This window comes from Streptomyces sp. Root1304 (assembly GCF_001426405.1).
Taxonomy (GTDB): domain Bacteria; phylum Actinomycetota; class Actinomycetes; order Streptomycetales; family Streptomycetaceae; genus Streptomyces.
This window is the reverse complement of the sequence record NZ_LMEP01000005.1, coordinates 213006-328348: the sequence shown is the minus strand read 5'-3', so window position 1 is coordinate 328348 and position 115343 is coordinate 213006. Positions and strand designations below refer to the sequence as shown.

The following is a 115343-nucleotide window of genomic DNA, read 5'->3' as shown; positions in this document are numbered from 1 at the left end:
CGGTGTCCCCGCCGCGCTTCTCGAAGGCCGTCGGGTCGAAGCCGCCCGCCTCCGCGAGCGGGATCACCTCGAAACGCAGGTGCGGGCTGAGCGGGTTCCCGTACAGCAGCGTGTTCAGCTCCTCGTGGGAGTCCACCTCGTAGATCAGCAGGCCGCCCGAGGCGCCGACCCGGATCCAGTTGTGCCGGATGACACCCTTGCCGACCAGATCCTTGACGTAGGCGAAGCCCTCGGGCAGCCGCCGGCGGAACTCGTCGGCGGGTATCCCCGTGGGGGACTGGGTGGCGAGGACGGCGAACAGGGCCATGGTTCCTCCAGCGTTCGGGATCTCGACGCCCGAGTCTCGGCCGCCCCGGTCACCGACGGGTCGACGACGGATGGAGCCGGGGGACTACCGTGCCCAGGGGCCGTCGTCCGATGCTCGACCCGCCGGAGGCACAGTCACCCGCGTGAATCTCCTGGTTACCGGAGCGGCCGGTTTCATCGGCTCGGCCTACGTCCGTTCCCTGCTGTCCGAGGATCCGGCCGTGCACGTCACGGTGCTGGACAACCTGACCTACGCGAGCAACCTCGCCAACCTCGACACCTCCCACCCCCGACTGCGGTTCGTGCGCGGGGACATCTGCGACCCCGTCCTCGTCGACCGGCTGACGGCCGACGCCGGCCAGGTGGTGCACTTCGCCGCCGAGTCGCACGTCGACCGCTCCATCGCCGGCGCGGAGCCCTTCGTCCGCACCAACGTGCTGGGCACGCAGACGCTCCTCGACGCGGCCGTGCGCCACGGCGTCGGCCCCTTCGTCCACGTCTCGACCGACGAGGTCTACGGCTCCATCGCAGAGGGCGCCTGGACCGAGGACCAGCCGCTCGCCCCCAACTCCCCCTACGCGGCCTCCAAGGCCGCCTCCGACCTGCTCGTCCTGGCCCAGCACCGCACCCATGGACTCGACGTCCGGATCACCCGCTGCTCCAACAACTACGGGCCGCGCCAGTTCCCCGAGAAGCTCGTCCCGCTCTTCGTCACGAACCTCCTGGACGGTGAGCGGGTGCCGCTCTACGGCGACGGCAGCCACGAACGCGAGTGGGTGCACGTCGAGGACCACTGCGCCGGCATCGACCTGGTCCGCACCCGCGGCCGGGCCGGCGAGGTCTACCACCTCGGCGGCGGCACCGGCCTCACCAACAGGGAGCTGACCGACCTGCTCATCGACGCCTGCGGGGCCGACCCGAGCCGGATCCGGCCGGTGCCCGACCGCAAGGGCCACGACCTGCGCTACGCCCTCGACGACGGCAAGGCCCGCGCCGAGCTGGGCTACCGCCCCCGGCACACCTTCGCCGAAGGCCTCCCGGCGACCGTCGCCTGGTACCGGGAGAACCGCGCCTGGTGGGAACCGCTCAAGCACCGTCTGCGCGAGCCCCTCGGCACCACCGTCCGGGCGCCGGGATGAGGTGGATGGTCACCGGGGCGGGCGGCCTCCTCGGCCGCGAGGTGACGGCGGCGCTGGCGGCCCGGGGAGCGGACGCGGTCGGCCTGGACCGGCGCGCCCTGGACGTCACCGACCCCGACGCGCTCGCCGCCGCCTTCGCCCGGCACCGCCCCGGGCTCGTGGTCAACTGCGCCGCCCACACGGCCGTGGAGGCGGCCGAGACGGACGCCGAACGGGCCTTCCGCGTCAACGGCGAAGGCCCCCGGAACCTCGCCCTCCTGTGCGCGCGGCACCGGGTCCGGCTGCTCCACCTCTCCACCGACTACGTCTTCCCCGGCGACGCCCGCTCCCCGTACGCGGAGGACCACCCCACGGCCCCCCTCAACGTCTACGGACGCAGCAAACGGGCGGGCGAACGGGCGGTCCTCGCGCTGCTGCCCGACCTGGGAGCCGTGGTCCGCACCGCCTGGCTGCACGGCGAGCACGGGCCCAGCTTCGTCCGCACCATGACGGAACGAGCGCGGGGCGGCGACCCCGTCGACGTGGTGGCCGACCTGGTGGGCCAGCCGACCTGGGCGGCCGACGTGGCGCGCGCCCTGATCGCGCTCGGCGGCGTCCCAGGGGCGAGCGGCGTCTACCACGCCACCAACGCCGGCCGGGCCAGCTGGTACGAGCTGGCCCGCGAGGTGTTCCGGCTGACCGGCGCCGATCCCCGGCGGGTGAGGCCGGTGTCCGCCGCGGCCTTCGGCGGCCGGGTCCACCGGCCCCGGTACACGGTGCTCGGCCACGACCGGTGGCGCGAGGCGGACCTCCCGGCACCCCGGCCGTGGCGCGCGGCCCTGGCCGAGGCGCTGGGCCGGCCCGGCTGAGCCGGGCGGTGACGCCGGTCGGCTGGTACGGCGGTGACACCGGTCAGCTGGTACGGCGGTGACGCCGGCCCGCCGAGCCGTTGCCGGCGCCCGGTCGGTCCGGCGTGAACGGTGACACCGGTCCGCTGACCCGGCGGTGACGTCCGGTCAGCCGTTCCCCCGGTGACGCCCTGTCAGAGCTTCGAGGACCGGGACGAGTTCGGCGGGCGAGGGGGTGGCCCGGATCTCGTCCCGCAGCCGGGCCGCGTTCCGTGCGTACGAGGGGTCCTCCAGCACCCGCGTCACCAGGTCGCGCAGCTCCGCCGGGCGCAGCGGCCCCGGCCCGGCCGGGCGCAACCCGGCTCCCGAGCGTTCGAGCAGCGCCGCCCGGGGATGGATGTCCCACAGGTCGTTGGGGACGACGACCTGTGGGACGCCGTGCGCCAGCGCGTTCTGCGCGGTGCCGAAGCCGCCCTGGTGCACGATCGCCGAGCAGCTGGGCAGCAGGGCGTCCAGCGGGACGAAGTCCACCACCCGCACGTTGTCCGGGACGCGCCCGACCTCGGCGAGCTGACCGGTGTCGAGGGTCGCCACCACCTCGGCGTCGAGCTCGCCCAGCGACTCCAGGAGCGCCGGTACGGAGGTCCGCTCGCCACCCATGACCTCGCGGAACGAGAGCCCCAGCGTGAGGCAGACCCGGCGCCGGGACGGCGGTTCGCGCAGCCACTCCGGCACCACCGACCGTCCGTTGTACGGGATGTGACGGACCGGCACCCACGGCAGGTCGGTCGGCGGACGCAGCGAGGGCGGGGTGGGGTCGAGGGTCCACTGACCGGTCACCAGGTCCTCCGTGAACCCGACGCCGTACCGCTCCGCCGTCCAGCCGAGCCACTCGGCGAGCGGGTCCTCGCGCAGCTCCCGGGGCCGGCCCGCCGACACGGCCAGGTGCCGCCGCCGCGCCGCGCCCACCAGGTCGAGGCCGTAGAGGAGCCGGGCGTGCGCCGCCCCGCAGGCGCGGGCGGCGACCGGTCCGCCCATCATCAGGGTGTCCCAGACGACCAGGTCGGGGCGCCACCGGCGGGCCAGCGCCACCAGGTCGTCCACGGTCTCCTCGGCCGAGAAGTTCTGGAAGATGGCCGAGGTCATCACCGTGAACAGCCCGTCCAGGAAGTCGGGGGTCAGCCGCTCGGGCCGGTCCTCCGCGATCCGCATCAGTTCCTGGGCGTCCGGCGGGTCCGCCAGCCGCTCGGCGGCCTTCTCCTGCCGCCGCCGCAGCTCCTCGACGGACTCGTCCTGGGCCAGCCGCGGCCCCACCGGGACGCCGGACAGCCCGGCGGCGGTGACGGTGTCCATGAGGTCGGGCTGACTGGCGACGCGCACGTCGTGCCCGGCGGCGCGCAGGGCCCAGGCGAGCGGCACCTGGACGAAGAAGTGGGGTGATGCGGCCAAGGTCACGAAGAGCACACGCATGGCGGTGAGGCTAGGGCGCGGTCCTCGACACCACCTCGACCCCCGTTGGTGCGCGCCGGGGCGGCCGTCAGCGGGCCGGCAGCCAGGCCTCGTCGTCGGTGGCGTGGGCCAGGACCCGCTGGAGGAGTTCGCGCAGGGCCTCGGCCTCGTCCGGGGCGAGATCGCCGAGCAGTTCCGCCTCGACCCGCTCCAGCGGCCCGTCGATCCTGGTCAGCAGGTACTGGGCGGTGTCGGTGATCTCCAGCCGCCGCGAGCGGTCGTCGGCGCCCGGCCGGCGGCGTACGTGACCGGCCTCGACGAGTTCGTTGACCAACTGGTGCACCGACTGCCGGGCGATGCCCAGCTGCCGGGCCAACTCCGCCATGGTCAGCTCGGGTTCGAGCGACAGCTGCGCGAGCAGCCCGTACTGGCGCACCGTCAGGTCGTACGCGGCCAGCCGCTCGTCCACCCGACGCGTCGCGACGGTGCTCGCCACGGCCAGGAGATACGGAATATGAGTCCTCAAGGCGTCGCCGCCCCTCCCCGGAATCGGTGCTCCTGCGGCTCCGACCGTATGTCATGCGCCCGTGGGCACGCGCGACCGGTGGGCGGAGACCAGCCGTTCCAGGACGGGGACGATGTCGGCGGGGGTCGGCGTCCCGAGCATCTCGGTGCGCACCCGGTCCGCCGCCCGCGCGAAGGACGGGTCGTCGAGCACCCGGGTCACCATCGCGCGCAGCCGGGCGGCCGTGAGCCGCTCGGGCGGGCACGTCAGGGCCACCCCGGCCGCGCGTGCCCGCTCCGCGCGCGGGGTGTTGCACCACATCCGCGCCGGGACGACGACCTGAGGGACACCGTGGGCCAGGGCGGTCAGGAAGGTGCCCGCCCCACCGTGGTGGATGATCGCCGCGCAGCTCGGCAGCAGTTCGTCCAGCGGGACGAAGTCGAACGCCCTGACGTTCGGCGGCAGCGGTCCGAGCGCGGCGAGCTGCCCGGCGTCGAGCGTGGCCACCACCTCGACGTCCAGACCGGCCACGGCCTCCAGCAGCTCGCCGACCGACGCCTGGTCCTCGCCGACCACCTCCCGGAAGGAGACGCCGAGGGTCAGACAGATCCGGCGCCGGCCCTCGGGCCCGTCCAGGCGGAGGGGCGCGCCCGCCGGGCCGTTGTACGGCACGTAGCGCACCGGCACCCGGGGCAGGGACACCGGCAGGGCGAGGGAGGTGGGCACCGGGTCGAGGGTCCACTGACCGACCACCAGCTCCTCGTCGAAGCCCCGGCCGGGACCCTCCAGACCGTGCCGTCCGAGGACCTGCCCGAGCCACTCCTCCAGCGGGTCGTCCCGCAGCTCGGGCGGCAACCGGTCGAGGACGGCCCGGTACCGCTCGCGCAGCAGGCCGACCAGGTCGAGCCCGAACATCAGCCGGGCGTGCGCCGCCCCGGAGGCCCGGGCGGCGACCGGGCCCGCGTACGTCATGGTGTCCCAGACGACCAGGTCGGGCCGCCAGTCCCGGGCGTAGGCGACAAGGTCGTCGATCATCCGGTCCGGCACCGTGTTCCGGTGGACCAGCGGGGTCCAGGCGGCGAACAGCCCGTGCAGGTGCTCGGGCGTCAGCCGTTCCGGGCCTATCTCGCCGGGGTCGAGGACCCGCAGCCAGGCACCGTCGCGGAGCTCCTCGGCCTGCTCCGTGTCGGCGGGGTTCATCTTCGCGGCGACGTGCAGGGACTCACCGACCGGGACCGCGGTCAGGCCGGCCCGGGTGATGTCGTCCACCACGTCCGGCTGGGCGGCGACCCGCACCTCGTGGCCGGCCGCGCGCAGGGCCCAGGCGAGCGGGACCTGTGCGGCGACGTGGGTGGGGGCGGCGAAGGGCTGGAACAGGACGCGCATCGGCGTTCACCTCTCGGACGTACGGACCCGGGCGACGCGCGGGAGGGGCCGCCGGGCGGGACGGCGGGGCCGGGACGTTTCCCGGGCCCGGCGGCCCGGCGTTCGGTGGTGGACGGGCGGGGTCACGTCAGGGAGAGCCCGCCGTCCACCGCGAGCACCGAGCCGTTGGCGTAGGCGGCCTCCGGCCGGGTGAGCTGCACGATCCACCAGGCCATCTCCTCGGGCCGGCCGACCCGGCCGCTCGGGGTCCGGGCGGAGATCCCCTTCAGGAAGGCCTCGTACGCGCCGGCCCCGTCCTGGCCCGGACCGGCGCCGACGTCGGTCACACCGGGAGCGACGCCGACCACCCGGATGCCGCGCGGGGCGAGTTCGACGGCCCAGGTGCGGGTGAGGAAGTCGAGCCCGGCCTTCGCCGCCCCGTACAGACCGTTGTCGGGCCAGGACCGCAGGCCCAGGGCGCCGGCCGAGCCGATGTTCACCACCGTCCCCGAGGTCTCCGCCAGGGGATCGAGGGCGGCCCGGGTGAGCAGGACCGGGGCCAGGAGGTTGGTGTGGAGCTGCCGTTCGGCCTCGGCCCGGTCCAGCGCGGCGAGCGGGCGGTACCCCATCGCGGCCGCGTTGTTCACGAGGACGTCGATCCGGCCCAGGGCGGCCAGGGCCGCCTCGACGATCCGCTCGGGGGCGTCCGGTTCCGTCACGTCGGCGACCAGGCCCTGGATTCCGGGGTGGTCCTCGGCCGTCGCGTCGAGCGTGGCCTTCGTACGTCCGACGACGAGCACCCGGTCGCCGTGCGCGGCGAACGCGCGGGCGGTGGCCCGGCCGATGCCGGTGCCGCCGCCGGTGACGACGATCCCGCGCCCGGCTCCGGGCCGGGCTCCCCGGCCGGTTCCTTCGGTTCCTTCGGTTCGGATGGTCATGTGCTCAGGGTCGGCAGCGGACCTCGCATGCGCCTCGACCTTCGCGCACCCGGGGTCCGCCGCCGGGGATCCCGCGGTCGGGGCCGGGCGGAGGCACCTGCGGTCCGCGCCCGGCCCCCGCCCCTCGAACCCCGCCCCTCAGCCCCCCGTCGCCAGCCCCTCCAGCGTCGTGACGAGCGCGGCCGGCGTCGGCGCCTCCGCGGCCTCCTCGCGGAGCCGCCCGGCGGCGGCCCGGTGGGCGCCGTCCTCGATCAGCCGCTCCACGCCGGACCGGATCGCCGCCTCGTCCGCGAGGTGCCCCGGCACGTGCAGCGCCGCGCCGGCCGCGGCCACCCGCTCCCCGGTGACCTGCTGCTCCGCCGCGAAGGTCGCGATGAACTGCGGGACCCCCGCCCACAGGGACGTCAGCGTGCTGCCGCTGCCCCCGTGGTGGACGACGGCGGCGGAGCCCGGCAGCAGCGCGGCCAGCGGCAGGTTCTCCGCCACGCGGACGGACGCCGGGACCGGGCCGAGCGCGGCCACGTCCCGCGCGGTCGCGGTGAGCACGACCTCGGCGTCCAGCCCGTCGAGGGCGGCGACGATCCGGGGGAGCAGATACGAGTCGGGGCCCGAGACGGTGGACAGGGCCGTGGACCAGGTGACGCAGACCCGGGGGCGCTCCGGGGGCCGCGCGGTCCACGCCGGGGCGGGCCCGGCCCCGTTGTACGGGACGTAGCGCACCGGGAGCCGCCCGGCGGCGACCGGCACCTTCAGGGACGCCGGGTTGGGGTCCACGACCCGCTCGATCATCTCCGGGCCGAACGGCCCCAGGCCGTACCGGGCGAACGACCCGCTGCGGTCGGTGGGGACGATCCGCATGTGCTCGGGGTCGTGCGGGCTCGCCGGGCCCCAGAGGCAGAGGGCCGCCGGGACGCCGAGGACCCCGGCCGCCAGCAGCCCTTCCAGGCTCCCCGGGTCGTGCAGCACCAGGTCCGGCCCCCACTCCCGGGCGTAGGCCACGGCCGCGTCGAAGCTGCGCGCCGTCGACGCGTCCAGCTCCGGTGCGAGCTCCCGCTCGAAGTGCCCGGCATCGAACGCGTCGAGCCGGTCGAGCGGTTCGCCCGTCAGCGGATGGGGCGGGAGCCACGGGTACGGCCAGATCCCGTCCACCGCCTCCGCGTGGTACTGCAGCCGCAGCCGCAGGACCTCCTCCATCCCCCCGAGCACCGGTACGGGGACGAGCCCGGCCCGGCCCACCGCCTCCGCCTGTGAGGCGGCGCACAGCACGCGGACCTCGTGGCCGGCCGCCTGGAGCGCCCATCCCAGCGGCACCATCGCCGCGTACTGGGTGGGCCACGTGGACACGGTGAACAGCACGCGCATGCCCGGTCCCCTCCGTCCTTCCTCCCGGCCGCTCACTTGGCGCCGAGCGCGGTCCACACGTCCGCGTCCATCCAGCTGGGCAGGGTGTCCTCCCCGTTCGTCCCCTTCTCCACGAAGACGATGTTGTGGTAGGCGTGCACTCCGGTGACGGTGCTCTGCGTCGGGGTGGGGCGGGTGACGGAGGGCTCGCGGTGCTCCCGGTGGTGCAGGTCGTCGATCAGCTCCTTCACGAGACCCAGGGACGTGTCCGGACCGGCGACACCGCCCGCGCTGCCGCCGAAGTCGGTGAAGTACGCGGTCTGGAGGTCCTCGATCACGTACAGGCCACCGGGCCGTACGTACGGGAAGAGGGTCCGGAACGAGGTGCGGACGTGCTCGTTCACATGGCTGCCGTCGTCGATGACGATGTCGAACGGGCCGTGTTCCCGGGCCAGTCGGGTCAGGAAGTCCGGGTCGTTCTGGTCGCCGACGAGGGCCGTGAGGCGGGGCTCGGTCAGCGCCGTCTTGTCGTAGATGTCCAGGCCGAAGACGGAGCCCCGGGGGAAGTAGCGCTTCCACATCTTCAGGGAGCCGCCGCCGAGGTCGTCGTCGAAGCCGCCGATGCCGATCTCCAGGACCCGCACCGGCCGGTCCCGGTACGGGGCGAAGTGGCGCGCGTAGTGCGCCGTGTACCAGTGGAAGCTGGCCCACTTGTCGGAGCCGTAACGGATCGAGAGTTCGCCCAGGTCGGGCGAGCGTCCGGTGCAGCCGGCCATCAGGGTCGAGGTGGCCTGCGCCGCCGCGCGCAGCACCGTGTTCATCTCGGCGAGCAGCTCCCGCACCCGCTCCGGCTCCTCGGGCGTCGGCACGAAGGAGTTGTGGAAGTCCCCGGTGCGCGGGGAGTCCGCCGGCCCGTAGAGCCGGCGGACCAGTCCCGCCGCCGTGAAGGTCACCCGCGAGCGCACCCGTACGGAGTCGTCGCCGACCACGCGGATCGGTTCGTCGCGCACCATGCGCAGGACGGCGGAGTGCCGCTCCCCGCCGTGGGTGACGTCCAGCGCCACTTCGACGGGGGCGGTGTTGACCGGATCGGGGCAGCGGAACAGCACCTCCGCGACGAGGACCCGTGCCACGTCCGTCAGACCGGACTCCTTGAGCACGGCGTCGATCTCGTCGTCGGAGCCGGCTCCGGCCCGGACCAGCCGTCGGATCAGGGCGTTCTGTGCGACATCCACCATGAGGGCGTTTCCCATCGGTCCGCGAAGAGGGTCCCGACCACCGTCGACGGACCGGCTGGAGCCCCGCTCAACCGCCGCTGAACGCCCTCGGGAGGCGGTCCGTCAGAAGTCCGCCCGATGGTCGGCCACCCACTGGGCGAAGGTGCGGGCCGGCCGTCCGGTGACCCGCTCGGCGGTGGGCCCCACCGGCACGTCCACCGGGTCCTGGAGCAGCCAGTCGACCGCTTCGGCGGGCATGCCCTGCCCCAGCCACAGCGTCCGGGCCGCGTCCACCGTCAGCTCCTCGAAGCGGATCGCGCGGCCGAGGACCTCGCCGAGCACGCGCACCTGCTCGGCCTTGGCCAGGGACTCGGGACCCGAGAAGGAGTACGCCTTCCCGGCATGCCCGTCCTCCAGCAGCGCCGTCACCGCCACGTCGGCGATGTCGGCCTCGTGCACGGGAGTGCTGCGCGTCGCGCCGAACGGGGCGCGGACGACGCCCTCGGCCCGGATCGAGGGGGCCCACCAGTCCAGCAGGTTGGCCATGAACTCGCCCGGCCTGACATGGGTCCACTCGACGCCGGAGGCCTCCACCGCCCGCTCCACCGCCGTGTGGTGGTCGCCGCTGTAGTCGCCGTCGGCGTACTCGGCGGCCACGGAGGAGAGCACGACGATCCGGCGCACCCCCGCCTTGACGGCCCGCGCGGTGAACTCCTCGGCGGTCCCCGGCAGGGGGAAGAGATACGCCCGGTCGACGCCCGCCAGGGCCGCGTCGAGGCTCGCCGGGTCGGCGAGGTCGCCCCGGACCGTCTCCACCCCCTCCGGCAGCGAGGCGCGCTCGGGCGAACGCGTCATCGCGCGGACCCGCTCACCCGCCTCCAGCAGCCCCGCCACCACGTGCCGGCCCACGTTCCCCGTGGCACCCGTCACCAGAACGGTCATGATCCTTCTCCTTCTCTCTCCTTGTGTGTCCGGCGGGTCCGGTCCCGGACCCGCCGACGTTTCCCGGCCGTTCTCTCGAACGGCTCGAACCGCGGTGAAGCGCCCCGTCGACCGCCTGTCGAGCGCCCGTTGCCACCCTCGGGCGGCGTACGCACATCCGATGCCACGATCCGGGAGGAACCATGACCGGCACCGAAGGACGGGTCGCCGTCGTCACCGGGGCGACCAGCGGGATCGGCCTCGCCGTCGCCCGCTCGCTCGGCAGGGACGGCCTGCGGGTCTTCCTCTGCGCGCGGGACGCCGACGCCGTCGCCGCCACCGTCAAACTCCTGCGCGAGGAGGGAGTGGACGCCGACGGGCAGGCCTGCGACGTGCGCTCCACCGAGCAGGTGGACGCCCTGGTCCGCGCCGCCGTCGAGCGGTTCGGTCCGATCGACGTCCTCGTGAACAACGCCGGACGCAGTGGCGGCGGCCCCACGGCGGAGCTGACGGACGAACTGTGGCTGGACGTCGTCGACACCAATCTCCACAGTGTGTTCCGGGTGACCCGGGCGGTCCTGAACGCCGGCGGCATGCTCGGCCGAGGCAGCGGACGCGTCGTCAACATCGCCTCCACCGGCGGGAAGCAGGGCGTGGTGCTCGGTGCGCCGTACTCGGCGTCGAAGCACGCCGTCGTCGGCTTCACCAAGGCGCTCGGCCTGGAGCTGGCCAAGACCGGCGTCACGGTCAACGCCGTCTGCCCCGGGTACGTCGAGACGCCGATGGCGGAGCGGGTCCGCGCGGGATACGCGGCCGCCTGGGACATCTCCACCGAGGCCGTCCTCGAACGGTTCCAGGCGAAGATCCCGCTGGGCCGGTACACCACCCCCGAGGAGGTGGCGGGCCTGGTCGGCTATCTGATCACCGACACGGCCGCCCCGATCACCGCCCAGGCGCTCAACGTCTGCGGCGGCCTCGGCAACTACTGACACACCCCGCCCGCCCTCGCGGGCCCGGTCACACCGGATCGGCATCCGCTCCGGTCACGTCCGGGTCCGGGTCGGCGGGCCTTCCCTTGAGCGCGTGGAACCCGGGGGTGCCGGCCACGAGCAGCGTCCCGTCCCACAGCCGTCCCGCCGCCTCGCCCTTCGGCACCAGGGAGACCACAGGACCGAAGAAGGCCAGCGGCGGGCCGTCCGGAGCCGCCGGATCGCCGACGGCGACCACCGGCGTCCCGGGCCGGGGGCCGAGCAGCTCCGCGGCCCGCGCGTGCGAGGCCCTCAACTCCCCGTCGTAGTCGGTGGAGTTCCCGGCCTTCGCGAGTTCCACGGGAAGGCCGGCGTGGGCCAGGGCCAGGGCCGGATCGTTGATCCACCGCGCGCCGCCGGCAGGGTCCCCGGGGCCGCCGAGATCCGCCCACAGCGAGGCGTGGAAGCGGGCCAGTGCCTCCTGGCCGTGGTGGTGCCGGACGGCGGTGGCGATCCGCACCGGCACCATCAGATACCCCTCCGGATCGCCCTCGGGGTCGTCGTCCCGGCCCTCGGCGAGGAGGGACAGGCTCATCACGTGCCAGCGCGGCTCCAGCGGCCGGACCGACGCGGCCTCCCGCAGCCAGCGGGCGGTCAGCCAGGTGTAGGGACAGGCGGGGTCGAACCAGAAGTCCACGGTGCGGGTGGGGCCCGGGATGGCTTCGGCGGTCACGGGGAAGGTGCTCCTTCGCGTACGGAATCGGCTGCGGACGGATCGTCGGACGGCGTGTCACACCGAGGCGTTGCGCATGCCCCGGATGCCCGCGACGACCCCGAGGACCGCGACGGCCGTCGCCGCGAGGATCCCGTACAGCACGCCCGTCTCGGCGAACCGGCCGTCGAACAGGGCACGTTCGGCCTCGACCACGTACGTCGCGGGGTTGATCCGGCTCAGCACGTACAGCCAGGTGGGGGCCGAAGCCTCCGTGATGGGCAGCAGGACCCCGGAGAGCAGCAGCAGCGGGAAGAAGATCATCTGCTGCACGCCGTAGAACAGGGTCTGCTGCTTGCGGGAGTGGAGCGCGAGGGTGAACGAGAGCGCGCCGACCCCGATGCCGAAGACGGTCAGCAGCGCCAGGCCCGCCAGGGCGCCGAGCGGGTGGAGCCGGAAGTCGGTCGGCAGCAGCAGGGCGAGGATCAACAGGGCCTGCGCCAGCAGGATCACGACCTCCTTGAGCGCCCGTCCGACGAGCATCGCGGCCCGGTTCAGCGGGGTCACGAGCATGCGCTCGAAGGCTCCCGAGGACATCTCGTTGAGGAGGGAGGCGCCCGCCCCCGCCGTGGCGGAGAGGGCCAGCAGGACGAGCATACCCGGCACGAACCACTGCCAGGGCGAGCCGGTCCCGCCGCCCGCGGCGGGGTTGTCCGGGAGCAGGGGTGCGAAGAGGGCGAGGAAGAGGAAGGGCAGCAGCATCGTGAAGAGCAGGCCGGCCGGCTGGCGCAGTTCGGGCCCCAGCTCGCGGGCGAACGCGGTGCGGGTGTCGTTGAGCACCTTCATGGTCAGGCTCCGTCGTGCGTGGCGGTGGGGGCGGTGGAGTCGGCGCTCTCCCGCAGGGTGCGGCCGGTCAGGCCGAGGAAGACGTCGTCGAGGGTGGGGCGGGCCAGCCGGGCGGTGAGCACCCGCACGCCGACGTCCTCCAGGCTCCTCAGCAGGACCGGGAGTACGGCGTCCCCGTGGGGGGTGCGGACGCGCACCTCCGCGCCGTCGACCTCCACCTCGTGGACGGTGGTCAGGCCGCGGGCGAGTTCGGCGGCGCGGTCGGCGTCGGCGCGGTCGGCGGCGCCCAGGGTGATGCGGTCGCCGGCCAGGTCGGCCTTGAGCTTCTCGGGGGAGTCGTCGGCGATCACCCGGCCGTGGTCGACCACCATCACCCGGCGGGCCCAGAGGTCCGCCTCCTCCAGGTAGTGGGTGGTGAAGACGACCGTGGTGCCGAGCTCCTTGTGCAGCCGCAGCACGTGCTCCCAGATGTTGGCGCGACTGTGCGGGTCGAGCCCGGTGGTGGGCTCGTCGAGGAAGAGGAGTTCCGGTTCGTGGACCAGGGCCATGGCGATGTCCAGGCGGCGGCGCTGGCCGCCCGACAGGGTGCCGACCGTCCGCGCGGCGAGGCCCTCCAGTTCGAGGGCGGCCAGCAGCCGGTCCGCCCGGGCGCGGGCGTCCGCGCGGGGCAGACCGTAGGCGCGGCCCTGGGTGACCAGTTCGTCGACGACCCGGAAGGTGCTGCCGGCGCTGTTGCCCTGGCCGAGGTAGCCGATGCGGCGGCGGACACCCGAAGGGTCGGCCGTGACGTCGTGTCCGGCGACGACGGCGGTCCCGGAGGTCGGCCGGAGCAGTGTGGTCAGCATCCGCAGACTGGTGGTCTTCCCGGCGCCGTTGGGGCCGAGGAAGGCGACCACGGAGCCGGCTTCGATGTCGAGGTCGAGGCCGCGCACGGCTTCGACGGTCTCTCCTTTGACGCGGAAGCTGCGGGTGAGCCCGCGGGTGTGGATCATGGGTTCTCCCGTACGGGGGTCAGGGGGTGTTCACGGGGGTTCCGGCCCGTGTCCGGACCTGCCGGCTCGGTTCCTGGGCAGGGGGAGGGAAGCCAGAGGCTCTGGGCTCTTGACTTATTCGAGCTTAGAAGCGTTAATGACGTCTTTGTCAGCCTCCCTGACAGTCTCGATCCGCCTTTCGAACCGCCCCTTCCGGCCCTGTCCGCCGCCGTCGTACCAGCGCGATTCCACCGTCCCGCCAGCGAGCGCGCGCAGGCTGGCCGCCGGCGAGGCGACCGGCCGCGGCCGGCAGGAAAGGACGGTGCTCCCCTTGGCACGACTGACGCGCAGACGGCTGCTCGAACTCCCGGCGCTCACCGGGGGCGCCGTACTCCTCGGCGGCCCGGCCGCCTCCGCCCCCGACGCGAGACGTCCGGAGACGCTGGGACCGGTGGTGCTGGAACCGGACGACCCCCGGTACACCGAACTCACCACCCGCGGGTACAACGGCCGCTTCACCGGCTCCCCGGACCGCGTGCACCTGGTCGGCTCGGCGGAGCAGGTGGTCCGGGCGGTGGAGGAGGCGGCCCGGGACCGCGCGCGGGTCGCGGTCCGCAGCGGCGGCCACTGCTTCGAGAACTTCGTCGACGACCCGGCCGTACGGGTCCTCGTCGACGTCTCCGAGATGACGGCCGTCACCTACGACCCGAAGCGACGGGTCTTCGTCGTCGAGGCGGGCGCCACCCTCGGGCGGGTCTACCGCACCCTCTACCTCGGATGGGGCGTCACCCTGCCCGGCGGCGGCTGTCCGGCCGTCGGCGTGGGCGGCCACGTCGCGGGCGGCGGGTACGGCGCGCTCTCACGCCGGTACGGGCTCGTCGTCGACCACCTCCACGGCGTCGAGGTCGTCGTCACCGATCCGTCGGGAAGGGCGCGCCTCGTGACGGCCACCCGGGAGTCCACCGGCGCCGAACGCGAGCTGTGGTGGGCCCACACCGGCGGAGGCGGCGGCAACTTCGGTGTCGTCACCCGCTACTTGTTCCGGACGCCCGGTGCCACCGGCGGCCCCGGCGAACTGCTGCCCCGGCCGCCCGGCGCGGTCCGCTCCACCTCCCTCTCCTGGCAGTGGCGGGACCTGGACCGCCCGGCCTTCACCCGGCTCCTGCGCGCCCACGGCGACTGGCACCGGCGGCACGCCGGCTCCGGCTCGCCGTACGGGGAGATGTCCAGCGGGCTCACCCTCGGCCACCGGGCGAACGGGACGATCACGGTGGACGCCGCGCTCGACGCGGCCCACCCCCACGCGCAGCGGCTCCTCGACGCCTTCGCCGCCGGGCTCACCGCGGCGGCCGGGGTCCCGCACACCGCGTCCTCGGCGACGACGCCGTGGCTGAAGTCCGTCCTCGGCGGCGTCCAGTGGCCCGGCGGGGCCCGGTTCAAGTCCACCTCCACCCTGCTCCGCGAGCCCTGGGACGACCGGCAGACCGGCGTCCTCCACGACCATCTGAACCGCGGCGGCCCGGAGTTCGCCACCGCCGCCGTCTACCTCACCTTCCTCGGCGGACGGATCGCCGCCGTGCCCCCGGACGCCACCGCCATGCCCCACCGGGACGCCCTCTTCAGCGCCGTGCACGAGGCCCTGTGGGGCGAGGAGGAACAGACCGAACGCCAACTCGCCTGGGTACGGAACCTCTACGCGGACCTCCACGCCGACACCGGCGGCGTCCCGGTGCCGAACGAGGCCAACAGCGGCGCCTACGTCAACTACCCGGACACCGACCTCGCCGACCCCCTGCGCAACACCTCGGGAGTGCCCTGGAGCACCCTCTACCACCGCGACGGCTACGCACGGCTGAGCCGGGTCAAGGAACGCTGGGACCCGCTCGACCTGTTCCACCACGCGCTCTCCGTGCGCCCGCCCGGCGCCGAGCCGTCGTCGAGTTCCTGACCAGGGACGGCGCGGAAGCTTGCGCCGCAGACCCGGAGCCGAGCTGGAGGAGGACCATGTCACACCCCCGGACCACCCACCGCACCGAGCACACGATCACGGTGGCCGCCCCGGCACGCCGCGTCTTCGGCCTGATCGTCGACGTCGGCCGATGGCCGGAGACCTTCCCGCCCACCGTGCACGTGGAGCGCGTCGAGCACACCGAACACGCCGGCCGGAGCACGACGGAGGAACGCATCCGGATCTGGGCCACCGCCAACGGCGCGGTCAAGGCCTGGACCTCGCGCAGGGAACTGGACCACGACCGCCTCCGCGTCACCTTCCGCCAGGAGGTCTCCCAGCCGCCGGTGGCGGCCATGGGCGGGGAATGGATCGTCGAGGCGCTCGACGACGCCCACACCCGGGTCCGGCTGCTGCACGACTTCCGGGCCGTCGGCGACGACCCCGACAACATCGCGTGGATCGAGCGGGCGATCGACCGCAACAGCGGCGCCGAACTGGACGCGCTGCGCACCGGGGCCGAACGGACCGGGGACGCCGAGGCCCTGACCCTGACCTTCGAGGACACCGTCGAGGTCGACGGCGACACCGCGGCCGCCTACGCGTTCGTCGACCGCGCGGACCTCTGGCCCGCGCGCCTGCCGCACGTGGCTCGCGCCGTGCTGGAGGAGGAGGTGCCCGGGATCCAGAGCCTGGAGATGGAGACCGTGACGCCGGACGGCTCCACCCACACCACGCGCTCCGTCCGGATCTGCTTCCCTGACGAGCGCATCGTCTACAAGCAGCTGCACACCCCCGCCCTGATGGCGGCGCACACCGGGCGGTGGCTGTTCGAGCGGGACACGGCCGGGGCCCGGATCACCTCCGTCCACACCGTGGTCCTCGACGAGAAGGCCATCACGGAGGTCCTGGGACCGGACGCGACCGTCGCCGACGCCAGGGCTTTCGTCCGCGGCGCCCTCGGTCGCAACAGCACCACCACCATGGAACACGCGGCCGCCCACGCCCGGGAGGCCGCTCCGGACGCCTGAGCCGGGGGAGGCCCGGGAGACCGGCGGGGCGGGGGCCGGCCGACGAGCCCCCGCCCGGCCCGGCCGATGAGCCCCCGCCCGGCCCGGCCGACGAGCCCCCGCCGGGCCCGGCCGATGAGCCTCCAGCCCGGCCCGGCCCGGCCGGAAGGGGAGGGACGGGACACCCCGTCCCTCCCCTTCCGTACGCCCCCGGCGGCTCAGTCCTTCGGACCGCCCAGCGCCGCCTCGGAGAGCCACTCCACCGCGTCGGGATAGGTGAACGGGTGCATGAACGCGCCCGCCCGGACGTCCCGGTAGAGCCGCGCCAGCGGATGCGACCCGGCGTAGGACGCGCCGCCGATCACCGTCACGCAGTCCGCGACGGTCTCCGGCGCCAGCCGGTTGACCATCATCTTCGCCCGCTGGAAGTCGAACATCATGCGCCGGCCGCGCTCCAGCGGATCGCCGTCGAACTCGTACGCCAGGTGGTCCGCCGCCGAGAGCGTGCCCGCCACCGTCGTCCGCAGCGCGTGCAACCGGGCCTCGATCTCCGCGAGGAGCGCGCGTACCCCCGCCGCGGGCGCGCCCGCGCGCCGGGTCAGCTCCGCCACCACGAGGTCCCGGGCCGCCTGCGCGACGCCCACGTAGATCCCCAGCATGGTGATCGAACTGACGGTCTGTCCGGCCAGGGCCGCGTCGTCGCGCTCCCCGAGCGGCCCCCGCAGGAACACGTCCTCCAGGCGCACCGGGCAGTCCTCCAGGAGGATGTCGACGCTGCCGGAGGCCCGCATGCCGAGCCCGTCCCAGTCGTCCAGGACGGTCAGCCCCGGGGTGTCCCGGGGAAGCACGGCGGCCGCCGACCGGGTCACCCCCGCCACCTCCACCCGCGCCGAGACCACGAAGTCGGTGGCGATCGGCGCCATGCTCGCCAGCGTCTTGCGGCCCGACAGCAGCCAGCCGCCGTCCGGCGCCGGACGCAGCCGGGTGACCACCCGGCCCCCGCCCGCGTCCTTCACCGTCGTGCACACCACCGCCTCGCCCGACCCCATGCCCCGGAGCAGCCGCTCGGCCAGCGCCCGGGCCCGCGCGTCCCCGTGCCGCCACTCGTGAGTGAGCGTCAGCCCCCGGCTGAGCTGCATGTGCAGGGCGAGCGCGGTCGACGCGTCCGCCTCGGCCACGGTCGTCAGGGCCAGGCAGACGTCGTGCAGCGAGGAGACGCCCAGCCCGCCGAGTTCCGCCGGCACGGTGGCCCCGAGCACCCCGCCCTCCCGGAGCCGCCCGAAGACCTCGGCCGGGAAGGCGCCGTCCCGGTCCCCCTGCCGCGCCCCGTCCCGTATCAGGGGGAGGTGCGGCTCCAGGAGCGTGAGCAGCGCGCCGCCCGAGGAGGTCCTCGCCTCGCGCAGGTCCGCCGTGACCGCCCGGCCCTTGTCGTACGTCGCCATCGCGTTCCCCGCATCCTTCACTCGTCCCCGGCCGCCCGGTGCGGCGGGAGGGCCCGATGATGTCCGGCGCCGTTCGACGACCGTTGGAACGCCGCTCTCGCCCCGTCCTCCGCCGGCCACGCGCCCGTCTCGCGGAGGTAGCGGTCCAGGGCGAGCCGGTGGTACCCCGGCCCGAAGACCGAACCGGCCGGCTCGGGCACCAGGGCCCGCAGCTTCTCCACCGACGGGCAGTGCGAGAAGGCGCTCTCGCCCCCGCCCATCACCTCCTCCACGGCGTCGAGGCCCAGCCGGCGCTTCAGGTGGGCGACGACCTCGACGACGTCCACACAGTCGCCCGAGGCCACGTTCACCGTCTCGTCGCGCACCCCGGAGGCCAGCAGCCGGTCGACCAGCCCGACGAAGTCCGCGACGTGCAGCAGATCGCGCCGGGCACCGGGGTGCACCCGGACCCGCCCCGCCCGCACCTGCGACACCAGGGCGGGCACCAGCCGGAAGCCGGGCCCGTGCGGCCCCAGGACGTAGGAGAGGCGCAGCACGAGGTACGCCGCCCCGGACTCGCGGACCGTCGCCTCCAGGTCGAACTTGTGGCGGCCGTAGCGCGTGGTGGGGACGATCGGGTCGTCCTCGCGGCCCCGGCAGCCGGGACCGCCGTACATGCTGACGGTGGAGAAGAAGACCAGCAGCTCGCCCCGGCTCCGGCAGCGCGCGACCGTCTCGCGGACGAGCGCGGCCTCCCGCTCGTGCTCGGAATCCGGCAGGTGCTGGCGCGGCACGCCCGCCGCCAGCACCGTCACTCCGGGGTGCGCCGCGCGCAGCGGCCACAGGTGCCGGGCGATGAAACCCTTGCCGATGATGTCCATGACCGCGTGACCCTAGGGGGCCGCTGCCACGCTCCCCTCGTGACCGGCTCGACGGACCGGCCGGGCCGGAGCCAAGGGAAGTCGAGAGAGGGTCGAGGAGGCCTGCCTAGCGTCCCTCCCCATGGTGGCGAGCATGACCGACAGTGCGCTGGGACGCGTCCTGCTGACCCTGCGCGGAGTCCAGTGGATCCTGGGCACGAAAGACGACCCGTACGCCCTGATGCTGCGTGCGGCCGGAGACGACCGGGCCGAACTGGGCCGCCGCGTCCGCGAGCGGGGACCCCTCTCCTGGAGCAGCGCCGGCGCGTGGGCGACGGCCGACCACGAGGTGGTCACGGCCGCGCTGGCAGACCGGCGCCTCACGCCCCGGCCCCCCGGCGCCGGCCCCGCGCCGGGGGAGCCGGCCGGGGAACCGGCCCCGTGGGACGTGCCGTCCCTGCGGGAGGCCCTGCCGCTCGCCGGGCTTCCGGCGGAGCTCGACCGGGAGGAGTACGAACGGCTGCGGCGATGGGCCGCGCCCGTGATCGAGGGGGCCGCGCGGCGGGGCAGGTCCGCGGCGGCCGTACGGGCCTACCGGCGCCGTGCGTCGGCGGTGGGGGAGCGGTTCGACCTGATGGACGACCTGCTCCGGCCCGCCACGGTGGACGCCGGGCGCGTCCTGCTCGGCGTACCGGAGCACGAGGCCGACCGCTTCGCGGATCTCTGCGGGCGGCTCACCGGCGTCCTCGACGCCACGCTCTGCCCGCCGAGGCTGGACACGGCCCGCCGGTACGACGCCGCGCTGCCGGAACTCCTGGCGCTGCTCCGGCCGTCGGCGTCGCCGGACGGCTCCGGAGACCCCACCACCCACGACGCGCGCCGCACGGCGGACCCAGGCACCGCCGCCCGGTCCGGCCTCCCCCGCCGCCTCGCGGCGACCCCGTCCCCCGACGGCCCCCGGCCGCCCGAGGACGTCCTGACGGTCTGCGCCCTGCTGGCCCTGGTCGGCCTCCCCGCCGCCGCCACCCTCGCGGGCAACGCCGTCGAACTCCTCCTCGACCGTCCGGAGCAGTGGCGGGACCTGTGCGAGGACCCCGGTCTCGCGCCCGCCGCCGTCGCCGAGACGCTGCTCCACGCGCCGCCCGTCCGCCTGCACCGGCTGTACGCGCGCGAGGACCTGGAACTCGCCGGGACCCCGGTGGCGGCGGACGAGGAGGTCGTCCTCCTCACCGAGGCGGCCCACCGCGACCCCCGCCGGTACCGCGACCCGGACCGGTTCAGCCTCCACCGCCCCGCCCGCGACCGGCACCCCTTCTCCGAGGAGGGCCGTGCCGACGGCCTCGTCGGTCCCGCGGTCCGGGCCGCGGCCGAGGCCGCGCTCCGGGTGCTGGCCGAGGAGCTGCCCGGCCTGACCAGGACCGACGAGGTGCTGCGCGGCCTCCGGTCCCCGATCACCGGCGGCGTGTTCCGCTTTCCCGTCGCCCGCCAAGGAAACGTCCGGCGGTAAGTCCGCCCCGGACCCTATGAACCGAGGAAGGCCCCATGTGCCGTGTCTGTGGAGGATCCGTCCGTCCGTTCTTCGACTTCGGGCTCCAGCCCCTCTCCGACGCGTTCGTGGACCCCGGCCGCGTCGACGACGAGTTCTTCTACCCCCTCGCCGTGGGCAGCTGCGGGTCCTGCGGCATGACCCAGCTCCTTGAGGAGGTCCCCCGGGACCGGATGTTCCACGAGGCGTACCCGTACCACTCCTCGGGCTCCGTCCACATGCGACGGCACTTCGAGCAGACCGCGGGCCGGCTCTCCCGTGAACACCTGCGCGGCCCCGACCCGTTCGTGGTGGAGATCGGCTGCAACGACGGGGTGATGCTGCGGGCCCTCGCCAAGGAGGGCATCCGGCACCTGGGCGTCGAGCCCTCCGGCGGCGTCGCCGAACTCGCCCGCCAGCAGGGGGTCCGGGTCCTCAACGAGTTCTTCGAGGAGTCCACGGCGGCCGGCATCGCGGCCGCCGACGGACCGGCCGACCTGGTCTACTCCGCCAACACCATCTGCCACATCCCGTATCTCGACTCGGTCTTCCGGGGCCTCGACACCCTGCTGGCCCCGGACGGTGCCTTCGTCTTCGAGGACCCCTACCTCGGCGACATCCTGGAGCGCACCTCCTTCGACCAGATCTACGACGAGCACTTCTACTTCTTCACCGTGCGCTCGGTGAGCGCCGCCGCCGCGCGCTTCGGCTTCGAGGTCGTCGACGTCGAACGGCTGCCGGTGCACGGCGGCGAGGTCCGCTACACCCTCAAGCGCGCGGGCCGTGCCGTGCCGAGCCCCGCCGTCGCCGCGCTGATCGCCGAGGAGGACGCCAAGGGGATCGGCACCCCCGAGGTCTTCGACGCCTTCGCCGCGGGGATCGAGCGCGTCCGTACCGAACTGACCACGCTCCTGCGGGAGCTGCGTGCGGAAGGCAAGCGGGTCGTCGGCTACGGCGCCACGGCCAAGAGCGCCACCGTCACCAACTTCTGCGGCATCGGCCCCGAGTCGGTCGAGTGGGTGTGCGACGTGACTCCGGCCAAGCACGGGAAGCTCATGCCGGGTTCGCACATCCCGGTCCGCCCCACCGAGGCGCTCGGCCACCCCTACCCGGACTACGCGGTCCTGTTCGCCTGGAACCACGCCGAGGAGATCATGGCGAAGGAACGGCTGTTCCGTGAGTCCGGCGGGCGCTGGATCGTGTACGTCCCCGAGGTCCGTGTCCTCTGACCGAGACCACCGCCGGCCAGGCCGGCACCACCACAAGCAACCGAGGACGGTGTCATGCAGTCGCGACAGCTCGCCGTGGAAGGCGCGTTCGAGTTCCGGCCGAAGATCTTCACCGACGAACGGGGGCTCTTCGTCTCCCCGTTCCAGGAGACGGCCGCCCGAGAGGCCCTGGGACACCCGCTGTTCCCGGTGGCCCAGACCAACCACAGCGTCTCCCGGCGCGGAACGATCCGGGGCGCCCACTACACCCTGACGCCCCCGGGCATCGCCAAGTACGTCTACTGCGCGCGCGGCAGCGCGCTGGACATCGTGATCGACGTCCGGGTCGGCTCGCCCACCTACGGCAGGTCGGAGACGGTCCTGCTCGACCAGGAGGACTTCCGGGCCGTGTACTTCCCCGTCGGCGTCGCCCACGCCTTCGTGGCGCTGGAGGACCGGACGGTGATGTCGTACATGCTGTCCGGGGAGTACGCGCCGCAGAACGAGCTGGCCCTCTCCGTCTTCGACCCGGTGCTCGGACTCTCCCTGCCGACGGACGTCGAGCCGGTCATGTCGGAACGGGACCTGGCCGCACCCACCCTGGAGACGGCGGAGAAGTCCGGCACCCTCCCGGACTACCGCACCTGCCTGGAGGTCGAACGGGCGCTGTGTGGCGGCCCGGTCCGGTGACCGCCGGTCGACGGCCCGCCGTCGCCGTGTTCGGCGCGACGGGCTGCGTGGGCCGCGCGGTGACCGCCGCGTTCGCGGCGGCGGGCTCGCCCGTCCTCCGGGTGGCCCGCCGCCGCCCCCCGGACACGACCGGCCGGTTCCTCGCCCTGGACGCGGCGGCCACCGACCCCGCCGAGCTCGCCGGCCTGCTGGCCGCCGCCCGTGTGGACACCGTCGTCAACGCGACCGGCGGCTGGGTCACCGGCGAGGCGGAGAACGACCGCGTCCACGCCCGCCTCGTGGAGAACCTGCTCGCCGCGCTGGCCCGGCTGCCGGACCGGATCCGCCTGGTGCAGATCGGCTCCGTCCACGAGTACGGCCCGCTGCCCGTCGGCACCGCCGCCGAGGAGACCCGGGCGCCCCGCCCGGTCACCGCGTACGGGCGCAGCAAGCTCGCCGGGGCCGAGGCCGTCCTCGACGCCACCCGCGCGGGGCTGGTGGACGGGGTGGTCCTGCGCGTGGTCAACCTCTGCGGCCCGGGCGCCGAGGTCGGCTTCCTCGGCGCCGCGCTCCGGCGGCTGCTCGCCGCCACCCCAGAACGGCCCGCCGAACTGACCGTCGCCGACGCCCGCCGGGACTTCCTGGACGTGCGGGACCTGGCCGCCGCCGTCCTCGCCGCCGCGACCGCCCCCGTCGTCGGACAGGTGATCAACGTGGGCCGCGGCGAAGCCGTACCGGTGGCCCGCCTGCTCGACCTGCTCGTCGCCGCGGCCGGACCCCCGCCGGGCGCCGTCCGGCTCCGTACCGCACCGGTCGAGTCCCGGGGCGGCGACTGGACCCGTGTCGACATCGGCCGCGCGGCCCGGTCGCTGGGCTGGCGCCCGGCCCTGGACCTGCCCGAATCGATCAAGGACATGTGGGACGCGTCCCGCGCGGACCACCCAGTGGAGCAGCCATGACCGCAGCCATCACGCGCACCGCGAGCCGCCCGCGCGACGCCGCCACCCCCTTGCGCGTCGCCGCCTCCGCGGCCGCCCGCGAGGGCGGGCGCAGCTCGTACGAGGCGTTCCACGACTGGTACGCCGCGGCGTCCGCACGCACCTTCACCCGGGTGGAGCGGGTGCCGCTCGACGAGCTCACCGGCTGGGAGACCGAGCCCGGCACCGGCAACCTGCGCCACCACACCGGAGGCTTCTTCACGGTGGAGGGCCTCGACGTGCGGATGCCGGCCGGACCGGTCCCGGCGTGGAGCCAGCCGATCATCAACCAGCCCGAGGTCGGCGTGCTGGGCATCCTGGTCAAGGAGTTCGACGGCGTCCTGCACTGCCTGATGCAGGCCAAGGTCGAGCCCGGCAACGCCAACGGCGTACAGATCTCCCCGACCGTCCAGGCCACCCGCAGCAACTACACCGGCGTCCACGGCGGCCGGCCCGTCCCCTACCTCGACCGGTTCCGCAGTCCCGGAGCCCACGGCCCGCTCGTCGACGTACGGCAGTCCGAACAGGGTTCCGCCTTCCACCACAAACGGAACCGGAACATGGTGGTCGAGGCGCACGGCGAGGTGGAGGTCCACGAGGGCTTCCACTGGCTGACCCTCGGGCAACTCCACCGGCTCCTCGCCGAGGACGACGTGGTCAACATGGACGCCCGCACGGTCCTGTCCTGTCTGCCCTTCGCCCACGCCGAGCTGGCCCGGGAACTCGGCCCGCCCACCGACCCCTTCCGGGCGGCCCTCTTCCGTTCCTGCGACCCCTCGGCCGGTGTCCGGCACCCCTCGGGCGCCGTCCTCAGCTGGATCACCGAGGCCCGAACCCGCACCGAGGTCCACGCCCGCCGCGTCCCGCTGGCCGGGCTGCCCGGCTGGCACCGCACCCCCGAACGTGTCTCGCACGCCTCCGGAGCCTTCTTCGACGTCATCGGAGTCCGCGTGGAGGCCGGCGGCCGGGAGGTCGCCCACTGGTCCCAGCCGATGATCGAACCGCACGGCACCGGTGTCGTCGCCTTCCTCACCCGCTCCTTCGACGGAGTCCTGCACGTCCTGATGAACGCCCGGGTCGAAGCGGGCTACATGGACGTGGTCGAGCTGGCGCCGACCGTCCAGTGCACCCCCGCCTCCTACGAGCACCTGCCGAGGAGCGCCCGCCCCCGCTACCTCGACGCGGTGGAGGGCGCGGACCCGTCGCGGATCCGCTTCCAGTCGGTCCTCTCCGAGGAGGGCGGCCGTTTCCACCACGCGCGCAACCGCTATCTGATCGTCGACACCGACGTCGACGTCCCGCCCGACGACCCCGACTACCGGTGGATGACCGTCCACCAGCTCGTCGAGCTGCTGCGGCACAGCCACTACCTGAACATCCAGGCGCGCAGCCTGGTGGCCTGTCTGCAGAGCCTGCTGATGCCGGACGCACCGGCGCCGGCCACGGAGAGGAAGGACCGGGCATGAACGCCCAGAACGTACGGCCCGTCACCAGCTGCCGGGTGTGCGGTGGTTCGGACTGGCAGGACGTGGTCGACCTCGGCGAGGTGCCGCTGGCCAACGCGTTCCTGGAACCGGCCGCCTCCTACGAGGACGAGCCGGCCTACCCGCTCGGCGTGATCTCCTGCCGCTCCTGCCGGCTGATGAGCGTCACCCACGTCGTCGACCCCGAGGTGATGTACCGCACGTACAGCTACGTCACCTCCGACTCGGAGACCATCACCCGGCACATGGAGTTCGTCGCCACCACCTGCCGGGAGCGCGCCGGGTTCGCCGCCGGCGACCTGGTCGTGGAACTGGGCAGCAACACCGGCCAGCAACTGGAGGCCTTCGCCCGCCAGGGGTGCCGCGTGCTCGGCGTGGACCCCGCCCGCAACCTCGCGGCCGTCGCCGACGCCCGCGGCATCCCCACCCTGCCCGAGTTCTTCACCGAGGCCACCGCCTCCGCAGTACGCCGCTCCCACGGCCCCGCGCGCCTCGTCCTCGGCCGCCACGTCTTCGCCCACATCGACGACCTCGCCGGAGTCCTCGCCGGGGTGCGCGCCCTGCTCGCGCCCGACGGGGTGTTCGCCGTCGAAGTCCCGTACGCGGTCGACCTGCTGGAGAAGTACGCCTTCGACACCATCTACCACGAGCACCTGTCGTACTTCCTCGTCCGCACCCTCGACACCCTCTTCACCCGGCACGGACTGAGCCTCTTCGACGTCGAGCGGCTCCCGGTCCACGGCGGCTCCCTCCTGGTCCTCGTGGGAAGGACCGAGGCCCGTCGCCCCGTCACCGACGCGGTCGGCGCGCTGAGGGCGGCCGAGGAACGGGCCGGGCTCGGCTCCGACGCCGCCTACCGGGAGTTCGCCCGGGGCGTCCGGAACGTCCGCGAGGAGCTTCCCGCCCTGGTCCGCTCCCTGATCGCGGAGGGGGAGCGGATCGCCGGCTACGGGGCCTCGGCGAAGGGCACCACGATCCTCAACGTCTGCGGCCTCGGGGCCGACGAGGTGGCCTACTGCACCGACACCACCACGCTGAAACAGGGCAAGGTCCTGCCCGGCACCCACATCCCGGTGCGCAGCCCCGGCGACGCCCGGAGCGACCCGCCCGACGTCTATCTGATGCTGGCGTGGAACTACGCGGACGAGATCCTCCGCAAGGAGGCGGACTTCCTGCGGGCCGGAGGCCGGTTCGTCCTGCCCTTCCCCAAGCCCGCGGTCGTCTCGGCCGACACCCTCCGCTGACGGGAGCCCCGCGGTACGCGCGAGCCCGGTGGGACGTCACCACGACGTCCCACCGGGCTCGTCCGCCTCCCGGGCGCCCGCTCAGGGCCGGTCGTCGCGGGTCACGTACCGTTCGCGCACCCGCCACGCGCCGTCCTCCACGACCAGCACGTCCTCGCACACGCACATCAGGAGCAGGCGCGGCGCCTGGTCCCGCAGCGTCGCCACCACCTGCACGTACGAGCGCACCCGCACCGCGCCGTCCGCGTCGGGCTCGTCCACCTCGGCCGTGGTCAGCACGTGCCGGCGCACCTCACCGGCGGCGGCGAGCTCCTTGTGCGCCGCGCGGACGCCCGCCGCCAGGGCGGCCCGCCCGCGGACGGGCTCGGGCAGCGAGGGCGGTGCGAACAGCCCGTCCTCGGTGAAGGTGGCGGCCCAGCCCTCGGCGTCGCCCGAGTCCAGCAGCCGCATCTGCCGGGCATGGAACCGCTGGATGTCGGCGCACAGCGACGCGTACGCCGTGCTGACGGTCTCGCTCACGGGTCTCCCTCCTCGCCCGCCGGTCGCGGGCCGCTTCCTCCGATGCTCGCCCGGCCCCTTGGAACCGGACTCGTGCCCGGCGGGCCCCGGACTCCAGCCCGGCTCGACCGTCGCTCCGGCCCCGCCCGCGAGGATGCCGACCCTGAACCCGGCCCCGATCCCCTGGAGGTGCGCCGTGAGGCTCATCGACCTGTCCTCGGCGGTGGACGCGGCGCTCTGGGAACCCGATCCCGTCGAGCACCACGTCCTCACCCCCCGCGAGGGCGCCCTGCACATGAGCGAGGAGATGCGCACCCACTTCGGCGTCTCCTTCGACCCCGACGAACTCCCCGACGGCGAGTTCCTGTCCCTCGACCGCCTCACGCTCACCACCCACACCGGCACCCATGTGGACGCGCCCTCCCACTACGGATCCCGGGCGGGCTACGGCGACGGCGTGCCCCGGAACATCGACCAGCTGCCGTTGGACTGGTTCCTGCGCCCGGGAACGGTGCTGGACCTCACCGACGTGCCGCCCGGCGTCATCGGCGCGGACCGCCTGGAGAAGGAGTTCGCCCGCATCGGCCGCGTCCCGGACCCGAAGGACATCGTCCTGCTGCACACCGGCGCCCAGCGCCACCGGGGGACCGCCCGGTACTTCACCGACTTCGCCGGCCTCGACGGCCCCGCCGTCCACCTCCTCCTCGACCTCGGCGTCCGGGTCATCGGAACGGACGCGTTCAGCCTGGACGCCCCCTTCGGCGACATCATCGCCCGCTACCGGGCCACCGGTGACCCCGATGTGCTCTGGCCCGCGCACATGATCGGCCGGGACCGCGAGTACTGCCAGATCGAGCGGCTGGACAACCTGGAGGCGCTCCCCGGACCGTACGGCTTCCAGGTCTCCTGCCTTCCGGTGAAGATCGCCGGCGCCGGGGCCGGCTGGGCCCGCGCGGTCGCCCTCGTCGAGGAGTGACACCACCGGCGTCCGGCGCCGCTTCCGTACCCACGACCCGACCCCTCCGAAGGAGGCCGATGTACGGCCACGACCTGGCGGACGTCTACGAACTTGTCTACCGGTCCCGCGGCAAGGACTGGTCGGCCGAGGCCGCCGACGTCACCCGTCTCATCCGGGACCGGCTGCCCGCCGCCGACTCCCTGCTGGACGTCGCCTGCGGCACCGGCGCCCACCTGGAGGCCTTCGACGGCCTCTTCGCCCACACCGAGGGGCTCGAACTCTCCGCGGCCATGCTGGAACGCGCCGCAGCCCGGCTCCCCGGAGTCCCCCTCCACCAGGGCGACATGCGCGCCTTCGGCCTCGGCCGAACCTTCGACGCCGTGGTGTGCCTCTTCACCGCCATCGGCTATCTGAGGTCCGTGCCGGACATGCGGCAGGCGGTCGCCGCCATGGCCCGGCACCTGCGCCCCGGAGGAGTGCTCGTCGTCGAACCCTGGTGGTTCCCCGAGCGGTTCCTCGACGGCTACGTCGCCGGCGACCTGGCGAGCGACGAGCACCGGACCGTCGCCCGGGTCTCGCACTCCACCCGCGAGGGCCGCACCACGCGGATGGAGGTCCGGTTCGTGGTCGGCGAGGCCGCCGGCATCAGGGAGTTCACCGAGGTCGACCTCCTCACCCTGTTCACCCTGGACGAGTACCTGTCCGCCTTCGCGGACGCCGGGTGCCCGGCGGAGTACGTCCGGCCGGAGTGGACGGCACGCGGACTCTTCGTCGCGCGCCGCCCCTGAGACGCCGGGGAGCACCCTCACACCGCGGAGGGGTGCTCCCCGGCGATGGCCATCACATAGCGCCCGTACTCCGAGTTCCCGAGCCGGGCCCCCAGCCGGTGGCACTCCTCGGGACCGATGAAGCCCCGCCGCAGGGCCACCTCCTCGACGCAGGCGATCCGCACCCCCTGACGCTCCTCCAGGGTGCGCACGTACTGGGCCGCCTGGAGCAGCGACTCCGGGGTCCCGGTGTCCAGCCAGGCGAAGCCCCGGCCGAGCTCCCTCAGCCGGGCCCGCCCGCGCTCCATGTACACCCGGTTCAGATCGGTGATCTCCAGCTCGCCGCGTGCCGAGGGCCGCAGCGCGGCGGCCCGCTCGACCACGTCGTTGTCGTAGAAGTAGAGGCCGGTGATCGCACGGTTCGAGCGGGGCCGGTCCGGCTTCTCCTCGATGGATATCAGCATTCCGTCCTCATCGGTCTCGCCGACCCCGTACCGCTCGGGATCGTGCACCTCGTAACCGAAGAGAAGGCACCCGTCGAGGTTCTCCCGCTCTTTTCTGAGTACTTCGGAGAAGGAATGTCCGTGGAATATGTTGTCGCCGAGCACCAGCGCCACGGAATCGTCCCCGATATGGTCGGCGCCGATGACGAAGGCCTCCGCGATGCCGTTCGGCTTGGGCTGCTCCGCGTAGTCGATGCGAAGCCCGAGCTGGCTGCCGTCGCCGAGCAGGCGCCGGAACTGCGGCAGGTCATGAGGGGTGCTGATGATGAGGATGTCCCTGATGTCCGCCAGCATCAGCACCGACAGCGGGTAGTAGATCATCGGTTTGTCGCCGACCGGCAGGAGCTGCTTGGAAACGGCCAGCGTGATCGGATGCAAACGGCTTCCCGTACCTCCGGCCAGAATGATTCCTTTCATGGCCGCGATGCTATCCAGGCGATATCGGGGGTCACAAGGACGGAAATGCCGAGTCGAGGTGCAATCGAGCTGGATGCGAGGACGATCCGCTGAGATATGTGCGCATCCGAGCGGAAATGGAGAATGTCTGTGACCATTCGTGTATGGGGATATCTGGACGAGTACGCGGCGGAGCGCGAGGAGATCCTCGACGCGGTGGACACCGTCTTCGGCTCGGGCCGGCTGGTCCTCGCCGACAGCGTCCGGTCGTTCGAGGAGGAGTTCGCCGCCCGCCTCGGGGCCCGGCACTGCGTCGGGGTGGACAACGGCACCAACGCCGTCAAACTCGGCCTGGAGGCCCTCGGAGTGGGACCCGGGGACGAGGTGATCACCGTCTCCAACACCGCCGCCCCGACCGTCGTCGCCATCGTCGGCACCGGAGCCACCCCGGTCTTCGTCGACGTGGGCGAGGACCACCTCATGGACGTCTCGCAGGTCGAGGCCGCCCTCACCCCCCGCACCCGCTGCCTGCTCCCGGTCCACCTCTACGGCCAGTGCGTCGACATGGCGCCCCTGGAGGAGCTGGCCGCCCGCCACGGCCTGGCCGTTCTCGAGGACTGCGCCCAGGCCCACGGAGCCCGCCACCACGGCCGCACGGCCGGGACCATGGGCACCGCCGCCGCCTTCTCGTTCTACCCGACCAAGGTCCTCGGCGCGTACGGGGACGGCGGCGCGGTCCTCACCTCCGACGACGAGGTCGACGGCCGGCTGCGCCGCCTGCGGTACTACGGCATGGAGGAGCGGTACTACGTCACCGCCCTGCCCGCCCACAACAGCCGCCTCGACGAGGTCCAGGCCGAGATCCTGCGCCGCAAGCTCCGCCGGCTCGACAGCTATGTCGCGGCCCGCCGCGAGATCGCCCGGCGGTACGCCGAAGGGCTCGGCGACACCGGGCTCGTCCTCCCGCGGACCGCGCCGGGCAACGACCACGTGTACTACGTGTACGTGGTCCGCCATCCGCGCCGGGACGCGATCATGGAGGCGCTCCGCGAGCGGGACATCGAACTGAACATCAGCTACCCCTGGCCGATCCACACGATGGCGGGCTTCGCCCACCTCGGCCACCGGGAGGGCTCCCTGCCGGTCACCGAGCGGCTCGCCCGCGAGATCTTCTCGCTGCCCATGTACCCCTCGCTGGCCCCGGAGGAGCAGGACAAGGTCGTGGAGGCCCTCCGCGAGGTCCTCACGACCCTCTCCTGACCCGCTTCCCGACCCCGACTCGGACCCCGGCTCCCGGCCGGGGTCCGGCTCGTGAGCCCGCTCGTGTGCACGGGGTCCGGGCGTGGGTCCGCCCGCCCGCCGTGACCGGCGGGCGGCTCAGGCCTCGTGGGTCCCGGCCCGCACCGAGAGGCGGGCCGTGAACAGCCCGTTCTCGCTCCGGCTCAGGGCCCGCAGCGCCGCGGCGTGCGGGGCGAACCCGGGCTGCGCCACCGCCCGCCGGAAGGCGTCCCGGTCGGTCCACACGGCGAGGTTCACATAGCGCTCCGGGTCGTCCACCTCCCGCAGCAGACTGTGCCGGACGAATCCGGGCTGCCGCGCCATGAAGGCGGACGTCCGGGTGAACACCGCCTCGAACTCCTCGGGCTCCCCGTGGACCGTGAACCGGTTGACGAAGGTCACCTCGGGGCCGGACTCCTCCCGGCCGACCGGACCGGCTCCGCCGGCGACGTCGAACTCCTGCTGCTCCCCGCTCGGCATGGGCCGGGCCACCCCTCTGCTCGTCCTGTGCGTCCGACCGTCGCGGACGCGTGCCGGGGAGCCTGGCAGCGGCGTGTGGAGAACCTCTCGACACCGGCTGACCGGCCGGCCGCCGGCGCGGAACCCGCCCCGCGTCTCACCGGGCCCCCGCCTCGCACCCGACCCCCACCTCCTCGGCCACGGCCGGCGCGGCGAGCGTCTCCTCCAGGCGCTCCCTCGCGTACGCACGGGTCAGCCGCTCGAAGACGTAGCGGCCGATGCCGTCGGCGGAACGGTCCGTGGCCAGCAGGTGGTTGTCGGCGAGCAGTTCGAGGACGGACTCCAGCTCCCGCGTCGGCCGCCCCAGCAGCTCCGCCGCCTGCGCCGCGGTGAAGGGGGTCTCGCCCAGCATGCCGAGCAGCCGGAAGACGCCCTGCTCCTGGTGCCCGAGGCCCGTGTAGCTCGCGGCGAACCGTGAGCGCACGTCCAGCTCCCCGAGCCGGGCCACGTCGAGGATCCGCGGCGTGGCCTCGAGACGGTCGGCGAGCGTCGACAGCGAGAGCCCCGGACCGGCCGCGAGCCGCCCGCCCACGCACCGCAGGGCCAGCGGGTGCCGGCCGAGCAGCCCGACGATCCGCTGCGCCGCCTCGGGTTCCCGGTCCACCCGCTGCCGGCCGGCGAGGACCGCGAGGATCTCCAGCGCCTCCTCGGAGGAGGGCGCGCCCAGTTCGACGCGTTCGGCCTCCACCAGGGCGGTCATCCGGCGGCGGCTGGTGACCAGCAGCGCGCAGCGCGGGTCGGCGGGCAGCAGGTGCCGGATCTGGGCCGAGGAGGCCACGTCGTCGAGGAGCACCAGCACCCGGAAGCCGGCCGTGCGGGACCGGAACAGCGCTCCGCACTCCTCCACGCCCTCCGGGATGCGGGCGGGAGGCACCTCCAGGGCCCGCAGGAAGCCGCGCAGCACCTCGGCGGGGTCGCGCGGCTCGGCGGAGGAGCCGCGCAGGTCCGCGTAGAGCTGCCCGTCGGGGAAGTGCGGGCGGAGCGTGTGCGCGAGATGGACGGCCACCGCGCTCTTGCCGATGCCGGGAGGCCCGGTCACGACCCCGATGTGGGCCGACGTGCACGCGGCCCCGGGACCGCCGCGCGCCCGCAGCGCGGCCTCCAGCTCCTTGAGGGCGCCGGTGCGGCCGACGAACCCGGCGAGTCCCGCCGGGAGTTGGGCCGGGGTCCCGGCCGCCTCCCAGGCGACGGACGGCGCGGACGGCCGGGCGGGGGTCCGGGCGACGCCGGTGGTGGTGACGGAGGGAGGAAGGCGCTGGACCGGGACCGGCAGGGGCGCCGGGAGGGAGGGCGCGGCAGGGACGACGGGCAGGGGGGGAGGGGCGAGGGGAGCCGGGGTGCTCGCGGCCGGGGCACCCACGGGCGCGAGCGCCGTGATCGTGACCGCGGGGCCCGGCGGTGCGGCGGTCCGGGGCGCCGCAGGCCGTGGTGGCTCCGGAGGATCGGCGGGGGAGTCGGACAGCAGGGCGTGCTGAAGGCGGGCGAGTTCCTTGCCGGGTTCGAGTCCGAGCTCGTCGATCATCTTCTGCCGCAGGCTCTGGTAGGCCTCCAGCGCCTCGTGACGCCGTCCGGACCGGTGCAGGGCCGTCATCAGGAGCCCGTGGAGGTGCTCGTGGAGCGGGTGGGCCAGCACCAGGGCCTTGAGCTCGCTGATGAGTTCGCGGTGCCGGCCGTTCTCCAGATCGGCCTCTATGCGCAGTTCGAGGATGCGGAAGCGCAGCTCCTCCAGCCGGGTCGTGTACGAGAAGAGCCGGCCCCCGGTCTCGACGTCGGCGAGCGCGGGGCCGCGCCAGAGGGCGAGGGCCTCCTCCAGACAGGCCAGGGCCGCCTCGGAGTCGCCCTGTTGGAGAAGTTCCTGGCCTTTCTCCGCCCGGTCCTCGAACCGGGTGACATCCAGGCTCGACGACGGAATGGTGAGGGTGTAGCCGCCCGGCTGGGTCCGGAGCAGGTTCCCGAGCCCCTGTTTCAGGAGCAGTTTGCGGAACTTGTAGATGTACGTCTGGAGGGTCGTCACCGCGCTCGGGGGCGGGAGCTCGGGCCAGAGTTCGTCGATCAGTTCGGAGGCCTGGACCACGGTGTTGTGCCGCAGCATCAGCAGGGAAATGACCTGACGTGGCTTGGGCGCGGTCGGCATGATGTTCCGGCCGCCCGAGAGGATTTCGACGGGACCCAATAGTCGGAACTCCAAGATGTCTCCTCCGTTTGAGTGGAGTCGCGCACGGCCTGGCGTCACCGGCGGCGCGGCCCCGTCGCTGACGGTCACCCCGACTTCACGTTAGGTCCTGGAAATCGACTGGTCAATGTCGGATCTAGTGGCGGAAGGGGCGTCGGAGAATCACCGAAAGTCGGGCAGAATGTCTACTTTGCCGTACCTTGAATCAGGGTCCGGGAAAAGTTCCCGTAAAGTGCTGTCCTGCCGGGACTGGCGCAGATTCGATCCCTTCACGGCCGCCGCGCGGGTCCGGATCCGGCCCGTGTCAGCTGGCAGGTCGCGGGATCGGGCCCATGCCGGAGGTGTGTGCCCGAGGGCGCCTCTTCCCGCCACTCGCGGCGGGTTCCCGAGCCCCTCCCGGCGTCCCGAGTGGTCCTCGGGCACCGCTCGACCGGACGAACCGGCGGGACGGAACGGCCGGTTGGAGCCCCTGCCGGCGCCGCTCCCACCCCGCGGGCTCCAGCGTTCCTCCAGCGGTGCTCAAACGGACCGGCCGCCCGGCGGCGCCCCGTCCGACACGGTTCCGCGACCCCTGTCAAGGCTCTCCGGGGCGCTCCAATCGCCATTGAGCCGGTTGCGAGCCATTCCCCGCACGCTCGGCCCGTGGAAACTTCCGACGTGGGCGACATGGAACGCTGCACCGTAAAGGACAGGGTTACGGGAACGGCTGAAGGGGGACGCGCATGAATCCACGGGAAAATCGACGCGTGGTCATCACGGGAATCGGGATCGTGGCTCCGGGTGCCATCGGTGTGAAGCCCTTCTGGGACCTTCTGACCGCGGGGCGCACCGCCACCCGCATCATCACCGCATTCGATCCCGCGCCCTATCGTTCCCGTATGGCCGCGGAATGCGACTTCGACGCCGCGGCGGAGGGACTCACGCCCCGGGAGATCCGCCGCATGGACCGGGCCACGCAATTCGCGGTGGTCGCGGCACGGGAGGGCATCGAGGACAGCGGCATCGACCGCGAGGCCCTCGACGGTTCCCGGATCGGCGTGGTCATCGGCAGCGCCGTCGGCTGCACCACGAGCCTGGAGAACGAGTACGCCGTCGTCAGCGACAGCGGCAGCCGATGGCTCGTCGACCACTCCTACGCGGTCTCGCACCTCTTCGACTACTTCGTGCCCAGCTCCATCGCCGCCGAGGTGGCCCACGACCGCATCGCGGCGGAAGGACCGGTCTCCCTGGTTTCGACGGGCTGCACCTCGGGCCTCGACGCGGTGGGCCGGGCCGCCGACCTGATCGCGGAGGGCGCCGCCGACGTGATGGTGGCGGGGGCCACCGAGGCGCCCATCTCGCCCATCACCGTGGCCTGTTTCGACGCGATCAAGGCCACGAGCCCGGACAACGACCGGCCGGCCGAGGCGTCCCGCCCGTTCGACCGCACCCGCCGGGGCTTCGTCCTCGGCGAGGGCGCCGCCGTCTTCGTCCTGGAGGAGCGGGAGCACGCCCGCCGCCGGGGCGCCGAGGTCTACGCCGAGATCACCGGGTTCGCCTCCCGCAGCAACGCCTTCCACATGACCGGTCTGCGGCCCGACGGGCGGGAGATGGCGGAGGCGATCAGGAACGCGCTCGCCATGGCGCGTACGGATCCCACCGCCATCGACTACGTCAACGCGCACGGCTCGGGCACCAGGCAGAACGACCGCCACGAGACCGCCGCCTTCAAGGCGAGCCTCGGGGAGCACGCGTACCGCACCCCGGTCAGCAGCATCAAGTCGATGATCGGGCACTCCCTGGGCGCCATCGGCTCCCTGGAGATCGCCGCCTGCGTCCTCGCGATCCGCCACGGCACCGTCCCGCCCACCGCCAATCTGCGCGAGCGCGACCCCGAGTGCGACCTCGACTACGTGCCCCTGGAGGCCCGTTCCCTCCCCGTCGACAACGTCCTCACGGTCGGGAGCGGCTTCGGGGGCTTCCAGAGCGCCATGGTCCTGTCCGGAGCCGGCGCGCGGGACCGGGCGGCGGCGTGAGCGCGGACACGGACACGGTGGTCACCGGGATCGGGCTGCTGGCCCCCACCGGCCTCGGTCACGACGCCCACTGGAAGAACACCCTGGCCGGCACGTCGGCGATCGGCCCCGTCACCCGCTTCGACGCGGCGGGCTACCCCAGCCGCCTGGCCGGCGAGGTCGCGGACTTCGTCCCGGAGGAGCACCTGCCCAGCAGGCTCCTGCCCCAGACCGACCACATGACCCGGATGGCCCTCGTGGCCTCCGACTGGGCCCTCGCGGACGCCGGTTTCGACCCCGGGCGGCTCCCCGAGTACGGGGTGGGCGTCGTCACCGCGGCCACGGCGGGCGGCTTCGAGTTCGGACACCGGGAGCTGCAGAACCTGTGGGACCGGGGACCCGAGTACGTCAGCGCCTACCAGTCCTTCGCCTGGTTCTACGCGGTCAACACCGGCCAGGTCTCCATCCGCCACGGGCTGCGCGGCCCGGCCGGGTCGCTGGTCACCGAGCAGGCCGGCGGCCTCGACGTCCTCGGGCAGGCCCGGAGGCAGCTGCGCCGGGGACAGCCGATGGTGCTCGCCGGCGCCGTCGACGGATCGCTCTGCCCCTGGGGCTGGGTGGCCCACCTCTCCGGCGACCGGATGAGCCGGGAGTCCGATCCCGCCCTGGCCTACCGGCCCTTCGCCTCCGGGGCCGCCGGGTACGTGCCCGGGGAGGGCGGCGCCCTGCTCGTCCTGGAGAGCGAGGAGTCCGCGCGGGCGCGCGGCGCTCACCGGCGGTACGGCCGGGTCGTGGGGTACGGCACCGCCTTCGACCCGCCGCCCCGCTCCGGCCGTTCCCCGAACCTCGTCCGGGCCGCCCGGAGCGCCCTCGACGACGCGGGACTCGGACCCGAGGAGATCGACGTGGTCTTCGCGGACGCGGCGGGCACCCCCGAGGAGGACGCCGTCGAGGCCGACGCGCTGCGCACCCTCTTCGGCCCGCACGGCGTCCCGGTCACCGCGCCCAAGACCATGACCGGCCGACTGGGCGCCGGAGGCCCCGCCCTCGACGTGGCCACGGCCCTCCTGGCACTGCGCGAGGGCGTCATCCCGCCGACCGTGCACGTCCCGCGCCCGCTGCCGGACCACACCCTCGACCTGGTGACGAGCCCGCGCCGGGCCCCGCTCACCACGGCGCTGATCCTCGCCCGGGGCCGGGGCGGGTTCAACTCGGCCCTGGTCGTCACGGCCCCGTCCTGAACCCTCCCGTGCCCCACCCACCGCGACCCATCCACCTCGCACCCACCCCCCCCCGACAGGAGACGTGACGATCATGGACCGGCTGACGACCGACAGGCTGATGGAGATCATGCGCGAGTGCGCAGGCGACGGCGAGGCGATCGAGACCGACCGGCGCCCCGAGGAGGTCGAGTTCGCCTCGCTCGGCTACGACTCCCTGGCCATGCTGGAGACCCTGAGCAGGCTGGAACGGGACTTCGGGGTGACCATCGACGAGGAGGAGTTCGCCGACGCCAGGACCCCGGCCGAACTCACCACCCTCGTCAACCGCATCCTGACCGCCGTCTGACACCAGGACCGACCCGGGCGGCGCCCTCCCGGTCCACCGGGGGAGGGTGCCGAGGGCGGCGGCTCGGACGAGCCGCCGCTCCGGTCGACCCGGCGCGCTCGCCCGGCGGTCCGGGGACCGGACGGTACGGGCCCGGCCTCCCGCCGCCACCGGGCCGGGGCGGGCCGCATAGACTTCGTCCGCCGGACCCACGGCGTGGGCGACCCGCCGCCGAACCGGCCGGGCCCCGCCCCGTACCGCACGCAGCACAGGAGCCCGTATGAGCCACTTCGACGTCGAGACGCTCGCGGCGGGACGGTGGCGCAACGGCGGGGGCGCCACCCGGGAGATCGTCTCGCGGCCTGAGGGCGCCGAGGCCTTCGAGTGGCGGGCCAGCATCGCCGACATCGACCGGGGCGGGCCGTTCTCGGAGTTCCCCGGGGTCGACCGGACGCTGACCCTCCTCGCGGGCGACGGCGTGCGGCTGACCTCCACCGGTGTCTTCGACCGGCTGCTGGCGCGGCCCGGAGAGCCCTTCGCGTTCTCCGGCGACCTCGCCCTCTCCGCCGAACTGCCGGGCGGCGCCTGCCGGGTGCTCAACATCATGGTGCGGCGCGGACGCGGGGCGGCCCGGGTGGAGCGGGTCGCCGGACCGGTCGTCCCGCCCGTCGGGCACGCCGGGGTGCTCCACGTACTGCGCGGGCGCTGGCGCACGGAGGCCGACGGACACGTCATGACCGCGGGCCAGGGCGTCTGGTGGGACGGGGTGGACGACGCGCCGGGCGGGGCGGTCGTACCGCTCTCGCCCGACGCCGACGCCCTGTGGGCGGATGTCGCGCCCGTGGGGTGAGTACGGGTCAGCCGACGGGCGCGGCCGTACCGCTGCCCTCGGCGACGGCCGGGTGCACGGTCTCGGCGGGCGGGTCGGCGGTGCGCCGCACCCACACCCAGTACAGCGCCGCGGTGACCACCAGACCCACGATCCACGAGATGTCGGCGCCGTCGAGCCGCTTCGTGAGCGCGCCGGTGTACAGCTTGGTGGCCAGGAACGGGATCTGGACGGCGACGCCCACGACGTAACAGGTCAGAGCGGTGACGTTCCAGCGGCCGTACCGGCCGTCCGGGTCGTACAGGGCGGGGATGTCGACGCGCTCGCGCGAGACCAGGTAGTAGTCGACCAGGTTGATCGCGCTCCACGGGGTGAACACCATCAGGATCAGGAGCACGAAGTTCTTGAAGTTGTTCAGGAAGTCGTCGCTTGCGGCCAGCGCGATGACCATCGACACCGCGGTGAAACCGATGATGTAGGCGGCACGGGCGGCGGCCGAGATGCGCGAGCGGCCGTCGAACGCGGTGACGGTCGTCAGGATCGACATGAACCCGCCGTACGCGTTCAGGCAGTTGACCGTCAGCTTGCCGACCACGATCACCAGATAGACGAGGAACGCAAGGACCGCGGGCCCGGCCAGATCGCCGAGGAAGCCCACCTGGTCGCTGAGGAAGGTCTTGCCGGCGACGGCGGCGGTGAGCGCGCCCAGCGTCATCGCCCACTGGGACCCGATGACGGAGCCCGCGAACGTGGACCAGAACGTCGCGCGGGTGCTGGTGTCGCGCGGCAGGTAGCGCGAGTAGTCGGCGACGTACGGGCCGAAGGTCAGCTGCCAGCCGGCGCCGAGCCCCACGGCGAGGAGGAAGGTGGCCGCCTCGAAGCCCTTGTTCCCGACGTGCGCGCCGACGTCGTACTGGGTGAACAGCCGCACCAGCAGATAGCCGAGCCCGGCGACGCCGACGACGGTGGCGACGCGCCCCGCGATGTGGATGAGCCGGTAGCCCGTGACCGCGACCACGGCCGTCAGCGCGCCGAAGACGAGGATCCCGGCGTCCGTGTTGTCGATGTGCAGCATCTCGGACAGCGCCTGGCCGGCCAGGACGCTGCCGGTCGCGGCGAAACCGAGGTACATGAGGATCACGAGCAGCAGCGGCAGGACCGCGCCGTGGACGCCGAACTGCGCGCGGCTGGAGATCATCTGCGGGACGCCGAGCCGGGGGCCCTGCGCGGAGTGCAGCGCCATCACGATGCCGCCGAGCACATTGCCGATGAGCAGCGCGGGTATCGCCCACAGGGCGTCGGCGCCGAAGACGACGGACAGCGCGCCGTCGACGATCGCGGTGATCTGCATGTTGGCGCCGAACCACAGCGTGAACTGGCTGCGCGGTGTGCCGTGCCGCTCTGCGTCGGGAATGACCTCGATGGTGCGCGTCTCCATCGAGAGTCGCTCCCCGGGGGTGTGCTGGACCGGCATGTGGAGACCTCTCCCGCGACGATTCCGGCGTGTCCGGACGAACCGCAGACGCTGAACCGCGCTGCGTGCGCCCGAATCTCGCATGGCATCGAACAGGTATCAAGCCTCTGAATGGAAGAATTCACATCCGGTGATCGTCGGACCCGCCGTGCCCCTCCGGTCACCGGGTCAGGCGAAGGTGAGCACCTCCGCCGCGGGGCGGCGTGGCGTGGCCCGGCCGGCCGGGCCGTATCCGAAGCGGAACACCATGTGCACGAAGCCCGTGGGCGACTCCGGATCCCTGACGAGGGTGCGGAGCTCCGGCCATTCGAGGGGCTGGGACATCAGCGAGGTGGACAACCCGTCCAGCGTCGCCTGGAGCAGCACCCGCTGCATCGCCTGCCCCGCCGCCAGCCACTGCCCCGGTGTGTCCTCGACCGTGCAGAGCAGGGAGATCTGGGGATGCTTCTCGAAGGGCACCGAGGCGCGGCCCGTCACCCGGCGCGCGGTGTCGAAGTCCCGTACCGGTGAGGTGACGTCGAACTGCCGCGGCCCGAGGGCGTACGAGGGGATTCCCTGACCCTCCGCGGGGTCACCGGCATCGCCCGTGCGCGTCCAGGCCGCGATCTCCGCGCGTACCGCCGCGTCCGCGGCCTCGAACAGCTCCGCCACGTGGACCAGGCCCAGCACGGCGTCGGTGTGCCAGGCGCCCGGTACGACCAGTCGGCAGCCCTCCAGGACGGCCGCCGCCCGCAGCTCGTCGAGGATCTCCGCGGGGACGCGCTCCTCGGTGAAGGGATGCCGGCTGGTGTGCCGCTCCCGCAGCGCCGGCGCGAGCGCGGCCAGCGCCTCGTCCTCCGCCGCCGTCTCCTCGGGCCGGGCGCCGGTGAGCCGTACGTCCGCCAGGTGCCAGGGGTCCTCCGGCTCGGGCAGGAGACGGACGTCCGCGTGCAGCCCCCGGTGCGCGGCGGCGACCCGCAGACCGAGGAGGGCGGCCCCGCAGCCGAGATGGAGCGCGCGGTGGTCGGGATCCTCACGCGGCATCTCGCGGGTGGGGTCGCCGTGCAGTTCGAGGACGTCCGCGGCCGCGCGGTGCACGAAGGCCCACGGTTGTGCGTTGTGCATCGAGGGCGCGGTCACGGCGTCATCGACGAGCGACGCCACGAGGGTTCGGGTGGGGTCGGTGGGCGACACGGTCGATCACCTCTGCGAGGTCACAGCGGGGGTTCGTGGACACGGCGGATGCGACGCCTGCCGGTGGATCGGTCATGGCGACCCCTGCGGTCGGTGCGTACGTGCCCGGCCACGCCCTGTGCCCGGCCACGCCTCTCCAGGAAGTGTCCGTCAGTCCTATGATCCGCCTGATGGGTGAGTTGGTCACGCCGTGAAAGCCGTGCCGTCCAGGGTCCAGTGCGGGTCCGGCGCGATGCCGAGCGCCGTGTAGACATGGGCGGCGACGTCCGCGTGGTGCAGGGCCGACGGGACCGCGCCGGGGGTCAGGCCCGGCCCGGACGCGGCGATCCAGGCCGTGCGCTCCAGGGCGCTGCGCCCGCCGTGGCCGCCCTCGTCACGGTGGCCGTGGTCCGTCACCACGATGACCGTCCACTGCTCCGCCGCGTGGCCGGGGCGCTCGCGCACGGCCGCGAGGATGCGCCCCAGACGCCGGTCCGCCGCCTCGATCGACCGGCGGTACTCCACGTCGCAGCCCAGGAAGTGGGCGGTCTCGTCGACGGCGCCGAGGTAGACGAAGCCGGCGTGCAGCTCCTCGTCCAGGCCGAGCAGGTGCTCCGCCTCGACGGTCACCCGCTCGTCCACCTCCTCCCACGCCTCGGGGGTGTCCTCGCGGGGAGCGACGTAGCCGAGCCGGGTGGGAGCGACGAAGAGCGGGCCGCCCTGCTGCGCCATGAAGAGCGGCGCCCACCCTCCGACGGCGAAGGTCCGCAGCCCGCACTCGGCGGCGAGGCGGGTGGTGAAGTCGGGGAACACGTCGAGCCGGTTGCCGTCGAGGCGGTTGGCCCACACGCCGTGCTTGGTGACGCCGACGCCGGTGACGATCGTGGTCCAGCACGGGCCGGACATCGTCGGCGTCACGGCGTCCACCTCGACCGGTGCCAGGAACCCCGCGCGGGCGATGCCGTCGAGGTGGGGGGTGTCCAGTGCGGGGAGCAGGTCGAGGCGTACGCCGTCGATGCCGATCACCAGTACGCGAGCGGTGTCCGTGGCGGTGTTCATGATCCGGTCCAGGGTGTCGTGGGAAGGGAAGGGCGTTGGGGGATGGGCGAGGGGATGAGGTGTGCGGCAGCCTGTTGCCCGCCCGCCGCACACCCGCCGGAGGGCGTCGTGCTCAGGGAGCGACGCGGCGGAGCCGGATCACACTGCTGGCGTAGTCGCCGGCGGGAAGCCGGGGATCGAGGCCTTGGAGGACCAGGACCGCTCCGCTGTACTCGCGGTCGAGGTCCAGGTCGAGGTACCGCGCCCCGGGGTCGAGCGCCGGCAGCCGCACCGGCTCGGGCCGGTGGCCGAAGCGGGTGGTGGGGCGCCAGACCAGGACCGCGTGCTCGCTGTCGTCGGGTGCCGCGTAGTGGACGGCGGTCACCGGTCCCGGCGGGGTGACGCGGTACTGCTGCCCGCGCTGGACGAGCGGGCGGATCCGCTTGTAGAGGGCGACGAGTTCGGCGGTCTCCGCGAGCTCCTCCTCGGACCAGGAGGTGAGGTCCCCGCCGAGTCCCAGCGCGCCGGCCATGGAGACGTGGAAGCGGAAGCGCAGCGGGGTGCGGCGGCCGGTGGCGACGTTGGGGCTGTCGGTGACCCAGGCGGCCATCGCCCGCGCGGGGAAGAGCTGGCCGAAGCCGTGCTGGATGCCGATCCGGTCGACGGGGTCGGTGTTGTCCGAGGTCCAGGCCTGGTCGGTACGGGCGAGCATGCCGAGGTCGACCCGCCCGCCGCCGCCCGCGCAGGCCTCGATGCGCAGACCCGGGTGCGCGGCGCGGAGCCGGTCCATGATCCGGTGGACGGCCCGGGTGTGGTCGATCCAGAGGCGGTCGGGGTCGGGGTGGCCGTCCCAGCCGGCCTCGGTGAAGGCGCGGTTGGCGTCCCACTTGAGCCAGTCGACGCCATGGGCGGTGACGAGCCCGTCCAGGGTCGTGAGCGCCCACTCCTCGACCTCGGGCCGGGCGAAGTTCAGCACCAGCTGGTTGCGCAGCTCCGTGGCGTCCAGCCGGGGGGAGTTCAGGACCCAGTCCGGATGGGCCCGGTACAGCTCGCTGTCGGGGTTGACCATCTCCGGTTCCACCCAGAGCCCGAAGTCCATGCCCAGGCGGTGCACCTCGTCGGCGAGCGGACGCAGCCCGTTCGGGAAGGCTTCGGGGCGGGGGGTCCAGTCGCCGAGCCCGGAGCGGTCGTCGCCGCGGGTGCCGAACCAGCCGTCGTCCAGGACGAAGAGTTCGGCGCCGACGCCGGCGGCCAGGTGCGCCAGCCGGATCTGACCGGCCTCGTCGACGTCGAATCCGGTGGCTTCCCAGGAGTTGTAGAGCACCGGCCGGTCCCGCTCGGGCTCCGGCAGGACGTGCCCGCTGACGTACCGGTGCCAGCCGCGACTGGTGCCGCCGAAGCCGTCGGGGGAGTACAGGCCCGCGTACACCGGAGTGCGGAGGCTCTCGCCGGGCCGCAGCGTCCAGCTGATCCCCTCGTGACCGAAGCCACCGGTCCAGGTGGTGCGGCCGACCGGGTCGCGTTGGACCGTGACGCGCCAGCTCCCGCTCCAGGCGAGCGCGGTGCTCCACACCTCACCGTGCTCCTCGGCTGCGGAGCCGTCGTCGACCGCCAGCCAGGGGCTCGCGTGGTGACCGGTGATCCCGCGACGGCTCGTCAGCACGGTCTCCGCGACGGGCAGTCGGTCGCGCTGGAGCTGGAACTCGCTGTTCCAGCCGCCGACCAGATGGCTGAGCCGGTAGTCGGCCAGCGGGGGAGCGGTCCAGGACGCCGAGTCCAGCCGGCCGACGGTGACCGGGTCCGGGGGGCCGTCCGCGTCCCCGGTGTGGGTCAGTTCCGTCCAGCGCTCCACGACGTCCGTGTCGGGCCGTACCCGGTAGTGGAGTTCGGCCCGCAGGGGACGGTGCCGGTCCTCCAGGACCAGCCGGAGGTCCCCTCCGGCCACTCCTCCGACGGAGTGGCCGGCGAACCGCCACTGGGCGCCGCGGGTGCCGTCGGCGAAGCGGACCTGGAGTCCGGCGGGACCGAAGCGCGCCCCGGTCTGCGGCGCGAGTTCGTCCGGGGCGGCGTCGGCCTCGAAGCTGCTGTCGGCGGGGGAGACCGCCTCGGGGAGCGCGGCGAGGGAGAGCGCGTCGAGCGGCGCCCCCCAGTACAGGTGCCGGGGGCTGCCGTCGGCGCCGATGCGGAGCGCGTACAGGCTGTTCGGCGTGCGCAGGACCGCCAGGCCGAGTTGGGGGTCGAAGGTGACGGGCGGGAGCGTGGCGAGCACGGATGGGTCCCCTGTCGTGCGTGGAGTAACAGGCTTGGTTCCAGGGCCGTATGACGCGAAGACGGCGCCGTGACGGAGGCGTCCCCGGAGTGGGCACGGAGGCGGCCCCGAGCGTAGGGCCCGCCCAACTCGTAAATCAATACTGGAAGAAGTTATTTATTTGCTCTACGTTTCTAGCGTGTTTCGACCTCCCCCGCAGCCCTTGGTCACCGCACCCGCCGAGACCGCGGTGCTCGCCCTGCTCCTCGCCGAAGGACCGCTCAGCCGAGTGGAACTGGCGCGGCGCACGGGACTCTCATCGACCGCCGTCACCAAGGCCGCCAGGCCCCTCATCGACGACGGCTACCTGTACGAACTGCCGCCGGAGCGCACCGCACCCGGCGCGGGCCGCCCGGTCAACCCGCTCGCGGTCGACCCCGACCGGGAGTACTTCATCGGCCTGAAGATCAGCGTCGACCAGCTGTTCGGCGCCGTCTGCGACCTGCGGGCCGGCGTCCGGGCCACGGCCGTACGCCCGCTGGGCGCGTGCACCCCCGAGGCCGTCGCCCCGCTCGTCGCCGAACTCGTCGACGAACTCCTTGACAGCGGACCGGCTTTCCGGGACCGTACGCGTCACCTCGGTGTCGCGGTCAACGGAGACGTGGACCGCGACGGCGGACGGCTCCGCCACTCGGGACTCCTCGGCTGGCGGGACGTCCCGCTCGCCGAACTCCTCACCGCTGCCACCGGTCTGTCGGTCACCGTCGAGAACGACGTCCGGGCCCTCACCGTCGCCGAGCACTGGTTCGGCGAAGGCATCGGCACCGGATACTTCGCGCTGGTCACCATCGGCGCGGGTATCGGATCCGCCCTCGTCGTCAACGGGCGCCTGCTCAGGGGCGCCTACGGAGTCGCCGGCGAGGTGGGACACATCTGCGTCGACCCGACCGGTCCGCGCTGCCGGTGCGGGGCCCGCGGCTGCGTCGAGGCCATCGCCTCGACCGACGCGATCCGCGCCCGGGTCCGCCACGACACCGCGAACGCACACCTCACGTTCGACGAGGTCGTGCGGATGGCCCGCGACGGCCACGAGACGGCGCGCGAGGCCTTCGCCCGAGCCGGGAACGCCATCGGGACCGGCATCGCCGCACTCGTCAACGTCATCGGACCCGAGCGGGTCGTCGTCAGCGGTGAAGGGGTCGACGCCTACGACCTGGTCGGCCGTCACATCCAGGACGCGTACGCCGCTCAGGTCTTCGGCACCGCGGCCCGGTGCCCGCTGTCGCTCCGGCCGCTCCCCTGGGAGGAGTGGGCCCGCGGCGGCGCGGCCGTGGCCATCCAGGCCCTCTTCCCGCAGTACGCGGCCACTCCCACGGTCGGCGCCGGCTGAATCCCCACAGCCGTCACGTACGACTCCCTGGCCGTCGCCCTCCTCTGCCGGCAAGCACTGACGAAGGCGCCCGGCCAGGTAGCACATCCGCCCAGCACACACCCTCACAGAAGGACGGAACATGAGCGCACGCAGAGCCGAGCTTAGCCGACGCGGATTCCTCACGGGATCCCTGCTCGTCGCCGCCGGAAGCGTCCTGAGCACCGCCTGCAGCACCGATCCCACCGGCGGCTCCGCCTCCGGGGCGAAGACCACCCTCAACGTCTGGTACCACGCCTACGGCGAGGCCGGCACCCAGCAGGCCGTGCTCCGCTACGCCACCGCCTTCACCAAGGCCAACCCCGACATCGCCGTCAAGGTGACCTGGGTCCCCGGCGACTACTCCAGCAAGCTCAACGCGACCCTGCTCACCGAAGCCGCCCCCGACGTCTTCGAGATCGGCGACTTCAACGAGAACCTCGCCCGCCGGGGCCAGATCGCCGCGATCGACGACGTGTACGGCAGCGCCAAGGGCGACTTCAACAAGAACGCCGTCGAATCGGTCGGCGTCAACGGCAAGCTCTACGGCGTCAAGATGATCGACGACGTCATGATGCTCTACTACCGCAAGAGCGTCCTGGCGAAGGCCGGGATCAAGCCCCCCACCACCTTCGACGAGCTCGTCGCCGCCGCGAAGGCCCTGAGCACCAAGAAGAGCAAGGGCCTGTTCGTCGGCAACGACGGCCTCGGCGACTCCGGGACCCTCGCCGTCTTCTCCAACGGCGGCGACCTCGTGACCCCCGAGGGCAAGGTCGCGTTCGGCTCGGCCCAGGCCCTCGAAGCGCTGACCGGCCTGAAGCGCCTGCACGACGACAAGTCGCTGCTGCTCGGCTTCACCACGGACTGGGGCGACCCCTCCGCCTTCACCCAGGGCGTCGTCCCGATGCAGTGGTGCGGCCTCTGGGCGATGCCCGCCATCAGCGAAGCGCTCGGCGACGACTTCGGGGTCGTGCCCTGGCCCGCCTTCAAGACCGGCGCGGCCCCCGTCGTCCGCGTCGGCGGCTGGACCAGCTGCGTCAACGCCAAGGGCAAGAACACGGCGGCGGCCAAGAAGTTCGTCCAGTGGCTCTGGGTCCAGCAGGCCGACCTGCAGAAGGACTTCGCCGAGAGCTACGGCTTCCACGTCCCGCCGCGCGTCTCCGTGGCGGCCTCCGCGAAGAAGCTCTCCACCGGTGCGGCCAAGGAGTCCGTGATGCTCTCCCAGAAGTACGGGAAGCACTACCCCGGCACCTGGGACACCGCCGTGAGCAGCGCGTTCAACGCCGCCGCGGCGAAGATCGTCGCCGGTGACGGCGACCCGGCGAGCCTCCTCGCGGACGCAGTCAAGAAGGCCCAGGGCGAGATAGACAAGCAGCGCGGCGCGTGAACCCGGTGACCGACATGACACAGAAGCCCGGGAGGGCGGCGGACTCCGGTCCGCCACACGCCGGCGGGTCGCCCGACGCCGCCGGACCACGCGCGGGCCGGTCGTTCCCCGGCCGGGCCCGCTCCGGCGGGGCCCGCCCGACGCGTCCGCGCGTCGGCCGGTCCGGCTGGACCGCCTTCGTGGTGCTGACGGCGCCGGTCCTGATCGGCCTCGGCATCTTCAAGTACGTCGCGATCGGCTGGAGCTTCCTGCTCAGCCTCAGCGACGCACGCGGCACCATCGCCCTCGGCAACTGGGTCGGACTCGAGAACTACCGGACGCTCCTGGCCGACGAGGCCTTCCGGGGTTCCCTGGTCCAGATCCTGGTGTTCACCGCCTTCATCGTGCCGGTCACCTTCGCCGCCTCCCTCGGACTCGCCCTGCTCGTGCACCGGGTCCGGCGGGGCCGGGCCCTGCTGCGCACCACCTTCCTCATCCCGGCCGCCGTCTCCTACGTCGCCGCGTCCCTGCTGTGGAAGATGTCGCTGTTCAACGGCCTGCCGGCGGGCATCGCCAACACGATCGGCGGATGGTTCGGGGCGGAGCCCGTGGCCTGGCTGCAGTCCACATCGCCGCCGCTCTACTGGGTCGTCCTCGTCACCCTGCGTCTCTGGCTACAGGTCGGCTTCTACATGGTGCTCTTCCTCGCCGGCCTCCAGGCCATCCCCCGCGAGGTCAACGAGGCCGCCGCGCTCGACGGCGCCACCGGACTGCGACTGCTGACCAGGATCACCCTGCCGATGCTGCGGAACACCTCCGTCGCCGTGCTGATGCTGCTCTTCATCGCCGCCTTCCAGGCCTTCGACGAGTTCTACAACCTGTTCAGCATCGGGCTCTCCGGAGCCGGCACCGCCCCCGTACAGACCCCACTGGTCCACCTCTACAACACCGCGATGGGCAGCCAGAACTACGGCCTCGGCTCCGCCGGAGCCTTCCTGCTCACCGCCGTCATCGTCGGAGTGACGCTGGTACAGGGACGGTTCACCGGATTCGGCAGGAGCGGAGAGTGAGACGCGCATGACCACCCTGCCCGGACTGCCCCGAGCCGGCCGCCTCCTCACCCGCGGCCTGCTCATCGGCCTGCTCATGGCCGTCTTCCTCGCGCCCTTCTACCTGATGCTGCGCAACTCGCTCATGGACTCCCGGAGCCTGACCGCTCCGGAGTGGACGTGGTGGCCCTCCACCATGCACTTCGAGAACTTCACCGAGCTGTTCGGCGACCCCGCCGTCTCCATGGGCCGGGCGCTCGGCAACTCGCTGCTGATCGCCGGCATCACCGCACCCGTCTCCACCCTCCTGGCCTCCGCCGCCGGCTACGCCCTCGCCCGGATCCCCGTCCCCGGACGCGGCGTCCTGCTCGCCCTGGTGGTGGCGACCCTGATGATCCCCGGCTCGGTCACCTTCGTGCCGACCTTCGTAGTCGTCGGCTCCATGGGAGGCGTCAACACCCTCTGGGGCATCATCGTGCCCGGCCTCTTCAACCCCTTCGCGGTCCTGCTGTTCCGCAACTTCTACCTGCAGTTCCCGACCGAGATCGAGGAGGCCGGCCGGCTCGACGGCCTCGGCTGGTTCGGCCTCTACCGCAGGATCGCCCTGCCGAGCTCCGGAGCGATGCTGGCCTCGCTCGGCGCGCTGTCCTTCATCGACAGCTGGAACTCCTTCCTGTGGCCCCTGGTCATCGGCCAGGACCCCTCCGCCTGGACCGCGCAGATCGCGCTCTCCACCTTCCTCACCGCGCAGACGATCAACCTCCCGGGGCTGTTCGCCGGCGCCGTCGTCACCATCACCCCCCTGGTCGTCATGTTCCTCGTCGCCCAGCGCTACATCGTCGAAGGCATCGCCACCAGCGGCCTCAAGGGCTGACCCACCGAGCCCGGGGGCCGGGCCGCGAGCCCGCGGCCCCGCCCCCACGCCGCTCCCACGGACCGCACCACGAGAACAGGCTCATCCCCCCTCCACGACCAAGGAGACACCGTGCCACCTCGCACACTGCTCCGACGCGGGACTTCGGCCCTGGCCGTCCTGTCCGCGCTGCTTCTCGGCACCCCGGCCGCAGCCGCCCCCCTCCAGCCCACGGCGGCCGAGGCGGTGACACCCCCCGTCCCCCTCACCGGGCCGCAGCTCGCCGCGTCCTGGACGGCACCCCTCAGCACCCGCGGCCGCTGGATCGTCGACGCCGACGGCAACCGCTTCAAACTGAAGTCGGGCAACTGGGAAGGCGCCCAGGGCACCTGGAACGGCAGCGGCGACAGCAACGACGACGCCAACCACGCCCACACCATCAACGCCCACGACATGCCGCTCGGCCTCGACCGGGTCCCGATGGCCGAGATCATGGCCGACTTCCACCGGCTGGGCCTCAACAGCATCCGGCTGCCGTTCTCCAACGCCCTCGTCCACAACACCACCCCCGTGCCGGACACGGCCGTCGCCGCCAACCCGCAGCTGAAGGGGAAGACCCCCCTCCAGGTCCTCGACGCGGCCATCGCCGCCCTCACCGCCGACGGCTTCGCGGTGATCCTCAACAACCACACCACCACCTCCCGCTTCTGCTGCGGGCTCGACGGCAACGAGCGCTGGAACAGCAGCCAGACCACCCAGCAGTGGGTCGACGACTGGGTGTTCCTGACGAACCGCTACAAGGCGAACAAGCGCGTCGTCGGCACCGACCTGCGCAACGAGGTGCGGCGCGACACCTGGAACAACCCCAACTGGGGCTGGTTCGACGACCACGACCTCTACGCCGCCTACGAGCAGGCCGGGAACAAGATCCTCCAGGCCGACCCGGACATGCTCATCATCATGGAGGGCATCAACTGGTCGGGCATCCCGCTTGACGGAGTGGAGCACGGCCGTCCCCAGCTGAAGCCGGTGGCCAACCTCTCCCACACCCTGATCCGCTCGGACAAGCTCGTGTACGCCGCCCACTTCTACGGCTACACCGGCCCCGCCAACACCGGCGCGGGCAGCGGCCCCGGCTCCACCAGCGACCCCCGCTACGAGGACTTCACCCCCGAGCAGCTCGCCCAGGTCGTCGGCAACGAGGCCCTCTTCGTCACCCGGGACGGCCAGCACTTCACCGCCCCGGTCTGGATCAGCGAGTTCGGCGCGGCCGGCCGCGGCTCGACCGACACCAAGGAACAGACCTGGTTCCACCGCTTCACCGACATCCTCGTCGCCAACGACACCGACTTCGCGATCTGGCCCCTCGTCGGCTGGACCGACGCCTCCGGCGCGCAGATGGACAACTGGGCCCTGCTCGGATACGGCGCCGACGGCTCCCGCCAGGGCATCCAGGACGGCGGCGACTGGCGCGCCGACGACTGGAACCGGCTCGTCACCACCGGCAGGACCGGCCCCGTCGCCCCGGTCTCCCGCTGGAACATGCTCGACCTCGACCACGCCGACCACAACGCCTCCGCCACCATGCTGGCGAAGCCGGACTGGTCCCCCGGCAACCGCAAGGGCAACTGCCCGGACACCCAGCGCCTGGTCGGCATCGCCCGCAGCGACAGCCGAGGACTGTGCACCGACGCCGGCCAGCCGGCCAAGGCGACCGGCCCCTGGACCGTCGTGAGCGACGAGCGGTACGTCACCGGGGGCGACTGGGCGAGCGGCTACAACAAGCTCCAGTGCCCCGACCGCACCTTCGCGGTCGGCTACAGCGTGCGCTCCAACGCCATGTGGGCCCTGCTGTGCGCGCCCGCCACCGCCTCCCTGCCGACCACCGGCCGCGTGCTCTGGTTCAACAGCGGCGACAACCGCCCGGCCACCGGCGGCTCCACCGGCAGTGACTGGGCACCGGGCTACTACAAGGGCCAGTGCGGCGACGGCGAGTACATCGCCGGTGTCGCGTACACCTGGAAGTGGAACCACGGCGGCGTCCCCGACGCGCTGCTGTGCCGCCCGCTCGCCTAGGGCCTGTCTGGGGCCTGTCTACCCCTCGTGCCGGTCGGGCCGCCCCGCGCGGCCCGGCCGGCACGTCCTCTCTCCCCCCACGTCACACCCCCCACGCCCCCGACGGAACCCACCGATCCGCCCCCGAGGAGCACCACCGCCATGTCCCGACTGGAGATCGCCGACGACGGCTTCCGCCTCGACGACCGCCCGTTCCGGATCATCTCCGGCGCCCTGCACTACTTCCGCGTCCACCCGGACCAGTGGGCCGACCGACTCCGCAAGGCACGGCTGCTCGGCCTCAACACGGTCGAGACCTACGTCCCGTGGAACGCGCACGCACCCCGCCGAGGCGAGTTCCACCTCGACCGAGGCCTCGACCTGCCCCGCTTCCTCGACACCGCCGCCGCCGAAGGACTCCACGTCCTCCTCAGACCCGGCCCGTACATCTGCGCAGAATGGGAGGGCGGCGGACTGCCCTCCTGGCTGCTCGCCGACGAGGACCTCGTCCCGCGCAGCCGCGACCCCCGCTATCTGAGCGCCGTCGACGAGTACCTCGGCGCCCTCCTGCCACCCCTGCGCCCCCACCTCGGCAGCAACGGCGGACCGATCCTCGCCGTCCAGGTCGAGAACGAGTACGGCGCCCACGGCGACGACACCGCCTATCTCGCCGAACTCGCCGCCATGCTGCGCCGCCACGGCGTCGACGTCCCCCTCTTCACCTGCGACCAGCCCTCCGACCTCGCCCGGGGCGGCCTCGACGGCGTCCTCGCCACCGCCAACTTCGGCAGCCGCGCCGCCGCCGGTCTCGCGGCCCTGCGCGCGCACCAGCCCCGGGGCCCCCTCATGTGCGGGGAGTTCTGGATCGGCTGGTTCGACCGCTGGGGCGGCGTCCACGCCCGCCGCGACCCGGCCGACGCCGCCGCCGCGCTCGACGAACTCCTCGCCGCCGGGGCCTCCGTCAACATCTACATGTTCCACGGCGGCACCAACTTCGGCTTCACCAACGGAGCCAACGACAAGGGCACCTACCGCCCCACCGTCACCTCCTACGACTACGACGCCCTCCTCGACGAGGCCGGCGACCCCACCCCCAAGTACGCCGCGTTCCGCGAGGTCATCGCCCGCCACGCACCCGTACCCGCCGAACTCCCGCCCCCGGTCGCCCCCAAGACCGCGTACGGGCCCGTGGAGCTCACCCACACCGCCGGCCTCCTCGACCAGGCCGACGCCCTCGGCGTGCCCGAGGCCGCCGACCGGCCGCTGACCCTGGAGGAACTCGGTCACCCCTTCGGCTTCGTCCTCCACGAGACGGACCTGCCCACCCCCGGGCCCGCGCTCCTGCACGCGGAGCGGGTCCACGACCGCGCCCAGTTCTTCGTCGACGGACAACCGGTCGGCGTCCTCGAACGCGAGAACCACGAGCACGCGCTCGCCTTCACCGTGCCCCGCCCCGGAGCCCGGCTCTCCGTCCTCGTCGAGAACCAGGGCCGCGTCAACTACGGACCCGCGATCCGCGACCGCAAGGGCCTCCTCGGACGGACCACGGTCAACGGCACGGCGCCGGCCCGCTGGCACAGCCGCGCCCTGCCCCTCCACGACCCGGACGCCGTCGTCCACCGGCCCCACGACCCCGAGCGCCCCCCGGTGGGACCGGCCTTCCACCGGGGCACGTTCACCGTGGACGAGCCCGCGGACACCTTCCTCCACCTGGACGGCTGGACCAAGGGACTCGCCTGGATCAACGGCTTCCCCCTGGGCCGCTACTGGTCCCGGGGCCCCCAGACCAGCCTGTACGTCCCCGCGCCCGTCCTCAGGCCCGGCACCAACGACCTCACCGTCCTCGAACTCCACGCCACCGCCACGCGCCACGTCCAGCTGCGCGACACACCCGACCTCGGCGCCACCGAGGAGTGAAGGAACACCCGTGCACACCGAACTCCAGGCGGTCCTGTTCGACATGGACGGCACGCTCGTCGACACCGAGCGGCTCTGGCGCCGCACGGTCGAGGAGGAGGCCGTCCGCCTCGGACTCACTCTGACGGACACCGACCTCGCGTACGTCCTCGGCCGCGCCGTCGACGACTGCGCCGCGCACCTCGCCGCCCGCGCCCCGGGCCGCACGGAGACGGCCCGGCTCGGCGCGTCCCTCGAACGGCGCTTCACGGAACTCGTCCGCGGGGAGGTCGGCCCCCTCCCCGGGGCCGTCGAACTCCTTGCTGCCGCGCGTGCCGAGGGCGTACCCACGGCGCTGGTCTCCGCGTCCCCCCGGTCGGTCGTGGACACCGTCCTCGACACCCTCGGCCGGCACTGGTTCACGGTCACCGTGGCGGAGGGCGAGACCCCGCGCACCAAGCCGTTCCCGGACCCCTACCTGGCCGCCCTGACCGCCCTCGGCACCGCTCCGGGCTCCTGCGTCGCCGTCGAGGACACCCCGACCGGCGTGGCCTCCGCCGAGGCCGCGGGCTGCCATGTGGTCGCCGTACCCTCGCTGACCCCCGTCCCCCCGGCACCGCGCCGGACCGTCGTGGGCAGTCTGCTGGACGTGGACCTCGCCCTGCTCCGGCGGCTGGCCGCCACGCGGTGACGGACAGGGACGCATGAAAGGCCGGGGCCCCCGAGGGGGTCCCGGCCTTCGTCATCGGGCGGCCGTCAGCTCGTCGGCACGATGCCCAGGTCGGTGAGGACCTCGTCCGCCGCGCGCAGCCCGGACTGCGCACCGCCCTCCATGTACCCCGCCGCGAACTCGGAGGTGTACTCGCCGGCGAAGTGGGTGTTGCCCTGCCGGACACCCTCGTAGCCGCCGAACACATGGGAGTACCCGGTGGGCAGGCCCGAGTACGAACCGTAGGCGTACGGGTTGAGCGGCCAGGCGGCCAGGGTGGCCTTGCCCGTCCAGTGCGCCGTGATGCCGGGGAAGACCGGTTCGAGCTGGGCGAGGGCCGTCCGCGCGTACTGGGCGACCAGCGGGTCGGCCGCCGTGCGGAACGGCGTGGACGGGGTGAAGTCGTCGGCGTGGGGGCCGCCGGCGTACACCGTCAGGATGCCCTGGGCACCGGGCTGGGCCCGGCTGGAGTCCCACGAGGTCTGGTACCCGGTCTCGGTCATGGTGCTGCCGCTGGCCAGGCCCCACGGTCCGGCCGTGTTCCACGGACGGCCGTCGAACTGGAGCGACATCTTGACGTTGCGGCCCATCCGCATCGCGGCGATCGAGCCCAGCTTGAGGGCGTCGAAACCGGAGGCGGACAGGTCCAGCCGCTGGAGGACGCCGATGGGGAGGGCCAGCACCGTGTGGTCGACGGTCACCGTCCTCGTACAGCCGTCGGCGGTGAACGTCAGCTGCTGCCGACCGCCCGCCACCGCCGTCACGGATCTCAGCCGCCAGCCCTGGCGGACCGTGCCGGCCGGCAGGGCGGCGGCGATGGCCTGCGGGAGCCGCTGGTTGCCGCCCCGCAGGTGGTAGCGGGTGTCGCTCTCCCCGTACAGCGCGAAGGCGTTGGGCGTGGGCTGGTAGCCGAGCATCCCGAGGATGCCCAGTGCCGAGGAGGAGCGGGTGTCGGCACCGAACTCGGTGGTGTACGCGACGTCCAGCAGCTTCCCGAAGCGGGAGCCGTGACCGCCGGGCACCCGGGTCTCGATCCAGTCGTGGACGCTCATGTTCGACAGGGCCACCGCGCCGGGACTGTTCGCCGCGTTCCACGCGACCGGCCATTCGAAGGAGGCGAGATCGCGCTGGATCGCCGTCCGCACCCCCTTGAAGTCATTGCCGGCGTCCGCGTACGTGTAGTACCCGCCGCCGAAGCGGTACACCTCGGTGGAACCGGCCGGCTCGGCGGCCTTCAGGTCGTCCAGCGGCAGCCCGAACCGCTGGGCCAGCTGCTGCATGGTGGCGTGCCCGGTGTCGATGAGCTCGCCGCCCCACTCGGAGACCTGGCCGGCCGCCCAGTAGGCGCCGGCCGGCTGGGAGTACATCCGCCCGCCGACCCGGCTGTCGGCCTCGTACACGGTGCAGGCGATGCCGTGGTCGGCGAGGCGCAGGGCCGTGGTCAGCCCGGCGATGCCCGCGCCGATGACGGCGACCACGGGAGGTGTGGTGGCGGCGGCCGGGCCGGCGGCCCCGACCGTCGTCACGGCCGCGAGACCCGCGCCGGCGGCGAGCCCGCCGAGCAGGGTGCGGCGGGAGAGCCCGCCGGCGGGCGCGGAGCCGGCGGCGGGGGACGGGGCGGAGAGGTGCTCGGCGGCGATCCGGCGCAGCATGCGGGCCGGTGCGGTTCGTGCCATGAACGGCTCCTTCCAAGGGGGGGACGGTTCCCTGGGGATTCCACGAGGGAGGGGAACCGCAGCGGCGGTGGCGGGATGCCACCGCCGACGAGAGGGGCGCTCGCGGCGGTGTCAGCCGGCGAAGCGCGCGGGGCGGCGGTCGGGCCAGCCGTCGATCAGCTCCAGCTCGGCCGCGACCCGGATCAGGGCGGCCTCGTCCCAGGGCCCCGCGACGAGCTGGCTGCCGATCGGCAGCCCGTCCGCGGAGGTGTGGGTGGGCAGGCTCACGGCCGGCAGACCGGTGATGTTGCAGATCGCGGTGAACGAGATCATCTGCGTCTCGGTGGTACGGGGGCCGCCCGGGTCGCTGTTGGCCTCCTTGAGGAGGGCGTCCACCGGCGGCGGCGGGCAGGCCATGGTCGGAGTGAGCAGCAGGTCGAAGTCCTGGCCCCACTGCGCGCGGACCGCGCGGGACTCCTCGGCCAGCAGCGTGGCCGCCCGCGTGTACTCGCCGGAGTGCCGGCCCGCGGCCCGTTCCATCCTGAACCGCAGGTGCGGCTCGGCCAGTTCGGGGCGGTCGTACGGGGCGGCCCACAGCGCCGCGTCCAGGACGATCTGCGTGTAGCCGATGATGGCCCGCTCGCTGAAGAAGGACGGCGAGGCGGGGAAGACCTCGTGGCCGAGGGAGGCGAGCAGCCGGGCGGTGTGCTCGGCCGCCGCGACGCACTCGGGGTCGACGGGCAGGCCGGTGGGCGCCTCGGTGAGCAGCCCGATCCGCAGCCGCCCGCCGTCGCGGCCCGGCTCGTCGGCGTACGGCCGTTCCGGCGCGGGCGCCTGGTACATCGCGAGCCGGTCGGGCACGGACATGACGTCGAGCAGCGCGGCGGCGTCGCGGACGGTCCGGGTGATGGCGCCCTCGACCGTGGCGTGCTCCCAGCCCGGGACGTGCTGGGGGACCCGGCCCCGGCCGGGCTTGAGCCCGACGACACCGCAGGCGGAGGAGGGCATGCGGATCGAGCCGCCGCCGTCGTTGGCGTGGGCGACCGGGGCGAGCCCGGCCGCGACGGCCGCCGCGGCGCCGCCGCTGGATCCGCCGGAGGTGCGGTCGGGGTCCCAGGGGTTGCGGGTGGAGCCGAACCGGCTGTTGTCCGTGGTCGAGAGCAGCCCCATGTCGGGCGAGTTGGTGCGGCCCATCAGCAGGAAGCCGGCGTCGAGGAGGCGGCTCACCACGGGTTCGGTGAGGTCACGGGGACGGTCGTCGACCCCGTACGAGCCGTAGGTCGCGGGCTGGCCCTCGACCTGGGTCAGTTCCTTGACGGGGACCGGGACTCCGTGGAACGGGGGGAGGACGGCCAGGTCGTCGCCGGCCGCGTCCATGACGGCCTGCTCGGCGCGGCGGGCGGAGGCGCGTACGGCCTCCTCGTCGATCCAGGTGAACGCGGCCAGTTCGTCGTTGTGGCGGGTGATGCGGGCGAGATAGGTGTCGACGATCTCGACGGGGCTCACCTCGCGGCGGCGGACGGCGGCCGCGAGATCGGTGGCCGAGGAGAAGGGGTCCATGACGGTGACTCCAGGCGGGTGGGTGCGGAGGGGAGAAGGAGAGAGAGGGGGAGGGAAGGGAGGGGGGCGGGGAGCCCCGGCGGCTCAGCGGACCGCGAGGATCTCGTCGAGGCGGTCGCGCAGGCCGGGTCCGTTCGGCGCGTCGAGGACGACCCGCCCGGCCTCCATCGCCACCGCGTGGTGGCTGCGGTCGAGGAGCGCGCCGGCGTGCTGGTCCACGAGGAGGACGGCGACGCCCGCCTCGGCGATCGTGCCGAGGGCGTCCAGGACGTCCGTGACCACGGACGGCTGGAGCCCTTGCGTGAGTTCGTCCACCGCGATCAGGCTGCGGCCGGCCAGCATCGCCCGTGCGATGCCCAGTTGCTGCTTCTGGCCGCCGGACAGGCTCCCGGAGAGCTGCCCCGCCCGGTCGGTGAGCAGCGGGAACACCTCGTACGGGTCCACCGCCGGCGCGAAGTCGCGGCGACGGGCCAGCCGCAGGTTCTCGGCGACCGTCAGGGAAGGGAACACCCCGCGGTCCTCGGGCATCAGGGTGCCTCCGGCCCCGGCGAGCAGGTCCGGGCGGCCCGGGGGCAGCTTCCGTCCGTCGAGGACGACGGTGCCGCCGTGCCGGTCGGCGAGACCGAAGACCGTGCGGAGCAGGGTGGTCTTGCCGGCGCCGTTGCGGCCGATGAGGGCGGTGACCTCGCCCGCCCGTACGGTGAGGTCGGTCGGGTGGACGACGGCGGCCTGCCCGTATCCGCCGGCCAGCGCGGTCAGTTCGAGGCTCATCATGCCCCCAGGTAGGCGGCGCGGACCGCCGGGTCGGCGGCCACCGTGTCGAGCGGGCCGCGGGCGAGGACCCCGCCGCCAGCCAGCACCACGACCTCGTCGGCCAGTTCCCGCACGATCTCCATGTCGTGCTCGACCACGAGCATCGCGCAGCCCGTACGGCGGTTGACCTCGCGCAGTTCCCGGGTGAGCCGGCGGGCGTCGTCCGGGCCGAGCCCGGCGGCGGGTTCGTCGAGCAGCATCAGGCGGGGTGCGGCGACCAGCACCATGGCGAGCTCCAGTCGTCTTCGGTCGGCGAGCGGCAGGGTGCCGGCGGGCCGCACCCGGTCCTCGGCCAGGTCGAGGAACTCGGCGGGCAGTTCAGCAGTGACGGGCGCGTCCATCCGGGCGAGGTCGAGGTTGTCGGCCGGGGACAGCTCGGCGAGGACGCTGGGGATCTGGAACATCCGCCCGACCCCGAGCCGCACCCGCCGGTGGACGGGCAGCCGTGCCGCGTCCGTGCCGAAGATCCGCAGGGTGCCGGAGTCCGAGGCGAGCTGGCCCGCGACGACGCTCAGCAGGGTGCTCTTCCCGGCGCCGTTCGGACCGATCAGGCACACGCACTGCCCGGGGGCGACCGTCAGGTCCACCCCGGAGAGCACCTCCACGGGACCGAAGGCCTTGCGGACCCCGGAGAGGACGAGCGGGTCGACGCCGGCTTCCGTACCCGTGGATTCCACGGCTCCGGAGGACGCGGACCCGGTGTCCCCGCCTTCCGCACGGTCCTGTCCGTCGCCCGTTCGGGTACGTCCCCGGCCCGGGCGGCGGGCCGAGGCCGGCAGGCGGAGGTCGGGGCCGGGTCCCGCGAGCAGGCGGCGGGGGGCCGCCGTGAGCCCGCCCGGCGCGAGCCGGACGACCAGCAGGAACAGCGCGGCGAGCGCGAGCACGTACCAGCCCTGCCAGGTGGCGCCCAGGAACTGCTGGCCCACGGTGACGGCGACGGCGCCGAGGAACGGCCCCACCGTGGACTCGCGTCCGCCGAGCGCCAGCCAGATCAGCACCGAGGTCGAAAGACCGAGGCCGAAGACCGTCGGCGAGACGAGCCCGGCGACGGGGGCGTACAGCGCACCCGCGAGGGCGGCGACGGCGGCGCTCGCGCCGAAGGCGACCGAGCGGACCCACGGCCCGTCGACACCGCTCTGCGCTGCCCGTTCCGGATTGCGGGCCGCCGCGACGAGACGGGCGCCGAACCGGCCCCGGACGAGCAGCAGCGCGCACACCCCCACCACACAGGCGACGGCGCCGAGGGTGAAGTAGTACGAGGTGACCACGTCGGTGCCGGAGACGGACAGGCCGTTGGTGCCGCCGGTGACCGGGGTGAGCGTGGTCGCGGCCCGCTGGAGCAGCAGACCGACGCCGATCGTGAGCAGGATCAGCGGCGCGTCGGGCACGGGCGCCGCGAGCCCCACCCGGACGACGGGGATCGCGATGGCCACCGCCGCGAGGACCGCCGCCGGGACCGTCAGCGAGAGGGACAGCTCGTGCTCCTGGGCGAGGGCCACCGCGTAGGCGCCCAGACCGAAGAACGCGGCGTGTCCGACGCTCAGCAGCCCGGCCCGGCCCCAGCTCAGATCGAGGCCGTACGCGAAGAGGCCGTGGCACAGGCCCAGGGTCAGCGTGGCGAGGGCGAACGCGTCGAGGCCGAAGGGCGCGGCAAGCAGGGCCGCCGCGGTCGCCGCGGGCAGCACGACCCGAAGGGCCCGCCGCAGCCGCTCGCCCCGGGCCCCGGCCCCCGCCGCCCCCCTCGCCCCGGCCGGGACGAGGGGAGCGGCGGACGGGGAACCCGACCCCGCACCGGAGGGAGGCACCGCGGGGGGCACGGTGGAGGTGGTCACGAGCAGCCCTTCTTCGGGGTCTCGTCGGCGACCATCGGGTGGTTCTTCGTCACCTTGTAGGCGCCACCGCTGCCGATGGTGACCTCCTGCATGTCGGCCTGGAGGACGTGGTTCGCCGGGTGGAACCGGGTCCCCTTGCCCAGCGGGCTGTCGTAGCGGAACTCACCGATCGCCTTGTTGACGGCCTGCGGGTCGGTCGTACCGGCCTTCGCCGCCGCGCCCAGGAAGAAGCGGACGCCGAAGTAGGCGTTGCCCGCGACCTCGGGGATCGGCGCCTTCCAGTTGTACGCGGACCGGTAGGAGGCCGTGAACGCGCGGCTCTCGGCGTCCTCCAGACCGTCGCTCCAGCGGACCGTGTGGGTCCGGCCCTCGACCAGCGGGGCGAGCGCCGGATAGAAGTCGGCGTCCAGCGGCGCGCCCTCGTAGCCGAGGCCCGGGGTGAGCAGGCCGAACTGCTGCGCCTGCTTGCTGAACGTCACGGCGTCCGCGCCGACGACCATCGAGAGCACGAGGTCGGGGTCGGCCGAGCCGATCCGCTTGATCACGGGCTGCCAGTCGGTCTGGCCGAGCGGGCTGAACTCGGAGGCGACGGTCGTGCCACCCGCGTCCTTCACCAGCTTCTCCGCGATGCCCGCGTAGAAGCGCGGGTAGTTGTAGTCGGAGCCGACGACCGCGACCTTCTTGCCGTACTTCGCGATCAGCGCGGGCACGGCCGGGGTCAGCATCTGCCGGGTCGACTCGCCGAAGCCCCATTGGTACGGGAAGCAGCGCTCGGTGTCGCCGAGGATCGCGGTGCCGAAGGGCACCTTGGCCTCGTCGGCGACCCGGCCCACGGCCTCCGCCGTGTCACCGGTGATCGTGCCGAACAGCATCGTCACCTTGTCCTGCCGGATCAGCCGGCGGGCGAGCTGGGTGGAGTTGGCCGGGTCGCCCGCGTCATCGACGACGACGTACTCGACGGGGCGGCCGCCGATCCCGCCGTCGGCGTTCACCTTCTTGACGGCCAGTTCCAGGCCGTCGCGGAGCGCCGTGCCGACCTGGGAGACCGGGCCGGTCAGCGGCACGATCACGCCGATGCGGACCGGGCCGTTCGCCGCCGGGGCGTCGTCGGAGACGGCGGCCCCCTGGCAGCCGGTGAGCGAGGGGACGAGGACGAGAGCACCGGTCAGGGCGAGCGCCGCCGCCCGGGGAGCGCGCATCAGGCCGCTGCGGCGGGCGCGGGAGTACGACGGAACCATGCGGAGAACCTTCCGATCCAAGGACGCGAGCGCAGGGCGGCGATCGCGACGACGACGGCGTAGAACAGGGCTTCGGCGAGGGTGTCGGAGAGCCAGGTGCGCAGCAGCACCGACAGCGCGGAGACGAACAGGGCGGCGCCGGCGGCGGTGCCGAGCGCGCCCGGCCGACTGAGCAGCAGGCCGAAGAAGACGGGGACGAGAAGACCGAAACCCATGCTGGGGTTGACGGCGAGGACCGGGCTGTACAGGACGCCCGCCAGGACCGCGAGCAGACCACCGACGGTGAACGCGGCGGTCCGCAGCCGACGCGGATCGGTGCCGAGCACCGCCGCCATGTCCGGGTTGTCGGCGACGGCCCGCAGGGTCAACCCCCAGCCCGTGCGGCGGGCCAGGACGAGTACCAGACAGACGACCGCGGTCGCCGTCAGCGCGCAGACCAGCCGGTACGCGGGGTACGGGGTGCCCAGGACGGAGACGGTGCCCTCCACGGGCACGGCGACCGTCCGCGACGTGCCGGTGAACAGCAGCTCGGCGCCCTGGCGCAGGGCCATGCCCAGACCCCAGGTGACGAGCATCGACGACAGGCCGTCGAGGACGGCCCCCCGCAGCAGCAGCCGCTCCATGACCAGCAGCAGCGGGGCACCGACGGCGAGCGCGATCAGGGTGCGCACGCCGAACGGGGCCGCGGTGACGGTGGCGGCGACGTAGGCGCCGGCCATGGCGAGATCACCCTGGGCCAGATTGACGACTCGGGTCGCCGCGAAGATCACCGCGATGCCGACGGTGAGCAGCCCATATAGGCCGAACTGGCCGAGAATTGCCAGAAGTACATCCACCTGTTATCGCCTCTGTGCTTCCGGGGTCGGCGGGGACTCTGCGAGCATCTGGCAATCCCGCGGCGGACACTGGTCCGGCAGCGCAGACTTCTGTGCCCGTAGCGCGTGGACCTGGCACGGAGCGGAGGAGGATGCGGCATGCCGCTGGAACGACGGGACGACGGGACCCTGGTATTCGGGTACCTGGACACCGCGTCGGAGGACCGGGCGGGCGCCTTCGACACGGTTCTGGTCCGGGCGGGGGACCAGGACGGGAGCGACTCGCTCCTCGGGGTCCCCGGGGCCGCCGGGATGGCCGGATTCGCCGGGGCTGCCGGTGTCGGCGGTTCGGGCGGATTCGGGGGATCCGGGGGATTCGGCCGGGTCGGTGGTGCCGGCGGTGTCGGCGGTGACCGGGAAGGTGGGCACGGGGTCGGGCACGGGATCGGGAGTGGAGGCGGGGGCGGAAGCCGGGAGGGCTACACGGCCGAGCTGCGCCCCTGCAGCTTCGGCGCGTTGAGCGGCTGCCACATCAGCGGCGAGGAGCGCGTCCGGGTCCTGCCCCGGCCCTCCCCGGCCGCCCCCCGGTCCGGCCACCTGCTCGGCTTCCTCGTGTCGGGGAGCGGGGCGCTCGAACAGGACGGACGACGGGCGGACCTGGCACCGGGCGAGTTCGTCCTCTACACCGGCGCGCGCCCGTTCCAACTGGACCTCGACGCCGCCCACCGGTACTTCGTGCTCTCGCTCGACCCGGGCACGGCCGGACTGCTGAACGCCGCCGACGGCCCGGCCCCCCGCGCCCTCACCGCCAACGCCGAACTGCCCCGGTCGCCGAGCGGCCGGGTCCTGGCCGCGGTGCTCGGGGAGCTCGCCTCCCGAGACCGGGGGTTCGGCCCGCTGGCGAGCCGCGAGATGGGCGAGCACGTCTCGGGGATCCTGCGCACCCTGCTGCGCGAGACCGCCGCCGCCGGGACCGCGACGGCCGGGCAGGGCGGAGCGGCCAGGACGCTGGAGCGGATCCTCGGGTACATCGACGACCGGCTCGCCGAGGACCTGTCGCCGGGCGCGGTCGCGGCGGCGCACCACATCTCGGTACGGCACCTGCACGCGCTGTTCCGGGAGTCGGGCGTCACCGTCGGGGACCACGTACGGCAGCGGCGGCTCGAACGGATCCGGCGTGACCTCGTCGATCCGGACCTCGCCCACCTGCCCGCGTACGTGCTGGCCGCGCGCTGGGGATTCGGCGAGGCCAGCCACTTCAGCCGGGTGTTCCGGGCCGAGTTCGGCCTCTCGCCCCGGGCGGTACGGGAGCAGGCGCGCACTCCCTACCGTTGACGTGGACACGCCGTACCTGATCTCTTGGGCCGGTGCCGGTGGGCCCCGGGCGTACGTCCGGGGCGTGGCCGGGTGTGTAAACCGCTACATACATCGGGCCGGCGCGTCGCGATCCTGGACGTGTCGGTACGTCGTGACAGGGGGGCGGAGTGGGCAACAGGCACCAGGCTGCCGTGCACCGGCTGGTGGTGAGCGTCGACATCAGGGGCTCGGGGCGGCTGGACCAGCAGGCCAAGATCGGCGCGCGGCGTGCGATGTACGAGATCCTGGAGACGGCCTTCGACGCGATCGGCGTCCCGGTCGCGCAGGTGCACCTGGAGGACCGCGGCGACGGGGTGCTGGCCGCGCTCGACCCGGCAGTCCCGCCGGTCACCGTCGTCGGCGTGTGGCTCGAAGAGATCCATCAGGGACTGCGCGCGCACAACCGGGGGCGGGCGGAACCTCTGCGGCTGCGGATCGCCCTGCACAGCGGGCCCGTCGCCCACGACGGCCGGGGACTGGTGGGCCGCGCCGTGGACCTGACCTGCAGGCTGTGCGACAGCGAGCCGGCCCGGGGGGTGCTGGACGCGGACGCGTCGGTCGGGCTGGTGCTCGTCGTCTCGGACGTGCTGTACCGCACCGTCGTCGTCGAGGGCGGCCGGTTCGTCGAGCAGGAGAGCTACGCGTCGCATCCCGTGCGCTTCAAGGAGACCGACGAGACGGCCTGGTTCCACGTGCCCCGGAGGAGCAGGCCACCGCTGCCGGAGCCCGCCACCCGGGCCGAGGCCCCGGTCCCGTCCCCGACGCCTGCCGCGGCCCCGCCCCCTGCCTCGGCTCCGCCCGCTTCCGTGGGCGCGACCCCGGCCGGGCGATCCCGGGAAGAGGCGCCGCCCGGGGCGCCGCCGCCCTCGAAGTACACGATCACCGTGCACGGGCCCAACCAGATCGTCGACGGCGCCGAGGTGCACGGAGACATCACCGGAGTGACCCACGTGGGGAGAGAGGGCGGTACCGATGAGTGACGGGGACGACGGCGGGGCCGGGGGAGCGGGCGGCGGAACTCCGGGCGGCGGGGCGGCCCCGGGAGGCAACGGCGCCGGAGGCGGCGCGGGCGGTGCGGGCGGTGGGGACGGACGCGACTACGGCGCGGCCCGCAGCGGCCCGTTGGGCAACAGGCTCGCCGACGGCGGCTACGACGCCGCACGGCAGGCCCGGGCCCACTTCTTCGACGTGCACGGGCGGAACGCCGTCGTCGACGGCACCCGGGGTGATGTGCACGTGGGCGACCACCACCACTACCACGGGGGGCGTCCCGCGGCCGCCAGCCTGGTCACCGGCTCCGTGCCCCGTGACGAACTCCGGCGGCTGAGAAGGGTGTTCGAGGAGCCTCCCGGCTACGCGTCGATGCGGGAGGGGCTGGAGCGACAGCGCCTCGTCGCCCTGTGCGGCGACCCCGGCAGCGGGCGCACGTACACCGCACTGTCCCTGCTCGACGAGGTCACGCGCGGCCGCATCGAGCGGCTCGACCCGCGCACCGAACTGCACCGCGTCGACGAGGCGGACCTCAGGGCGGAGCACGGCTACCTGGTGGAGATCACCGGGGACGGCACGTTCCTGCCCGAGCGGCGCCCGGCGGACGAGGAACGGAACGGCGGCCCCCGGCTCGCCGAACCGCCCGCCGAACTGCACCTGGACCGGCTCGGATCGCTCCTGGAACGGCGCGGGGCGTACGCGATCCTCGTGGTCGAGGCCGGCGGCTTCGCCGACGAGCTGCTGCGCGGCAGGTACGGCACCCTGTTCCGGGCCCCGTCGGCCGAGGGCATGCTGCGCAAGCACCTGGTGGCCCTGCTGGGGCACGGCGAGGACGAACGCCTCGACCGGGCCCTGGAGCTGGCCGCCCGGGACGACGTGGTGGCCGCGCTCGGGCTCGACCGATTACGTCCGCACGAGGTCGAGACGCTGGCGCGGCTGCTCGTCGACCACCTCGACGACAAGCTGGCCGAGGCCGAACTGCTGGGCGAACTGCGGACCTTCGCCGTACGGCAGGCGGAGTCCTGGTTCGCCGCGCCGGGCCGGGTGCCCGCCCGCAACCGCGCGGCCGTGACCGCGGCGACCCGGCTGGCCGCCTTCCGTACGACGATGGCGGTGTACAGCGGATCGGCCTACAGCCTGGCGGCGGAGGCCGCCGAGCAGCTGGCCTGGGAGTTCGCGGTGACCATGGACCCGGGGAAGGACCCGGGCCGCGCGCTCTTCCACGACCACCAGGACGCCCGGCTGGCCGCCGCGCGGTCCGAACTCTTCAGCGCCGACGCGCTGTTCGGCAACCGGCCCCTGGGCGTGCGCAAGGTGCGCCTCCAGGGCAGGTCCCTGCCCTGGGCGGTGCTCTCCCACGCCTGGGACGGCTACCCGGACGTGCGCGGCCCCGTCGCCCGCTGGCTGCGGACGCTCTGCGACGATCCCCGGCCCGCCGCCTGGGTGCCCGCCGGCCTCACCGTCGGCGCGCTGTGCACCCGTGACCTGGTGTACCTGCTCCACGAGGTGGTGCTGCCGATGGCGACCTCGGACTCTCCCGAGCAGCACATGGCCGCGGCGACCGCGCTCGCCCACGCCGCCTCCCTCGACGAGGCGGTCCGCCCGATCGTGCGCGACGCGGTGTGGGGGTGGGCCCGCGACGAGAACGACGCCGGCCTGCGGGCCACGGCGGCCCTGGTGCACGGCTACGGCACCGTCGAACGCTCCCCCTCCGCCACGCTCGACGAGCTCGGCCTGCTGGCCGGCCGTGACGAGGACCTCCTGACGTACGCCTCGTACAGCGTGGCGCGGCTGGCCGTCGGCTCCCACGGCGCGACCGTACTGAAGCGGCTGGGCACCTGGCTGGGCGACGGCCGCAGGATCCGGAACGACCTGGCGCTGTTCGCCCTGGACCGGCTCCTCTGGCAGCGGCCGTCCGCGCTGTGGGGCCTGGAGGACAACCCCTGGCTCGACGAACACGCGAGGTGGCCCGTGATGGCGGGACTGCTCACCGCCCGCCCGGAGTTCACCCCCATGCTCGCGGACCTGGTGTGGACGGGCCTCGACACCGCCCGGTGGCGCGGAGAGGTGGAACTGTCCCTCGGGCACTGGATCCGGCACGCCGACGACGAACCCGGACTCCTCGACGTCCTCTGCGACTTCCTCCCGCACCTGGTGAGCGATCCGGAGGACGGCGACCGGCTGCGGCACGTCGTGCGGCGCATGGAGCGCGACCCCGACGAGACCCTGAGCGAGGCCACCGTGCGGCGTCTGTACGGGGCCGTCCCGCGGACCGCGATCATCCCGCCGGGCACGACCGGCACCACGAGCTGAGAAGACGGAGTGATGACCGTGAACAACCCCTTGCACGTGCGCCCGCCGGGCCCGTTCGTCCCGCCGGGACCTCAGGCGCGGCCCGGGGTGGCCGTCGTGTCGCACCGGCTCCCGGCGCCGGACCCCCGTACCGTGGCCGAGTTCCCGACCTCCGCGCAGGCCCTCCCCGGCCCCTTCCTCCGCGAGTACCGTCCGTCCTGGCCGTACCGGCACCGCAGTGCCCAGTGCGTGGCGGTGCTCTACTACCGGAGCCGTCCGCCCCGGTCGGTGGGCCCGGAGGGTGACGAGAGCTTCCTGCTGCGATGGCTCACGCGCCCCTACACCGCCTTCGAACTCCAGCTGGGCTGGCACACCGTCTCGTTCCAGGCCCAGCTGCCCGCGGCGGAGAGCGGGCGGTCCTTCCCGGCCGAGGTCGCCGTGCGGTGGCGGGTCGCCGACCCCTTCGAGGTCGCCCGCAGCCAGGTCACCGACGTCGGTGAACTCCTCGTGCCCGAGCTGGTGCAGCGGCTGCGCGACGTCTCCCGCGCGTACTCGATCCATTACGCCGAGGAGGTGCGCGACGCCGTCAACGCGGCCCTGGACGGCCATGCGTTCGGCGCGTCCTTCGGCCTCGAACTGGACGTGTTCGTGACCATCCAGGCCGACCGGCTGATCCGGGAACACGGCACACGGGTCGGCGAGGTCCTCAACCAGACGGACGTGGAGAGGTTCCGCCAGCGGCTGCGGGAGATCCAGGACGACAACCAGCGCCTCCTCATCGAGCGCTGGGCCGAGAGCTTCCAGCGCGCCGTGGAGAAGGGCGACGACGCGGTCATGGCCCAGATGATGGCCCGCAACCCGAAGGACATCCAGGAGATCCGGAAGATGTTCCACGGCGAGCGGCGCGAGGAACGCCAGGACGGCATGGAACTCATGACCCGGCTGATCGACGGCGGACTCCTCGAACGCTGGGAGCTGGGCGAACAGGCCATGGTGGTCGTGGAGTTCCTGAGGTCGGGCGCCCGTAGGGTGGCCTCCCATCCGCTGCCCGAACTGACGGAACCCCAGCGGCCCAAGCGCGCCCTCTACTGGGAGCGCGAGTCCGAGCGCCGCGGCCCGGGGCCGGCGACGGCGGGGCCGGAGGGGGAGAGCGCGGGGACGGGCGAGGGGACAGGTCAGGGCGACCGGACGTGAGGTGACGGGGCCGGGCGCGCGGCCCGACAGGCCGCGCGCCCGGGCGTGAGTCCGTGGTCACGTGCCGCGACCGGCGGGGCTTGCTCGCGAGGAGTCCGCTAGGAGGTCCGCCGCCTGAGTTCGTCGCGGGCCTTCAGCGCGCTCTCGTGCACCTTCTCCATCGCCTCGCGCGCCCTGCCCGCCAGCTGGTCGGCCTTGCCCTCCCGCTCCATCCGCGTGTCGCCGATCACCTTGCCGACGGTCTCCTTCGCCTTCCCCTTGCCCTTCTGTACCGAGCTCTTGCGCATGATCGGGTTCCTCTCGTCTGGTCACAGGGGCGCGGACGGGGCCGGGGCCGGTTCCGGGGCCCAGCGCTTGTGCGCGGCCGGCTGGTGCACGATGCGCAGGCGGTGGTGCTCCACGGCCAGCTCATGGCCCTCGGCGTCGGTGAAACGGCCGGTCATCTCGTGGACGCCGCAGTGGGCCCGGCCCACCGGAAGCCGTTCCGGGGGCAGCCTGATCTCGTACGGGCCTCCGGCGCGGAAGCCGCCGAGGACCGTCGTCCGGGCCGCGACCACCTTCCCGTCCCGGACGTGCGTGTCCTCGAAGGTCACGCCGTCGATCTCCCTGCCGAGCCGGAACACGAGGCCGACGCTGAGCACCGCGCCCTCCGGCAGTACGACGGGTTCCGCGGCCCCGGGCCCCCCGGAGCTGGTGGGGTCCGGGAGCGGGATCTTCAGGCGGCCGTGTTCCTCGGTGTACAGGGAGAGGTCCAGCAGTTCGAAGTCCTTCACGGCGAGTCATCACCCTTCGGTGCGCTACTGCCCCGACCGGCGCGGAACATGCCCGGCGTACGTCCGTCGGCGCCGGGTAGCCGGTCAGTAGGGGGATCCCCGCATGTGGGAAGAGGCGTGGAGCCATGACCGTGAACACGAGTGACGGCACTCCCCGGGTGGTCGTGGGGGTCGACGGATCCCCCGCTTCGCAGGAGGCGCTGCGATGGGCCGTACGGCACGCGCGCCTGACCGGGGCGACCGTGAACGCGGTGGGGGTCTACGACGTGCCCGGTGCGACGGGCTGGTCCGCGCCGCCGGTGGACGCCGCGTTCGACGAGGAGCAGGCCAGGCGGGCACTGAAGGAGGAGCTCGAAGGGGTGATCGCGGAGATCGGGGACGTGCCGCTCGTCGAGAACGTCGTCCGGGGCACGCCCGCCAAGATCCTCATCGAGGCGGCCAAGGGCGCCGAGCTGCTGGTGGTGGGCAGCCGGGGCCGGGGTGGATTCGCGAGCCTGCTCCTGGGCTCGGTCAGCCAGCAGTGCGCGGTGCACGCACCGTGCCCCGTGGTGATCGTCCGCCCGGACGAGGGCGCGGAGGCGAACGCCTCGGGCGCGAGCGCCGACGCGGCGTGACCGGGCTGCGACCAGAGGGTGACCGAACCGCCCCGGTGACGGGGATGACCGCCCCGGCCCGCGCCGGGCGCGGGAGCGTCAGCGCTGCCTTCTGGCGGCCCAGCGGTCCGCCCTGACCAGCAGGAGGCGTATCAGGCACACGGCGGTCGCGACCCAGACCGCCGCGAACAGCCACAGCGGTGCGGGGGACGCGGACGCCGAGGCGATCACGAACATCAGGACGGACATCGCGCCGAGTGCGGCCGTACACAGGCCGAGGTGACGGCCGAGGGCCGCGCTCCACGAGCCGGCCCGACGGGGACGGCCGTCTTCGAGGCCGTGCAGGTCGAGGCCCTCGTCGCTCCGGAGTTCCTGTTCGATGCCTTCGAGGATCTTCCGTTCCTGGCGGGTGAGCTTGGGTTCGTGCATGGCGGCCTCCCGTCGAGCGGTCCGGCCGCCGGGTCACGCCGTCGCCGTGGTGGTCTCGGTCATGGCGCCCGGGGCTCTTCTCCGCCTTTTCCCGGGAATCGCCCCGGGTATGCGGGGCGGCCACGCGTCATCCGGCGGGCCCGGCCCCCGGGCCGGCCGACCACCCGGCCCCCGACGAGCCGCCGGGCCGGGAACTCGGTGGTGGCGACGCCGGCGCCGTGCGAGGGTGCCCTTCCGGCCGAGGACGGGGACGACCGCCGTCCGGCCACCGACGAGGAAGAGCGCGATGACCCACGACGAAGCGATCCAGCAGCTCAGGGAACTCGGACGCGCGAGAGTGTTCGGGCGGCACGTCGGGTCCGACCGTCTCGTCCGGGCGGGTCTCGACGCGTTGACCGCCGGGGTCGACTCTCCCTCGCTCGCCCTGCTCGCGGGTCTCCTGCGGAGCGAGGAGCCGGAAGCCCCGGAGCTGTTCGACCAGGTCCTCGACGAGCTGGGGCTGCTGTACCGGCCCCCGGCCGGTTTCAGGGCCGCACGGTGGGACACGGCCTACTGGATCGCCGGTCAGATCGTGGACGGAACCCTCGATCCCGCATCCGGCGCGCAGCTCATCTGGGCCGAGGTCGCGGAGGACCTCGGTCAGCCGGAGGACCTGCGGCCCCTGGTCGCCTACGGGATCATGCTGGACGACTGGACCGAGGAGTGGGACGTGTCCGCCGAGTCGCTCAGGGCGAAGACCGTCGAGGCGGCCGGACGGTTCCTGCGTGAGCGGCCGCCGGGGGAGCGGACCGACTGACGTCCGCCCGCCCGGGGAGCGCACCGACCGACACGCGCTCCCCGCCCCTCCGTACCGGTCAGCCGGCCCCCGCCGGGCTCCCGGCGTCACCGTCCGTGCCCGCTCGTTCCTTCGGCGCCCGGCCCAGGGCCCGGATCGCGGGGATCGACAGCATCACGAGGATGCACACGATGCCCATGACCGAGGAGAACAGCAGCACCCGGTCCGCGCCGAAGGAGTCCGCCGCGGGGCCCGCCAGCGCCCGGCCCAGCGGTATGACCATGATCGAGCCCGCGACGTCGTACGCCGAGACGCGGCTGAGCACCGCCAGGGGGATGTGGGACTGGACGCTCGTCGCCCACATCACCCCCCAGAACGCGAAGCCGCAGCCGGCCACCACCCCCGTCACCGCCGTGAGCGTGAAGGACCAGCCCAGCGCGGGCGCCAGGGGGTTGAGGGAGAAGAAGAACATGGCGCAGGCACCCGCGACGAGCGGCCGGCGCGGGCGGACCCGCATCCCGAGCAGGCCGCCGATGATCGTGCCCGCGCCGTCGGCGGAGGCGATCCAGCCGTACCCGCTCGCCCCGTGCTGCTCGGTGAGCAGCGCCGCACCCAGCGGCAGCGCCGGGCCGAAGACGAACAGGCCGTACACCGCCCAGACGGCGATGACCCCCCACAGCCAGGAACGCGACCGGAACTCGTGCCAGCCGGTGGCGAGGCGGTGCCACATCGGGTCGTCGCTCTCGTCCCGGGCGGTGCCGAGCTTCCGCAGCGGCGCCAGGCCGAGCGCGGAGAGCGCGTACGCCGCCGCGATGACCACGAAGGACCCGGCCACGTTCCAGTAGGCCACCAGGAGTCCGGCCACACCGGGACCGAGCAGGGTGCAGATCGCCTCCGAGATCCGCAGCAGCGCGTTGGCCCGCTGGATGTCCTCGGCGACCTGCGGGACCAGGCTCGCCAGCCCCGGCTGGAACATGGCGGTCGCGGCTCCGCTGAGCGCGAGCAGCGCCATGATGTGCCAGAGCCGTACCTCCGTGCCGATCAGCAGCACCGCGAGCGCCAGCATCGCGACCATGCGCACCACGTCGGCGCCGACCATCATCACCTGCGGGGTGAAACGGTCGGCGAGCACGCCCCCGAAGAGGACGAGCAGCACGATCGGCGCCATCCACGCGGCCAGCGCGTATCCCACGCCCGCCGCCCCGTAGCCCGCCCCGAGGACGGCGGTGGTGAGCGACACCATCAGCATGCCGTCGGCGAGCAGCGAGGTGCTGCGGGCCGTGAAGAACAGCCGGAAGCGGCTCGACCGCCACGGGCTGGGAGGAGCGCTCTGCTCCCGCTCGGCGGTTACCCCATCGATGGTCATGTGACATCCCGGTCCCGGCCGGTTCCTTCCACGAGAATCTGCTGACGGAGCCATGCGCTGCTCCGGCCCGCCTCGGCCGGCGGGTCCTGGACGATGACGTACCGGCGGGGGGCCAGTACGCCCGGATGCCCGGGGAGGGCGTCCATGAGTGCGGTGTGCGCCTCGGCCGGGGTGAGCGGGTTGCCCCCGGCGGCGACGAAGGCCGTCAGGCCGGGTGTGTTCCCGTCCTTGTCCGGGGCGTCCGCGATCACATGCACGGGCAGGCCCTGCAGGGCCTTGCCCAGGGTCTCCGCCACCAGGGGAGGCGAGACCCAGGAGCCGTCCACCCGGCACCACTCCGGTCCGCGAGCGGCCGGCCGCACCCCCGTCACGTCGGTGAGCGAGGTCAGCGGTACGTCGGCGGTGGCGGCGGCCTCCAGGAGCCGGACGAGCCCGGTGAGGAGGGCCTCGGCCTCGTCGCGGCGGAACAGCGCGGGATCGGCCCAGGTGGCGAGGTGGACGAGGGGGCCGGTCTCGTACACGAAGGTGAGGACGCGGGTCGGGAGCACCTGCTCAGGGCCCCAGCTCAGCTCCAGTTCCGGCCCGGTGGCGTCGACGGGGGCGCCGGTGGTGGTGTCGGTCCCGGCCGTGCCGGTCGCGGTGTCCGCGACGGTCGACGGGAGCGTGCTGACGTCGTTGAAGACGACGTCACGGGCGAACCGGCTGCCGCGCTCGTGGGTGGTCCTGTCGATCATCTCCCACAGGGCGAGCGCGTCGAACTGGCTGTGCCGGTAGGCGTTGAGCGCCGCGCCCCAGGCCTTGCGCAGCAGCGCGTCGAAGGAGCCGGCCCGCAGGTCGAGGGAGAGCAGGGCGTCCTGGGAGACGGTGTTCACCGAGCGGGCGAGGCGCGGGTGGTAGCGGTTGGACGTGGGTACGGCGGCCACGCAGGCCGTCTGGCCGGCCCGGTGCGCGACCAGGGCGCACCACGCGGTCAGCAGGATCGTGGACGGCAGCCCGCCGGTCCGCTCGGCCACGAGCGCCAGGGCCCGCGCGGCCCGCCGTGACCGCAGGGTGAGCCGCGGCGCCGGCGACTCGGTGCCTGCGGCGCCCGGCTCGGCGAACATCGCCTGGGGGCCGGTGCGGATGATCCGTTCCCAGTGCCGCAGGGAGGCCTCGGACCTGCGGAGCCCCGCCGGGGTCGCCTCCTCGGCGGCGAGGCCGAGCGGGGTGAGCGAGGTCAGCGGCGGAAGCTCCTCGCCGGCGAGGAGGCTCAGCCACTCCTCCTTGAGCACGGAGAGGGCGCTGACGTCCGTCAGGGCGTGGCTGGCCGCCAGGGCGACGAAGACGGGCGCGCCGTCGAGGGCGACGAGGGAGACGCGGAGGGCGAAGTCCCGGTCCAGATGGAAGCGTTCGACGCGGGCCCTGCGGGCCAGGGACTCGGCGTACGCGGCGAAGGAGGCGTGCTCGGCGGGCACGCCGGCCTCGGTGGCCTCGGTGGTCACGTCGGGCTCGGCGGGATCGCCGGTCCCGGTGGGTGACGAGGTTTCGCCGGCGAGGTCCTCGTGGCCGTGGTCCACGAAGGTGACCGTGAACTCCCCCTCACTCGCCACCACTTGCTCGCGCGGCGCGCTGCCGGGCGCGTGCGGGAAGGTCGTGCGCAGTGCCTCGTGGCGTACCACCAGCGCGCGGAGGGCGTCGATCGCCGCCTCGGTACGGGTCCCCTCGGGGACCGGCCACACGTCGTGGATGTTGATGTGCGCGGGCTCGTCCCGCAGCATGCAGCGGATCATGTTGGCCTGCCCCATGGTGACGGGGCCCCGGCGCTCCTCACCGCCCGAGTACCGGACGGTGAGGGTGTGGGTGGTCCTCGGGAGCGAGGGTGCTCGCTCACTCATGCGATGCCTTTCACGGGCTCGTGGAACCCTCCGGGCCCGGTGGAGCCGGAGGGACGGGACCGGGCGGCCAGGGTCAGGGCCTCCCAGCTGTCGATCAGGCGGGCGAACTCCGTCATGTCCCGCCCGGCCTCGTCGAGAAGCGCTTCGCGGCGGGCCCGAAGGACGTCGGCGGCGGTGGCGTAGCGTCCGCCCAGCGTCCGGTACGAGCGGTCGACGACATCGAGCCGGCCGGCGTTCTCCGCCCGGTCGAGCCGGGTGCTGTCCCGGACGAACCCGGCGACGGCGGAGGGCCGGACGTGTCCTTCGTCGTCGAGCAGCGCGTCACCGGCCTCCTTCAGGGCGGCGTACACGGCGTTGAAGTGCGGTGCGGCCAGCAGGTACTTGGCGAGGCGCACGTGGTAGGCGAGGAAGCCGGAATCGGAACGCCGCTCTCCCGTATGGAAATTGACGATGTGCCGGTTGTGCAGCACACCGGGCAGGCGGGCGTCGTGGACCAGGTGGATGAGGAAGTAGTCGCTGCCGATGGTGTCCGTGGCGGGCGGCAGTGGAACGCGGGCGTACATTTCGCGGTCGAGGGCGATGTTGCACATGTCCACGCGCATCGGGTTGACGCCCGTGAGGGTGGTGCGGTCAACCGTGAACTCGGTGGTGCCGGCGCCCCTGAAGGACTCCGCGATCAGGTTCCTCCGCCAGATCTCCGGATAGCCGGCGGGGATCGAGAGGCCGACGACCTCCTCGTACACGGCGGGGTCGAGCCGTTCGATCTCGGCGACGTCCACGGACATCTCGCCGACGAAGGAGCCGCCGACCATGGCCACCGGCCGTCCGGCGCACGCGGGGTCGAGTCTGCTCCGGGTCACCTGTCCGGCGACGTCGGCGGCCCGCCGCCCCAGCGCGGCGAGTTCGTGGTGGAGGGGGAACACCGGCTCGCCGTCCAGGGACTGGTAGCGGCTGTCCGAGTCCCGGCGGTGCACCGACACGCAGCCCAGGGCCTCCGCGAGGAGGAACGCGCGATTGGTGCAGGCGCCGTAGGAGACACCGGACGGCAGCATGAGGTCGAGCACCCGGTCCGGCTCGGCGACGCCGGACGCGGCGATCACCTCCCGCAGGAAGCCCCGCTGTTCGGACTCGTCGAGGTGGTGCGTGACGACACCGGGGACCGGGGGCAGCGCGGCGACCGCGGCGCGGTGCCCGGCGAGCACCTCGGCCTCGGAGGAGTCCAGGATGAGCAGCCGCACTTCGACGCCGAACCGGCGGGCGCCGTAGGCGGCTTCCTCCGCCACGGCACGGATGGTCGCGGCGCACTCCCGGTTGGTGGGGAGGGTCAGGCAGACACGGCGCACGAAGGCTCCCCGCCCTGACCGGCGGCGACGCCGGCGCTGTCCGCCACGGCCTCGCCGTTCGCGACCGCCGGGCCACCCGCCGCGGTGGTGTCGGCCGACACCACCGTGCTTCCCGATTCCGCCGCGCCGCCCGCGCCCGTGGTCCCCGCCTCGCCCGTGTCCTTCCACGAGGTCAGCCCGAGGAGTCGGCTGCCGAGTTCGTCGAGGGTGGCCGTCGGGTACCGCTTGGACTCGTGGAGCACCGGGTCGCCGACCAGCGTCCGGTTCCAGCGCGGGGTGCGCAGGTGCCGCCAGGCGTCGACGCGGGAGCGCCGGAGCCGCTCGTGCTCCTCCAGCGCCGGCATCATCGACAGGTACTGGACGGCGCGCACCTGGTCCCGGGAGACGTTGCGGGCCACGCCGTGGGCGAGGAGGCCGTTCCAGATCAGCAGGTCGCCGGGGTGGAGGTCGGGACGTACGACGGGGTACTCGGTCCGGTCGACGTCGGGGCGGAGCGGGTCGCGGCCGGCCGGCTGGCCGTTCTTCCACTCCTCGAAGCGCCGGAAGAGCTCCGGGTCGCACTGGAAGCCGCCCGACTCGGGCCGGGTCTCGTTGAGCGCGATGATCCCCTGGACCCGCTGCGGCGGCACGCCGAGGGTGGTGTCGATGTCCCAGTGGAGGTCGATGTCGAAGCCCCGGTCGGTGGGTTCGATCAGGGCGCGGTCACGGTTCCCGACGTTGGGCGGGTTGAGGTTGAGCCGGTCCTGGGTGACCCACAGTTCCTCGCAGTCCCAGACGTCCACGAAGGCGTCGTACACCCGCCGGGCCTGGCGGTTGTCCCACAGCAGCTGGTGGTGGTACGCCTCCACGAAGCCGTAGACGTGCAACTGCTGGTCCAGCTCGGAGCGGAACGGCCGGTCCTCGTACCAACTGTCCGGCCGGTCCGGGTCGAGGCCCTGGAACTCCCAGGTGAAGTCGAGGAGGCGCTTCGCCGCCTCGGCCGGGACCGCCTCCCGGACGATGACGTAGCCGTACGTCTGCCAGTGCGCGAAGTCCTCCTCGGAGAGGACCCGCAGGGGCCGCGACTTCTTCAGCTCGCGGAGGGTCGTCTGCGCGAGGTAGGACTCGCCGTCCGCACTGAAGTACGGCCGTTCCGTGGCCGCCCGGTGGAGATGGGGGCGGCGGGGGCGGTGGGGTGCGGGTGTCGTCATCATGTGGTCCCTCCAAAACGGGAGTCGGGGGAGGCGGTTCGGCTCGTCGGGTACGGGCGCCCGGCGCAGCACGCGGCGACCCTCGGCGCGGGGCCGGTGGCGGACGGTGGGGGCGGCGAACAGCGAACAGCGGTCGGCGGACGGCAGTCGTCAGGCAGCGTGGTCGTCAGGCGGTGTGGTCGGCGGGCGGGACGGGCGCACGGCTGTGCCCCGGCACGCGTGCGTCGGCCACGCCGTACAGCAGAATTGGTGTAGACCATAGCTGTTGTCAAGTGTCGTCGCGATATGCGGAGTTGCGTCGGGCCGGGGCATTGGCCGAGATCAGACGCCTGCGGGGCGGCGGATTCCGACTCGGCGGCTTTGGTCTAGACAACAGGCGCGGAACTCGCCTAGTGTCCCCTTGCGCGGTCCGGCCCGTGACGGGGAATCAGCCGGACTCCTCGCTGCGCCCTGCGGTCAACGGCGACCACACGACCGCACGTTCGCACTGACCCGCGGACGCATGGCAGCGCGCATGTGGCACCCCGGTGACCCCGCGGCGCATTCGTTCCGCCCGTCCGGCCGACGCCCCCGACTGTTCGCACACCCCCAGAGGGAGCGGTTTCCCATGAGCACAACCGGTACCACGGTCCTGCCGGACGGTGGCCTGAAGAGCCCCGGCCCCGGTCTGATCACGCTGGACCCGGTCCGTACGGCCCTCCTGCACGGTCTGGACGACCTGCTCACCGGCCTGGCCGCCCGGCTCTCCGCGCCCGAGGTCGTCGGTCCGCCGCTGCTGTCCGTGGAAGGCCTCGCCCGGCTCGACTTCTTCCGCAACTTCCCCCATCTCGGCGTCTCCGCCGGGCGGTTCGCCCCCGACGCGTTCGACGGCCTCGCCGCCGGCGAGACACCGGGGGAGCTGCCGCTGCTCCCCACCGGCTACCTGCTGCCGTCCGCCACCTGCTACGGACTGCTGCTCTCCCTGGAGGGCCGGGACGTCGGCGAGGAAGGCCTCAGGCTCTCCGCCGCGGGCCGCTGCTTCCGCAACGAGACCCACTACGACGGACTGCGGCGCCTGTGGGGCTTCCACATGCGCGAGGTCCTGTACCTCGGCACCAAGCAGGGCTCGCTCGCGCACCTCGACCAGGGCGCCGAGTTCATCCTCGAGGCGGCCGCCCTGCTCGGTCTGGAGCTGGAGCGGGCGGTGGCCGACGACCCGTTCTACGACAAGGGCGGCTCCCGGGCCCGCCTGATGGCCCTCGATCCGGTCAAGCACGAGTTCTGCGCGCCCGACGGCACGGCCATCGCCTCCGTCAACCGGCACCGCAACTTCTTCGGCGAGCGGCTGGACATCCGCGCGGGTGCGGAAGGGCCGGCGTACAGCGCCTGCGTCGCCTTCGGCGTCGAGCGCTGGGTCCACGCCATGATCCTCACCCACGGCAGCCCCGAGCGCGCCCTCGACCGGCTCCGCGACGCCCGCCCCTGAGCACGGCACCCCCCGTGACGCCGAGCGCGGCGGCCCGGCGCCGTCGCGTTCACGCCATTCCCGAACCGACAACCAAGGAGCGACCCTCCCCATGGAACGCATCGCCGCGTGGCTGCACGAGAAGAACCCCGGCCTCGACGGTCCGATCGACACCGACGAGGACCTCATCGAGGCGCGTCTCATCGACTCGATGGACTTCCTGGAGTTCATCGACCTGCTGGAGGAGCTCTCCGGCAGCTCGATCGACCTCCAGGAGGTCACCATCGACGACTTCCGCACCCTCGGGCGCGTCCGGGAGCGCTTCCTGAGCGCCGCCCGGTGAGCCGCCGGCCGTGACCGGGGGCCCGGCGCCCGGCGGAGACGTATCCTCCGTCCTGGCCGTGGTGGCGACCACCGCGGAGGTACTGGCCCGTCCGGAGCTGCACGAAGGGCTGCTCGCGCCGTGGGAGCGGCGGCGGCTGGCCGGGATACGGGTGCCGGAACGCCGCGACGACGTGGTGGCGGCACGGCTGCTCGTACGGCTCTGCGCGGCCCGTTTCACCGGGCTGCCGCCGGACGGGACCGACCTCGCCCAGCTCTGCCCCGGATGCGGACGGTACGGCCACGGGCGCCCGTACCTGCGCGACCGGCCCGGGGCCGGCGTCAGTCTGAGCCACGCCGACGGGCTCGTCGCGGCGGCCGTGGGCCCCGGCGCGGTCGGCATCGACGTCGAGCCCGCCGCACGCCGGCCCGGCCCCCTGAGGGTCCTGCGGCGCCTGCTGCCGGAGGCCGAGCTGACCGAAGCGAGCAGGCAAGCGGACCCGGGCCCGGCGCTGCTCCGGCTGTGGGTCCGCGGGGAGGCCCTCCTGAAGGCGGGCCAGGACGGCCTGCGGCTCCACGAGTGGACGGACCACCGACGCGCGGCCGTGGTGGCGGTGGCGAGCGCGGCCCCGACGACGGTGTTCTCGCCGTGGGAGACGGATCCGGGCTCAGAAGCAGGGGGTAGGCCGGGCTCAGGACCAGGAGGGTAGGCCGGGCTCAGGAGGTGGCGCGGACGGCTTCGTCCCAGGCGCCGGGACTGCGGTAGTGGTTCCGGTGCCCGGCGGCGAGCACATGGCGCAGTGCGGCGAGGTGCTCGGTGTCCGGGGGGAGATCCAGCCGGTCCAGGAGGGCCAGCGCGGCGGCCGGTTCCAGGTCCCCGTAGACGTCGTGGAAGCTCGCCCGGAGGCCGAGGAAGAGGGCCGGGTGCAGGCCGGGGAGCCTGACTGCGGTGCGGTACGCCGGCTCCTTCACCGTCCAGCGCACCGGGCCCGAGCACTCGAGCACCCGACGGGCCCGGCGGAGCGGTGCCTCGGACCGCTCGGTCACCACCCGGCCGATGTCGTTGCCGAGGACCTCGGCGAAGGCCGTCGCGGAGGTGGTGTGGTCCTCGAACCAGTCCACCCACAGCGAGTAGGTGACGGCCTCGGCGTCCCGGTCCGCCTCCAGCCGGCGGCGGTAGCCGTCCCACAGCACGTCGGCCGGCAGGGGGCCCTCGGCGCCGTCGTCCGCGAACCGCATCTCGCACGTGACCCAGTACTCGTCGAGGAGGTCGAGCAGCCCGAAGGCCAGCCGCAACTGGTCGGCCGCGTCCAGGTCCTCGGCGAACACGTCACCGGCCCAGGAATGCGCCACTTGGTTGGCCGTGAGCAACACGCCCGGCTCGGCGTCGCTCACCCACCCGTCACGCACCTGCCTGACCCCCTGATCGGCCAGCCAGCGTCGTGCCGTCTCCACGGCTCGCATCTCCATCCGGGAAGTATGACAAGCCGCGCACCACCCCTACCCCACGGTCGCCGCCGTTGTCCCTCCGGAACGTTCCGGATGCCCGGGGCGTGCGGCCCTCGCTAGCTTGCCAACGGTCAGGATCCCTCCCGTCACGCTCCCCACCAGGAGGTCACGTTGACCGCGCAGAACCCCTCCCGCAGAAGCATCCTCAGGTCCGCAGGCGGGCTCTCGGCCGCGATGGCGCTGGGCGCCGGAGGCGTCCTCGCGGGGGCGACCTCGGCCTCCGCGGTCGGCGACGGCTTCGGACTGCGCATCGTGGACCGCAACGAGGGCGACCCCCGGATGCGGTACTACCGGTTCGCGACCGACGCCATCGGCTGGAACCCCGCCGTGAACGTCCTGCTCCCCGACGACTACCACTACAGCGGACGCACCTACCCCGTCCTCTACCTCTTCCACGGGGGCGGCACCGACCAGGACTTCATCACCTTCGACCGCGAGGGCATCCGCGCCTGGACGGCGGGCAAGCCGCTCATCGTCGTCATGCCCGACGGCGGTCACGCGGGCTGGTACTCCAACCCCGTCAGCTCCAACGTCGGCCCCCGGAACTGGGAGCACTTCCACATCGCCCAGCTGCTCCCGTGGGTCGAGGCGAACTTCCGCACCTTCGCCGAGTACGACGGCCGTGCGGTCTCCGGCTTCTCGATGGGTGGCTTCGGCGCGCTGAAGTACGCGGCCAAGTACTACGGTCACTTCGCCTCGGTCAGCGCCCACTCCGGCCCGGCCAGCCTGCGCCGCGAGAACGGCATCGTCGCCCACTGGGCCAACGCCTCCTCCGCGCTCCTGGACCTCGGCGGCGGGACCGTCTACGGCGCGCCGCTGTGGGACGAGGCCCGGGTCAGCGCCGACAACCCGGTGCAGCGGATCGAGAGCTACCGCAACAAGCGCGTGTTCCTCGTGGCCGGCACCAGCCCGGACCCGATCAACTGGTTCGACACCGCCAACGAGACCAATGTCCTGGGCGGCCAAAGGGAGTTCCGCTCCCTCCTCGGCAACGCGGGCATCCCGCACGAGTGGTACGAGCTGCCCGGCGGCCACTTCATCCGCCACGACATGATGCAGCGCGACATCGACGGCATCATCGCGCGGCTCCGCAAGGCGTGAACCGCGCACTCCCCGCGCACCGCCACCGCCCCGTCCACCCCGAGCCGAACCGAGGGGAGGAGCGTCCCGTGCTTCTCGGACCGCCCCCATCGTCCCGACGCGCCATCACCTGTGTGCTGGCCGTGATCGCCGCACTCCTGCCGGGGCTGGTGACCGCGACCCCGGCCGCCGCCCGTACCGCCACCTCCGCGGCCGCGTGCCCGACCACCGGAGTCGTCACGCAGCCCTACCACGACGGTCACAACGGCGTGGACATCGCCGACGACATCGGCACCCCGATCTACGCCGTGGGCGACGGCGAGGTGACCATCTCCGGGTACACCGGCGACTACGGCCAGTGGATCCGCGTCCAGCACCCCGACGGGAGGATCTCCGAGTACGGGCACATGTACCAGCGGGACGTGTCCGTCGGCGACCACGTCGTGGCCGGCCAGCGCATCGCCCTGATGGGTGCCGAGGGCAACTCGACGGGCTCCCACCTCCACCTGCGGATCTGGGGCGACCCGTCCGCCTCGTACGGCATCGACCCCGAGCTCTACCTCGCGGAGGGCGGCATCACGCTGCCCTGCACGCCCGGCGGAGGCGGCCAGCCGCCGAGGCCGCTGGTGTATCCGGCGGAGTCGGGGCGGGTGGTGTCGGCGCGGTCGGCGGACGGGCGTCTCGAAGTGTTCGCCGCGGCTGCGGACGGTGTGCACCACGCGTGGCAGATGCAGTCGAACGGGAACTGGTCGGCCTGGGAGTCCCTGGGCGGTCCGGGGAACGCGGAGCTGGCCGTCGCGCCGAACGCGGACGGTCGCCTGGAGATGTTCGCGATCAACGGGAACACCTTCCAGCACCGCTATCAGCTTTCTCCGTCGGGCAGTTGGTCGGGCTGGGAGGCTTTCGGCGGCGGTGGTCGTGACATCGCCGCCGGTGTGAACGCGGACGGGCGGATCGAGGTCTTCGCGTCCGGGCCGGTCGGGCTGTTCCACAAGTACCAGGTCGGTCCGAACGCCGGCTGGTCGGACTGGGAGGCCACCGGTGGCGGCCCGGCCGACAGCCGGGTGGAGATGGAGAAGTCCCCGGACGGGCGCCTTGAGGTGTTCGCGCTCAACGGCAGCACCTTCCAGCACCTCTTCCAGACCGCGCCGAGCGGTGGCTGGTCGGCGTGGGAGACCTTCGGTGGTGGCGGGCGAGACCTGACCGTCGACCACAACGCCGATGGCCGTCTTGAGGTGTTCGCCTCCGGGCCCGTCGGGGTGTTCCACAAGTACCAGACGAATCCGACGAGTTGGTCGGAGTGGGAGCCGACCGGCGGGCCCGCCGACTCACAGCTCACCAGTGAGCGGACCGCCGACGGCCGGGTCGAGGTGTTCGCGATCAACGGCAGCGAGGCCCGGCACATCTGGCAGACCGGCGTGAACGCCCCGTACGGAGCGTGGGAGACCTTCGGCGGTGCCGGTACGGAGATCACCGCCACGGTCAACGCGGACGGCCGGATCGAGGTCTTCGGGACGAGCCACGCCGGCGTCTACCACAAGTGGCAGACGGGTCCCGCGACCTGGTCCGACTGGGCGTGGGTGAACAACACCTCGGGGCCCGCCGTCGACTGATCGGGCCGAACCGCCAACCGAGCCGATCCGATCCGACTGATCGGCATCCACTCCGAAGGGGACAGCAGTTGAGCAGAACCCAGCGCTCCTCCAGAGCGCCATATCGCGTCATCCTGTCGGCACTGGCCTCGTTGCTCCTCGCGGCGGGCATCCTCGTCGGCGCCTCGCCCGCCTACGCCGCACCGAGCGACCTGTGCGCCCAGACCGGCTACACGGCCGGCTTCCGGGGCGACGGCCTGGTGACCGCCGTCGCCGTGGCCCTGGCGGAGTCCAGCTGCAACCCGTCGGCGTACAACGTCACGAACAACACGCCCCCGTCGACCGACCGCGGCCTGTGGCAGATCAACGACTACTGGCACCCCGAGGTCTCCGACGCCTGCGCCTACGACGCCCAGTGCAACGCGAACGCGGCCTTCGACATCTCCTCCGGGGGAACCAACTGGCAGCCCTGGTCCACCTACAACCAGGGCGCGCACTGGCGGCACATGGACGAGGCCCGCGCCGCGGTCGACCGCCTGGGGCACCACGAACCCGGCCCCGGCCCGCTGGTGTACCCGGCGGAGTCGGGGCGGGTCGTGTCGGCGCGGTCGGCGGACGGGCGTCTCGAAGTGTTCGCCGCGGCCGCCGACGGCGTGCACCACGCCTGGCAGACCGAGGCGAACGGCAACTGGTCGGCCTGGGAGTCCCTGGGCGGACCCGGCAACGCGGAGCTGGCCGTCGCACCGAACGCGGACGGTCGCCTGGAGATGTTCGCGATCAACGGGAACACCTTCCAGCACCGCTACCAGCTGTCCCCGTCCGGCGGTTGGTCGGGCTGGGAGACCTTCGGCGGTGGTGGCCGTGACATCGCGGCGGGCACCAACGTCGACGGCCGGATCGAGGTCTTCGCGTCCGGACCGGTGGGCCTGTTCCACAAGTACCAGGTCGGACCCAACGCCGGCTGGTCCGACTGGGAGGCCACCGGTGGCGGCCCCGCCGACAGCCGGGTCGAGATGGAGAAGTCGCGGGACGGCCGCCTTGAGGTGTTCGCCCTCAACGGCAGCACCTTCCAGCACCTCTTCCAGACCGCGCCCAGTGGGGGTTGGTCGGCGTGGGAGACCTTCGGTGGCGGTGGACGAGACCTGACCGTCGACCACAACGCGGACGGAAGGATCGAGGTGTTCGCCTCCGGGCCCGTCGGGGTGTTCCACAAGTACCAGACGAACCCGACGAGCTGGTCGGAGTGGGAGCCGACCGGCGGACCCGCCGACTCGCAGCTCAGCAGCGAACGCACCCCCGACGGCCGCGTCGAGGTGTTCGCCATGAACGGCGCCACGGCTTCGCACACCTGGCAGACCGGCGTCAACGCGGCCTACGGTGACTGGGTCACGTTCGGCGGCGGGGGCACCGAGGTCACCGCGACCACGAACGCCGACGGCCGGATCGAGGTCTTCGGGACCAGTCACGCGGGTGTCTTCCACAAGTGGCAGACCGGCTTCGCGACCTGGTCCGACTGGGGCTGGGTCAACAACACCGCCGGCCCCGCCCTCGACTGACCCCCACCCGCCCTCGACCCGCGGCCGGCCCTGCCCGTACGGCACGGCCGGCCGCGCGGTCCCTCTGGAGACACGCATGCTTCCGATCAGCAGACGGAACCTCCTGCGGGGCGCCGCCGCCGGAGCGGGCGCGCTCCCGCTCCTGGGCGCCGGCCGGACCACCGCCGCCGCAGCCACACCCGCCTCCGTCGCGGAAACGGGCGCCGGGCCCGCCTCCTGGGTCGGCGCGGGCCCCTTCGTCCACGTCCACGACCCGTCGACCCCCGCCGGACGGCGCTATCTCAACGACCACACCCTGATCAAGGCCCAGGGTCGGTGGCACCTGTTCAGCATCGTGGGCGACAGCGCGCCGCCCGGCGAAGCCCCGGACAGCACGGCGGAGACCTCCTTCGCCCACGCCTCGGCGCCGACCCCGCAGGGGCCGTGGACCACCCACGCCGACGCGCTCACCGTCGACCCCTCCTACTTCGGCGAGGAACACCTGTGGGCGCCGCACGTCGTCGAGGCGGGCGGAACGTACTGGATGTACTACGCCGCCGGAGGCCGGGACGGCGCCGCGATCAACCTCGCCACCTCGACCGACCTCTTCACCTGGACCCGCGAGCCGTCCGGTCCGCTCTTCCGGGGGCTCGCCGCGCGTGACCCGATGGTGGTCCGGGCCGGCGGCGAGTGGGTCATGTACTACACCGAACTTTCCGGCTCGGGCCATCACGTCGTCGCCCACCGGCGGTCCGCCGACCTGCTCCACTGGAGCGCGCCCGGCGTCGCGTTCACCGACGCCGCCACGGACGCGACCGTCTCGGTCACCGAGTCGCCGTTCGTCGTCGAACGGGACGGCTGGTACTACCTGTTCATCGGTCCGCGCAACGGCTACGAAGGCACCGACGTCCTGGCCTCGCGCGACCCCTTCCGCTTCGACCTCGGCGGCTACGCGGGTCATGTCGCCGGTCACGCCGTCGAGGTCGTCACCGACGGCGGGACCTGGAACGCGAGCGCGGCGGGATGGTTCCGGCAGGGGCTGTACGTGGCACCCCTCGACTGGCGGGACACCCCGCCGCCGTGGCAGAGCCCGGACAACCCGGTCGCCGCGCTCGACGCCGACGGCCGCCTCAACGTCTTCGCGCTCGACGCCGGAGACCGCGCGATGCTGCGGCGCGTCCAGCTCGACCCGAACACCGACACCTGGTCGCCCTGGGAGAGCTTCGGCGGGCCGGCCGGAGCGGTGCCCACCCTCGGCCGCAACGGCGACGGCAGGCTCGACCTGTTCTCCCTCGCCCCCGGTGGCGCGAACCTGCACCACCGGGCTCAGCGGCCCGACGGCGGCTGGTACGACTGGGAGGAGTTCGGCGGCCCGGCCGGCGCCGCCCCCGCCGTCGCCCACAACGCCGACGGCCGGCTTGAGGTCTTCGCGACGAGCCCCGGTGGGGCCTCCGTCGCCCGACGGCGCCAGAACGCCCCCGGATCGCTCGGCTGGGACCCGTGGGAGGCCGGATTCGGCGGCCCCGTGGGCGCCCCGCCGGTCGTCGCGGCCAATGCCGACGGCCGCCTGGAGGTCTTCGCCCTCGCAGCCGGCGGCGCCGCGATCGTCCACCGGTGGCAGCTGTCGCCGGGCGGCGCCTGGAGCGCGTGGAGCCCGTTCGGCACGGCGGCCGGTGCCGCGCCCCGGGTGGCCCGCGACGGCAGCGGCAGGCTCGCCGTCGTCGCGATCGGCCCGTCCGGGGTGGGAGCCTTCCACCGGCGGCAGACCGTGCCCAGCGGCGGCTGGGACGACTGGCAACCGCTGTTCGGCTGGGCGGCGGCCGCCCCGCTGCTCGCCCCCAGCGCCGACGGCCGCCTCGAAGCCTTCTCGCTCTCCCCCGGGGGCGCGCGCCTCGACCACCGCTGGCACCACACGACCGGCGGCACCTGGGACCCCGCCGAGGACTTCGGTGAACCCGGCGTCCTCCTCGCCGCCACCCCGACGGCGGCGGCCGACGCCACCGGGCGCCTGCACGTCTTCGCCGTCACCGCCGACGGCCGGATCCGGACCCGGGTACAGACCCGGCCGAGCGCCGGCTGGGGCCCCTGGTCCGCGTTCGGCGACCGCCCCATCGCCCCGGTCCGATCCGGCGCCCCCACTGCATACTGACGACGTGCCGCCACCCCGTACGGACGACCGCTCCCTCCTCGTGCCGACGACACATCTTCCCCGAAGAGAGGTACACCCCATGAGAACGCTCCGGTCCAGAGCGGGCCTCCGCACCGTGCTCCGCACGGCCGCGGTGACCTTCGCCGCGGCGGCCGCGGTCGCGGTGACCGCCGTCACCGGCCCCGTCGCCGCCGCCGACACCCCCGTCATCCCCGACTTCACCGACGGGCAGGGCCTGACCCGGGTCACGACGGCCACCGAGGTGCGCTCGTCCACGGACTTCACCCTCACCGTCACCACCCCCGAACTCTCCGGGCAGCACAAGATCCGGGTCTTCCTGCCGAGCGACTACTACTCCGCCCCGGACAAGCGCTGGCCCGTCACCTACTTCCTGCACGGCGGAGCCGGCAACGTCAACGACGCGGCGGCCGCCCCCGCCCTGCACGACGACCGGATGATCACCGTGGTGCCCGACGGCGGGCTCAAGGGCTGGTACGCCAACTGGAAGATGCAGAACACCGCCCTGGGCGCGGCCAACTGGGAGAACTTCCACCTCCGCCAGGTCGTCCCCTTCGTCGACGCCAACCTGCGCACCGTCGCCGACCGCGACCACCGCGCCGTCGTCGGACTCTCCATGGGCGGCTTCGGCGCCCTGCACTACGCCCAGGCACGGCCCGACCTCTTCGGCCACGTCGCCTCCCTCTCCGGCGGCATCGACTTCGGCCTCTGGGAGATCCGCGGCGTCGTCCTCGCCACGGAACTGAACCTGCCCAACGCCCTGTGCACCGCCAGCACGTCGGGCTCCGGCACGGGCTGCGCCGACTACGGGCCCGTCGTGGACAGCGACGCGATCTTCGGCTCCCCGTACGCCCTGTTCGACGACCGGATCTGGAACGCGGTCGACCCCGCCTCCCCGGCCAACCTGAGCAAGCTCGCCGACACCGGGGTCGCCCTCTACACGGGCGACCGGGGGCTGATCGACAGCAGGACCGCCGTCGCCACCAGGAACGTCAGGAACCGCCTCGACCAGCTCGGCATCCCGAGCCGTTACGTCGACTACGGCGACGGCAGCTCCCTCTCACCGCAGTGCAACGGCGAGCACAACTACGGCTGCTGGTCCGCCGCCTTCGCCGACTACATCCCCCGACTGGCGGACGCGTTCGCACAGGCCGGCTGAGCGGAGCCGCCCACCGCTCACCGCCCCTCCACCACCTGTCCCACCCGCCGTTCCGGGCGCGGAAGTGACCTGTGCCCTACGGTAAACCTCCGCGTACTACCGGTAGCGTTCTGCGTGCATGACAACTGTCGACGCGTGGGACAGGAGGAGCGGTGAGCGGCATAGTCGTCCATCTGCCGCAGGGGAGCGGCGGCGTCGTCGACGGAGAGCCGTCCGGCGACGCGGTGACCCTCAGGCTCGGTCCCGGGGAACGCGCGAGATTCGGGCGGGGCTCGTCGACGACACCGGTCGAGCTACGGCTCGCGGACGCGGCCATCTCCCGGTTCGCGGGCGAGATCCGGGTGACCGACGACCACTGGCAGCTGAGCAATCACAGCACGACCCACAGCTATCTGGTGGAGAACCCGGAAGGCGCGGGGGAGTACCTGCGGGTGCCGCCGAGGCGGGCCGGCGCGCCCATCCCGTTCGAGTTCTCCCGGGTGGTGCTGCCCACGCGCCGCGACACCACCGTCTCCTTCCAGGTGTACGCGCCCGACCACGTCTATCTGGACCCGCACGGCACGGGCGGATCGTGGGAGAGCCGTACGGTCATGGCGTACTCCCTCGACGAGACGGCCACCTACTTCCTGGTGCTCGCCGCGCTCTGCGAGCCCTGGCTGCGCGACCAGTCGCCGGTCGCCGTGCCGACCACGCCCCAGGTCGTCGAGCGGCTCAGGGGCCACGCCGCCTGCGCCAGACTGACGGCCCGCGCGGTGAGTTCGCACATCGACTACCTCGCAGAGGAGAAACTGAGGGTCGGTGCCGCCGCCGCGCCCGAGTCCGGCCGGGGAGACCGCAGACACGGCAAGCGCGAGGCCGTGGTCGGCGTCGCCCTGAGGTTCGGCATCGTCCGGGAGGAGCACCTCGCGCTGTTGCCGCCCCGGGCCGAACCGACCCTACGGGGACGGTAGCGGGGATGGCGGCGGTGCGCGGCCGGGGCACCTCGTGGGACAGCGGATACGCGGAACTGCTGCCCCGGGGCCACCGGGTGGGGGACTGGGTGGTCACCGAGCCGATCGGCGCCGGCGGCTGGGCGACGGTCTACGCGGGTCGACCGGCCACCGCCGACGACGACCGAGACCGTGAGGGCGACGGCCCCCCGCCACCCGCCGAGGTCGCCCTCAAGGTCATGCCGACCGCCGGGCTCGCCCCCCTCCAGGCCCGGCGTGTGGCGGAGGCCGCCCGGCGCGAGGTCGAACTCGGCCGCGCGGCCGGACACCCGAGACTGGTCCGGCTGCTCGACTCCCTCGTCCTCCGCGCTCCCGGGCAGCCGTCCCTGGACGGTGCGATCGTCCTGGTCATGGAACGTGCGCGGTGCAGCCTCCGGGACCTGCTCGACGCCGGGGTGACCGAGGCCGAGCGGGCCCGGCTGGTCGTCGGCGTCTGCGAGGGGCTGGCCCATCTGCACGGAGCCGGCTGGGTGCACACCGACCTCAAGCCCGAGAACGTCCTCATCGGCGCCGACGGCTCGGTGAAGCTCTCGGACTTCGGCCTCGCCACCGAGCTGACCGGGACACACGGGTACGCGCCCCCGATGGGCACCCTGGACTACCTCCCGCCGGAGCGGTGGAAGGCCCCGCTGGGCGAGCTCGGCGTGGAGGTCCGGCCGAGCGCCGACATCTGGGCCCTGGGCATCCTCGTCCACGAGGTGTTCGCGTCCGGGGCCTCGCCGTTCCCCGGAGCCACGCCGATGGCGCGGGGGGCCGCCGCGCAGGAGTACGCGGAGGGGCGTGCGCCCTTACGGCTGGACCAGGCGGTTCCGGAGTTCTGGCGGGCCCTCGCCGCCGACTGCCTGGCCCCCGCCCACGCCTCCCGGGCCGCGCACACGGCCCGGAGCCTGATCGAGCGGATCGGCGCCCACGAGGCCGCCGGGGGCGGGGACCAGGCGGCCCGGAACCGCACCGGCCCCCTGCCTCTCGCGAGCCCCACCGGCCTCACGGCGCGCGCGGGGCGGCGGAGGCGCCGGATCGGTGCCGCGTTCCTCGCCGCCACGGCGTGCGCGGCGCTGGGCGCGGCGATCTGGTCGTCCACGGGACGGGAAGCGGACCCGGCCCGGTCCGACGGCGCCGGTGGCGGCCCGGCCCGGGTCCGGGTGTTCAACGCCGAACGGGGCTGCCAGGGCCGCACCGACCGGGACCCGCAGTGCAGCCTGGGCCTGGCGATCGACCCCGGACGGCCGTACACGGCCGAGAACGTCGTCCCGACCAGGGTCTGGCACGGGGACGTCCTGGTCGCCGAGTGCGAGGTCCCGCAGGGCCAGACGATCATCGACGAGGAGGACCTGGCGTCCACCCGCTGGTTCCGCGTCCGCCTTCCGCCCACGGCCGCTCAGGAGGCAGGGGAAGACGGTCGGGAGGGCGTACGGGAGGCCGGGCGGGCCGCGCCCGGGACCACGGCGTGGCTGCCCGCCGTCCGGACGAAGGACCGACCGGCCCTTCCCCCGTGCCCGCGGCCCGCCCCGACGCCGTGAACCGCAGAGACCGCGACCGGCAGCGGCGCCGGCCCCCGCCCCCGTTACGGAATCCGCGCGCTCACCGTGCGCGCCACCTCCGTGAGCACCTTCGCGCTCCAGTTCTTGTCCGACTCGGCGTACTCCCCGACCCCGTCCGCCGTCGACATGCCGCCCACCTCGAACTGGTACGGACCCCGGTAGCAGGTCGGCCCGTCGGAGACGTCCGGCAGGAAGCAGCCCGCCGCGCCGAGCGAGGTGCCGAGGTCGCGGAACTCCTTCTTCCGGCGGGGCGCGTCCTTGCGGGCGTCGGCGAGGTCCTCGGCGTAGCTCTGCCGGACCAGGGAGGGGTCGGCGATGGCCGTGAAGGTGACCCGGATGCTGCTGTTGTGCGTGCTCTCGTACGCGGAGGGGAGCCCGAACTTGTACGTGCACCCGCCCGCTTCCACGTCGCCGGTGGTGCCGGGGGCGGACTGCGCGAGCGGGTTGAAGTCGATGATGGTGACCTTCACCGGCTCGCGGGCGAAGTCGGTCGCCTGCGGCAGGATCGAGCGGATCTCGTCGTCGCTCAGCACCTCGCAGGCGTTCGGCCACTCGGCGACGGGCAGCGAACCGCCGTCGGCGGGCCGTGCGGCGAGCTCCGGGCCGGAGGGCCCGGCCGCGCCGAACTCCAGCGCGGGTGGTGGGCTGCTGCACCCCGCCAGGGCGAGCGGAGCGAGGACGGCAAGGACGGCGGACCAACGGCTCAGCCTGGACACGTCACATTCCCCCGGAGTGAAGACGCTGGATGGGGGGCCATTCTGTGCCCGGCCGCACCGCCGATCGGCGGAGTTCACATGATCTCCCCTGTGATCCCTGCGACAGCCCGGCACCGGGGGTGGTAGGCCGTTGGCCATGCAGCCAGGCACACCGACGGTGACCCCCTTCCTCCGCCGCGGTGGCGGAGTGAGGAACCGTCAGTTCCGGAACCCGCACCGGATGTCCATGTTCCCGTTGCCGTCCGGGGTCTTGCGCCGGGCTTCCGCCCTCTCTACTCTCCCGGCCAATGGTTAGGAATATTTCCTAACCATTGGCCATGGAGGGAAAGGGAGTTGTCATGCGTCGACGAAGCGTCTCGCTTCTCGGGCTCGCGGGTCTGCTGGCGTTGCCCCTGACGGTCATGCCGCAGGCGCAGGCCGCCGACGGCCTGGTGTCCACCGGAAAGGCGGTGACCGCCTCGTCCGTCGAGACCTCGGCCTTCGGGGCCGGACTCGCGGTGGACGGCAACACGGGGACCCGCTGGGCGAGCCTCGAAGGGGTCGATCCGCAGTGGATCCGCATCGACCTCGGGGCGAACCACACGATCTCCCGGGTGAAACTGAACTGGGAGGACGCTTACGGCAAGACGTACCGCATCCAGACCTCGGCCGACGGGTCGACCTGGACCGACGTCTACTCCACCACCGCCGGTGACGGGGCGACCGACGACCTGACGGTCTCCGGCAGCGGCCGGTACGTCCGGATGTACGGCACCGGACGGGGCACCGCGTACGGCTACTCCCTCTGGGAGTTCGAGGTCTACGGCGCGCCCAGCGGCGGCGGGAACGGCGGCGGCGGCACGGCCGTGCCCTTCGGCAGCCACCTCAAGCCCTACGCCGCCGGCATGCTGAAGCCCTCCGGCACCCAGGCGACCGTCGACCAGAAGGTCGTGGACTACTACAACCGCTGGAAGTCCGCCTTCGTCCGCCAGAACTGCGGCAACGGCTGGTACCAGATCATCTCGCCCGACGCCGACCACCCCTACGTCGCCGAGGCGCAGGGCTACGGCATGGTCGTCACCGCCACCATGGCGGGCGCCGACCCCGACGCCAAGAAGATCTTCGACGGCCTCGTCAAGTGGAAGATCGACCACCCGTCCTCGGTCAACCCGAACCTCCTCGCCGCCGAGCAGGACACCGCCTGCAAGAGCGTCAACGGCGGTGACGGCGCCACCGACGGCGACATGGACGTCGCCTACGGTCTGCTCCTCGCCGACAAGCAGTGGGGCAGCACCGGGACGTACAACTACAAGGACCTCGCGCTCAAGCACATCGCCGCGATCAAGAAGGACGAGGTCAACCCGACGAGCAAGCTCCTGAAGCTCGGCGACTGGAGCGACTCCGGCGACCAGTACTACTGGATCACCCGCACCTCGGACTGGATGGTCGACCACTTCCGCGCCTTCCGGGCCGCTTCCGGCGACACGACCTGGGACGCCGTGCGCACCGCGCACCAGACCCAGATCTCCCGCCTCCAGTCGACCTACGCGTCCGGCACCGGCCTGCTGCCCGACTTCGTCGTCGACACGAACACCACGCCCAAGCCCGCCCCCGGCCAGGTCCTGGAGGACCCGAACGACGGCGCGTACTGGTGGAACGCCTGCCGTACGCCGTGGCGCATCGCCGACGACGCGGTGACCAGCGGGGACAGCACCTCGCTCGCCGCCGCGCGGAAGATGAACAGCTGGATCAAGACGAAGACCGGCGGGGACCCGAACAAGATCGCCATCGGCTACAAGCTCAACGGCACCCAGATCTCCTCGGGCAGCGAGTCCGCCTTCTTCGCCCCCTTCGCCGTGGCGGCGATGACCGACTCCGGCAGCCAGGCCTGGCTGGACGCCCTGTGGAACAAGATGCTGGCCACCCCGATCGACACCAGCAGCTACTACTCCGCGAGCATCCAGCTCCAGGTCATGATCACGGTCTCGGGCAACCACTGGGTCCCGTAGGCGGCGACGACCGGGCCCCGTGACCCGCACGGGCCGCCGGACATCACCACCGTACGGACAGGGCGGTGAGATATCCGGCCAGGGCGGCACGGTGCCGCCGAGCGGGAAGCGGGCACCCAGCTGCCCGTCGGGGCGGACGACGAAACCCGTGGCGCCGTCGGGGAGGTACAGCCGTGCGAACTCCCCGGCGGCGTCCCGGTACGCGGGCACACCCGGGACACCGGGCGCAGGCGGGTCACCCGCCGTCCCGCCGGGCAGGACCGCGACGGCGCACAGGCCCCCCGGGGCCCGCGCCACCTCGGCCGCCGCCCCGGCGAGACCGGCGGCGTCCTCCCCGTACAGGAGGACCACATGCCCCGGCCGCCCCCGCAGCACATCGAGCAGGCGCAGCGGATAGGCGGCGACCGGCGTCGAGAGCCCGCCGCAGTCCGGCGCCCGTTCGCCGGGCTGCGGCGCGCCGGCCGGGCCGTACGGGACACCGGAGAGCGGACTCCCGGGGTACCCGACGAGCAGCTGGGCCTCGCGGAGCATCAGCGTCGGCAGATCGTCGGGGTCGGCGTCGATGCCCCGGCGGGCGTGCCGGACGGTGCGCCCGACGACCTCCTCGCCCACCGGGCGGCGTTCGGCGTCGTAACTCCCCAGCAGGCCGGGACCGGCCTCGCCCCGCACCACGAGCGCGAGCTTCCAGCCCAGGTTCACGGCGTCCTGGACACCCGTGTTCATGCCCTGGGCGCCGGTCGGCGGATGGATGTGGGCGGCGTCGCCCGCGACGAAGACCCGCCCCGACCCGTACCGGTCGACGATGCGGTGGCTCACCCGGAAGACCGAGGACCAGCGCAGTCCGGAGAGCCGCGCGGGACGCGGCGAGAGCCGGTCGACGACGGCCTGCAGCCGGTCGAGCCCCGGCCCCGCGCCCCGTCGAGACCGTGCGCGACACCGTCCGGCGCCGACGCGGCGGGTGCGGACGGGACGCGCATCGACATCCGGTACCGCCCCGCCCCCGGCAGCGGGACGCAGACCAGCACGTCGTCCGCGGACCCGTCGTCCGTACGGTGGACCGACCGCAGCACATACCCGGGGGGCAGGTCCCAGTCCGCCACGACGTCGCCGAGCATGTACGACTCCGGGAACGCGCCGCCCTCGTACGACAGGCCCAGCGTCTTGCGCACCAGGCTGTGCGCCCCGTCGCAGCCGATCAGATAGCGGACCCCGCAGCTCCTCGTCGGCCCCGGACGCGGCCCGCAGCCGGGCGGTCACACCGTCCCGGTCCTGGGTGAACGACACGAGCCCGGTGCCGCGTTCGACGACCGTGCCCAGGCCCGCGACGTACTCCTCCAGCAGGCGTTCGGTCTCGTACTGCGGCAGCGCGGCGAAGCCGTACGGCACCTCGGGCGGCAGCTCCATCTCCAGCCGGGACGTCTCCCGGCCGTCGACGTACGTCAGTTGGCCGCGGAGCGGGACGGCGGCCTCCAGGACGGCGCGGACCAGGCCCATCCGGTCCCACAGCTCCAGGGTGCGCGGCTGGATCCCGACCGCCTTCGCGTACGGCCGACGGGCCGGCAGCAGGTCGACGATCCGGCAGTGCACGCCGTGCCGGCGCAGCTCACCGGCCGCGCTCAGGCCGACCGGCCCCGCGCCCACGATCAGTACGTCGGTGGTGGTGCCGGTGTGCGCCACGGGTGCCTCCCAGTACGGCCCGGCGGTCCGTACTCCACGGTCACCCGGCACCGCCCATTCTGCGAGCCGTGCCCGGGGCCGCCCCCGGACGGATAGGGTCACGGACATGATCGAGTCGATCGTGCCGGGCGTCGTCGCCACCGCCTGGCGGCACGACGACACCGAAGCGGTGTCCCTCTTCCCCGAGGAGACCGCCGCCGTCGCCCGGGCGGTGGCCACGCGGCAGCGGGAGTTCGCGACCGTACGGCTCTGCGCCCGGCTCGCCCTGCGCGACCTCGGCCTCCCCCCGGCGCCCCTGACGCCCGGACCGCGCGGAGCGCCGCGCTGGCCGCGGGGCGTCGCCGGGAGCATGACCCACTGCGCGGGTTACCGGGCCGCCGCGCTGGCCCGCACGGCGGACGTCGTCTCGATCGGCATCGACGCGGAACCGGCCGGACCCCTGCCCGAGGAGGTCTTCGACGCGGTGACGCTCCCCGAGGAACGGCGACGGCTCACGAAGCTCGCCGCCCAGGCACCGGAACTGCCGTGGGACCGGCTCCTGTTCAGCGCCAAGGAAAGCGTCTTCAAGACCTGGTACCCGCTCACGGGGCGCGGCCTGGAATTCGAGGAAGCGGCACTGGAGTTCACACGGGACGGCGGCGCCGACCCCCGCACCGGCACGTTCCGCGCGGAGCTCGCCGTCCCCGGACCCGTGGCGGACGGCACCCGGCGGGACCACTTCACCGGGCGGTGGCTGGTGAGCGGGGGGCTCGTGCTCACCGCGATCGTCCTGGCCCGGTAGGACACATCGAGGTCGCCCGTGAGACCATGCGGGCCGCTGAGCAGCTGACGACGCGTCCCGAAGCCCGGTCGGTGACGCGGACGAGGAGAGGAAGAGCCATCCATGGCGCAGGAATCCACCCGGCGGCCGGCCGCCTCGCAGCCGGCCCCGTCGCAGCCCGTCGCCGCGCGGCCGGTCGTCTCGCACCCGGTCGGCCATGTCGTCGGCGGGCGCGTCGAGGTGCGGGACGACGAGTGGGGTGACGTGGAGGCCGTGGTGCGCCTGGACGCGGAGGCCTACGGCCCCGAGGCGCTCGCAGGTCTCGACGCCTTCTCGCACCTGGAGGTCGTCTACCACTTCGACCGGGTCCGGCCCGACGCGGTCGAGACCGGCGCCCGCCACCCGCGCGGCAACAAGGACTGGCCGCCGGTCGGGATCTTCGCCCAGCGCGGCAAGAACCGTCCCAACCGCCTCGGGGTCTCGCGCTGCCGTCTGGTGCGAGTGGACGGACTCGACGTGCACGTCAGGGGACTCGACGCGGTGGACGGCACCCCGGTCCTCGACATCAAGCCGTACATGGCCGAGTTCGGTCCGCAGGGGGAGACCTCCCAGCCCGGCTGGGCCGACGAGATCATGCGCCACTACTACTGAGCACGAGCACCACCGGGCGGCGCCGTGGAACCGCGCGAACGGAACTCGAACTAGGGTTTGCCCGTGCGTGTACTCCTGGTGGAAGACGACGAACCGGTGGCGGAGTCCCTGCGGCGCGGCCTGCTGCGCTACGGGTTCGAGGTGGAGTGGGTCACCACGGGCGCGGCGGGGCTCGCCGTCACCACCCCGTACGACCTGGTGCTGCTGGACCTCGGCCTGCCCGACACCGACGGGCTCGACGTCTGCCGGGCGTTGCGGCGGCGCGGAGACGTACCGATCATCGTGATCAGCGCCCGCAGCGACGAGACCGACCGGGTCGTCGGCCTGGAGATCGGCGCCGACGACTACGTCTCCAAGCCCTTCGGCGTCCGTGAGGTGATCGCCCGCATCCGGGCCGTGATGCGCAGGGTCCGGCCGGCCGACCGCCCCTCGGGCCAGCAGCAGTACGGCGCCCGCCTGAGCGTCGACCGCAAGGCCGCCCGGGTCCGGCTCGACGGCGCCGAGGTGCCGCTGACGCCCAAGGAGTACGACCTGCTGTCCTTCCTGACCGAGGAACCGGGCGCGCTGATGTCCCGGGAACAGATCATGGAAGCGGTCTGGGACGCCAACTGGTTCGGGCCGACCAAGACGCTGGACGTGCATGTGGCCGGGCTGCGCCGCAAGCTCGCCGGGGCGGTGTCCATCGAAGCGGTCCGCGGGGTCGGCTTCCGGCTGGTCGTCGAGGCCGAACCGGCGTGATCAAGCGCCTGATCGTCAGCTACGTGGCCCTGGTCGCCGTCGCCCTCGCCGCCTTCACCGTGCCCGTGGCCTTCACGCTCACCGCCCAACTCCGGGGCGACACCGAGGAGTCCGTACGCCGCGAGGCCACCACGATGGCCCTGCTGCTCGGTGACGGCGACGAGCCCGCCCGGCAGGCACTGGCCCGGATGGCGGGGGCGTACGCCGACGAGACACCCGGCACGGTCGAAGTGGTCGCCGCCGACGGCCGGAGCGCCATGCCGCCGCTGCCCCTGCCGGGAGACCCGGGCGACGCGGCGTTCGGCGAGGCGCTGGGCCGGGGTAGGACCACCGTCGACTGGGGGTCGCGGCGCGTCTGGGGGCCACAGCTGGTGGTCACCGTCCCCGTGTACGCGCGCGGAGGTCCGGCCGGTCGGGGAGAGCGGATCGTCGGCGCGGTACGCGTCCGTTACGAGACCGCCGACCTCACCGACCGGCTCTGGCGGATCTGGGGCTTCCGCGCGGTCCTCGCCGTCGGCGTGCTCGCCGTCGCCGCCGGCCTCGGCGCGATCGTCGCCCGGCTGCTGACCAAACCGCTGCGCCAGCTCAACGACATGGCCAGCCGCTTCGGCGACGGCGACCTCACCGCCCGCTCGCCGGTCACCGGACCCCAGGAGACGCAGACCCTCGCCAGGGCCCTCAACCAGGGCGCCGAGCGGCTCGACACGCTGGTGGCCTCCCAGCGCATCTTCGTCGCGGACGCCTCCCACCAACTCCGCACGCCGCTCACCGCGTTGCGTCTGTCGCTCGACAACATCGCGGACGGCGTCGACGACGAGTTCGTCCGCGAGGACGTCGACCAGGCCACCGCCGAGGTCGTCCGGATGAGCCGCCTCGTCAGCGGACTCCTCGTGCTCGCCCGCGCCGAGGCCAAGGTGTCCGCGCCGGAACCGCTGGCGCTGCGCGAACTGGTGGAGGAGCGGCTGAGCGTCTGGCGCCCGGCGGCCGACGAGCGCGGGGTGACCATCGTCCTCACCGGTGACGCCGACGCCCGGCTCCGGGTCCTCGCCGGGCCCGGCAACCTCGACCAGGTCCTCGACAACGTCCTCTCCAACGCCCTGGAGGTCTCCCCGGACCAGGGGACGATCACCGTACGGGTGGACTCCGGCGGCGGCCACGACGAAGCGGTTCTCGAGGTCGTCGACGAGGGTCCCGGGATGTCCGCCGCCGAACAGGCCCGCGCCTTCGACCGGTTCTGGCGCGGCCAGGGGCTCACCGGCCGTTCCGGCTCCGGTCTCGGGCTCGCCATCGTCAAGCAGCTGGTCACGGACGACGGCGGCGGGGTGGCCCTCCGGGACGCGCCCGGCGGCGGACTGTGCGTGAGGATCGGGCTGCGGCCCGCGGCGGAGGGGCCGCCCCGGTGGATCAGCCCTCGGCCGGCAGCACCGAGGAGTGGTGGTTGACGATCAGCCAGTCGCCGCCCCGCTTCTCGTACACATAGGTGTAGCGGGCGTCGACGGCCCGGGTGGCACCGGTCCCCGGGTCCGTGAGGTGGAAGCGGTAGAGACCCGCGTCCAGCGCGGAGTTCTCGTCCAGGACGGTGATCTCCGAACGGAGCTTCTCCCCCCGGGGGCTGTTCCGGAGGAAGTGCTCGAAGTAGTCGGTGATCGCCGCGTGGTCGGTGCGTATCCGGGGCGAGGCGGTCGGCAGCAGCACGGCGTCCTCGGCGTACCGCTCCGTCACCTTCTCCGCGTCCCCGGTCCGCAGCGCCGCGTTCCACCGGTCGAACAGCCCGGCGATCTCCCGCTCGGTGACCTTGGCGGGCCGCCTCTCCTTCTGGTCGGCCTGGGCCGTGCCGACGCCGGCGGCGAGGGTGCCGAGGGCCGCGACGGCGACACCGGCGGCAAGGACACCACGGGTACGGGACCGGGACCGGCCACGGGTGCGGGACATGCGATTCATCGGGGGCTCCTGCAGGGGTCGGCGTGCACCGAACGCCGCTGCGCTCGGGTACGCCCACTCTCGCGGGGGCCCGTACAACGCCCGTACAACCCGCGTACAGGGCACGGACAGGACTTCGGGAAGGACTTCGGGAAGGACTTCGGGAAGGAGGAGAGGGAAGCGATTCAGGGCCGGTGAGCGGACCCGTCCGCCACGACGCCCCGGACCACACCCAGGTCGAGGAGGTCCTCCGGGCGCAGCCGGAGCCGGTCCGCCACCTCGGCCGACTCCTCCGGCGGACGCTTCAGGATGGACGCCGCGAGTTCCGGGGCGATGACCGAGAAGTAGCTGTCGGGCGTCGCCCACAGGTTCTCCGGGGCGGCCAGGGCGAGGGCGCCGCCCGAGCCGCCCTCACCGATGAGGAGCGAGGTCAGCGGGGTGCGGGCGGAGACGACGGCGGCGAAGAGATCGGCTATCGCCGGACCCGCCCCCGCGTGCTCCGCCGCCTCGTCGTTGGCCGCGCCCGGGGTGTCGATCAGCGTGAGGACCGGGATGCCCAGCCGCCCGGCGAGCCGCACGAGCCGAGCGGCCGTACGGAAGCCGGCCGGGCGGGTCGCGGTCCCGCACTGCGCCGCGTAGGCGACGGTACGGCCGTCGGGGCGCCGCCCGAAACCGCAGCGCATGCCCGGGTCGACACCGCCGCAGCGGTCGCCCGAGATCTCCGCGCGCACGGTGAAGTGGGCGTCGAGATAGGCGTCCGCCCGCGGCCGGCCGGGATGCCGCGCCCGCGCCACCGCCTCCCGGCCGCCGTCGGCGCCGGGGACGGCCGCCCCGGGTGCGTCCGGAGCGGCCCCCGGCATCGGGAGCGCGTCCGGCGGCCGGACCGGGCCCGTCCCCACCGGCCCGGTGAGCAGCGAGAGCCAGCGGCCGAGGGTGGCGCGCAGCTCGGCGGGGGCCACCACCGCGTCGACGTGGCCATGGGCGAGCTGGGCCTCGGCGGTGTACGCGGTGGGGTCCGCGTCCGGCGGCCGCACGCGCGAGCCGGCGAAGCCGACCTGGGCGCCCGGCAGGGCGAGGACCACATCGGACCCGGCGCCGAGCGTGGCCCAGCCCCCGCCCGTCGTCGGATCCCGCAGGACCGCGATCTGCGGCAGCCCGGCCGCCCGGGTCAGCTCCGACTCGCGGGCCAGGTACTGGAGCTGGAGCAGCGCCCGCATGCCCTCGTGCATCCGGCTGCCGCCGGTGGCCGGAAGGACGACCACCGGCATCCGGCGCTCCCGGGCCACCGCGTGCGCGAAGGCGATCCGCGCCCCCGTCCGCTCCCCGAGCGAACCACCGAGGAACCGGAACTCGAAGGACACCAGGACCACGGGCACCCCGCCCACCAGGCCCGTACCGCAGACCACCGACTCGGTCTCGCCGGAACGCGCGGCGGCACGGGCGTGCGCCTCGGCGTACCCGGGCCATCCGATCGGCCCGTCACCGGCCAAGGGCCCCTCGGTGAAGGTCAGCTCGGTGAAGTCGTCGGCGACCAGGCCGATCGCCCCGCGTGCCGTCGTCGTCGGTTCCCCCATGCGGACCTCGCAGCTCGTCGCCGGACCCTCGCTCCCCGCCCCGCCATCCGGCCCTCAGGCCAGGATGCCGCTCCCGTGCGGTGCGTACAGGTCGAGGAGCCTGACCCGGGTCACATGGAGGCGGTGGGCCAGGATAGCCCCCACCCAGAACATGACCGAGGCCCCGAACTCGGCGTCCGAGCGGCACATGGAGCGGACCGCCGGGGCGTCGAACTCGTGCGCCCGTACCGGTGTCATCGCCTCCGCCCCCGACTGGCACAGATACGGCGGGAACAGCCACGACACACCGACCAGCTCACCGTGGTGCAGCGTCTCGATCACCGGCGCCCCGCGGCCCGGCACCTTCGCGTCGAGCGTCACCGCACCCGTCTTCAGGATCCAGAACCGGTCGGCATGCTGCTGTTCCTCGAACAGCCGGTGGCCGGACTCGAAGTACACGTCCTCGGCGAAGGCCATCAGGCGCTCCCGGTGCTCCGGCGGCAACGTGCTGACCTTGGGCGCGGCACTGCTCATGGCGGACCCTCCTCGCACACTCGGCTCCCACCACCAGTGTCCGCCAGGCCGCCGCCGTGCGCGCCCGCGCGGCCCGCCGGCCCCCGCGCGACGCCCCGGGACACCGCTCCGGCCGGACGTGCGGGCCCGCCGCCGCTCCCGTAGCGTGACGGCGGGGGTACGGGGCGGGACCGGGGGCGGAGCCCACTTCCTCGCGCAGATCGGTTCGAGACCCATGGCAGACAGGCCCACGATCGTCCTCGTGCACGGATTCTGGGGCGGCGCCGCCCACTGGTCGAAGGTCATCGTCGAACTCCACCGGCGCGGCCACGACAGGCTCCACGCCGTCGAGAACCCGCTCACCTCCCTCGCCGACGACACCGAGCGCACCCGGAAGATGGTCGGCCAGGTGGGCGGCCCCGTGGTCCTCGTCGGCCACTCCTACGGCGGCGCCGTCATCACCGAGGCGGGCGACCTGCCGAACGTGACCGGCCTCGTCTACGTCGCCGCCTTCGCCCCGGACGCCGGGGAGAGCCCGGGACAGCTCAGCCAGGAGACGCCGCCCGAGGCCTTCGACAACATCGTGCCCGACTCCGACGGCTACCTCTGGATCAAGCAGGACGCCTTCCACGACAGCTTCGCCCAGGACCTGACCCAGGAGGAGGCCCTGGTCATGGCCGTCACGCAGAAGGCGCCCCTCGGCTCCACCTTCGGCGACACCGTCACCGCTCCGGCCTGGCGGGCGAAGCCGAGCTACTACCAGGTCTCCACCCGGGACCGCATGATCCACCCCGACAACGAGCGCCGCATGGCCGCGCGGATGAACCCCCGCAAGACCGTCGAGCTCGACGCGAGCCACGCCTCCCTGGCCTCCCGGCCCCTCGAGGTCTGCGACCTGATCGAGCTGGCCGTACGCGAGACGGAGGCCTGAGGACGGGCCGGGGGTCCGCGCGCCGGACCCGAGGTACGGGACCCGGGACCGGCAGGTCCCGGGTCCCGCCGCGTCCGTCCGGCGTGCGGGGGCCGGGCGGAGGGCGGAGCATGAACGTGAGGAGGGACCGGCAATCGGGGGCGTGACCCAGGAGGGTGCCATGCCCGTCCCGGACGGCGGCGACGAGCTGGTCGTGCTGCGCGCGGTCGACAAGCACTTCGGCAGCCTGCACGTCCTGCGATCCATCGACCTGACCGTCCACCGCGGCGAGGTCGTCGTCGTCATCGGTCCCTCGGGCTCCGGGAAGTCGACGCTCTGCCGGGCGATCAACCGGCTGGAGACCGTGGACGACGGCGAGATCGTCGTCGACGGACGGCCGCTGCCCGCCGAGGGGCGCGAACTCGCCGCCCTGCGCGCGGACGTCGGCATGGTCTTCCAGTCCTTCAACCTGTTCGCGCACAAGACGGTCCTCGGGAACGTCACCCTGGGCCAGATCAAGGTCCGCAAGAAGGACAAGAAGGCGGCCGAGCAGCGTGCCCGCGCCCTCCTCGACCGGGTCGGCGTCGCCTCGCAGGCGGACAAGTACCCGGCCCAGCTCTCGGGCGGCCAGCAGCAGCGCGTGGCCATCGCCCGCGCCCTCGCCATGGATCCGAAGGTGATGCTCTTCGACGAGCCGACCTCCGCGCTCGACCCCGAGATGATCAACGAGGTCCTGGAGGTCATGCAGCAACTCGCCCGGGACGGCATGACGATGGTGGTCGTGACCCACGAGATGGGCTTCGCCCGCTCCGCCGCCAATCGCGTCGTCTTCATGGCCGACGGCCGGATCGTCGAGGAGGCGACCCCGGACGAGTTCTTCGGCAACCCGCGCAGCGACCGGGCCAAGGACTTCCTGTCCAAGATCCTCCACCACTGAGCACGGCCGGCCGCCGCCCGACCCACAGCCCCCAGGGGTGATCCTCATGAACCCGACCAGGACCCGCAGGGCCGCCGTCAGGACCGGGAGGGCCACCGTGGCCGCAGCCGCGGCCGTCGTCCTCTCCTTCACCTCGGCGGGATTCGCGCACGCCGCGGCGGGCGGAACGCCCCGCGACCACGGCGACGGCGACAAGATCACCGTCGGCATCAAGTTCGACCAGCCCGGCGTCGGGCTGAAGACCCCCGACGGCACCTACACCGGCTTCGACGTCGACGTCGCCACGTACATCGCCAAGCAGCTCGGCCACGACCCCTCCGACATCGTCTGGAAGGAAGCCAAGAGCGCCGACCGGGAGACGCTGCTCCAGCGCGGCGACGTCGACTTCATCGCGGCCTCGTACTCGATCAACGACGAGCGCGCCAAGAAGGTCGACTTCGCCGGCCCCTACCTCCTCGCCCACCAGGACGTCCTGATCCGCGCCGACGACGCCTCCATCAAGAAGCCGTCCGACCTCAACCACAAGAAGCTCTGCTCGGTCACCGGCTCGACCTCGGCGCAGAACGTCAAGACGAAGCTCGCCCCCGACGCCCAGCTCCAGGAGTACGGCGGCTACTCCGAGTGCCTGACCGGCCTCGAGAACGGTGTCATCGACGCCGTCACCACCGACGACTCCATCCTCGCCGGATACGCGGCGCAGCCCGAGTTCAAGGGCAAGTTCAAGCTCGGCGGCTTCAAGATGAGCAACGAGAACTACGGCATCGGCGTCCAGAAGGGCAGCGACCTCAAGGGCAGGATCAACACCGCCCTGGAGAAGATGGTCGCCGACGGCTCCTGGGAGGCGGCGGTCAAGAAGAACTTCGGCCCGGCCGGGTACCAGAACGAACCCGCCCCGAAGATCGGCGTCATCGTGAAGTGAGCGGACGGCCGCCGTGTTCGACTTCCTCCAGGGGTACGACCTGCTCGGAGCCTTCTGGGTGACGGTGCAGCTCACCGTCTACTCCGCGATCGGCTCCCTCGTCTGGGGGACGCTGCTGGCCGCCATGCGCGTCAGCCCCGTCCCCCTCATGCGGGGCTTCGGCACCGTCTACGTCAACATCGTCCGCAACATCCCGCTCACCGTCATCATCGTCTTCACCTCGCTGGGCCTCTTCCAGACCCTCGGCGTCAGCATGGGCGCCGAACGCTTCACCACCATCAACTTCCGCCTCGCCGTCCTCGGCCTCACCGCCTACACCAGCGCCTTCGTCTGCGAGGCGCTCCGGTCCGGCATCAACACCGTCCCCCTGGGGCAGGTCGAGGCCGCCCGCGCCATCGGACTCAGCTTCCCCCAGGTCCTGCGCATCATCGTGCTTCCCCAGGCCTTCCGCTCCGTCGTCGGCCCGCTCGCCAACGTCCTCATCGCCCTCACCAAGAACACCACCGTGGCCGCCGCCATCGGCGTCGCCGAAGCCGCCCTGCTGATGCGCGAGATGATCGAGAACGAGGCCCAGCTCATCCTCATCTCCGCGATCTTCGCCCTCGGCTTCCTCTGCCTCACCCTGCCCACCGGACTCCTCCTCGGCTGGGTCGCCAAGAAGGTGGCGGTGAAACGGTGAAGACCCGCCCCACCGTCCTCTACGACGTCCCCGGGCCGCGCGCCCGGCGGCGCAACCTCCTCTGGACGCTGCTGTTCCTGCTGGCGCTCGCCGCCGTGCTCTGGTGGGTGGTGGCGAGCCTCGCCGGGAAGAACCAGCTCGAATGGGCCAAGTGGGCCCCCTTCTTCACCGACGCCCGCGTCTGGGAGACGTACATCCTGCCCGCCCTGAAGAACACCGTGATCGCCGCCGGGCTCTCCATGGTGATCGCCCTGCCGCTCGGCGCCCTCCTCGGCGTCTCCCGGCTCTCCGACCACCGCGCCGTACGCGCCACGGCCGGCACCGTCGTCGAGTTCTTCCGGGCCATCCCCGTGCTCATCCTGATGCTCTTCGCCAACGCCGCGTACTCCGAGTTCACCGAGGTCAGCCCCGACACCCGCCCCCTGTACGCCGTCGTCACCGGCCTGGTCCTCTACAACGCCTCCGTCCTCGCCGAGGTCGTCCGCGCCGGCATCCTCGCCCTCCCCGCCGGACAGACCGACGCGGCGAAGGCCATCGGCATGCGCAAGGGCCAGACCATGGCGTACGTCCTGCTGCCGCAGTCCGTGACGGCCATGCTGCCCGCGCTCGTCAGCCAGCTCGTCGTCATCGTCAAGGACACCGCGCTCGGCGGCGCGATGCTCGGATTCTCCGAACTCCTCGCCTCGGTCCGCCCCATGAGCGCCAACTACGGCGCCAACACCATCGCCTGCTTCACCGTCGTCGCCGTGATCTTCGTCGTCCTCAACTTCGCCCTCACCACCTTCGCGTCCTGGCTCGAAGGCCGCCTCCGGCGCGGCAGGAAGTCCACCGGGGCGGTCGTCGGCGCCGAGGCCGTCGCGGAGCTGGCCACACCGGGCGATCACCCGGGCCCGACCGACACGAGGGGGTGAGGAATCCCCGGCGCGCGCGTCGGCCCGCCCCCGCCGGGGCAGAGGGACCGTGAGGACCCGGCCCGCGCCGGGCGCCCGCTCTCCGCCTTCCAGGTGAAACCGCCCACTCGCAGTCCCCTGCCTGCCGAATGAGGAGCATGACCCTCTCACAGCCCCCGCGTGAGCCCACCCGCACCGACCGGCTCCTCGCCGCCCTCGGCGGCCTCGTCTCCGCCTACGTCTCCCTCGCCGTCGCGGACCTCGCCTCCTTCTGGGTGCGGCCCGAGGCCGGCCCCGTCATCGCCGTGGGCGGCGCCGTCGTCGACCGGACCCCGGCGGCCGTCAAGGAATGGGCGATCCGCGCCTTCGGCGAGAACGACAAGGCCGTCCTCCAGTTCGGCATCCTCGTCATCCTCGGCGCCCTCGCCGCGGCCGTCGGACTCCTCGCGCTCCGGCGCCCCCTGCTCGGCGCGGCGGCGGTCGGCGCGTTCGGCGTCCTCGGGGCGCTCGCCGCCGTCACCCGCCCGGACTCGGATTCGGCCGCGGACGCCCTGCCCTCCCTCGTCGGAGCAGCCGCCGGCGCGCTCCTCCTGTACGTCCTGATGGTCCGCCTCCTCGCCGGGCGTCCGGTGCGCGCGGGGGGCGCCGGGGACCCCGTCGCCCGTTCCGACCGCCGGGGCTTCCTCGTCGTCGCCGCCTCCGCCGGCCTCGTCGCGACCGGCGCCGCCGCGGTCGCCCGCTCGGTCGGCAGCCCCGTCGAGGAGAACGCCGCCGCCTCCCGCGAGGCCCTGCGCCTGCCCCGGCCCGCGTCCCCGGCGCCGCCCGTACCCGAGGGAGCCGTGCTCCGGGTCCCCGGCATCAGCCCCTTCCTCACCCCCAACCGCGACTTCTACCGGGTCGACACCGCCCTCGTCGTCCCGCGGGTCGACGCCGACCACTGGCGGCTGCGCGTGCACGGCAGCGGAGTGAGCCGGGAACTCACCGTCACCCTGCGGGAGCTGACGGCACGCCGGAACGTGGAGCGGGACATCACCCTCGCCTGCGTCTCCAACGAGGTCGGCGGCACCCTCGTGGGCAACGCCCGCTGGCTCGGCGTCCCCCTCGCCGACCTGCTCCGCGAGGCCGGTGTACGGCCGCCCTCCGAAGGCGGACCCGCCGACCAGCTGGTCGCCCGCTCCGTGGACGGCATGACCATCGGCACCCCCGTCGAGGACGTCATGGACGGCCGGGACGCCCTGCTCGCCTTCGGCATGAACGGCGAACCCCTGCCCTTCGTCCACGGCTTCCCCGTCCGCATGGTCGTCCCCGGGCTCTACGGCTACGTCTCCGCCTGCAAGTGGATCGAGTCGATCGAGCTCACCACCTTCGACGCCTACGACGCCTACTGGGTCCCGCGCGGCTGGTCCGCGCGGGCCCCCGTCAAGACGGAGTCCCGCATCGACACGCCCCGCGCCCTCACCCGCGTCACCGCCGGCACCGTCATGGTCGCCGGGGTCGCCTGGGCCCAGCACCGGGGCATCCGCCGGGTCGAGGTCCGCGTCGACGACGGCCCCTGGCAGGACGCCCGGCTCGCCGCCGAGGACAGCCGCGACACCTGGCGGCAGTGGGTGTACCCGTGGGCGGCCACCCCCGGCCGGCACACCCTCACCGTCCGCGCGACCGACGGCTCCGGCACCACCCAGCCGGAGGAGCGCACCGACCCCATGCCGGACGGCGCGCAGGGGTGGCACTCCGTGGAGGTCACCGTCCGCGGTGCGTAACGAACCGGCTCCGCACGCCCGTTCGTCGCCCGTATGAGGGAGACTGCCTCCGTGCGTGGACATCTTCCGGACGAGAACCCCGGATTCGTGGGACGCCGCACGGAACTGGACCGTGTCTCCGCCGCGTTGGCGGAGCACCGTCTCGTCACCGTGACCGGCGTCGGGGGAGTGGGCAAGACCCGGCTGGCCCTGCGCGCCGCGCACCGCGCCGCCGAGGGGTATCCCGACGGCGCCTGGTGGACCGATCTCTCCCCGCTCGACGGCGACCGGCTCCTCGTCGCCCTCGTCGCCGACTCCGTCGACCTCTCCGACCACACCCCCGGCATGGCCACCACCGGCCTCTGCCACCGGCTCGCCGACGCCCGGCTGCTGCTCGTCCTCGACTCCTGCGAGCACCTCGCCGAACCCTGCGCCCGGCTCGTCGCCGAACTCCTCGCCGCCGCTCCCGGACTCACCGTCCTCGCCACCGGCCGCCGCCCCCTCGGCCTCCCCGGCGAGCTGGCCGTCGCCCTCGACCCGCTCCCGGCCGCCGGAGGCGACGCCCTGGAGCTGCTCCGCCGGGCCGCGGGCGAGGACTTCCCCGCGGCCGGGCCGGCCGGTGAGATCTGCGTACGCCTGGAGGGCATCCCGCTCGCCCTGGAACTGGCCGCCGCGCAGATCCGCCTCCAGGGCGTCGACGCCGTCCGCGACCAGCTCGGCACCCGCTTCGACGCCCCGCCCTCCGCCCGCTTCGACCTGCTCGCCCACCCCGAGCGGGTCTGGCCGAGCCGCCACCAGACGCTGCGCGCCGCCATCGGCTGGAGTCACGAACTCAGCGCCCCCCTCGAACGCCTCCTCTGGGCCCGGCTCTCCGTCTTCCGCGGCCCCTTCGACCTCGCCACCGCGACCGCCGTGTGCACCGGCGGCCCCCTGGACCGGGAGACCCTGCCGGACGCCCTCGCCGGACTCGTCCGCGCCTCCGTGGTCCGCCCCCCGGACGCCGCGGGACGGCACCGGATGCTCGACACGATCCGCGCGTACGGGGCGACCTGGCTGGACCGCACCGGCGGCACCGCGGCCGTCGCCGACCGGCACGCCACCCACTTCCGGGGCCTGGCCCGCCGCGCGGACACCGAGTGGCACGGCGCCCGCCAGCTCCGCTGGTACCGGACCGTCGACACCCACCACACCGACCTGCGCACCGCCCTGGACCGGCTGCTGCGCACCGACCCCGACGCGGCCCTCGACCTCGTCGGCTCCGTCGCCTTCGCCTGGTCCTGCCGAGGCCGCCTCCGCGAGGCCCGCGACGGCCTCGAACAGGCCCTCCTCCTCAGCGAAGCCCGCGGCCGCGCCCGGGCCCGCGCCCTGTGGGCGCTCGGCGTCACCCTCGTACTCCAGGGCGAGTCGGGTCCCGCCCAGGAGGTCAGCGAGCGGTGCGCCCGGGAGGCCAGGTACGCGGAGTACACCGCACGCGCCCCGGACGCCGGGCGGGCCCACCGGCCCGCCGACGACCGCCCCGGTGAGCTGACGCTCGACGCCGCCGCCCTCGCCGGGCTCCTCGCCCTGACCACCGGCCGCCCGACGGCCGCCTACGTCGTCGTCGGCCACGTCCTCGACGCCGCCCGGGGCGGCCCCGCCGAGTCCGCCGCCCGGCTCCGCTGCCGACTCGTCCACGTCTTCGCGCTCATCGGCCTCGGCCGGTTCGCCCGGGCCCGCGAGGAGGCGCTCGCCCTGCACGCCCTGTGCGTGGAACTCGACGAGCACTGGACCAGGACCGCCCTGGAGTACCACCTCGCCCTCACCGGCCTCCTGGAAGGCGACCCGGCATCCGCCGCGGGCCACGCGCGCGCCATGCTCGAAGGCACCCGCCGGCTCGGCGCGAGCCTCGGCGTCGCCCTCGGGCTCGACGTCCTCGCCACGGCCCTCGCGGCCGCCGGCGACGGCGAGCGCGCCGCCGACGTCTCCGGCACCGGCGAGGCGTACTGGCGCTCCACCGGGCAGCCCCGGCGCGGTCTGCCGGGGCTGCGGGCGCTGCACGAGAAGTACACGGACACGGCCCGCGCGACGATCGGCGGGCCCGCCTACGAGGAGATCTTCCTCCGGGCCCTCACCGGCCTCCCGCAGGACGGCCTCGACCGGGCCCTGCGCGGCCCCCGCCAGACCTGAACCCGAAGTGCCGGGCCCCGGGGCACGGCGCACCATGAGGGCATGGACGGATCACCGCGTGGTCTGAGCGACATCAGCGCACCGGCGCGCCTGGCGGGGCCCGAGGAGGGCCTCAGCGCCCAGGAACTGGGCCTCGCGGCACGCAACCACGGCCTTCCGCTGGAAGCCATGCGGTACGACGTCACCCCGCCCGGACTCCACTACGTCCTCGTCCACTACGACATCCCGGACACGAACCCCGACGGCTGGCGGCTCACCGTCGGCGGCCGGGTACTGCGCCCGCTCACCCTGGACATGGACGCCCTCCGCGCCCGGCCCGCCGTCACCCGCCGGGTGACCCTGGAGTGCGCCGGGAACGGCCGGGCGCTCCTCGCACCGCGCCCGGTGAGCCAGCCCTGGCTGGTCGAGGCCGTCGGCACCGCCGACTGGACCGGGGTCCCCCTCGCGGCCCTCCTCGCGGACGCCGGGCCCGCCGAGGACGCCGTCGAGGCGGTCTTCACCGGCGCCGACCACGGTGTGGAGCGGGGCGTCGAGCAGGACTACCGGCGCGGCCTCCCGCTGGCGACCGCGGCCGACCCGGCCCGGGACGTCCTCGTGGCGTACGCGATGAACGGGGCGCCGCTGCCCCCGCAGCACGGCAGCCCGCTCCGGCTCGTCGTCCCCGGCTGGTACGGCATGGCCCACGTGAAGTGGCTCCACGACATCACCCTCACCGCCACCCCGTTCACCGGCTTCCAGCAGAGCGTGGCCTACCGGGTCCGGCAGGCCGCCGCCGAACCGGGGGAGCCCGTCACCCTCATCGCGCCCCGGGCCCTGATGGTGCCGCCCGGGTTCCCGGACTTCATGTCCCGGACCCGCGTCGTGCGCCCCGGACCGCTCACGCTCACCGGACGGGCCTGGTCGGGGTACGGGCCGGTGGCCCGCGTCGAGGTCAGCGAGGACGGCGGGGCGGCCTGGACGGAGGCCGAGATCGTCCGGGACCCGGCGCACCCCTGGGCGTGGTCGGCCTGGCGTGCCCGTTGGACGGCGACACCGGGCCTGCGGCACCTGACCGTGCGGGCCACCGACGCGGCGGGGCACATCCAGCCGCTGGTGGCACCCTGGAACCGCGGCGGCTTCGCCAACAACCTCGTCCAGCGGGTCGAGGTCCTCTGCGTCCCGGAGCCGACGGCCGCCTGAGGGACGGCGGCGACCTGCCCGCCTCCTGCCCCGCTGACCAGCGGGGCAGGAGGCGGGCAGGTGCCGACCCGGAGGGACAGGGCAGGGCGACGGCCCGCCGCCCCGGTGCGTAGAGTCGACCCCGGCAGCCCCGCCCACCGCACGGCAGCCCCACCGACCCCCGACGAGGAGACCCCCGTGACCGACCCGGCGTCCACCGCCCTCCAGCAGCAGATCGCCCGGGACCTCCAGGTGTCCGAGTCCTTCGACCCGGCGGCGGAGATCGAGCGCCGGGTGGCCTTCCTCACCGAGCGGCTCACCTCCACCGGGCTGCGCTCCCTCGTCCTCGGCATCAGCGGCGGCGTCGACTCCACGACCGCCGGGCGGCTCTGCCAGCTCGCCGTCGAGCGGGCCCGCGCCGCCGGCCACGACGCCACCTTCTACGCGATGCGCCTGCCGTACGGCGTCCAGGCCGACGAGAAGGACGCCAGGACCGCCCTCGACTTCATCCGCGCCGACGAGGTCCTCACGGTGGACGTGAAGGCGGCGAGCGACGCGGCCCTGGACGCCTGCGTCACCGGTGGCGTGACCTTCAGGGACGCCCACCACCAGGACTTCGTGCAGGGCAACATCAAGGCCCGCCAGCGGATGATCGCCCAGTACGCGGTCGCCGGCGCCCGCGACGGACTCGTCGTCGGCACCGACCACGCCGCCGAGGCCGTCTCCGGCTTCTTCACCAAGTTCGGCGACGGCGCCGCCGACGTCGTCCCGCTCACCGGACTCACCAAGCGGCGCGTCCGCGCCGTCGCCGCCGAGCTGGGCGCCCCGGCCGGGCTGGTGTGGAAGACCCCCACCGCCGACCTGGAGACCCTGGACCCGGGCAAGCCCGACGAGGACGCGCTCGGTGTCACCTACGACGACATCGACGACTTCCTGGAGGGGAAGCCGGTCGCGGAGGCCGCCTTCGCCACGATCGTCCGCCGCTACGGGCTCACCGAGCACAAGCGACAGCTGCCGATCGCCCCCTGACCGCTCCGCGGGCGGCGCTCGGCCGTCCACCGGTGGATCCTGGAAGGGGACCTCGTCGGAGGGCCCCGGAAGGGAGCACGTCATGTTCGGCGAGACCACTGCGTTCAGCGGCTTCTCGGTCGACGACCTCGACGCCGCCAGGCGCTTCTACGGGGAGACCCTCGGGCTGACCGTCGACGAGCAGGGCGAGGGGGAGATGCGGATGCTCTCCCTGACCCTGGCCGGCGGGGCCAAGATCTTCGTCTACCCCAAGGACGACCACACGCCCGCGAGTTTCACCATCCTCAACTTCTCCGTCGACGACATCGACCGGGCCGTCGACGAGCTGACCGGGCGCGGAGTGACCCTGGAGCGCTACCCCGGCTTCGAGGCCGACGAGAAGGGCGTCGTGCGGGCCGAGGGCGGACCGGCCATCGCCTGGTTCACCGACCCGGCGGGCAACGTCCTGTCGGTCCTCCAGGACCGCCGCTGACGGACCCGAACGGCCCGGCCCGGGTGCGCGGCCACCCCGCACCGCCTCGAATGGGAGGGTGACCGCGCCGCCCGACGACTGCCTCGCCCGCAACGAGTGGATCTGCGGCGACTACCTCTCCACCCGCCGCGAGGTCCTGGCCGACGCCGTCGTCCAGCACCTCCAGCTGACCTTCGTGTCCGTGGCGCTCGGGCTGCTGCTCGCCCTGCCCCTCGCGGTCGCGGCCCGCCGCTGGCGCTGGGCGGCCGGCCCCGTCCTCGGGATCACCACCCTGCTCTACACGATCCCCGCGCTCGCGATGTTCTCGCTGCTCCTGCCCCTGTACGGGCTCTCGGCCGCCCTGGTCGTGGCCGGACTCGTCCTGTACTCGCTGACGCTGCTCGTGCGGAACATCCTCGCCGGGCTCCGCGCCGTCCCCGAGGAGACCCGGCAGGCCGCGCGGGGCCTCGGATACGGGCCGGTCCGACTGCTGCTCACCGTCGAACTGCCGCTCGCCCTGCCCGCCGCGATGGCGGGGCTCCGGATCGCCACCGTCTCCGCCGTCTCGCTCGTCACCATCGGCGCGATCGTCGGCCACGGCGGCCTCGGCAACCTCATCTACTCCGGGATGAACACCTACTTCAAGGCCCAGGTCCTCACCGCCTCGGCCCTCTGCGTACTCATCGCCGTCGCCGCCGACCTGCTCCTCCTCGGCGTACAGCGGCTGCTGACCCCCTGGACCCGTGGGCAGGGCGCGTGACCACCCTCGCCGACACCTGGTCCTGGCTCACCACCTCCGCCAACTGGTCCGGCGAGAACGGCGTCTGGCACCGGCTCGCCGAGCACCTGTTCCTCACCGTCGTCTGCCTCGCCCTCAGCTGCGCCGTCGCCCTGCCCGTGGCGCTCGTCCTCGGCCACCTCGGCAAGGGCGGCGCGCTCGCCGTGAACCTCTCCAACATGGGCCGCGCCGTGCCCACCTTCGCCGTCCTCGTCCTGCTGCTCCTCAGCCCGATCGGCTCGTACGGCTCCTGGCCGACGATCATCGCCCTCGTCCTGTTCGCGGTGCCCCCGCTGCTCACCAACGCGTACGTGGGGATGCGGGGCGTCGACGCCGATGTCGTACGGGCCGCCCGGGGCATGGGCATGACGGGCGGCCAGACCCTCGCCCGGGTCGAACTCCCGCTCGCGCTGCCGCTGGTCCTCACCGGCGTACGGATCGCCGCCGTCCAACTGGTCGCCACCGCGACTGTCGCGGCCCTCGCGGGAGGCGGCGGGCTCGGCCGGATCATCACCGCCGGGTTCAACCTCGCCTCGACCCCGCAGGTCGTCGCGGGCGCGTGTCTCGTCGCGGCCCTCGCCCTGCTGGTGGAGGCCGTCTTCGAGGGCGTCCAGCGGCTGGCGCCCGCCGGGGTGCGGGGGAGCGGCCCGTGACCGGGCCGGCCGGCCCCCGTGCGCGCCCGCTCGTCGCCGCCGTCGTCCTCCTCCTCGCGGCCTGCGCCGGCTGCGGCACCGGCCCCTCCCTGGAGGACCAGGGGGAGGTCACCGCCCCGCCCGGCGACAGCCGTCGGCTGACCGTGGGCTCGGCCGGGTTCACCGAGAGCGACCTGCTCGCGCAGATGTACGCCCTGCTGCTCCAGGACGCCGGATACGGCACGAAGGTCCTCTCCGTCACCAACCGCGAGCTGTACGAGCCGGCCCTGGAGCGCGGCCAGATCGACGTCGTTCCGGAGTACGCGGCGACCTTCGCCGACTGGCTGAACGCCAAGGCCAACGGGCCGGACGCGCCGACCGTCGGCTCACCGGACCGGGCCGCCACCATGAGCGCCCTCCGCGCGCTCGCCGCCCCGCGCGGGCTGGCCGTCCTCGACCCGGGCGGGGCCGTCGACCAGAACGCCTTCGCCGTGACCGCCGCCTTCGCCGCCGAGCACGGGCTGAAGACCCTCAGCGACCTCGGCGCCACCGGGCTGCCCGTACGGCTCGCGGCGGGTGACGAGTGCGTCAGCAGGCCGTACTGCGCCCCCGGTCTGAAGGAGGTCTACGGGATCGACGTGACGGCCGTCGATCCGAAGGGCGTCGGCACCACCCCGGCCAAGCAGGCCGTCCAGAACGGCCAGGACCAGCTGGTGCTGACCACGACCACCGACGCGACGCTCGACGCGTTCGGGCTCGTCCTGCTCGCCGACGACAAGAACCTGCAGAACGCCGACCACATCGTCCCGGTGGTCAACCGGGCCCGCGCCGGCGGCGAGGGCGTCACCGGGGCGCTCGGCCGGCTCAACACCGTCCTGACCACGGAGGACCTCGCGCACCTCAACGAACGGGTGGACAGCTGGCGGCGTCTGCCGCAGGACGTGGCGCGCGACTACCTCGTGGACAAGGGCCTCCTGACGGACCGCCCCGACTGACCGACCGGCCCGACCGACCGCCCCATCGGACCGACCGACCCGATCCCCCGAATGACCTGCACGGTCAGCCCGCTGAACAGCGTCTCCTGTCCTGACCCTTGCGAGGTGCAGGCCGACCTGCTATTCATCCGTTAGGAAAGTTTCCTTCCAGTCGGACTCTCTGAGCCCGATCCCCCATCCCCCACTTCTCGTTCGTCGTACCGGGAGACCCCCATGACTTCGGCACGATCCGCACGACCCCGCCCCCACCGTTCCCGGCTCCGGCCCGGCACCCGCCGCCTCGGCGTCGCGGGAACCGCCCTCGGAGCCCTGCTCCTCGGCCTCGCCACCGCCCCGACCACCGCCGGCGCCGCGCCCGTCGCCCCGCGGACGGCGAAGCCGGCCGCCGCCAAGGGCCCCGCCGCCGCCACCCCCGCCTCGATCAACGGACAGCTCAAGGTCTGCGGCACCAAGCTCTGCAACCAGTACGGCAAGCCGATCCAGCTCCGGGGCATGTCCAGCCACGGCACCCAGTGGTACAGCCAGTGCCTGACCGGCGGCTCGCTCGACGCCCTCGCCAAGGACTGGAACGCCGACGTCCTGCGCGTCTCCACGTACGTCCAGGAGGACGGCTACGAGACCGACCCCCGCAAGTACACCGACCTCGTGCACTCCCTCATCGAGCAGGCCACCGCGCGCGGCATGTACGTGATCGTCGACTGGCACATGCTCGACCCGGGCGACCCGCACTACAACCTCTCCCGCGCCAAGACCTTCTTCACCGAGATCGCCCAGCGCCACGGAGCCAAGACCAACCTGCTCTACGAGATCGCCAACGAGCCCAGCGGCGTCTCCTGGTCCCGGATCAAGAGCTACGCCGAGAAGCTCATCCCGGTCATCCGCGCCAAGGACGCCGACACCCCGATCCTCGTCGGCACGCGCGCGTGGTCCTCGTTCGGCGTCTCCGACGGCGCGAACGAGTCCGAGGTCGTGTCCAGCCCCGTGAACGCGACCAACATCATGTACACCTTCCACTTCTACGCGTACTCCCACCGGGAGGAGTACCTGGACACCCTGTCCCGCGCCGCTGCCAAGCTGCCCGTGTTCGTCACCGAGTTCGGCACCCAGAACTACGCGGGCGAGGGCAGCAACGACTTCGCGATGTCGCAGAAGTTCCTCGACCTGATGGCCGCCAAGAAGATCAGCTGGGTCAACTGGAACTTCTCCGACGACGAGCGCACCGGCGCCGTCTTCAAGACCGGCACCTGCGACTCCGGCGGCCCCTGGACCGGCACCGCCTCGCTGAAGCCCGCGGGCGTGTGGATCCGGGACCGGGTCAGGACGGCGGACGACTTCCCCACCTCCTGACGCCCGGGTACGCCGGCTGACACTCCCGGCCTCCGAGGCGCCCCGCCTCCGGTACGCCCCCGCCGTGTGATCCACTGTCCTCGCGGGGGCGTACCGAACAGGAGCAGGAACACCGTGACCACCTACCGGCAGCCGGGACTCGTCCTCACCGACCACCGCTTCCCCGTCCCCCTCGACCACGCCCGCCCCGAGGGCGAGCGCATCGAGGTCTTCGGCCGAGAGGTCGTGGCGAGCGGGCACGCCGGAGCGGACCGCGACCGCCTGCCCTGGCTGGTCTACCTGGAGGGCGGCCCCGGCTTCGGCGCCCGCCGCTTCATCGGCCCGCAGGCCTGGCTCGGCCGGGCCGTCAAGGAGTTCCGCGTCCTCCTCCTCGACCAGCGCGGCACCGGCCGCTCCACCCCCGCCAACCGGCAGACCCTGCCCCTGCGCGGCACCCCGGCCGAGCAGGCCGACTACCTGGCCCACTTCCGCGCCGACTCGATCGTCCGGGACTGCGAACTCATCCGGCGCCGGCTCACCGGCGGCGCCCCCTGGACCGTGCTCGGCCAGAGCTTCGGCGGCTTCTGCGCCACCCACTACCTCTCCACGGCCCCCGAGGGCCTGGAGCGCGTCCTCGTCACCGGCGGCCTGCCCTCCCTCGACGCCACCGCCGACGAGGTCTACCGCGCCGCCTTCCCCCGCATCCGGCGCAAGAACGAGGCCCACTTCGCCCGCTACCCGCAGGACGCCGAACGGGCCCGCGCCATCGCCGCCCACCTCCTCGCCCACGAGGTGACCCTGCCCGGCGGCGGACACCTCACCCCCGAGGCCTTCCAGTCCCTCGGCATCCTCCTCGGCTCCGGCGAGGGCACCCACCAGCTCCATCTGCTCCTGGAAGGAGCGTTCGTCCCCACCCCCGCCGGGCCCGAGCTCTCCGACGCCTTCCTGGAGCAGGTCCAGGCCCAGCTGTCGTACGCCGGCCACCCGCTCTACGCCGTGCTCCACGAGGCCATCTACGCCCAGGGCGGGGGCCCCACCGACTGGGCCGCCGAGCGGATCCGCGCCGAGCACCCCGAGTTCGACGCCCGCGCCGCGCTCGCCGAGGGCCGGCCGTTCCTCTTCACCGGCGAGACCGTCCACCCCTGGCACTTCACCGCCGACCCCGCCCTGCGCCCCCTCCGCGACACCGCCGAGATCCTTGCCGCGCGCACCGACTGGGCGCCGCTCTACGACTCCGAGCGCCTCGCCGCCAACCGGGTCCCGGTCGCCGCCGCCGTCTACCACGACGACATGTACGTGGACACCGCCCACTCCCTGGAGACCGCGCGCGCGATCCGCGGCCTGCGGACCTGGGTGACCGACGAGTTCGAGCACGACGGGGTGCGGGCGGGCGGCCCCCGCGTACTCGACCGGCTGCTGGCCCTCTCCCGGGGCGAGCTCTGAGCACCCCGGACGCCCCCGCATAGGATGCAGCGGGCGTCCGGGCGGCACGAGCACGGACGGAACACGAGGGGGCCCGGATGACGGGACGCGAGACACCGGCATCGGGCCGGGAGCTGAAGTTCCGGGCCCTCATGGCCGAGCTGCGGCGCGGCATCATCGACGGCACCTGGCCGCCCGGCAGCAAGCTCCCCACCGAGCGCGCCCTCGCCACCGAGACCGGCCTGTCGGTCACCACCGTCCGCCGCGCCTACGAGGACCTCGTCGCCCTCGGCCTCGTCGAACGCCGCCAGGGCGCCGGCACGTTCGCCGCCCACCGCCCCGAGCGGGACGGCGCGGGGCGGCGGATCGTCGGCGTCCTCGTCCCCGACACGACCTTCTACTACCCCCGGGTGCTCCAGGGCATCGAGAAGGAACTCGCCTCCGCCGGCGCCCGGCTCGTCCTCGCCTGCTCCCACTACGACCCCGACGAGGAGGACGCCGCCGTCGAACGCCTCCTCTCCGCCGGCGTCCACGGCCTCCTCCTCGTCCCCGGCCTGCACACCGCCACCGACCCCGGACGGCGCGCCGAGGAACTCCTCGCCCTCCCGGTCCCCGCCGTCCTCGTCGAACGCCGCCTGGCCGCCCACGGCCCCGGCGACCCCACCGAGCACGTCTGCACCGACCACGAGGGCGGCGCCTACGACGCGGTCCGCCACCTCCACGCCCTCGGCCACCGGCGGCTCGGCCTGGTCACCCGTACCGACGCGCCCACCACCGCCCCCATCGAGTCCGGATTCGCCCGCGCCCTC

Annotated in this window: 101 protein-coding genes and 1 pseudogene (2 of these 102 cut by a window edge); 62 read left to right on the top strand and 40 right to left on the bottom strand. The window is 73.5% G+C overall.

The window, feature by feature from the left end:
- Nucleotides 1–307, bottom strand: the 5' portion of a protein-coding gene (locus ASD33_RS10330) for a muconolactone Delta-isomerase family protein (protein ID WP_056556915.1). It extends 23 nt beyond the left edge of the window; only the first 307 of its 330 coding nucleotides appear in the window; its start codon is at nt 305–307; its stop codon lies off the left edge, out of view.
- Between the two features lie 142 nt (nt 308–449).
- Here ASD33_RS10330 and rfbB point away from each other — a divergent pair, with 142 nt between their 5' ends.
- Both rfbB and rfbD read left to right on the top strand, forming a co-directional pair.
- Entirely contained in the window at nt 450–1445 is a 996-nt protein-coding gene (gene rfbB / locus ASD33_RS10325; protein ID WP_056556910.1) for a dTDP-glucose 4,6-dehydratase, read from the top strand.
- The gene (gene rfbD / locus ASD33_RS10320; protein WP_056556907.1) at nt 1442–2293 is read left to right on the top strand and encodes a dTDP-4-dehydrorhamnose reductase; all 852 of its coding nucleotides are present in this window, start codon (nt 1442–1444) and stop codon (nt 2291–2293) included. Before rfbB ends, rfbD begins: the two co-directional genes overlap by 4 nt.
- A gap of 147 nt (nt 2294–2440) precedes the next feature.
- Here rfbD and ASD33_RS10315 read toward each other — a convergent pair whose 3' ends face one another.
- The 7 genes from ASD33_RS10315 to ASD33_RS10285 all read right to left on the bottom strand — a co-directional run bounded on the left by ASD33_RS10315 (nt 2441) and on the right by ASD33_RS10285 (nt 10029).
- Nucleotides 2441–3742 carry an activator-dependent family glycosyltransferase gene (locus ASD33_RS10315; protein WP_056556904.1) on the bottom strand — a complete coding sequence of 434 codons (1302 nt, stop codon included), beginning with the start codon at nt 3740–3742 and terminating at the stop codon, nt 2441–2443.
- A 67-nt stretch (nt 3743–3809) separates the two neighbouring features.
- On the bottom strand, nt 3810–4217 hold the full coding sequence (locus ASD33_RS10310) for a MarR family transcriptional regulator (RefSeq protein ID WP_199863497.1): 408 nt from the start codon (nt 4215–4217) through the stop codon (nt 3810–3812).
- Nucleotides 4218–4298: 81 nt separating this feature from the next.
- Nucleotides 4299–5612 (bottom strand): activator-dependent family glycosyltransferase, encoded by a 1314-nt coding sequence (locus ASD33_RS10305; RefSeq protein WP_056556898.1) that lies wholly within the window; start codon nt 5610–5612, stop codon nt 4299–4301.
- Nucleotides 5613–5734: 122 nt separating this feature from the next.
- The gene (locus ASD33_RS10300; RefSeq protein WP_199863496.1) at nt 5735–6529 is read right to left on the bottom strand and encodes an SDR family oxidoreductase; all 795 of its coding nucleotides are present in this window, start codon (nt 6527–6529) and stop codon (nt 5735–5737) included.
- Between the two features lie 138 nt (nt 6530–6667).
- The gene (locus ASD33_RS10295) at nt 6668–7891 is read right to left on the bottom strand and encodes a nucleotide disphospho-sugar-binding domain-containing protein (protein WP_056556895.1); all 1224 of its coding nucleotides are present in this window, start codon (nt 7889–7891) and stop codon (nt 6668–6670) included.
- 32 nt (nt 7892–7923) lie between these two features.
- Nucleotides 7924–9108 carry a class I SAM-dependent methyltransferase gene (locus ASD33_RS10290; RefSeq protein WP_056557057.1) on the bottom strand — a complete coding sequence of 395 codons (1185 nt, stop codon included), beginning with the start codon at nt 9106–9108 and terminating at the stop codon, nt 7924–7926.
- A gap of 102 nt (nt 9109–9210) precedes the next feature.
- Entirely contained in the window at nt 9211–10029 is an 819-nt protein-coding gene (locus tag ASD33_RS10285) for an NAD(P)H-binding protein (RefSeq protein WP_056556892.1), read from the bottom strand.
- Between the two features lie 182 nt (nt 10030–10211).
- On the opposite strand from ASD33_RS10285, the gene ASD33_RS10280 reads away from it, so the two are divergent.
- Nucleotides 10212–10997: an SDR family NAD(P)-dependent oxidoreductase gene (locus ASD33_RS10280; RefSeq protein WP_056556889.1), complete on the top strand. Its 786-nt coding sequence runs from the start codon at nt 10212–10214 to the stop codon at nt 10995–10997.
- A gap of 28 nt (nt 10998–11025) precedes the next feature.
- Here ASD33_RS10280 and ASD33_RS10275 read toward each other — a convergent pair whose 3' ends face one another.
- Genes ASD33_RS10275 through ASD33_RS10265 form a run of 3 tightly spaced genes read right to left on the bottom strand, consistent with a single transcriptional unit; the run spans nt 11026 to nt 13526 of the window.
- Nucleotides 11026–11709, bottom strand: coding sequence for a disulfide bond formation protein DsbA (locus ASD33_RS10275; RefSeq protein ID WP_199863495.1), 684 nt, complete (start codon nt 11707–11709; stop codon nt 11026–11028).
- Nucleotides 11710–11766: 57 nt separating this feature from the next.
- Nucleotides 11767–12534, bottom strand: coding sequence for an ABC transporter permease (locus ASD33_RS10270; RefSeq protein WP_056556886.1), 768 nt, complete (start codon nt 12532–12534; stop codon nt 11767–11769).
- Between the two features lie 2 nt (nt 12535–12536).
- Nucleotides 12537–13526, bottom strand: a complete 990-nt coding sequence (locus ASD33_RS10265) for an ATP-binding cassette domain-containing protein (protein ID WP_056556883.1) — start codon at nt 13524–13526, stop codon at nt 12537–12539.
- Nucleotides 13527–13836: 310 nt separating this feature from the next.
- On the opposite strand from ASD33_RS10265, the gene ASD33_RS10260 reads away from it, so the two are divergent.
- Both ASD33_RS10260 and ASD33_RS10255 read left to right on the top strand, forming a co-directional pair.
- Entirely contained in the window at nt 13837–15453 is a 1617-nt protein-coding gene (locus ASD33_RS10260; RefSeq protein WP_056557051.1) for an FAD-binding protein, read from the top strand.
- A gap of 56 nt (nt 15454–15509) precedes the next feature.
- On the top strand, nt 15510–16484 hold the full coding sequence (locus ASD33_RS10255; protein ID WP_056556879.1) for an aromatase/cyclase: 975 nt from the start codon (nt 15510–15512) through the stop codon (nt 16482–16484).
- Nucleotides 16485–16681: 197 nt separating this feature from the next.
- On the opposite strand, the gene ASD33_RS10250 is transcribed toward ASD33_RS10255, so the two are convergent.
- Nucleotides 16682–17905 (bottom strand): acyl-CoA dehydrogenase family protein, encoded by a 1224-nt coding sequence (locus tag ASD33_RS10250; RefSeq protein WP_056556877.1) that lies wholly within the window; start codon nt 17903–17905, stop codon nt 16682–16684.
- Nucleotides 17906–17922: 17 nt separating this feature from the next.
- Entirely contained in the window at nt 17923–18765 is an 843-nt protein-coding gene (locus tag ASD33_RS10245; protein WP_063991923.1) for an NAD-dependent epimerase/dehydratase family protein, read from the bottom strand.
- Between the two features lie 133 nt (nt 18766–18898).
- On the opposite strand from ASD33_RS10245, the gene ASD33_RS33655 reads away from it, so the two are divergent.
- Genes ASD33_RS33655 through ASD33_RS10215 form a run of 6 tightly spaced genes read left to right on the top strand, consistent with a single transcriptional unit; the run spans nt 18899 to nt 25851 of the window.
- On the top strand, nt 18899–20251 hold the full coding sequence (locus ASD33_RS33655) for a P450-derived glycosyltransferase activator (protein ID WP_157870020.1): 1353 nt from the start codon (nt 18899–18901) through the stop codon (nt 20249–20251).
- 35 nt (nt 20252–20286) lie between these two features.
- Nucleotides 20287–21498, top strand: coding sequence for a class I SAM-dependent methyltransferase (locus ASD33_RS10235; protein WP_056556874.1), 1212 nt, complete (start codon nt 20287–20289; stop codon nt 21496–21498).
- Between the two features lie 54 nt (nt 21499–21552).
- The gene (rfbC, locus tag ASD33_RS10230; protein WP_056556871.1) at nt 21553–22167 is read left to right on the top strand and encodes a dTDP-4-dehydrorhamnose 3,5-epimerase; all 615 of its coding nucleotides are present in this window, start codon (nt 21553–21555) and stop codon (nt 22165–22167) included.
- On the top strand, nt 22164–23105 hold the full coding sequence (locus ASD33_RS10225) for an NAD(P)-dependent oxidoreductase (protein ID WP_056557048.1): 942 nt from the start codon (nt 22164–22166) through the stop codon (nt 23103–23105). Before rfbC ends, ASD33_RS10225 begins: the two co-directional genes overlap by 4 nt.
- On the top strand, nt 23102–24589 hold the full coding sequence (locus ASD33_RS10220) for an NDP-hexose 2,3-dehydratase family protein (protein ID WP_056556870.1): 1488 nt from the start codon (nt 23102–23104) through the stop codon (nt 24587–24589). Before ASD33_RS10225 ends, ASD33_RS10220 begins: the two co-directional genes overlap by 4 nt.
- Nucleotides 24586–25851, top strand: coding sequence for a class I SAM-dependent methyltransferase (locus ASD33_RS10215; protein WP_056556867.1), 1266 nt, complete (start codon nt 24586–24588; stop codon nt 25849–25851). The genes ASD33_RS10220 and ASD33_RS10215 overlap by 4 nt, the downstream gene beginning before the upstream one ends.
- 81 nt (nt 25852–25932) lie before the next feature.
- Here the strand turns inward: ASD33_RS10215 and ASD33_RS10210 are convergent, their stop codons facing one another.
- Nucleotides 25933–26370, bottom strand: coding sequence for a nuclear transport factor 2 family protein (locus tag ASD33_RS10210; protein WP_056556864.1), 438 nt, complete (start codon nt 26368–26370; stop codon nt 25933–25935).
- Nucleotides 26371–26545: 175 nt separating this feature from the next.
- Between ASD33_RS10210 and ASD33_RS10205 the strand changes: the two genes are divergently transcribed.
- Together ASD33_RS10205 and ASD33_RS10200 are read left to right on the top strand one after the other, a co-directional pair.
- Nucleotides 26546–27325 carry a cyclase family protein gene (locus tag ASD33_RS10205; protein ID WP_056556861.1) on the top strand — a complete coding sequence of 260 codons (780 nt, stop codon included), beginning with the start codon at nt 26546–26548 and terminating at the stop codon, nt 27323–27325.
- Between the two features lie 59 nt (nt 27326–27384).
- Nucleotides 27385–28095 carry a class I SAM-dependent methyltransferase gene (locus tag ASD33_RS10200; protein WP_056556858.1) on the top strand — a complete coding sequence of 237 codons (711 nt, stop codon included), beginning with the start codon at nt 27385–27387 and terminating at the stop codon, nt 28093–28095.
- Between the two features lie 17 nt (nt 28096–28112).
- Here the strand turns inward: ASD33_RS10200 and rfbA are convergent, their stop codons facing one another.
- Nucleotides 28113–28994, bottom strand: a complete 882-nt coding sequence (gene rfbA, locus ASD33_RS10195) for a glucose-1-phosphate thymidylyltransferase RfbA (RefSeq protein WP_056556855.1) — start codon at nt 28992–28994, stop codon at nt 28113–28115.
- A gap of 129 nt (nt 28995–29123) precedes the next feature.
- Between rfbA and ASD33_RS10190 the strand changes: the two genes are divergently transcribed.
- Nucleotides 29124–30233, top strand: coding sequence for a DegT/DnrJ/EryC1/StrS family aminotransferase (locus ASD33_RS10190; protein WP_056556849.1), 1110 nt, complete (start codon nt 29124–29126; stop codon nt 30231–30233).
- Between the two features lie 117 nt (nt 30234–30350).
- Here the strand turns inward: ASD33_RS10190 and ASD33_RS10185 are convergent, their stop codons facing one another.
- Complete coding sequence (locus tag ASD33_RS10185; RefSeq protein ID WP_079044699.1) at nt 30351–30731, bottom strand: antibiotic biosynthesis monooxygenase family protein; 381 nt, start codon at nt 30729–30731, stop codon at nt 30351–30353.
- 136 nt (nt 30732–30867) lie between these two features.
- Nucleotides 30868–32958 (bottom strand): transcriptional regulator, encoded by a 2091-nt coding sequence (locus tag ASD33_RS10180; protein WP_199863494.1) that lies wholly within the window; start codon nt 32956–32958, stop codon nt 30868–30870.
- Nucleotides 32959–33665: 707 nt separating this feature from the next.
- On the opposite strand from ASD33_RS10180, the gene ASD33_RS10175 reads away from it, so the two are divergent.
- The 4 genes from ASD33_RS10175 to ASD33_RS10160 all read left to right on the top strand — a co-directional run bounded on the left by ASD33_RS10175 (nt 33666) and on the right by ASD33_RS10160 (nt 37335).
- Nucleotides 33666–34958, top strand: a complete 1293-nt coding sequence (locus ASD33_RS10175; RefSeq protein ID WP_056556847.1) for a beta-ketoacyl-[acyl-carrier-protein] synthase family protein — start codon at nt 33666–33668, stop codon at nt 34956–34958.
- A complete protein-coding gene (locus ASD33_RS10170; RefSeq protein WP_056556843.1) occupies nt 34955–36178 on the top strand; it encodes a ketosynthase chain-length factor in 1224 nt (407 codons plus the stop codon). Before ASD33_RS10175 ends, ASD33_RS10170 begins: the two co-directional genes overlap by 4 nt.
- Nucleotides 36179–36251: 73 nt before the next feature.
- Nucleotides 36252–36506, top strand: coding sequence for an acyl carrier protein (locus tag ASD33_RS10165; RefSeq protein WP_056556841.1), 255 nt, complete (start codon nt 36252–36254; stop codon nt 36504–36506).
- Between the two features lie 259 nt (nt 36507–36765).
- A complete protein-coding gene (locus tag ASD33_RS10160) occupies nt 36766–37335 on the top strand; it encodes a HutD family protein (protein WP_056556839.1) in 570 nt (189 codons plus the stop codon).
- A 7-nt stretch (nt 37336–37342) separates the two neighbouring features.
- Here the strand turns inward: ASD33_RS10160 and ASD33_RS10155 are convergent, their stop codons facing one another.
- From ASD33_RS10155 to ASD33_RS10140, 4 genes are all read right to left on the bottom strand, one after another.
- On the bottom strand, nt 37343–38788 hold the full coding sequence (locus ASD33_RS10155; protein ID WP_056556836.1) for a cytosine permease: 1446 nt from the start codon (nt 38786–38788) through the stop codon (nt 37343–37345).
- A 168-nt stretch (nt 38789–38956) separates the two neighbouring features.
- Nucleotides 38957–39961, bottom strand: coding sequence for a nitroreductase family protein (locus ASD33_RS10150; RefSeq protein WP_056556833.1), 1005 nt, complete (start codon nt 39959–39961; stop codon nt 38957–38959).
- A gap of 183 nt (nt 39962–40144) precedes the next feature.
- Nucleotides 40145–40999 (bottom strand): alkaline phosphatase family protein, encoded by an 855-nt coding sequence (locus tag ASD33_RS10145; RefSeq protein ID WP_056556830.1) that lies wholly within the window; start codon nt 40997–40999, stop codon nt 40145–40147.
- Between the two features lie 112 nt (nt 41000–41111).
- Complete coding sequence (locus ASD33_RS10140) at nt 41112–43247, bottom strand: alpha-galactosidase (protein WP_079044686.1); 2136 nt, start codon at nt 43245–43247, stop codon at nt 41112–41114.
- Between the two features lie 178 nt (nt 43248–43425).
- Between ASD33_RS10140 and ASD33_RS10135 the strand changes: the two genes are divergently transcribed.
- The 7 genes from ASD33_RS10135 to ASD33_RS10105 all read left to right on the top strand — a co-directional run bounded on the left by ASD33_RS10135 (nt 43426) and on the right by ASD33_RS10105 (nt 52544).
- Nucleotides 43426–44616, top strand: a complete 1191-nt coding sequence (locus ASD33_RS10135) for an ROK family transcriptional regulator (RefSeq protein ID WP_242426891.1) — start codon at nt 43426–43428, stop codon at nt 44614–44616.
- Nucleotides 44617–44737: 121 nt separating this feature from the next.
- Nucleotides 44738–46021, top strand: a complete 1284-nt coding sequence (locus tag ASD33_RS10130; RefSeq protein ID WP_056556823.1) for a sugar ABC transporter substrate-binding protein — start codon at nt 44738–44740, stop codon at nt 46019–46021.
- Between the two features lie 14 nt (nt 46022–46035).
- Nucleotides 46036–47070 carry a sugar ABC transporter permease gene (locus ASD33_RS10125; protein ID WP_079044696.1) on the top strand — a complete coding sequence of 345 codons (1035 nt, stop codon included), beginning with the start codon at nt 46036–46038 and terminating at the stop codon, nt 47068–47070.
- 7 nt (nt 47071–47077) lie between these two features.
- Nucleotides 47078–47923 (top strand): carbohydrate ABC transporter permease, encoded by an 846-nt coding sequence (locus ASD33_RS10120; protein WP_056556821.1) that lies wholly within the window; start codon nt 47078–47080, stop codon nt 47921–47923.
- Between the two features lie 111 nt (nt 47924–48034).
- On the top strand, nt 48035–49978 hold the full coding sequence (locus ASD33_RS10115) for a cellulase family glycosylhydrolase (RefSeq protein ID WP_242426890.1): 1944 nt from the start codon (nt 48035–48037) through the stop codon (nt 49976–49978).
- Nucleotides 49979–50119: 141 nt separating this feature from the next.
- On the top strand, nt 50120–51874 hold the full coding sequence (locus ASD33_RS10110) for a glycoside hydrolase family 35 protein (protein ID WP_056556818.1): 1755 nt from the start codon (nt 50120–50122) through the stop codon (nt 51872–51874).
- A 10-nt stretch (nt 51875–51884) separates the two neighbouring features.
- Complete coding sequence (locus tag ASD33_RS10105; protein WP_242426889.1) at nt 51885–52544, top strand: HAD family phosphatase; 660 nt, start codon at nt 51885–51887, stop codon at nt 52542–52544.
- A gap of 65 nt (nt 52545–52609) precedes the next feature.
- Here the strand turns inward: ASD33_RS10105 and ASD33_RS10100 are convergent, their stop codons facing one another.
- The 6 genes from ASD33_RS10100 to ASD33_RS10075 all read right to left on the bottom strand — a co-directional run bounded on the left by ASD33_RS10100 (nt 52610) and on the right by ASD33_RS10075 (nt 60496).
- Nucleotides 52610–54238, bottom strand: coding sequence for an NAD(P)/FAD-dependent oxidoreductase (locus ASD33_RS10100; RefSeq protein ID WP_063991920.1), 1629 nt, complete (start codon nt 54236–54238; stop codon nt 52610–52612).
- Between the two features lie 111 nt (nt 54239–54349).
- Nucleotides 54350–55777 (bottom strand): amidase, encoded by a 1428-nt coding sequence (locus tag ASD33_RS10095; protein WP_056556813.1) that lies wholly within the window; start codon nt 55775–55777, stop codon nt 54350–54352.
- Nucleotides 55778–55861: 84 nt separating this feature from the next.
- Entirely contained in the window at nt 55862–56551 is a 690-nt protein-coding gene (locus tag ASD33_RS10090) for an ATP-binding cassette domain-containing protein (protein WP_063991919.1), read from the bottom strand.
- Nucleotides 56548–58422 carry an ATP-binding cassette domain-containing protein gene (locus ASD33_RS10085; RefSeq protein ID WP_057573895.1) on the bottom strand — a complete coding sequence of 625 codons (1875 nt, stop codon included), beginning with the start codon at nt 58420–58422 and terminating at the stop codon, nt 56548–56550. The genes ASD33_RS10090 and ASD33_RS10085 overlap by 4 nt, the downstream gene beginning before the upstream one ends.
- Complete coding sequence (locus tag ASD33_RS10080; protein WP_056556805.1) at nt 58419–59660, bottom strand: ABC transporter substrate-binding protein; 1242 nt, start codon at nt 59658–59660, stop codon at nt 58419–58421. Before ASD33_RS10080 ends, ASD33_RS10085 begins: the two co-directional genes overlap by 4 nt.
- Entirely contained in the window at nt 59621–60496 is an 876-nt protein-coding gene (locus tag ASD33_RS10075; protein WP_079044685.1) for a branched-chain amino acid ABC transporter permease, read from the bottom strand. The genes ASD33_RS10080 and ASD33_RS10075 overlap by 40 nt, the downstream gene beginning before the upstream one ends.
- A 138-nt stretch (nt 60497–60634) precedes the next feature.
- On the opposite strand from ASD33_RS10075, the gene ASD33_RS10070 reads away from it, so the two are divergent.
- The 4 genes from ASD33_RS10070 to ASD33_RS35440 all read left to right on the top strand — a co-directional run bounded on the left by ASD33_RS10070 (nt 60635) and on the right by ASD33_RS35440 (nt 66307).
- Nucleotides 60635–61810 carry a helix-turn-helix domain-containing protein gene (locus ASD33_RS10070; RefSeq protein WP_242426888.1) on the top strand — a complete coding sequence of 392 codons (1176 nt, stop codon included), beginning with the start codon at nt 60635–60637 and terminating at the stop codon, nt 61808–61810.
- Nucleotides 61811–61959: 149 nt separating this feature from the next.
- Complete coding sequence (locus tag ASD33_RS10065; protein ID WP_157870019.1) at nt 61960–62811, top strand: hypothetical protein; 852 nt, start codon at nt 61960–61962, stop codon at nt 62809–62811.
- The gene (locus ASD33_RS10060; protein ID WP_157870018.1) at nt 62804–65134 is read left to right on the top strand and encodes a hypothetical protein; all 2331 of its coding nucleotides are present in this window, start codon (nt 62804–62806) and stop codon (nt 65132–65134) included. Before ASD33_RS10065 ends, ASD33_RS10060 begins: the two co-directional genes overlap by 8 nt.
- A gap of 12 nt (nt 65135–65146) precedes the next feature.
- Nucleotides 65147–66307, top strand: a complete 1161-nt coding sequence (locus ASD33_RS35440; RefSeq protein WP_056556794.1) for a hypothetical protein — start codon at nt 65147–65149, stop codon at nt 66305–66307.
- A gap of 98 nt (nt 66308–66405) precedes the next feature.
- Here the strand turns inward: ASD33_RS35440 and ASD33_RS10050 are convergent, their stop codons facing one another.
- Nucleotides 66406–66594: a CsbD family protein gene (locus ASD33_RS10050; protein WP_056556791.1), complete on the bottom strand. Its 189-nt coding sequence runs from the start codon at nt 66592–66594 to the stop codon at nt 66406–66408.
- A gap of 21 nt (nt 66595–66615) precedes the next feature.
- Nucleotides 66616–67080, bottom strand: a complete 465-nt coding sequence (locus tag ASD33_RS10045) for a hypothetical protein (RefSeq protein ID WP_056556788.1) — start codon at nt 67078–67080, stop codon at nt 66616–66618.
- Nucleotides 67081–67205: 125 nt separating this feature from the next.
- Between ASD33_RS10045 and ASD33_RS10040 the strand changes: the two genes are divergently transcribed.
- The gene (locus ASD33_RS10040) at nt 67206–67694 is read left to right on the top strand and encodes a universal stress protein (RefSeq protein ID WP_107103657.1); all 489 of its coding nucleotides are present in this window, start codon (nt 67206–67208) and stop codon (nt 67692–67694) included.
- A gap of 78 nt (nt 67695–67772) precedes the next feature.
- On the opposite strand, the gene ASD33_RS10035 is transcribed toward ASD33_RS10040, so the two are convergent.
- Nucleotides 67773–68102 carry a hypothetical protein gene (locus ASD33_RS10035; RefSeq protein WP_056556786.1) on the bottom strand — a complete coding sequence of 110 codons (330 nt, stop codon included), beginning with the start codon at nt 68100–68102 and terminating at the stop codon, nt 67773–67775.
- A 286-nt stretch (nt 68103–68388) separates the two neighbouring features.
- Here ASD33_RS10035 and ASD33_RS10030 point away from each other — a divergent pair, with 286 nt between their 5' ends.
- A complete protein-coding gene (locus ASD33_RS10030) occupies nt 68389–68898 on the top strand; it encodes a hypothetical protein (RefSeq protein ID WP_056556783.1) in 510 nt (169 codons plus the stop codon).
- A 58-nt stretch (nt 68899–68956) separates the two neighbouring features.
- Here the strand turns inward: ASD33_RS10030 and ASD33_RS10025 are convergent, their stop codons facing one another.
- From ASD33_RS10025 to ASD33_RS10010, 4 genes are read right to left on the bottom strand one after another with little or no spacing between them, the layout of a single operon-like run.
- The gene (locus ASD33_RS10025) at nt 68957–70243 is read right to left on the bottom strand and encodes an MFS transporter (RefSeq protein WP_056556780.1); all 1287 of its coding nucleotides are present in this window, start codon (nt 70241–70243) and stop codon (nt 68957–68959) included.
- On the bottom strand, nt 70240–72117 hold the full coding sequence (locus tag ASD33_RS10020; protein ID WP_056556777.1) for a condensation protein: 1878 nt from the start codon (nt 72115–72117) through the stop codon (nt 70240–70242). Before ASD33_RS10020 ends, ASD33_RS10025 begins: the two co-directional genes overlap by 4 nt.
- Complete coding sequence (locus ASD33_RS10015) at nt 72114–73460, bottom strand: DUF6271 family protein (protein WP_056556774.1); 1347 nt, start codon at nt 73458–73460, stop codon at nt 72114–72116. Before ASD33_RS10015 ends, ASD33_RS10020 begins: the two co-directional genes overlap by 4 nt.
- Nucleotides 73442–74650, bottom strand: a complete 1209-nt coding sequence (locus ASD33_RS10010) for a phytanoyl-CoA dioxygenase family protein (protein ID WP_242426896.1) — start codon at nt 74648–74650, stop codon at nt 73442–73444. The genes ASD33_RS10015 and ASD33_RS10010 overlap by 19 nt, the downstream gene beginning before the upstream one ends.
- A gap of 607 nt (nt 74651–75257) precedes the next feature.
- Here ASD33_RS10010 and ASD33_RS10005 point away from each other — a divergent pair.
- The 3 genes from ASD33_RS10005 (at nt 75258) to ASD33_RS09995 (ending at nt 77125) form a co-directional block, all read left to right on the top strand.
- Entirely contained in the window at nt 75258–76115 is an 858-nt protein-coding gene (locus ASD33_RS10005; protein WP_056556771.1) for a hypothetical protein, read from the top strand.
- A gap of 91 nt (nt 76116–76206) precedes the next feature.
- Complete coding sequence (locus tag ASD33_RS10000) at nt 76207–76437, top strand: acyl carrier protein (RefSeq protein ID WP_056556767.1); 231 nt, start codon at nt 76207–76209, stop codon at nt 76435–76437.
- 10 nt (nt 76438–76447) lie between these two features.
- On the top strand, nt 76448–77125 hold the full coding sequence (locus ASD33_RS09995; protein WP_056556764.1) for a 4'-phosphopantetheinyl transferase superfamily protein: 678 nt from the start codon (nt 76448–76450) through the stop codon (nt 77123–77125).
- Nucleotides 77126–77132: 7 nt separating this feature from the next.
- Here ASD33_RS09995 and ASD33_RS09990 read toward each other — a convergent pair whose 3' ends face one another.
- A complete protein-coding gene (locus tag ASD33_RS09990; protein ID WP_056556761.1) occupies nt 77133–77885 on the bottom strand; it encodes a hypothetical protein in 753 nt (250 codons plus the stop codon).
- Between the two features lie 150 nt (nt 77886–78035).
- On the opposite strand from ASD33_RS09990, the gene ASD33_RS09985 reads away from it, so the two are divergent.
- The 7 genes from ASD33_RS09985 to ASD33_RS09955 all read left to right on the top strand — a co-directional run bounded on the left by ASD33_RS09985 (nt 78036) and on the right by ASD33_RS09955 (nt 87966).
- Nucleotides 78036–79025: an esterase family protein gene (locus ASD33_RS09985; protein ID WP_056556758.1), complete on the top strand. Its 990-nt coding sequence runs from the start codon at nt 78036–78038 to the stop codon at nt 79023–79025.
- 68 nt (nt 79026–79093) lie between these two features.
- Nucleotides 79094–80617 (top strand): peptidoglycan DD-metalloendopeptidase family protein, encoded by a 1524-nt coding sequence (locus tag ASD33_RS09980; RefSeq protein ID WP_056556755.1) that lies wholly within the window; start codon nt 79094–79096, stop codon nt 80615–80617.
- Between the two features lie 131 nt (nt 80618–80748).
- On the top strand, nt 80749–82152 hold the full coding sequence (locus ASD33_RS09975; protein WP_242426887.1) for a hypothetical protein: 1404 nt from the start codon (nt 80749–80751) through the stop codon (nt 82150–82152).
- 76 nt (nt 82153–82228) lie between these two features.
- Nucleotides 82229–84280, top strand: a complete 2052-nt coding sequence (locus ASD33_RS09970; RefSeq protein WP_056556753.1) for a family 43 glycosylhydrolase — start codon at nt 82229–82231, stop codon at nt 84278–84280.
- Between the two features lie 79 nt (nt 84281–84359).
- Nucleotides 84360–85457, top strand: coding sequence for an alpha/beta hydrolase-fold protein (locus ASD33_RS09965; protein ID WP_056556750.1), 1098 nt, complete (start codon nt 84360–84362; stop codon nt 85455–85457).
- A gap of 152 nt (nt 85458–85609) precedes the next feature.
- A complete protein-coding gene (locus ASD33_RS09960) occupies nt 85610–86407 on the top strand; it encodes a serine/threonine protein kinase (protein ID WP_199863493.1) in 798 nt (265 codons plus the stop codon).
- 5 nt (nt 86408–86412) lie between these two features.
- Entirely contained in the window at nt 86413–87966 is a 1554-nt protein-coding gene (locus ASD33_RS09955; RefSeq protein WP_056556747.1) for a serine/threonine-protein kinase, read from the top strand.
- A gap of 44 nt (nt 87967–88010) precedes the next feature.
- On the opposite strand, the gene ASD33_RS09950 is transcribed toward ASD33_RS09955, so the two are convergent.
- A complete protein-coding gene (locus ASD33_RS09950; protein ID WP_056556744.1) occupies nt 88011–88703 on the bottom strand; it encodes a hypothetical protein in 693 nt (230 codons plus the stop codon).
- A 338-nt stretch (nt 88704–89041) separates the two neighbouring features.
- On the opposite strand from ASD33_RS09950, the gene ASD33_RS36225 reads away from it, so the two are divergent.
- Complete coding sequence (locus ASD33_RS36225; RefSeq protein ID WP_056556741.1) at nt 89042–90691, top strand: glycosyl hydrolase family 8; 1650 nt, start codon at nt 89042–89044, stop codon at nt 90689–90691.
- A 108-nt stretch (nt 90692–90799) separates the two neighbouring features.
- On the opposite strand, the pseudogene ASD33_RS36765 reads toward ASD33_RS36225, so the two are convergent.
- Nucleotides 90800–92368 (bottom strand): annotated as a pseudogene (locus ASD33_RS36765) (FAD-dependent monooxygenase); the annotation flags it as partial.
- A 106-nt stretch (nt 92369–92474) separates the two neighbouring features.
- On the opposite strand from ASD33_RS36765, the gene ASD33_RS09935 reads away from it, so the two are divergent.
- From ASD33_RS09935 to ASD33_RS09920, 4 genes are all read left to right on the top strand, one after another.
- Nucleotides 92475–93149: a 4'-phosphopantetheinyl transferase superfamily protein gene (locus ASD33_RS09935; RefSeq protein WP_056556733.1), complete on the top strand. Its 675-nt coding sequence runs from the start codon at nt 92475–92477 to the stop codon at nt 93147–93149.
- A 102-nt stretch (nt 93150–93251) separates the two neighbouring features.
- The gene (locus ASD33_RS09930; RefSeq protein ID WP_079044683.1) at nt 93252–93779 is read left to right on the top strand and encodes an SAM-dependent methyltransferase; all 528 of its coding nucleotides are present in this window, start codon (nt 93252–93254) and stop codon (nt 93777–93779) included.
- Between the two features lie 63 nt (nt 93780–93842).
- Complete coding sequence (locus tag ASD33_RS09925) at nt 93843–94517, top strand: response regulator transcription factor (protein ID WP_056556730.1); 675 nt, start codon at nt 93843–93845, stop codon at nt 94515–94517.
- Nucleotides 94514–95959, top strand: a complete 1446-nt coding sequence (locus tag ASD33_RS09920) for a HAMP domain-containing sensor histidine kinase (RefSeq protein ID WP_056556726.1) — start codon at nt 94514–94516, stop codon at nt 95957–95959. Before ASD33_RS09925 ends, ASD33_RS09920 begins: the two co-directional genes overlap by 4 nt.
- Here the strand turns inward: ASD33_RS09920 and ASD33_RS09915 are convergent.
- From ASD33_RS09915 to ASD33_RS09905, 3 genes are all read right to left on the bottom strand, one after another.
- Nucleotides 95922–96449, bottom strand: coding sequence for an SgcJ/EcaC family oxidoreductase (locus ASD33_RS09915; protein WP_056556723.1), 528 nt, complete (start codon nt 96447–96449; stop codon nt 95922–95924). The two genes, ASD33_RS09920 and ASD33_RS09915, sit on opposite strands and share 38 nt — an antisense overlap.
- 173 nt (nt 96450–96622) lie before the next feature.
- A complete protein-coding gene (locus ASD33_RS09910) occupies nt 96623–98011 on the bottom strand; it encodes a carboxyl transferase domain-containing protein (RefSeq protein WP_056556720.1) in 1389 nt (462 codons plus the stop codon).
- A gap of 54 nt (nt 98012–98065) precedes the next feature.
- Nucleotides 98066–98524: a cyclic nucleotide-binding domain-containing protein gene (locus ASD33_RS09905; RefSeq protein ID WP_056556717.1), complete on the bottom strand. Its 459-nt coding sequence runs from the start codon at nt 98522–98524 to the stop codon at nt 98066–98068.
- A gap of 214 nt (nt 98525–98738) precedes the next feature.
- Between ASD33_RS09905 and ASD33_RS09900 the strand changes: the two genes are divergently transcribed.
- From ASD33_RS09900 to ASD33_RS09825, 16 genes are all read left to right on the top strand, one after another.
- A complete protein-coding gene (locus ASD33_RS09900) occupies nt 98739–99434 on the top strand; it encodes an alpha/beta hydrolase (RefSeq protein WP_056556714.1) in 696 nt (231 codons plus the stop codon).
- Between the two features lie 160 nt (nt 99435–99594).
- On the top strand, nt 99595–100350 hold the full coding sequence (locus ASD33_RS09895; protein WP_056556711.1) for an amino acid ABC transporter ATP-binding protein: 756 nt from the start codon (nt 99595–99597) through the stop codon (nt 100348–100350).
- A 46-nt stretch (nt 100351–100396) separates the two neighbouring features.
- The gene (locus tag ASD33_RS09890; protein WP_056557022.1) at nt 100397–101269 is read left to right on the top strand and encodes a glutamate ABC transporter substrate-binding protein; all 873 of its coding nucleotides are present in this window, start codon (nt 100397–100399) and stop codon (nt 101267–101269) included.
- A 13-nt stretch (nt 101270–101282) separates the two neighbouring features.
- Entirely contained in the window at nt 101283–101948 is a 666-nt protein-coding gene (locus tag ASD33_RS09885) for an amino acid ABC transporter permease (protein ID WP_056556708.1), read from the top strand.
- Nucleotides 101945–102859 carry an amino acid ABC transporter permease gene (locus ASD33_RS09880; RefSeq protein WP_056556704.1) on the top strand — a complete coding sequence of 305 codons (915 nt, stop codon included), beginning with the start codon at nt 101945–101947 and terminating at the stop codon, nt 102857–102859. The genes ASD33_RS09885 and ASD33_RS09880 overlap by 4 nt, the downstream gene beginning before the upstream one ends.
- A gap of 137 nt (nt 102860–102996) precedes the next feature.
- Nucleotides 102997–104598 carry a molybdopterin-dependent oxidoreductase gene (locus ASD33_RS09875; RefSeq protein WP_056556701.1) on the top strand — a complete coding sequence of 534 codons (1602 nt, stop codon included), beginning with the start codon at nt 102997–102999 and terminating at the stop codon, nt 104596–104598.
- Nucleotides 104599–104649: 51 nt separating this feature from the next.
- Nucleotides 104650–106743: a hypothetical protein gene (locus ASD33_RS36760; RefSeq protein WP_056556698.1), complete on the top strand. Its 2094-nt coding sequence runs from the start codon at nt 104650–104652 to the stop codon at nt 106741–106743.
- Nucleotides 106744–106785: 42 nt separating this feature from the next.
- Nucleotides 106786–107922, top strand: a complete 1137-nt coding sequence (locus ASD33_RS09865) for a sulfite oxidase (RefSeq protein ID WP_056556695.1) — start codon at nt 106786–106788, stop codon at nt 107920–107922.
- 177 nt (nt 107923–108099) lie between these two features.
- On the top strand, nt 108100–108930 hold the full coding sequence (gene nadE / locus ASD33_RS09860) for an ammonia-dependent NAD(+) synthetase (protein WP_056556692.1): 831 nt from the start codon (nt 108100–108102) through the stop codon (nt 108928–108930).
- Between the two features lie 82 nt (nt 108931–109012).
- Nucleotides 109013–109402 carry a VOC family protein gene (locus ASD33_RS09855; RefSeq protein WP_056556689.1) on the top strand — a complete coding sequence of 130 codons (390 nt, stop codon included), beginning with the start codon at nt 109013–109015 and terminating at the stop codon, nt 109400–109402.
- Between the two features lie 58 nt (nt 109403–109460).
- Entirely contained in the window at nt 109461–110141 is a 681-nt protein-coding gene (locus ASD33_RS09850; RefSeq protein ID WP_056556685.1) for an ABC transporter permease, read from the top strand.
- The gene (locus tag ASD33_RS09845) at nt 110138–110812 is read left to right on the top strand and encodes an ABC transporter permease subunit (RefSeq protein WP_056556683.1); all 675 of its coding nucleotides are present in this window, start codon (nt 110138–110140) and stop codon (nt 110810–110812) included. The genes ASD33_RS09850 and ASD33_RS09845 overlap by 4 nt, the downstream gene beginning before the upstream one ends.
- Nucleotides 110809–111786: an ABC transporter substrate-binding protein gene (locus ASD33_RS09840; RefSeq protein ID WP_056556680.1), complete on the top strand. Its 978-nt coding sequence runs from the start codon at nt 110809–110811 to the stop codon at nt 111784–111786. Before ASD33_RS09845 ends, ASD33_RS09840 begins: the two co-directional genes overlap by 4 nt.
- 213 nt (nt 111787–111999) lie before the next feature.
- Nucleotides 112000–113133, top strand: coding sequence for a glycoside hydrolase family 5 protein (locus ASD33_RS09835; RefSeq protein ID WP_079044680.1), 1134 nt, complete (start codon nt 112000–112002; stop codon nt 113131–113133).
- A gap of 114 nt (nt 113134–113247) precedes the next feature.
- On the top strand, nt 113248–114555 hold the full coding sequence (locus tag ASD33_RS09830; RefSeq protein ID WP_056556677.1) for an alpha/beta fold hydrolase: 1308 nt from the start codon (nt 113248–113250) through the stop codon (nt 114553–114555).
- 77 nt (nt 114556–114632) lie between these two features.
- Nucleotides 114633–115343, top strand: the 5' portion of a protein-coding gene (locus ASD33_RS09825) for a substrate-binding domain-containing protein (RefSeq protein ID WP_056556674.1). The gene runs 423 nt beyond the window's last position; only the first 711 of its 1134 coding nucleotides appear in the window; it begins with the start codon at nt 114633–114635; the stop codon falls past the right edge of the window.

What these genes read in the sequence shown, in the direction of transcription:
- rfbD (WP_056556907.1), top strand. Translation starts at nt 1,442, where the DNA reads ATGAGGTGGATGGTCACCGGGGCGGGCGGCCTCCTCGGCCGCGAGGTG.
- ASD33_RS10315 (WP_056556904.1), bottom strand. Translation starts at nt 3,742, where the DNA reads ATGCGTGTGCTCTTCGTGACCTTGGCCGCATCACCCCACTTCTTCGTC.
- ASD33_RS10305 (WP_056556898.1), bottom strand. Translation starts at nt 5,612, where the DNA reads ATGCGCGTCCTGTTCCAGCCCTTCGCCGCCCCCACCCACGTCGCCGCA.
- ASD33_RS10300 (WP_199863496.1), bottom strand. Translation starts at nt 6,529, where the DNA reads ATGACCATCCGAACCGAAGGAACCGAAGGAACCGGCCGGGGAGCCCGG.
- ASD33_RS10295 (WP_056556895.1), bottom strand. Translation starts at nt 7,891, where the DNA reads ATGCGCGTGCTGTTCACCGTGTCCACGTGGCCCACCCAGTACGCGGCG.
- ASD33_RS10290 (WP_056557057.1), bottom strand. Translation starts at nt 9,108, where the DNA reads ATGGTGGATGTCGCACAGAACGCCCTGATCCGACGGCTGGTCCGGGCC.
- ASD33_RS10285 (WP_056556892.1), bottom strand. Translation starts at nt 10,029, where the DNA reads ATGACCGTTCTGGTGACGGGTGCCACGGGGAACGTGGGCCGGCACGTG.
- ASD33_RS10280 (WP_056556889.1), top strand. Translation starts at nt 10,212, where the DNA reads ATGACCGGCACCGAAGGACGGGTCGCCGTCGTCACCGGGGCGACCAGC.
- ASD33_RS10270 (WP_056556886.1), bottom strand. Translation starts at nt 12,534, where the DNA reads ATGAAGGTGCTCAACGACACCCGCACCGCGTTCGCCCGCGAGCTGGGG.
- ASD33_RS10265 (WP_056556883.1), bottom strand. Translation starts at nt 13,526, where the DNA reads ATGATCCACACCCGCGGGCTCACCCGCAGCTTCCGCGTCAAAGGAGAG.
- ASD33_RS10255 (WP_056556879.1), top strand. Translation starts at nt 15,510, where the DNA reads ATGTCACACCCCCGGACCACCCACCGCACCGAGCACACGATCACGGTG.
- ASD33_RS10250 (WP_056556877.1), bottom strand. Translation starts at nt 17,905, where the DNA reads ATGGCGACGTACGACAAGGGCCGGGCGGTCACGGCGGACCTGCGCGAG.
- ASD33_RS10245 (WP_063991923.1), bottom strand. Translation starts at nt 18,765, where the DNA reads ATGGACATCATCGGCAAGGGTTTCATCGCCCGGCACCTGTGGCCGCTG.
- ASD33_RS33655 (WP_157870020.1), top strand. Translation starts at nt 18,899, where the DNA reads ATGACCGACAGTGCGCTGGGACGCGTCCTGCTGACCCTGCGCGGAGTC.
- ASD33_RS10235 (WP_056556874.1), top strand. Translation starts at nt 20,287, where the DNA reads ATGTGCCGTGTCTGTGGAGGATCCGTCCGTCCGTTCTTCGACTTCGGG.
- rfbC (WP_056556871.1), top strand. Translation starts at nt 21,553, where the DNA reads ATGCAGTCGCGACAGCTCGCCGTGGAAGGCGCGTTCGAGTTCCGGCCG.
- ASD33_RS10220 (WP_056556870.1), top strand. Translation starts at nt 23,102, where the DNA reads ATGACCGCAGCCATCACGCGCACCGCGAGCCGCCCGCGCGACGCCGCC.
- ASD33_RS10215 (WP_056556867.1), top strand. Translation starts at nt 24,586, where the DNA reads ATGAACGCCCAGAACGTACGGCCCGTCACCAGCTGCCGGGTGTGCGGT.
- ASD33_RS10200 (WP_056556858.1), top strand. Translation starts at nt 27,385, where the DNA reads ATGTACGGCCACGACCTGGCGGACGTCTACGAACTTGTCTACCGGTCC.
- rfbA (WP_056556855.1), bottom strand. Translation starts at nt 28,994, where the DNA reads ATGAAAGGAATCATTCTGGCCGGAGGTACGGGAAGCCGTTTGCATCCG.
- ASD33_RS10185 (WP_079044699.1), bottom strand. Translation starts at nt 30,731, where the DNA reads ATGCCGAGCGGGGAGCAGCAGGAGTTCGACGTCGCCGGCGGAGCCGGT.
- ASD33_RS10175 (WP_056556847.1), top strand. Translation starts at nt 33,666, where the DNA reads ATGAATCCACGGGAAAATCGACGCGTGGTCATCACGGGAATCGGGATC.
- ASD33_RS10165 (WP_056556841.1), top strand. Translation starts at nt 36,252, where the DNA reads ATGGACCGGCTGACGACCGACAGGCTGATGGAGATCATGCGCGAGTGC.
- ASD33_RS10160 (WP_056556839.1), top strand. Translation starts at nt 36,766, where the DNA reads ATGAGCCACTTCGACGTCGAGACGCTCGCGGCGGGACGGTGGCGCAAC.
- ASD33_RS10155 (WP_056556836.1), bottom strand. Translation starts at nt 38,788, where the DNA reads ATGCCGGTCCAGCACACCCCCGGGGAGCGACTCTCGATGGAGACGCGC.
- ASD33_RS10145 (WP_056556830.1), bottom strand. Translation starts at nt 40,999, where the DNA reads ATGAACACCGCCACGGACACCGCTCGCGTACTGGTGATCGGCATCGAC.
- ASD33_RS10130 (WP_056556823.1), top strand. Translation starts at nt 44,738, where the DNA reads ATGAGCGCACGCAGAGCCGAGCTTAGCCGACGCGGATTCCTCACGGGA.
- ASD33_RS10125 (WP_079044696.1), top strand. Translation starts at nt 46,036, where the DNA reads ATGACACAGAAGCCCGGGAGGGCGGCGGACTCCGGTCCGCCACACGCC.
- ASD33_RS10120 (WP_056556821.1), top strand. Translation starts at nt 47,078, where the DNA reads ATGACCACCCTGCCCGGACTGCCCCGAGCCGGCCGCCTCCTCACCCGC.
- ASD33_RS10110 (WP_056556818.1), top strand. Translation starts at nt 50,120, where the DNA reads ATGTCCCGACTGGAGATCGCCGACGACGGCTTCCGCCTCGACGACCGC.
- ASD33_RS10100 (WP_063991920.1), bottom strand. Translation starts at nt 54,238, where the DNA reads ATGGCACGAACCGCACCGGCCCGCATGCTGCGCCGGATCGCCGCCGAG.
- ASD33_RS10095 (WP_056556813.1), bottom strand. Translation starts at nt 55,777, where the DNA reads ATGGACCCCTTCTCCTCGGCCACCGATCTCGCGGCCGCCGTCCGCCGC.
- ASD33_RS10090 (WP_063991919.1), bottom strand. Translation starts at nt 56,551, where the DNA reads ATGATGAGCCTCGAACTGACCGCGCTGGCCGGCGGATACGGGCAGGCC.
- ASD33_RS10080 (WP_056556805.1), bottom strand. Translation starts at nt 59,660, where the DNA reads ATGGTTCCGTCGTACTCCCGCGCCCGCCGCAGCGGCCTGATGCGCGCT.
- ASD33_RS10070 (WP_242426888.1), top strand. Translation starts at nt 60,635, where the DNA reads ATGCCGCTGGAACGACGGGACGACGGGACCCTGGTATTCGGGTACCTG.
- ASD33_RS10060 (WP_157870018.1), top strand. Translation starts at nt 62,804, where the DNA reads ATGAGTGACGGGGACGACGGCGGGGCCGGGGGAGCGGGCGGCGGAACT.
- ASD33_RS35440 (WP_056556794.1), top strand. Translation starts at nt 65,147, where the DNA reads ATGACCGTGAACAACCCCTTGCACGTGCGCCCGCCGGGCCCGTTCGTC.
- ASD33_RS10050 (WP_056556791.1), bottom strand. Translation starts at nt 66,594, where the DNA reads ATGCGCAAGAGCTCGGTACAGAAGGGCAAGGGGAAGGCGAAGGAGACC.
- ASD33_RS10040 (WP_107103657.1), top strand. Translation starts at nt 67,206, where the DNA reads ATGACCGTGAACACGAGTGACGGCACTCCCCGGGTGGTCGTGGGGGTC.
- ASD33_RS10035 (WP_056556786.1), bottom strand. Translation starts at nt 68,102, where the DNA reads ATGCACGAACCCAAGCTCACCCGCCAGGAACGGAAGATCCTCGAAGGC.
- ASD33_RS10030 (WP_056556783.1), top strand. Translation starts at nt 68,389, where the DNA reads ATGACCCACGACGAAGCGATCCAGCAGCTCAGGGAACTCGGACGCGCG.
- ASD33_RS10025 (WP_056556780.1), bottom strand. Translation starts at nt 70,243, where the DNA reads ATGACCATCGATGGGGTAACCGCCGAGCGGGAGCAGAGCGCTCCTCCC.
- ASD33_RS10020 (WP_056556777.1), bottom strand. Translation starts at nt 72,117, where the DNA reads ATGAGTGAGCGAGCACCCTCGCTCCCGAGGACCACCCACACCCTCACC.
- ASD33_RS10010 (WP_242426896.1), bottom strand. Translation starts at nt 74,650, where the DNA reads ATGACGACACCCGCACCCCACCGCCCCCGCCGCCCCCATCTCCACCGG.
- ASD33_RS10005 (WP_056556771.1), top strand. Translation starts at nt 75,258, where the DNA reads ATGAGCACAACCGGTACCACGGTCCTGCCGGACGGTGGCCTGAAGAGC.
- ASD33_RS10000 (WP_056556767.1), top strand. Translation starts at nt 76,207, where the DNA reads ATGGAACGCATCGCCGCGTGGCTGCACGAGAAGAACCCCGGCCTCGAC.
- ASD33_RS09990 (WP_056556761.1), bottom strand. Translation starts at nt 77,885, where the DNA reads ATGGAGATGCGAGCCGTGGAGACGGCACGACGCTGGCTGGCCGATCAG.
- ASD33_RS09970 (WP_056556753.1), top strand. Translation starts at nt 82,229, where the DNA reads ATGCTTCCGATCAGCAGACGGAACCTCCTGCGGGGCGCCGCCGCCGGA.
- ASD33_RS09965 (WP_056556750.1), top strand. Translation starts at nt 84,360, where the DNA reads ATGAGAACGCTCCGGTCCAGAGCGGGCCTCCGCACCGTGCTCCGCACG.
- ASD33_RS09955 (WP_056556747.1), top strand. Translation starts at nt 86,413, where the DNA reads ATGGCGGCGGTGCGCGGCCGGGGCACCTCGTGGGACAGCGGATACGCG.
- ASD33_RS36225 (WP_056556741.1), top strand. Translation starts at nt 89,042, where the DNA reads ATGCGTCGACGAAGCGTCTCGCTTCTCGGGCTCGCGGGTCTGCTGGCG.
- ASD33_RS09935 (WP_056556733.1), top strand. Translation starts at nt 92,475, where the DNA reads ATGATCGAGTCGATCGTGCCGGGCGTCGTCGCCACCGCCTGGCGGCAC.
- ASD33_RS09930 (WP_079044683.1), top strand. Translation starts at nt 93,252, where the DNA reads ATGGCGCAGGAATCCACCCGGCGGCCGGCCGCCTCGCAGCCGGCCCCG.
- ASD33_RS09915 (WP_056556723.1), bottom strand. Translation starts at nt 96,449, where the DNA reads ATGTCCCGCACCCGTGGCCGGTCCCGGTCCCGTACCCGTGGTGTCCTT.
- ASD33_RS09910 (WP_056556720.1), bottom strand. Translation starts at nt 98,011, where the DNA reads ATGGGGGAACCGACGACGACGGCACGCGGGGCGATCGGCCTGGTCGCC.
- ASD33_RS09905 (WP_056556717.1), bottom strand. Translation starts at nt 98,524, where the DNA reads ATGAGCAGTGCCGCGCCCAAGGTCAGCACGTTGCCGCCGGAGCACCGG.
- ASD33_RS09900 (WP_056556714.1), top strand. Translation starts at nt 98,739, where the DNA reads ATGGCAGACAGGCCCACGATCGTCCTCGTGCACGGATTCTGGGGCGGC.
- ASD33_RS09895 (WP_056556711.1), top strand. Translation starts at nt 99,595, where the DNA reads ATGCCCGTCCCGGACGGCGGCGACGAGCTGGTCGTGCTGCGCGCGGTC.
- ASD33_RS09890 (WP_056557022.1), top strand. Translation starts at nt 100,397, where the DNA reads ATGAACCCGACCAGGACCCGCAGGGCCGCCGTCAGGACCGGGAGGGCC.
- ASD33_RS09875 (WP_056556701.1), top strand. Translation starts at nt 102,997, where the DNA reads ATGACCCTCTCACAGCCCCCGCGTGAGCCCACCCGCACCGACCGGCTC.
- ASD33_RS09865 (WP_056556695.1), top strand. Translation starts at nt 106,786, where the DNA reads ATGGACGGATCACCGCGTGGTCTGAGCGACATCAGCGCACCGGCGCGC.
- ASD33_RS09855 (WP_056556689.1), top strand. Translation starts at nt 109,013, where the DNA reads ATGTTCGGCGAGACCACTGCGTTCAGCGGCTTCTCGGTCGACGACCTC.
- ASD33_RS09835 (WP_079044680.1), top strand. Translation starts at nt 112,000, where the DNA reads ATGACTTCGGCACGATCCGCACGACCCCGCCCCCACCGTTCCCGGCTC.